The following is a 114,085-nucleotide window of genomic DNA, read 5'->3' as shown; positions in this document are numbered from 1 at the left end:
GCTGGGCATTGCGGTGGTGAGCGATCTTCGCCACCACCGTATTCCCAACCTGCTGGTTCTGTTGGGGCTGGGTTTGGGCTTGGCCGGTCAGGCTTATTCCTCAGGAGTAAGCGGGTTGGGTAATGGATTGCTGGGTCTGCTGATCAGCTTTGCCATATTTCTCCCGATGTACGTCCTGGGAGGGATGGCTGCCGGAGACGTCAAGCTGATGGCCATGGTCGGCGTCTTTCTTACCCCGAATGGCGCTCTCTGGGCTGCGCTCTTCAGCCTGATTGCCGGTGGTTTTTGTGGTTTCTTGATTGTCCTTTTTCGCGGCCAATTGCTGCAGACCTTAGCGCGCTACGGGTTGATGCTAAGGGCTCGTGCTTATCTGGTGCCGGCAGCGGATGAGGTGGCCGGCAAGCCTTTCCCCTATTCGGTTGCAATCCTACTCGGCACCCTGACCAGCATCTTCTGGCTACCCTTCGGGCAGTAGCTCGGGAGGCTAATTATGTACGCCATCAGCGACAGCGGTGCCTACCCCAGCGAGCGGGAAGCGGTGCAGCGGCTGGCTCCGCAGCCGCGCACCATCCGCGAGACCGGCCTGGCAGACAACTTCCTCGGTGATCTGGTGTGCAAGCACCTGCACGATGCCGGCGTGTTGGACATGCCGCGACTGGTGGAGCGTCTGGCGCTGCCCGGCGCGGTACTGGAAGAGATCCTCGCCTTCCTGCGCAAGGATGGCCGCGTCGAGGTTCTCGGTCAGGCTGGCGGCCAGACCGGTGGCCAATCGCTGCGCTACGGCCTGACCGAGCGTGGCCGCAGCGCCGCCCGCGATGCCCTGGCGCGCAGCGGCTATATCGGCGCGGCGCCCTATCCGGTGAGTGCCTACCGTTCCCTGCTGAAGGTGCAGACCATCCACCATGGCCGTATCACCGCACGCGACATGCGTTCCGCCTTCGGTGGCGTAGTGCTCACGGAGGGTATGCTCGATCAACTGGGCGTGGCGCTGAACTCCGGGCGCGCCATCATGATTTACGGCCCTGCGGGCACCGGCAAGACCTATATCAGTAGCCGGTTGATCCGCCTGTTCGCCGAGGCCATCTGGGTGCCCCATGCCATCGCGATCAACGAAGCGGTGATCGAGATCTATGACCCCCAGGTACACCAGCGCCTGGATGATGACGAACAGCAGAATAACCTGCTGCTCAATGAAGGGATCGATCGTCGACTACTCTGCTGCAAACGCCCGATCGTCATCACCGGTGGTGAATTGAGCATGGAACAGCTGGATGTTCGCTATGACCCCTTCACCCGCCAGTACCAGGCTCCCTTGCAGCTCAAGGCCAGCAATGGCCTGTTCATCATCGATGACATGGGCCGCCAGCGCATGGCCCCGGCCGAGCTGCTGAATCGCTGGATAGTGCCGATGGAGGAGAAGCGCGACTTCCTCAACCTCGGCGGTGGGCGCCACTGCGAGCTGCCGTTCGATCTGATCCTGGTGTTCTCCACCAACCTCAACCCGCTGGAGCTGGCCGATGAGGCCTTCCTCCGGCGGATTGGCTACAAGCTGCATTTCAACTACCTCAAGCCGGAAGAGTACGAGCGCATCTGGCGCCAGGAAACCGAGCGTCTGGGTATCGCCTTTGACCCGCTCCTGCTGCGCTACGTGCTGCAAGGCTTGTATGAGGCCGAGGGCATGCCGTTGGTGCCCTGCCATCCGCGTGACCTGCTCGGCATGGCGCGGGACCGCCAGCGTTACCTGGATGGTTCCGGGCCGTTGTCTCCCAGTGAGCTGGAGTGGGCCTGGCGCAACTACTTCGTCCAGCTCGACTTTCTCGGATAAGGAGATACAGACATGAGTTCTCGTACTCTCACCCTGGTTGCCCTTTCCCTGATCCTGGGTCTGGGCGCCGCCTGGATGGCCAACAACTGGCTGAGCGCACGGCTCAATGCCAGCCCGGACGACAACTTGCAGAACGTGGTGGTCGCCACGGTGGAGATTCCCTTCGGGCAGATGGTCGAGGCCCAGCAGGTCACCTTGGTGCGCATGCCCAAGGACACGGTGCCGGACGATGCCTTCGAGACCACCGACAAGGTGGTGGGCAAGATCGCCACCTTCGCCATGCTGCGCGGCGACATCCTGCGCGGCGCGCGCCTGGCCGAGCACCTCGGGGGCAGCACCCTGGCCTCGCTGATCGAGCGGGACAAGCGCGCCATCTCGGTGCGAGTGGACGATGTGGTCGGCGTCGGAGGCTTCCTGCTGCCGGGCAATCGGGTCGATGTGCTGGCGACAAAAAAGGTTGGTAACAACAGCAATGCCCAGTCGGAAACCATCCTCGAGGACCTGCGCGTGCTGGCAGTGGACCAGACCGCGAGCACCGACAAGACCCAGCCGGTGGTGGTGCGCGCGGTGACCCTGGAGATGGCCCCAGAACAGGCGGAAATCCTGGTCAAGGCGATGACCGAAGGGAAGCTGCAACTGGCCCTGCGCAACCCGCTGGACAACCAAAAAAAGCCGCCGCTGCTGCCAGTGGCGCAACAGCCGGCACCGGCACCGGCTCCGGCCGCGCCCAAACCGGTGGTGCGCCGTAGCGGCGGTGGTGGCGGCAGTATCACCGTGATTCGCGGTACCGAAGTCAATGTGGCGAAAGCCCAGCTATAAGTGGTAGGGCGCAATCGCCGTAGGCATTGCGCCGGGGGCGGTCCCGCTGAGCATCGGAGGGTTCGGGGTAGGCGGTGTTGCCCTGGCAGGCGAATGCACCCTACGGGCTGTAAGCAGGCAAGCGGCATAACAAGCAAGGAGTAGTACATGGACACCATCCAGAGACTCGGGACATACGCGTTGCACACCCTGGGCGCATGGCTGCTGTTGCTGGCTGCAGTGCAGGCGGCCGAGCCGCTGCCGGCGGTGAGAGCCATGCCGGCGGCGAATACCGGCCATATCCAGGTGCCGATCTACAAGTCGCGGGTGCTCAGTACGCGCTCGCCGGTCAAGCGGATCTCGGTCGGCAACCCGGCAATCGCCGATATCCTGGTCACCAGCCCGACCCAGCTCTATCTGCTGGGCCGCTCCCTGGGCAGCACCAACGTGCTGCTGTGGGACAGCGGCAACCGTCTGATCGAAACCCTCGACCTCGAAGTGGTGCATGACCTCGACGGGTTGAAGAGCAAGCTGCACCAGTTGCTGCCCAACGAGCGCATCGAGGTGTTCAGCGCCCAGGGCGCCCTGGTGCTGCGTGGCCAGGTCAGCAGCGCGGCGGCCATGGATACCGCGGTCAAGCTGGCCAAGACCTATACCGCGCAAACTTCGAGCGTGGTCCAGGGTGAGGGCGAGGCCGCCGTGGCGGCGCCGACCCAGACGCTGGATGTGATCAACCTGCTGACCGTCGGCGGCAGCCAGCAGGTGATGCTGGAGGTCAAGGTGGCGGAGATGCAGCGCAGCCTGGTCAAGAATCTCAACGTGCGCTTCAACGCCCTGGACTTCGGCTCTTCCAGCCGCTGGAGCGGGGGCGGTTTCAACAATGGTCAGGGGCTGGGCCTGACCCCCGGAGGTGGCGCGGTTCTTCCACCCGCTTCGCTTATCGGCGGTGGTACGGGCTTATTTGCCCAGTTCCTCTCGGACGAATTCCTCTTTAACGTGGTGCTGGAGGCGTCCAAGGACAATGGCTCGGCCAAGGTATTGGCGGAACCGACCCTGACCACCCTCACCGGGCAGCAGGCGGAGTTCATTTCCGGTGGCGAGTTCCCGGTTCCTATCACCGAGGATGATGGCATCACCATCGAGTTCAAGGAGTTCGGTGTCGGGGTGAAGTTCCTCCCGGTGGTGCTCGATTCCGGGCGCATCAACCTCAACCTGAATGTCTCGGTGAGCGAGCTTTCCAATGTCAACTCGCTGGTGCTGGATACCGGCCTGGACAGCATTCTGGGTGAGGGGGTAACCCAGGTCATCCCCTCGCTGACCAAGCGCAGCGCCGAGTCCACCGTCGAGCTGGGCAATGGCCAGACCATCGCCATCGCCGGTTTGATCAGCGAGAACACCCGCGATTTCGTCAGCCGTTTCCCGGGGCTGGGTGATATCCCCGTGCTGGGGCATCTGTTCCGCAGCCAGTCGTTCATCAATGGCGAAACCGAGCTGGTGATCCTGGTGACACCCCACCTGGCCAAGCCGGTGGACGCCAGGACCGTGCGCCTGCCCACCGAGAAATTCGTCGAGCCGAGCGACCTGGACTTCTACCTGCTCGGCAAGACCAAGGGCCCTGGGCCTGACCGCCCGGTTCCCGTCAGTCTCGGGGTTAGCGAGGGCAGCTTTGGCCATGATCTCAACTAGGTGCAACAAGGTGGAGGCAACGACCATGAAAACCATGATTCCCCTTTGTCTGCTGGTATCTGCGCTGTCCGGCTGCATGACTTACGAGGAAGGGCGGGTCGGTACGTTGGGCTACAGCGTCTACCAGACCAGTTATCAGCAGATCGCCGACAAGGAGCGGGCCGCCAACCCGGGTACGGAAGTTTCGCCAACCGGCACCGATGGTCCGCTGACCGAGAGGGTCATGGACGGTTTCCGTGGCGTCACCGGCGATGCGGCTGAGGTCGGCCAGCCGATCCAGATCAATATCGGTAACTGAGGACTACGACTATGAACCCCCGTCTTCAACGGCCGTTCACCGCGACGCCGGGGCGCCAGCGGGGGGCGGTGATAGTGCTGGTTGTGATCGCCTTGGCGGCCATGCTGCTGATGGGGGCGCTGGCGCTGGACGGCGGCCATATGCTGGTAAACAAGACGCGCCTGCAAAACACCGTGGATGCCGCTGCCCTCAGTGGTGCCAAGACTCTCCAGCAGGTGCTGGGCACTGCCAATGCATCCACCCTGGCGCGGGATGCCGCGCGCAATACGCTGACGCAAAATGCCAACGCCACTGGCAACAGCGAGCTGGCGGCGGCCATCGGCGGTAATGTCGCCGGCTTCGCGGTGGTGGAGCTGGCCAACAGTGTCTACGGGCCTTTCTCCTTCCCAGGGCCGGCAGATGCCCGCTATGTACGGGTGTCGGTGCCGACGTATCCCTTGGCCGGGTTTTTCTGGAACTTCGCCCAGTCGTTCGGCAATGGCGGCCTGGGCGCCAAGGCCGTGGCGGCTATCGCCACCGCCGGGCCCAGCCCGACGGCCCCCTGCGATATCGCGCCCTTGATGGTCTGCGGCGACCCCAACCAGTACGACCCGGACAACGGGGTGTTCTGGGGCTATCAATTTGGCGACCTGGAGGTATTGAAAAGCGCGGCCGGCAACGCTCCGTCAATCGGGCCGGGCAACTTCCAGTTGATCCGCTTGCCGGGCAACAACGGCGCGGCGGATGTGCGCGCCGCCTTGTGCGGAGGCATCGAGCAGTGCAATGGAGTGGGCGACACCGTGGATACCGAGCCGGGCAATGCTGTGGGTCCGGTTTCCCAGGGATTGAATACCCGCTTTGGCGTGTACAGCGGACCGATGAACAACAGCGCGAACACCTGTCCCCCGGACCTGGTGACCAGCTTCAGTACGCCGAAGATGACCTATAACGACAGCACTTCGCCGCCGCAGATTCAGTATCAGGGCCAGGAGGTCACTGCCAATAACGGCGACCTGTCTACCGCGACCACGGCGCTGCTCGATTACAACGACTGGAAGCAGAGCGTCGCCAATTGCCCCGGTGGCTGCGAAGCAAATGGGGTCTTCGAGCGACGTATGTTGAAGATAGTCATCGGTGAGTGCACGGGCGAAGACGGCGGGCAAAGCACGTTACCGGTGCTGGGCTTCGGCTGCTTCTTCGTGCTGCAGACGGTATCTCAGCAAGGTAACCAGGCGCAGATCTTCGGCCAGTTCGTCGAGGAGTGCGAAGGGGATGCCGTTCCCGGCCCCACCCCGGTGGATGACGCCGGGCCGCAGATCATCCAGCTGTACAAGACCTATATCGACAACATCCAGACGCCGAGCACCGATTCGTAGGAGGCCTTATGGGACGTCATGCGTTCAAACGGCCCGGCGCCCAGCGCGGGGTAGCGATGGTGGAGTTTGCTATCGCGCTACCGCTGTTGCTACTCCTGCTGTTGGCCATCGGCGAGTTCGGCCGGATGCTCTATCAGTACAACAGCCTGCTGCAGGCCAGCCGCGATGCCGGGCGTTTCGTCGCCGGCAAGGCCTGGAACTCTACCCTTGGGCAGATCGAGTTGAGCAGCGACCTACAGACCCAGACGAAAAACGTCGCTGTCTATGGCGTGCCTTCCAGTCAGGCCGGTTTCCCCCCGGTGGTGTTGGGGCTGACCACCGCGAATGTGCAGGTTTCCTCGGTGGGCGCCGAGCATGTGCAGGTGAGCATCACCTACACCTTCTGCCCGGTGATCGGCAATGGCAATTGCGGGGGGAGCCTTCCGGGCTTCTTCGCTAATGCGATAGCGCTGAACATCCCGCTGACCGCCACCACGGTGATGAGGGTGCTGTGATGGACAGAAAACGCATGCAGGGGGTTTACGTGGTGGAGTTCGCCATCATTGGCCTGCTGTTGTTCACCCTGTTGTTCGGCGTGCTGGAAATGGGCCGCCTGTACTTCACCGTTGGCACGCTTAACGAGGTGGTCCGACGCGGCGCGCGACTGGCGGCAGTGTGCGATATCAGCGAGCCGGTGGCATTGCGTCGGGCGATCTTCAACGCGGCGACCGACAGCGGCGCGAGCAGCTTAATCGGCAACCTGGCGACGGCGGACCTGAGCCTGACCTATCTGGATGAGAATGGCGTCGTGGTGGCCAGCCCCGATGATGGCGGTGCCGGCTTTTCCTCTATCCGTTACGTCCAGCTCAGTATCGTCAATTTCCCCTTCACGCTATTGATCCCTGGATTTGGTGGGGGCATCACCTTGCCGGCGTTCAGGGCGACCTTACCCCGCGAAAGCCTAGGTCGCCATGCCGAGGGGCTTCAACCCTTTGATAAACCAGCTGAACCGGGGGTCACGCCATGTTGAAGTCCAGGGAAACCCCAATGCCATCCAGCGCGCCCAGTAAACAGGGATTGCGTCTCTTGATCAGCAGCCGCGATGCTGGGGCTTTGCAGCATCTACAAAGCATCAGCCAGCGTATCCCCAGCTTGCAGGTAAATACCCGCCTGGTGAGCAACGGGCATACCGATCCACTTTATGGGCTGGAACAGATGCCCGACTTCCTGTTGCTACGGGTCAGCCACTTGTGGCGCGAGGAGTTGGCGGCGCTGTTGCAACACCCGGTACAGGATCGCCCGCCGCTGTTGGTGTGCGGCCCGCTGGACGAGCGCGAGGGTATGCGCCTGGCGATGCAGGCTGGAGCTCGCGATTTCCTGCCGGAGCCGGTGGTGGCCGAGGAGCTGCTGGCCGCCTTGGGCCGCATGGTCATGGAGACTCGCTCCAGCAGCAGCTCTGGCGGCAAGCTGGTAGCGGTGATGAACGCCAAGGGCGGTTCCGGCGCGACCCTGCTGGCCTGCAACCTGGCCCACCAACTCAGTGCCAGGGGCGGTAACACCCTGCTGCTGGACCTCGATTTGCAATTCGGCAGCGTGGCCCATTACCTCGATGTGCTGCCCACCCACAGCCACGTCGAGGTGCTGCAGCAGATCGACGAAATGGACAGCGTGGCGCTGCGCGGTTTCTGCACCCACTTCAGCCCGACGCTGCACGTATTGGGCGGGCGGGAGAACGAGCTGTGTCTGCCGTTGGATGTGCGCCTCGAACAACTCGAGGCCTTGCTGCAACTGGCGCGCAGCACCTACGACTGGGTGGTGGTGGACCTGCCGCGGCAGATCGACCACCTCACTGGCACTGTGCTGGAACAGGCGGACCGGGTGTACATCGTGGTGCAGCAGAGCCTCAGTCACCTCAAGGATGCCAGCCGGCTGGCGCGCATTCTGCGCGATGAGCTGGGGGTGCGGGGCGAGCATTTGCAGGTGGTGGTCAACCGCTACAACAAGGCCGCCCCCATCAGTTTGCGAGATATCGGCGCCTCGCTGCGCTGCACGGAGCTGCAGAAGCTGCCCAACGATTTCGCGGTGGTCAGCCAGAGCCAGAACACCGGGATACCCCTGGAGCTGCAGGCGCCACGCGCACCGATCACGCTCGCTCTACGTGAGCTGAGCCAGGAGCTGATCGGTAACCAGACGGACAGTGGCCAGGGCTTGTTCAAACGCGCCCTCAGCCGTTTTCTCGGGGGAGTGAACCATGCTTAGCGAATTCCGTAATCGCCTGCGTCAGCAGTCCGCCAAGCCTGACGCCGCGGCGCCGTCCGAGCAGAATGCCAATGGAGCCCCGGCTGAGGCAATGCTGGCCTGGGAGCACTCCGAGCCGGAAACGCTCTATGAAACCAAGACCCATCTCACACCGGTGGAGACCGAGTGGCGGGAAAAGATCTACCAGCAGTTGCTCAAGGTCATGGACCTGTCTCTGCTGGATACCTTGGAACAAGCCGACGCCGTGCGGCAAATTCGCGATATCTGCCTGCGCCTGCTGGATGACCATTCCGCCCCGGTGAGTGCCGCCAGCCGTCAACTGATCATCAAACAGATCACCGACGAGGTGCTCGGCCTTGGGCCGTTGGAGCCGCTGCTGGCCGACCGCAGCGTGTCCGACATCCTGGTCAATGGGCATGCCTCGGTGTACGTCGAGCGTTTTGGCAAGCTACAGCGAACTGACGTGCATTTTCGCGATGATCAGCATCTGCTGAATATCATCGACCGCATCGTTTCCAGCCTGGGGCGGCGCATCGACGAGTCCTCGCCGCTAGTGGACGCGCGCCTGAAGGACGGCTCGCGGGTCAATGCGATCATCCCGCCCCTGGCCATCGATGGGCCGAGCATGTCGATCCGCCGCTTCGCGGTGGATCTGCTCAATACCGAAAGCCTGGTGCAGATGGGCACCCTGACTCCGGCCATCGCCCTGGTACTCAAGGCCATCGTCCGCGGGCGGTTGAACGTGTTGATTTCCGGCGGCACCGGCAGCGGCAAGACCACCATGCTCAATGTGCTGTCTAGTTTTATTCCGCCTAATGAGCGCATCGTGACCATCGAGGACTCAGCCGAACTGCAACTGCAGCAGCCCCATGTGGTGCGTCTGGAAACCCGCCCGTCGAACATCGAAGGCCGTGGTGAGGTGAGCCAACGCGAATTGGTGCGCAACAGCCTGCGCATGCGCCCGGATCGCATCGTCATCGGTGAGGTGCGCGGCGCCGAGGCGCTGGACATGCTGACGGCGATGAACACCGGCCACGACGGTTCGTTGACCACCATCCATGCGAATACCGCGCGGGATGCCCTGGGGCGGATCGAGAACATGGTGTCCATGACCGGCGCGACCTTCCCGATCAAGGCCATGCGTCAGCAGATCGCCTCGGCCATCGATGTGGTGCTCCAGTTGGAGCGCCAGGAGGATGGCAAGCGGCGGCTGGTCAGCGTGCAGGAGATCCACGGCATGGAGGGCGAGATGATCACCATGACCGAGATCTTCGCTTTCGTCCGGCGCGGCATGGGCGAACACGGCGAAGTACTCGGCGAGTTCCGCCCAACTGGCATGGTGCCGGCCTTCCGCGATGTGATGGCCAAGCGCGGTATCGAGCTGCCGCTTAACCTGTTCCGCCCGGAATGGATGGAGGGGCAGTCATGAGTCAGCTCCCCAGTGAATTCATCCTGGCGTTCCTCGGCATGGTGTTCACCGCAGTGTTCCTCCTCAGCCAGGGGCTGGTGGTGCCGGTGTTTGGCGAGGCGGGCAGGGTACGCAAGCGTATCCGCGGTCGCCTGCACGTGCTGGAGCGGGCCAGCAACCTGCCGAACATGCAGACGGTGTTGCGGCAAAAGTACCTCAGGCGTTTGTCGCCACTGGAGGCGAGGCTGGAGCAGTTACCCGTTATGGAGGCCCTGGCGCAGATGATCGAGCAGGCCGGGCATGACTACCGCGCCTATCGGGTGTTTTTGCTCGGCCTGATTTTGGGAGCGGCGGCGGGCATCTTGCTTTGGTTGTTCACGCAACTCTGGTGGGTGGCGATTCCGGTGGCCTTGGCGATGTTCTGGTTGCCGCTATTGAAGATCTCCAGCGACCGCGGCAAGCGCTTCGCCCAGTTCGAGGAGGGGCTGCCGGATGCCTTGGATGCCATGTGCCGTGCCCTGCGTGCCGGGCACCCGTTCAACGAGACCCTGCAGTTGGTGGCCGAGGAGCATAAGGGGCCGGTGGCCCATGAGTTCGGCCTGACTTTCGCCGATATCAACTACGGCAATGATGTGCGCCGGGCCATGCTCGGCCTGCTGGAACGGATGCCGAGCATGACGGTGATGATGCTGGTGACCTCGGTGCTGATCCACCGTGAGAGCGGCGGCAACCTGACTGAGGTGCTGGAGCGCTTGAGCAGCCTGATTCGTGGGCGCTTCCGCTTTCAGCGCAAGGTCAAGACGTTGTCGGCCGAGGGGCGCATGTCGGGCTGGATACTGGTGTCTGTGCCCTTTGTGCTGGCGGCGGCGATTGTGCTCTCGAGTCCAACCTATTTGCCCTTGCTGATCAAAGAACCCTTGGGCCAGAAGCTGGTCATGGCGGCTTTTGTTGCCATGCTGATCGGGATTTTCTGGATACGTAAAATCATCCGGATTCAGGTTTAAGCGCTGGTAGCCGGGGGAGGAGAAGTGCCATGGACTATCTGCTAAGTCTGCTCAATCGTGCGGTGGGCAACGAGGAGTTGGCGCGCTTGTTGTTCGTCGGTGCCATCGGCCTGAGCGCCGTGCTTGCGGTGGTTACCCTGGTGCTATTGGTGCTGGGGTTGCAGGACCCGGTGCAGCGGCGGCTTAGCCTGATTAAACGCGGCCATGCTGGGGGCGGGTATGGGCAGGAGACGCCAAGCAACCTGCAACTAATGCTGGAGCAGGTGGGCCAGCGCTTTACCTCCGCTGAGCAGGGACAAGCCTCGACCACCCGCACCCTGCTGACGCACGCGGGTTATCGCTCGCCCGCGGCGGTGCAGATGTACTGGGCGGTTCGCCTGCTGTCGCCGCTAATACTGCTGGGCCTTACGCTGCTGGCTTTACCGCTTATCCCGAAGTTGTCCCTGACCATGGGCATTGTGCTGGTGGTTGCGGCATTCGGTGTCGGCTGGCTGGCGCCGGCAATCTATGTCGACAAGCGCAAGCAGGCACGGATGACTCGGCTACTCGTTGCCTTCCCCGATGCCTTGGACCTGATGGTGGTCTGCGTGGAGTCGGGCCTGGCCTTGCCCCAGGCCATCGAGCGGGTGGCCGACGAGATGGCGGTCAGCCAACCGGAGCTAGCCTTGGAGTTGGCCCTGGTCAATGCGGAAATCCGCGCCGGCATTCCCAGTACCGAGGCGCTCAAACACCTGGCCGAGCGCACCGGATTGGAGGACATTCGCGGGCTGGTCAGCTTGCTGGCGCAGAGCATCCGCTTCGGCACCAGTGTCGCCGCCACCCTGCGTATTTATGCCGAAGAGTTTCGCGACCGGCGTACCCAGCTTGCCGAGGAGCAGGCGGCGAAAATCGGCACCAAACTGGTATTCCCACTAATCTTCTGTCTGTGGCCGAGCTTTTTCCTGGTGGCCATCGGTCCTGCAATCATTGGGGTGTTAAAAGTTTTCGGGAAGCTATGACATGAACAGGAACAGTCTGCTATTGGCCATGATGGCCGTGCTGTCGGGATGTCAGACCATGGGGCCGGAGCAGGCGAGCGGGAGCCGCTCGATTTACACCGGCGACAATTCGGTGCTCTATCAGGTGCAGAAACAGATCAGTTCGCCCGAGCAGGCCATGCAGATGGCCGCGATGGCTTACCAGGCAGGCGCTCTGGATCAGGCCCTGTTCCAGTATCTGCGAGCCATCGAACTGGACCCTGAGCGCTATGCAGCCCTGGTCTGGGTGGGCCGCATCCACCGCGAACGGGGCAATACCCAGCTCGCCGAGATGGCTTTCGCTGATGTGCTGAAGAATGATCCGGACAACCTCGAGGCCCTGACGGAGATGGGCCTGCTGAACCTGGCCAAGCGCAACCACGAGCGTGCGCAGGAGCTGCTGTTCAAGGCGGTCGCTGTGGACCAGAGGCGGCTTGGTAACGGCAAGGGCGACAGCCTGCCTGGCGTGGCCGAGCTCAAGGTGGACAGCCAGTCGCCGCTCAAGGTCTACAACGGCCTCGGCGTGCTCGCGGATCTACGCAACGACTTCCCGCAGGCCGAGGCCTATTACCGGCTGGCCATGCTTATCGAGCCGCATTCCGCGCTGGTGCAGAACAGCCTGGGATACTCCTATTACATGGCCGGGCTATGGCCCGAAGCCGAGCGCATGTACCAGCGTGGCATGAGCTACGACGCGACCTACCAGCCGCTCTGGCGCAACTATGGGTTGTTACTGGCACGCATGGAGCGTTATGAGGAGGCCGTCTCCGCCTTCGAGCAGATCGAGACGCGTGCCGAAGCCAGCAATGATGTCGGTTACGTATGCCTGGTGGAAGGCAAGCTGGACGTGGCGGAGCAGTTCTTCCGCAGCGCGATCGAACAGTCGCCAGCGCATTACGCCACAGCCTGGGAAAACCTGAACAGGGTTCAGCAGATCAGGCAGATCCGGCAGTTGGGGGGCAGTCAGCCAGTGGTCGAATCCGTTGCGTCCGTCCCGGGCGTTGAAGTGACCACGGTAGCGGTACCTTGACGGACAGCGGCGTAATCCACCATCCCGCAGAAACAAACGCTCCGCACAAGGCGAGGCGTTCATTCAAGACCGAATCATGCCGATCGATCGGTTCGTGGTGGTGGAAGCCCCTTCGGGGATTCCACCCTACTATCTGGTGTGGCTCATATCTGCTGAGGCTTAGTTGATCGCGTCAGTCAGAGCCTTGGCTGGCACATACTTCACGACTTTCTTCGCGGCGATCTCGATCGCCTTACCGGTCTGCGGGTTACGGCCGGTGCGCGCTGGGCGATCAGTCACCTTCAATTTGCCAATGCCTGGCAAGGTGATTTCGTCATAGTTCTCCAGTGCGTCGCTGACGATCTCGCTCAGCTGTTCCAGCACTGCGCGCACGGTCGCTTTCGACGCGTCGGTGGCTTCGGCGATATCGCTGATCAGTTGGTCTTTAGTCATTGCCATGGTGTTGCTCCGTTGCGTGGATAGTCGGGCTCCAGGCCGGCGTTCCGGCTGCGCGCCAGAAGGTGAGAGGCTCAGACGGCCAACTCCTTCCCGACCTGGAAAGGCCCGCACGCTAGCACAAAAGCCCCAATACTCGAGGAACATGGCGCAAATGCTGGGTCTTTGTGTTTCGGCCTCTTCCCGTGGCGGGCTCCAAGCAAGCATTGGCTAGGGAGAAATACAGGCTCATCGCCGCTTGTCCGAGCGGTCTTCCGGGCTGGCGCAACTGGTCGCAAGTTTCCGCCTATAGGAAGGTGCAAGTGCTTGTCGTGGATATCTTTTTAATCCGCAGCTGGCAGTTGTAAGTTGCCAACAAGCCGGTACAATGGCGCGGCCCTCCATCTGGAGGGCTTCGTTATGGTGACCCCATCGGTCCCCCCGCAACGATCAGCCGTGAACCCGGTCAGGCCTGGAAGGGAGCAGCCGCAGCGGTGAAATTGTGTGCCGGGGTGTGGCTGGTGGGGTTGCCTCCAGTTTCAAGTGGCCATTCAGCTTCAGCGCGCCACGATCTCTCGATATCCCCTGACTTCCTCATTCGCCCCAGTGCATGGATAGGCGAGCGCATCGGATGCAATTTGCCCCGGGCTCCGCTAGGATTAGCCGACTTCTTGCTCCCCAGCTGCGACGGTTTTCGATGAGTTATCAGGTTCTTGCACGTAAATGGCGTCCGCGCTCGTTCCGCGAAATGGTCGGCCAGACTCATGTGCTGAGGGCCCTGATCAATGCCCTCGACAGTCAGCGCCTGCACCATGCCTATCTGTTCACCGGCACCCGCGGGGTGGGCAAGACCACCATCGCGCGGATCATTGCCAAGTGCCTGAACTGCGAAACCGGTATCAGCTCAACGCCCTGTGGTGTCTGTTCTGTCTGTAAGGAGATCGACGAGGGGCGCTTTATCGACCTGATCGAAGTCGATGCCGCCAGCCGTACCAAGGTCGAAGATACTCGCGAACTGCTCGATAACGTGCAGTACGCGCCGAGCCGTGGGCGTTTCAAGGTGTACCTCATCGACGAAGTGCACATGCTCTCGACCCACAGTTTTAACGCCCTGTTGAAGACCCTTGAGGAGCCGCCGCCGCACGTCAAATTCCTGTTGGCGACCACCGACCCGCAGAAACTGCCGGTCACCATCCTGTCGCGTTGCCTGCAGTTCTCCCTGAAGAACATGCCGCCGGAGCGGGTGGTCGAGCACCTGACCCATGTGCTTGGCGTCGAGAACGTGCCCTTCGAGGAGGATGCGCTCTGGTTGCTGGGCCGCGCGGCTGACGGTTCGATGCGCGACGCCATGAGCCTCACCGACCAGGCCATCGCCTTTGGCGAGGGCAAAGTGCTGGCCGCGGATGTGCGTGCCATGCTCGGTACCCTCGATCACGGCCAGGTCTACGGCGTGTTGCAGGCGCTGCTGGAAGGCGATGCCCGTGGCTTGATCGAAGCGGTGCGTCACCTGGCCGAACAAGGCCCGGATTGGAGCGGCGTGCTGGCGGAAATTCTCAATGTGTTGCACCGCGTAGCCATCGCCCAGGCGCTGCCTGAGGCGGTCGATAATGGCCAGGGTGACCGTGATCGCGTGTTGGCATTGGCGCAGGCATTGCCGTCCGAAGATGTGCAGTTTTATTACCAGATGGGCCTGATCGGTCGGCGTGATTTGCCGCTGGCGCCGGATCCGCGTAGTGGCTTCGAAATGGTGCTGTTGCGGATGCTGGCCTTCCGCCCGGCGGATACGGATGACGCGCCGAGGGTGGCGCTAAAGCCGCTAGGGATTAGCCAGGCCACTGCTGATCCCAGACCCAACCCAGTGGCCGGGGCTGCTATGGCGGCGCCGGCTATGGCCGTAACTCCTGCTCCGGTTCCACCGGCAGCGCCAGTTGTTGAACCTGCGCCTGTACTCGCGCCTGTTGCAACTGCGGCGCCTGTCGTCGAGCCGCTTGCTGTTGCAGCGGCCGAGCCCGTAGTTGTGGCGCCGCCAGTCGAGCCAGCCCCCGTCGCCGCGCAACTCGTCACTCCGCTGCCCGCAGTTGTAGCGCCCGCAGCGCAGGCGGTCGAGGTCGTTGACCTGCCGTGGAATGAGCCGAGCGTCAGCGCTCCTGCGCTGGTGGTCGAAGCCGAGCCAGCAGTCGAGCCAGAGGCGTCTGACATAGCCCCCACTCCAATGCGGGCTGAGCTGGTCGCCATGCCGAATGACCTTGAGCGCGATGATGAACCGCCGCTCCCGGATGAGGATTATTACGAGGCCGATGGCGAGGCGGATGCCTACCTCGATGCTCTGGAGTCTGTCGGTGTTGCTGCGCCAGCCGTCGAAGCCGAACCGCAACCGGCGGCGCAGCCGGCCACTGGCCTGGCGGCTGAATGGTTGGACCTGTTCCCGCGTCTGGGCATAACCGGCCTGACCGCCAGCATCGCCGCCAACTGCACGCTGGTCGCCATCGAAGGTGATACCTGGCGCCTGCACCTGGACCCTGCGCAGAGTGCGCTGTTCAATGCGACCCAGCAGCGCCGCTTGAACGATGCGTTGAATCAGTACCATGAGCGTCCGCTAACGCTGGAAATCGAGCTGCGTAAGCCCGAGCAGGAAACTCCGGCGCAGGCCGCTTCGCGTAACCGCGCAGATCGCCAGCGCGCGGCGGAGGCGTCGATCCATGGCGATCCGCTGGTGCAGCAAATGATTCAACAGTTCGCCGCGGTGATTCGCGACGGCACTATCGAACCCCTGAATACCTGAAAGTTGTCTTGGAAACGTAGCGAGCAGGCGTATATGCAAGGCGCCCGGAGCGCAACGACGAGACAGTACAGGTAGTACGGCGAGGAAGTGAGCACCGCGCAACGCAGCAGATGCGCCGCGCAGTAGTTTTCAAGACAACTTTTGAGGTGATTCCCATGATGAAAGGTGGCATGGCCGGCCTGATGAAGCAGGCGCAGCAGATGCAAGAAAAAATGCAGAAGATGCAGGAAGAGCTGGCGAACGCCGAAGTGACCGGCCAATCCGGCGCGGGCCTGGTGAGCGTGGTGATGACCGGTCGGCATGACGTCAAACGCATCAGCCTGGATGACAGCCTGATGCAGGAAGACAAAGAAGTCCTCGAAGACCTGATCGCCGCAGCGGTGAATGATGCCGTGCGTAAAATCGAGCAGAACAGCCAGGACAAGATGTCGGGCATGACCTCTGGGATGCAGTTGCCCCCCGGCTTCAAAATGCCCTTCTAGATTGCTCGTGCCGCCCATGCAGCGCGCATGGCGGCGTTGCCGCCGGGTTCGGAATCCTCATGTGCACTGGCACACTGCGGTTCCTCGCCCGTCGGCGCCTTGCCCTGCACACTGCCTGAGCGGCCCGCTCCGTACCCCCGCATTTTGTGAGTGCCTGTCATGAGCTTCAGCCCGCTGATTCGCCAACTGATCGACTCCCTGCGCATTCTGCCGGGAGTAGGGCAGAAGACTGCGCAACGCATGGCCCTGCAGCTGCTCGAACGTGATCGCAGTGGCGCTCTGCGGCTTGCGCAGGCGCTGACGCAGGCGATGGAGGGCGTTGGCCACTGCAAGCAATGCCGGACCCTGAGCGAAGACGACCTGTGCCCGCAGTGTGCGGACCCGCGCCGCGATGACAGTGTGCTCTGCGTCGTGGAGGGGCCTATGGATGTGTATGCGGTCGAGCAGACCGGCTATCGCGGGCGTTACTTCGTGCTCAAGGGGCACCTATCACCGTTGGATGGCCTCGGCCCTGAGGCCATCGGCATTCCCGAGCTGCTGGCACGTATCCAGCAGGCCGCCTTCAGCGAAGTGATACTCGCCACCAACCCAACGGTTGAAGGTGAGGCGACGGCTCATTACATCGCCCAACTGCTGGCCAACAAAGGCCTGATCACCTCACGCATCGCCCACGGCATGCCGCTGGGTGGCGAGTTGGAGCTGGTCGATGGCGGCACCCTGGCGCATGCGCTAGCCGGACGTAGACCGATCAGCCTCTGATTCTCGCCGGTAGGCATAGCGCGGCCTTGGTCAACCGCTCGGCTTTAATCCAATCCTGAAGCCTGTCTATCCTCTGATGGCTAGGCGCTATCGCCCTGCGTGTTGGCCAATGCTTCACCTTGAAAACCAAGCAAGCGCTCGGTATGGTCGGGAAACCCCTATCCGGAGCTTGGCCATGCCCGCTTTTCAGGACTACTTCGACGAATCCCATCAACTGGTGCGTGACTCCGTGCGGCGTTTCGTCGAGCGGGAAATCCTGCCATCTATCGCCGACTGGGAGGAGGCCGAGGAATTTCCCCGCGAGCTGTACCTGAAGGCCGGCGCCGCCGGGATTCTCGGGATCGGTTATCCGGAACGGTTTGGCGGCAGCCATGAGGGCGATCTGTTCGCCAAGGTGGCGGCCAGTGAAGAGCTGATGCGTTCCGGCTCCGGCGGCTTGGTGGCCGGGCTTGGCTCCTTGGATATCGGCCTGCCACCGATAGTGAAGTGGGCCAAGCCGGCGATTCGTGATCGCGTGGTGCCGCAGGTGCTTTGCGGCGAGAAGATCATGGCGCTGGCGGTGACCGAGCCGTCTGGCGGCTCGGATGTGGCCAGCCTGAAGACCCGTGCGGTGCGCGATGGCGACTGTTACCGGGTGACCGGCAGCAAGACCTTTATCACCAGCGGCGTGCGCGCCGACTACTACACCGTGGCCGTGCGCAGCGGCGGCGAGGGCTTTGGCGGCGTCAGCCTGTTGCTGATCGAGAAGGGCACGCCGGGCTTCAGCGTCGGCCGCAAGCTGAAGAAGATGGGCTGGTGGGCGTCGGACACCGCCGAGCTGTTCTTCGATGATTGCCGGGTGCCGGTGGAAAACCTGATTGGTGTGGAAAACATGGGCTTTGCCGGGATCATGGCCAACTTCCAGTCCGAGCGGCTGTCGTTGGCGCTGATGGCCAATATGACGGCGCAACTGGCGCTGGAAGAAAGCCTCAAGTGGGCTAGCCAGCGCGAGGCGTTCGGTAAGCCGATCGGCAAATTCCAGGTGCTCAAACACCGGCTGGCGGAGATGGCGACGCAGCTGGAGGTTTCCCGCGAGTTCACCTACCGCCAGGCGGCGAAGATGGCTGCGGGTAAATCGGTGATCAAGGAAATCTCCATGGCCAAGAACTTCGCCACCGATATCGCCGACCGCATCGTCTACGACGCGGTGCAGATCGCCGGGGGCATGGGTTATATGCGTGAAAGCCTGGTGGAACGCCTGTACCGGGATAACCGCATCCTTTCCATCGGCGGCGGCACGCGGGAAGTGATGAACGAGATCATTAGCAAGCAGATGGGTTTGTAGGTGGGGGTATTCGCCGGCGCAATAAGCCGGTTGGCGAGTGGCAGAAAACGACTCAAAGCAGAAGTCGTCGGCGCTTCGAAGCAGACGTGAAGTGATTGCCTAGAAGCGGACGTTTAACGCCGCATAACGGGCGCGAGCGTAGTGAGCGTCCCAGTTCATGCGGTTGTTCGGGTCAGCTCTGTCGCTCCTTCGGCGTGTCTCGAACGTCACGCTTGTCACGCAGGACCAGTGGGCGACGCCCGCGCCCCGCTATGGTCTAAAGTGTGAGCCGTGTCAGATAAGACCAGGCGGGCAGGGTCTATGCCTCTATGTTTTCGTCTCCTTGCCGCTTGTTGATGCCTGAGCCAATAGTGCCGTCAGGATCATGTGCAGGATGACCGCCGGCCACAGCAGTATGCCGGCCAAACCGCCCGCGAAGCCGAGGTAGGCGAGATACAGGGTGACGGCCGCGCTGTAGGTCAACATGCCGAGCAGCGGCGTGCCCGGCCAGCAGGCGACCCCTAATGCGATCAGGGCGAGGCCGGTCACGCGCGCCACTGTCATGGCAATGCCGGTCAATTCTGTGCCGAACAGCAATTGCCCGACCAGCGACGGGGCAATCAGCAACGCCACGCCGGTCGCGGCTTCAATGACAGCAGCGAGAACAAGCACCTTTTTCATCGCGTCTACTTCCAGTCCTCTCGCGCTCTGGATCTGCTTCACAATGGCTTGAAGCTGCTAGTGGCCTGTGTGGCTAGTTCAATTAGTCAATTTCGGCGCCTGAAGCCCCGATACTGCGTTGCCGCTCTTCGCCATAGCCCTGCTATGACTCGTCGCGGCGCCTTGTCTCAGGACTCCAGGCATCCGAACTTGAGTTAACCAACTAGCCGTACAGGCCACTAGCGTTAGGGTGCTGCCTTAGGCTCCGGTTCGAGCTTGAAGGTCAGCTTGTCGATCTTGCCGGTGAACTTGAACGGAACATCGTAGCGATACTCCAGCATCGCGACGCCACTGCGCGTGTCCTGGCCGATGTCGAAGGTTTCATCCTCCGGGAACGTGATCGGGGTGGCGTGTTCCATGGAATTTCTGGCCACTTCCTGACCGTCCACGTAGAGCACGCCCGTTCCTCCCTTGCCCAAGCCTGGACCATCGGACTTGAAGTCGAAGACGATGCCGTGTTTGCCGGCATCCAGCTCGGGCCCTTCCCACGTCGTGCGCTTGAGGTCGAGCAGGTTGTAAAGGAACACTGGCTTGCCCCGACCAACTCCCAACTCGCCCTTACTCAGGAAAAGTCCATAGCCTCCGAAGCGCCCGCCGTCGGTGACGATCATGCCTTCCGCGCCCCCTTTGGGGATCGTGACCTCGGCGGTAATGGTGTACGACTTGTTCAGGATGTTCGGAGCGCCGCTGTTGGGGACGCCGATCAGTCCTCCCGTATAGGTGAAGACCGTTCGTCCCGCCGTCAGGCTCGGACGCGGCGTATAAAAGCGCGCGAGTGTCGAGTTGTCGAGCGGTAGCACGTCATACTTCTCCGCCTCCAGATAGAAGATGGACTGCATCTGTTTGAGCTTCTCCGGCATCTTGGCCGCCAGGTCGTTGGACTGGGTGGGGTCCTCCTCGACGTTGTAGAGCTCCCACTTATACCCGGTGATCACGTCGGGCGGCGTGGCGGTGCTCGGCGCCCACGGGAGCGTCGCCGGGGTCGTGGCCGCCACCCACCCTCCGTGATAGATGGCGCGGTTGCCGAGCATCTCGAAGTATTGCGTGGTGTGCTGGGTGGGCGCGTTGGCGTTTGCCTTGTCCCATGTGTAGGCCATGCTCATGCCGTCCATGGGCCGCTGCCTGATGCCGTTGAGCGTATCCGGCGCCGGGACGCCGGTCGCTTCGAGGATGGTCGGAGCGATGTCAATGACATGGTGGAACTGGCGGCGGATGCCGCCCATGTCGTTGATATGGCCGGGCCAGGACATGGCTACGCCCTGGGCGGTACCGCCGAAATGCGACGCCACCTGCTTCACCCACTTGAACGGAGTGCTCATCGCCCAGGCCCAGGGTGCCGCGAAGTGCGGGAAGGTCCGGTCGGACCCCCAGAACGGGTACCAGAGCAACTGGTCCTTGACCGGCACTTGAACGCCATTGAAGTAGGTGAATTCGTTCGGCGTGCCGTGGAGCATCCCTTCCGCGCTCGCGCCGTTGTCGCCGGCGATGTATATGATCAGGGTGTTGTCGAGTTCGCCCAGGTCTTCGACTGCCTGGATGACCCGGCCGATCTCGTGGTCGGTGTAGGCGAGGTAGGCCCCGTAGACGTCCGCCTGTTTGATAAACAGCTTCTTCTCCTCCCAACTGAGGGAATCCCACTCCGGCAGTTCCTTCGGCCACGGTGTCAGCTTCGCGTTCTCGGGCATGATGCCCAGCCGCTTCTGGTTGGCGAAGATGGTCTCGCGCAGCTTGTTCCAGCCCTCGTCGAAGAGGTGCAGGTCGCCGATTGTCTTGATCCACTCAGGCGTCGGATGATGCGGGGCGTGGGTGCCCCCCGGTACGTAATAGACAAGGAACGGTTTGTCGGGCGCGATCTCCTTGAGCCCCTTCATGTACTGGATCGCCTCGTCGGCCATGGCCGTGGTCAGGTTCCAGCCCGGATTGCCCTCGAAGGGGTAGATGGCCGTCGTATTGCGGTACAGGTTCGGTTGCCACTGGCTGGCGTCGCCACCGACGAAGCCATAGAAGTACTCGAAGCCCAAACCGTTCGGCCACTGCTCGAAGGGCCCGGCCTGGGTCGCCTGATAGAAGGGCGTGTTGTGATTCTTGCCGAACCACGAGGTCGCGTACCCGTTGTTCTTCAGGATGGCGCCGATGGTGCCGTTCTCCTTCCTGATGACCGAGTCATAACCCGGGAACCCCGTCGCGGCTTCGCCCACCACCCCGAAGCCGGCCACGTGATGGTTGCTGCCGGTGATCAATGCCGCACGCGTCGGCGAGCAGAGCGATGTGGAGTGAAAGTTCGTGAAGCGCAGCCCGCTTTTCGCGATGCGATCCAGTGCCGGGGTCGGGACGCCGCCGCCGAAGGTTCCCGGCGCGCCAAACCCGCTATCGTCGGTCATGATCAGCAGCACGTTGGGCGCGCCCTTCGGCGGCACGATGCGCGGCGCCCACCAGGCTGTCGACTCCGAGGCCTTTTCCTTGATCACCCCGCCGAACTTCGGATCGGGCGCTGGAAGCTGATTTCCGCTGATAGTGGTGGTGGCGCTGGGCGAACCCAACTCAGCGGTTCCTTGCTGTGCGATGCTGCATGTGGAATAGAAAGCAAAGGCGACACTTGAAATCACTATGGCAACGACCAGCTTGACCGTTTTCATACGAGTTTTCTCCTTTTCGACATGGTTTTGTCGACCGCCCTGTCCGCAGTCGGGGCGAGGTGCGCCGCGACTTCTTCGATGCTCAGGTGAGCTTCTTCCCCATGGCTGGAGGTGAACGACCGTGGCTTGTCCAGCAGCGCACCAAGGCGCAGCTCTTGGCTGCGGGATCGTCAGCAAACATTTTCATGATAGTCAGTTCTGAGTACTCAGGCGCCAGCTCGGAATCGCGCTGTCCGCTGTGAGCGCGTTTTGAAGGGGGCCGAAGGGCTGCAATTGGCCGATTGCCGCCGCCGGGCAGCTTTTAACCCCAGGAACGGACGTTAAGCACTGCCCACCAACTACCGATAATTCAGTACCCATTTCGCCAGAGGAATTATGCGTCCAGTCTCTGGCGGCCTTAGTCCATCGCCTCGTTGTCGCGGATGAGGATGCACTTTCTGCCGTTCTCATCCTCGAGGTAGTCGTGCACATAGAACATCACGACGGCCCCCAGCCCGGGCATGGTCGCCACATAGTCGCCGACTTCGGGGGTGAAGAATTTGGCAGACGCCGGCCTGGCTTCACACTCGATGAAGGCGGTCATGAATAGTTCGGGGTCGGCGTCGTCAAAAAACTCGGCGCGGGTTGCTTCATCCCAGGTTTCGGGTGCCTGGAACACACCCGTGAAGAGGATTTTGGCATCGCCAAGGTCTTCTTCCTCGGCGTCCGGGTCATTTTCGTCCGGGCGGTAGAGGCTGCAGTCCTGGGCGTCCGGGTTGCCGAGGATCGCCAGCCGGGCAGCAAGGCGCTTTGCCGGGTCAAGCTCGCCGGCCTCGCATAGCTGCACCCAGACTTCGTCGGTGCTGCGTTCCTGGTCTTTTGCGCTCATGGGGTTCTCCGTGGCCAGCTCAGTGCAGGCCTGCATGCATTGAATAAGTGCGCCGTGCGGGCTGCAAGGTGCTGACCGTTGCGCGGTGGCAGCACCATGCCTAAATCGCCGCGGGTTGCATAGCGCCCTTTGCCTCTGGATTGGGCAGGGCCGCGGCAGCGAGCTGGAGTGTGTTCAGTCTTTTGCCCGGCGGGTCGGTCAGGGCAAGCCGCTGGGGCGGGGGTTACTGCAGCCCGTGTTTCTTCACCTTGTCGAACAGTGTGGTCTTGGCCATGCCCAGGGCCTGGCTGGCCTGGCTGAGGTTGCCGCTGTGGCGTTCCAGGGCGCCGCTGAGCAGGCTCTTCTCGAAGGCGTCCACCGCCTCGGCGAAGGACGGGCCGCTGCTTTCCGCCGCTAGCCCGCTTTTCTTGAACACCGGCAGGCCGAGGGCAAAGCGTTCGGCGACGTTGCGCAACTCGCGCACGTTGCCCGGCCAGTCGTGGGCCATCAGGCTCGACAGGGTGTGCCGATCCAGTTCCGGCGCGGCGCGGTCGAAGCGCAGCGAGGAATGCTGGAGGAAGTGTTCGAACAGCAGCGGGATGTCCTCACGGCGTTCGCGTAGCGGCGGCAACTCCAGGGTGACCACGTTGAGGCGGTAGTACAGGTCGCTGCGAAATTGCCCGGCCTTGCCCAGTTCATCCAGGTCGGCCTTGGTCGCGGCGATCACCCGGCAGTCCACGGCCACGCTCTGGTTCGAGCCGAGGCGCTCCAGGCTGTGTTCCTGCAGCACCCGCAGCAGTTTGATCTGCAGGTTGATCGGCATGCTCTCGATCTCGTCGAGGAACAGGCTGCCGCCGTTGGCGTGCTCGATCTTGCCGATGCGGCGCTTGCCGGCGCCGGTGAAGGCATGCGCCTCGTGGCCGAAGATCTCGCTCTCGAACAGGTTCTCCGGCAGACCGCCGCAGTTCAGGGCGACGAACTGGTGATCCTTGCGCCGGCTGAAGTCGTGCAGGCAGCGGGCGACCAGTTCCTTGCCGGTGCCGGTTTCGCCCTCGATCAAGACGTTGGCCGAGGTGTCGGCGACGTTGGCGATCAGCTCGCGCAATTGCTGCATGGCCGGTGAGCGGCCCAGCAGGCGCTCCTCCAGGGCCTGGTGGCCGGCCAACTGGCGGCGCAGCGCCGAGACCTCGCGGGCCAGCCCGCGTTGCTCCAGGGCGCGGCGGGTCACATCCACCAGGTGCTCGGGGGAGAAGGGTTTCTCCATGAAGTCGTAGGCGCCGTCGCGCATGGCGCCGACGGCCATGGAGATGTCGCCGTGGCCGGTGATCAGTACCACCGGCAGGCTGCGATCACGGGCCTTGAGGCGGGCGAGCAGTTCCAGGCCGTCGATGCCGGGTAGGCGAATGTCGCTGATGACGATGCCGGCGAAGTTCTCGCCGACCCGCTGCAGGGCTTCCTCGGCGCTGCCGACCCCGATGCTGGGAATGTCCTCCAGGCTCAGGGCTTGCTGGCAGCCGAGCAGGACATGCGGGTCGTCTTCGACGATCAGGACGGTCAAGTGGTCATTCATCGCGGCGGGACTCGGCAGGGGATTGGGGCAGCAGGGGCAGGTTCAGCTCGAAGGCGGTACCGCCGCTTTCCGGGTGTTGCACGCTGAGGTTGCCGCCAGCCGCGGCGGCCAGGCTGGCCGACAGGGTCAGACCCAGGCCCAGCCCTTGTTCGCCCGGTTTGGTGGTGAAGAACGGCTCGAACAGATGCACGCGCACCGAGGGCGGAATGCCCGGGCCGTTGTCGCGGACCTGGAGCCGATAGTGGTCGTCCTCCGCGTGGCCTTCGAGCCAGAGCTGGCGGTCGCTCTGCCCGTGCATGGCGTCGATGGCGTTGACGACCAGGTTGACCAGAATCTGTTCCAGGCGCGTCTGGTCGATGGCCAGGCGAGCGTCGCCGTAGGTCCGGTGAATACGCAGTGGCGTGCGCTCCAGGCGTGGCTGCAGGAGGAACAGGGCCGCGTCCATGGCCTTGCCCAGGCGGGCTTCGCCGCTGTCGTCGGCGCGCCGGGCGAAGGCGCGCAGGCTGGCGGTGATACGGCCCATGCGGTCGACCAGTTCGTTGATGGTGGCGAGGTTGCTGCTGGCGGTATCCAGGGCGCCACGTTGCAGGAAGCGCACGGTGTTGCCGGAGAGGGTGCGCAGGGCGGCCAGCGGCTGGTTGAGTTCGTGGGCGATGCTGGTGGACATCTGCCCGATCACCGCCAGCTTGCCGGCTTGCACCAGGTCGTCCTGGGCCTTGCGCAGGGTTTCCTCGGCCTGCCGACGTTCGCGGATTTGCGCCTTCAGGCGTTCGTTGCTGGCGCGCAGGTCGGCGGTGCGTTCGGCGATCTTGCGCTCCAGCTCGTTGTTCGCCTGCTGCAGGGCCTCGCGGGCGGCCAGGCGGGTGGCGATCACCTTGCGCCGCTCGTTCCAGGCGATCAGCAGAAAGGCCAGCAGGGCGCAGGCCACCGCGGCCAGCATGCCGTGGCTGATGGCCGCGCGGCGCAGGTCCTGCAAGGGGGAGAGCAGGGTCAGGTGCCAGAGGGTGTCGTTCAGCGGACGAGTCTGCGCCAGGTAGCTGATCGGCTGCGCTGCGCTGGCGTTTTCGCCGCTGGCGGGCAGCGTCAGCAGCTCGGTATCGGCGGCGATGCGCTGGCGCGCCAGGAGTTGCAGCTCCTTGAACGTGGTCCAGTGGTATTGCAGGCTGCCGGCCAGTTGCGCCTTGGTCTCGGCGCTGAGGGGGTGTACGGCCTTGAGCCGGCGCGCCGGGTCGCTGGAGAGGATGATGATGCCGTTTTCGTCGCTGACGTAGGCTTCCAGGCGTGCCCGTTCCCAGCGTTTCTCCAGGGGGTCGAGGCGGATCTTCACCACCGCCACGCCGATGATGGTGCCGCGATGGCGCAGGCCGTGGGCCAGGTAATAGCCGGCTTCGCCGGTGCTGTCGATGCCGTAGAAGCGCCCCGGCTTGCCCTGGATGGCATCCTGGAAATAGGCGCGGTAGGCCAGGTCCTCGCCCTGGAAGCTGTCGGCGTCGCGCCAGTTGCTGGTGGCCAGCACGCGGCCGCTGGTGTCGAGGATGAAGATGGCCAGGCTGCCGCTGCGTTTGTTCAGGCCCTCGAGGTAAGTGTTGACCCGTTCGCGCCGGGGCTCGCTGAGGTCGAGCAGCAGGCGGCTGACGCTGGACTCCAGCTCCAGCAGGCTGGGCAGGTAGGTGTGGGTGCTGATCTCGCTTTCCACCGCGCGGGCGTGCAGCTCGAGCTGGCGTTCGCCGCTCTCGGCCAGGGCGCGGATACCGATCTGGGTGCTGAGGTAATAGGCGCTATAACCGCAGGCGAGCATCAGCAGGATGATCGGCAAGGGCAGGAGCAGGCGACGGATCAGACGAGGCTTCACGGTCAGCAAGGGCGGCAGCGCGCGAGGGTTGGGGAAAGGCGATTGCAGCACAATCATGGCCGGGCGGCCAGTCCGGCGTCGTGCGCCGCGTCTAGGCTGCGCAGCCTTGAGCGGCACTGCGGCCAGGTCTGCTTGGCGGTATCGGCTGTAGGGGGCATCGGCGATATCCGCTCAATTCTGTTCGCATCAGGATGGCGGCGAGCCAGGCCCGCCGCCGCACGCTGTCAGTATTCCCAGAAGATCCGTTGCATCTCCTTGCTGTCCTGGGTCTTGGTCAGGGCGACCGAGGCGAGGATGCGGGCTTTCTGCGGGTTGAGGTCATGGGCGACCACCCAGTCGTTCTTGTCGTCCGGCTGTTCGGCGTTGCGCAGAACGAAACCGCCCTGGTTGACGTGGGAGGAACGGATGATCTGCAGGCCATCCTTGCGCAGCTCCTGCAGGCTCGGCACGACGCGCGAGGCCACCGAACCGTTGCCGGTGCCGGCCTGGATGATGGCCTTGGCGCCGGCCTGGGCGAAGGCCTTGTAGGCGGTGTCGTCGACGTTGCCGTAGCCGTAGGCGATGTCTACGCGTGGCAGGCTGGAGATCTTCTGAATGTCGAACTCGGAGCCGCTGGTGTGGCGCTTGGCCGGCAGGCGGAACCAGTAGCTCTTGCCTTCCACCACCATGCCCAGCGGACCCCAGGGGCTCTTGAAGGCTTCGGTCTTGATGTTCACCGACTTGCTGACGTCGCGCCCGGAGTGGATCTCGTCGTTCATGGTCACCAGCACGCCCTTGCCGCGCGCTGCCTTGTTGCTGGCCACGGCGACGGCGTTGTACAGGTTGAGCATGCCGTCGGCGGACATGGCGGTGCCCGGGCGCATCGAGCCGACTACCACTATGGGCTTGTCGGTGTGCTCCACCAGGTTGAGGAAGTAGGCGGTCTCTTCCAGGGTGTCGGTGCCGTGGGTGATGACGATGCCGTCGACCTCGTCGCTCTCGGCCAGCTTGGCGACGTGCTTGCCCAGTTGCAGCAGGTTGTCGTTGGAGATGCTTTCCGAGGCGATCTGGAACACCTGTTCGCCGCGCACGTTGGCGAGGTTCTTCAGCTCCGGCACGCCGGCGATGAGCTGCTCGACCGGTACTTTCGCCGCCTGGTAGGTGGCGCTGTTGGCGGCGCTGGCGCCGGCGCCGGCGATGGTGCCGCCGGTGGCGAGGATCACCACGTTGGCGAGCTTCTGCTGCGACTCGACCTCTTTGGCCTGCAGCCCTTGCGGCAGCAGGAACATCAGGGCCAGTGCGCTCGGAGCGAATGAATGCAAAACGTTCTTCATGCGTGCTTCTCTTCTGGTGGGTTGTTGTTATTGGTTAGAGAACGTGCAGCGATCTCCGCCGCTCTCGCCGGGAGAACCTGTTCAAGGTCTACTGCGCTTGGTCATGCTGCGTTGAAAACAGGCTCAAAATGCTCATTTACCACGCGTAAACTGCGCTTTTTCGCCTGTTTTCGCCTTGCCTGACCTGCGCTCGCGACGACCTAGAACAGGTTCTGAGGGGCGGATCGCGGCATCAGTGCTGGAGGATCTTGGCGAGGAACTGTTGGGCGCGGTCGGAGCGGGCCGAGACGTCACCGAAGAATTCTTCCTTGGCGCAGTCTTCGACTATCTGCCCTTGGTCCATGAAGATGACGCGGTTGGCGACCTTGCGCGCGAAGCCCATCTCGTGGGTCACGCACATCATGGTCATGCCTTCGTTGGCCAGTTGCACCATGACGTCGAGCACCTCGTTGACCATCTCCGGGTCGAGGGCCGAGGTCGGTTCGTCGAACAGCATCACCACCGGGTCCATGGCCAGCGCACGGGCGATCGCCACGCGCTGCTGTTGGCCGCCGGAAAGTTGCCCGGGGTGCTTGTGGGCGTGGGCCAGCAGGCCGACGCGGTCGAGCAGCTTGAGGCCTTTCTCGGTGGCCTCGTCCTTGCTGCGGCCGAGGACCTTGATCTGCGCGATGGTCAGGTTCTCGGTGATCGACAGGTGCGGGAACAGCTCGAAGTGCTGAAACACCATGCCGACCCGGGAGCGCAGCTCGGGCAGATCGGTCTTCGGGTTGGCGATGGAGGTGCCGTCGACCCGGATGTCGCCCTTCTGGAAGGGCTCCAGCGCGTTGACGCACTTGATCAGGGTGGACTTGCCGGAGCCGGACGGGCCGCAGACCACCACCACTTCGCCTTTCTTCACTTGCGTGGTGCAGTTGGTCAGTACCTGGAAATCCCCGTACCACTTGTTGACGCTATCGATCGAAATCATACGGCTAACCTTCTGTGCAGATGCTTCACCAGCAGCGAGGCGGCGAAGCTGATCGTGAAATACACCAGACCGGCGAAGATCAGGAACTCATGGGGCTGGCCGATGATGTCGCCGCGCGAGCGCGAGGCGTTGAGGAAGTCCATCAGGCCGACGGTGTAAACCAGGGAGGTGTCCTGGAACAGGATGATGCTCTGCTGCAGCAGCAGCGGGGTCATCTTGCGGAAGGCCTGGGGCAGGATGATCAGGCGCATCATCTGCCCGTAACTCATCCCCAGTGCCTGGGCGGCGCCCATCTGGCCCTTGGGAATGGCCTGGATGCCGGCGCGGACGATCTCGCAGAAATACGCCGCCTCGAACATCATGAAGGCCACCAGGCAGGAGCTGAACGCGCCGATCGGGGTGTCCTCGCCGGTGATCCAGCGCAGCAGGAAGGGCACCGCGAAGTAGAACCAGGTGATCACCAGCAGCAGCGGGATCGAGCGGAAGTAGTTGACGTAGGCGCCGGCCAGGTTGGACAGCAGCTTGCTGGGCGACAGCCGCAGCAGCGCCAGCAGGGTGCCGAGGACCACGCCGCCGAGCACGCCGAGCACCATCAGCTGCAGGGTCATCAGCATGCCTTCCCACAGGCCCGGCAGGGCGGGGACTATCGCGCTGAAATCCATCATTTACCTCCCACGGAGATCAGGCCCGGCACCGCGACTCTCTGCTCGATCATGCGCATGAACAGCATCAGGCCCATGTTCAGCGTGAAGTAGATCAGCGTGGCCAGGGTGAAGGCTTCGAACAGGTTGGCGGAGAACTCGGCGGTCTGTTTGGTCTGCGCCAGCAGCTCCATCAGGCCGATCAAGGACGCCACCGAGGAGTTCTTGAAGATGTTGAGGAACTCCGAGGTGAGCGGCGGAATGATGATGCGATAGGCCTGCGGCAGCAGCACGTTGAGGTAGATCTGCGGCAACTTGAAGCCCATGGCATAGGCCGCGGCGGTCTGGCCCTTGGGCAGCGCCTGGATACCGGTGCGCACCTGCTCGCAGACCCGTGCGGCGGTGAACAGGCCGAGGCACACCACCACGCTCAGGTAGGCCGAAGTGGCCGGGTTCAAGTCCTGCTTGAACCACAGCTCCAGCGGCTCGGGCAGCAGGTCCGGCACCAGGAAATACCAGAGAAACAGCTGCACCAGCAGCGGCACGTTGCGGAAGATTTCCACGTAGGTGGTGGCGAGGCCGGAGACCCAGCGGTTCGGCACGGTGCGCAGCACGCCGAGCAGCGAGCCCAGCAGCAGGGCGATGATCCAGCCCACCAGGGCGACGGCGATGGTCCAGCCCAGGCCGGTGACGAACCAGTCCAGGTAGATTTCGCTGCCGATGCCGGTGGACTTGAAGAACACGCCCCAGTCCCAGTTGTAATTCATGCGGGTTTCCCCTCGGGTGTCGCGAAAGCAATGGCGCGGAGTCGGGGGCCGGGCACGCGCGAGCGCGCCCCATCCGCGGGTAGCGGATGGCCCCTTGTCCATTCAGTTGGAGAGTGGGAGAGGGCGAGTGCCTCTCCCGGTTCCCCGCCCCCTCCTCGCCTTGTGGGAGAGGAGGGGGCATCACCTTCAGATCTGTTCTGCAGACTTGTCGGTGGGGTTGGCGATCAGCTTCTTCAGCTCATCGCTCATGGGGAAATTCAGGTTCAGGTTCTTCGGCGGCACCGGCTGGAGGAACCACTTGTTGTAGATGGCGTTGACTTCGCCGGACTTGAAGGTGGCGCTGATGGCGGTGTCGACCACCTGCTTAAAGCCTTGGTCACCCTTGCGCAGCATGCAGCCGTAGATCTCGAAGGATTGCGGCGCGCCGACCACGACCCAGTCGTCCGGCTTCTTGGCCTTGGCCATTTCGCCGTAGAGCAGCGCGTCGTCCATCATGAAGGCCACGGCGCGGCTCGACTCGAGCATCAGGAAGGATTCGCCATGGTCCTTGGCCGAGATGATGTTCATGCCCATCTGCTTCTCGGCGTTCATCGTCTTGATCAGGCGCTCGGAGGTGGTGCCGGCGGTGGTCACCACGTTCTTGCCCTTGAGGTCGGCGAAGTCGCTGACGCCGGAGGTCTTCTTGGTCAGCAGGCGGGTGCCCACCTCGAAGATGCCGACCGAGAAGTCGACCTGTTGCTGGCGCTCGATGTTGTTGGTGGTGGAGCCGCACTCCAGGTCGACTGTGCCGTTCTGCACCAGCGGGATACGGGTCTGCGAGGTGACCAGGTTGTAGCGCACCTTCAGCTCCGGCAGGCCGAGTTCCTGCTTGATCGCCTCGACCACTTTCAGCTGCAGGTCATGGGAGTAGCCGACCGGCTGGCGCGGATCGTTGCCCAGGTAGGAGAAGGGGATGGAGGCGTCGCGGTGGCCGAGGGTGATGGTGCCGGAATCCTTGATCTTCTTCAGGGTGCCGGTGAGTTCGTTGGCGTGGGCCTGGGTGGTCAGCAGAGCGGCAGCGATGGCTGCGCCCAACAGGTGGGGAACGATACGCATGAGTCTTTTCCTCGGCTTGTTGTTATGTTGGGACTACGACAGGGGCGCTGAACGAGTTCAGATGTCGGTTCGCATTCCTCCCATGTCTAAGAGCAGGATATATGCCAGCTTTTTTGGGTTTGATTTAGTTTTTTAAGTATTTGAATTTAAAAGATTATTTTTAGTATTTGTGCGCGGGGAGAAATGCGTTGTGTCCGGTCTTCCGAATAGAGGGGTGATGCGCATTCGGTTTTCCGAACGAGTTGGCGGGTTTTCCGTTGCAGAAATTGCTGTTCGGCTGGCTGACGCACCAAGGGCGGCGGTTCGTTGAACCGCCGCCCTCTGTTTTTACTGGGTTCTACCGGTAGCGCCCTTTATTCAGCCACTTCCTGGCTGTTGCCCGAGTATTTCGGCTTGGGCGCAAAACGGGCGGCCAGGCGCATGGAGCCGACCAGCAGACGCTGGTAGAGGGCCGGCAGCAGGCGCTGCAGGGCGTCCAGCGCCCGGGCGTCGGCGCCGATCAGGATGCGCCGGTTGTTGCGTAGCACGCCGCGCATGATCACTTGGGCCGCCTTGTCCGGGGTGGTGCGCAGCAGTTGGTCGTTGAACTGCTGGCGCGCCTGATCGGCGCCTTGCCCGGTGACCTTGCTCAGGCTGTCGTTCATCCGCGCGGTCTTGGCGATGTTGGTCTTGATCCCGCCCGGGTGCACGCAGCTGGCCGACACGCCGCGGCCTTCCATGTCCAGTTCCTGACGCAGCGACTCGGTGAAGCCGCGCACGGCGAACTTGCTGGCGTTGTAGGCGCTCATGCCCGGTTGGGCAAACAGCCCGAACACGCTGGAGACGTTGACGATATGGCCTTCGCCCGCTGCCTGCAGGTGCGGCAGGAAGGCCTTGCTGCCGTGCACCACGCCCCAGAAGTTGATGTTCATGATCCACTCGTAGTCGGCGTAATCGTTGCCTTCCACGGTGCCGCCCTGGGCCACGCCGGCGTTGTTGAAGATCAGGTTGACCCGGCCGTGATCCAGTACCACCTGCTCGGCCCAGGCGTGTACGGCGTCGCGGTCGGCGACGTTGACCTGGCTCTCCGTCACCTGTACGCCGAGAAGGCGCGCCTGGGCGGCGGTTTCCGCCAGGGCTTCGCCGTTCAGGTCGGCGAGCGCCAGATGGCAGCCCTGGCGCGCTAGACCGTAGGCCAGCGCGCGGCCGATACCGGAGCCGGCGCCGGTGATGGCGGCGACTTTGTTCTCGAAGGATTTCATGCGCTGACCTCTTCAGTCTGACGGGCTACGGCCGGCATAAAGCCCTGGGCCGGGTGAGCGGGTTGGGCGCGGTTGAAGTGATAGGCCGCCGGGTCGAAGTTGCGCGTGAGCAGGCGGAAGCGCCAGGTGAAGCCGGGCCAGACCGTGCAGTTACGGCCGCTGACCGGGTGCAGATACCAGCTCTTGCAGCCGCCGGCGTTCCACACGCTGTTGCCGAGCTGGCCTTGAAGCTTGGCGTTGAAGCTGTCTTGAACCGCGCGTTTGACCTCCAGGCTCCGCAGCTTGCGTTCGCTCAGCAGGTTGAGGGCGCCGAGCACGTAGTGAATCTGCGACTCGATCATATAAACCATCGAGTTGTGCCCCAGCCCGGTGTTCGGCCCCATCAGGAAGAACAGGTTGGGGAAGCCCGCCGTCAGGGTGCCCTTGTAGGCCTGCGGGCCGTCTGGCCAGGTGTCGAGCAGGTCGACACCGTTACGGCCGAAGATCACCCCGCGCGGCATGGGGTCGCTCGGGGTGAAGCCGGTGCCGAAGATGATCGCGTCGATCTGCCGCTCTCGGCCGTCGGCGCTGAGGATGCTGTGCGCGCGGATTTCCTGGATGCCGTCGGTGATCACCTCGACATTCGGCTGGGTCAGGGCCGGGAAGTAGTCGTTGGAGATCAGCACGCGCTTGCAGCCCATGCGGTAGTCCGGGGTGACCTTGGCGCGCAGCACGGGATCCTTGATCTGCTTGTGGATAAACGCCTTACCGGCCCATTGCGCCAGTTTCATCATGCGCGGCGCCCAGGCGAAGCCAATCACGCGGCTTTCCAGCAGCGTGTAGATCAAGCCGCGCCAGAGCTTCTGCGCCAGCGGGAACCGCTTGAAGCGCTCACGCTCGGCCTCGCGGATGGCGCGGTCCGGTTTCGGCATGATCCAGGGCGCGGTGCGCTGGTAGAGGTCAAGCTGGCCGACCTGTTGCTGGATCTGCGGGACGAACTGGATAGCCGAAGCGCCCGTGCCGATCACCGCAACGCGTTTGCCTGTGAGGTCATAGGCGTGATCCCACTGCTGCGAGTGGAACAGCTTGCCGGCAAAACGCTCCAGGCCGTGCAGTTGGGGGATCGATGGGGTCGACAGGGCGCCCATACCGGACACCACGAACTGCGCGCTGTAGTGGTTGCCGGCCGCATCATGGAGGTGCCACAGCTGCAACTCGTCATCCCAGCGCAGGCCCGCCACTTCGGTCTGCAGCAGGGTGTTGTGCTGCAGGCGGTATTTTTCCCAGCAGCCTTCCAGATAGCTCTTGATCTCCGGCTGGGGGGCGAACATGCGCGTCCACTCGGGGTTCTGCTCGAAGGAAAAGGAATACAGGTGCGATTGCACATCGCAGCCACAGCCGGGGTAATTGTTGACCCGCCAGGTGCCGCCGACGCCGCCTGCCTTCTCGAACAGCAGGAAGTCATTTTCGCCTTGCTGCTTCAGGCGGATCGCCATGCCCAGGCCGGAGAAGCCGGTGCCGATGATGGCGATCTTGGTGTGTCTGGCAGTGGTAGGTGGGACGGCAGGTTGTGCGCTCATGACCAAGCTCCTGTTATGCTTGTTTTCGGTGTATACGCTTGTCTACCTGGAGGGTATGTATACACCCGTATACCGAAGGGTCAAGCCGATCTTCCGTAGGGTCAATTTTCCGTAGAGCCAATCTTCCGAAGAGTGGGTCGAGCACGATGAAAGTAGCGGTAGAGGTCAGCCCACCCAAAGTGGTCGAGGCGCAGGGCAAGCGCTTGTTGATGAATGCCGCGCTGCGCCTGGCTGCCGAGTCCCGCAGCCTGAGCCGCTTAGGCCTGCGCGAGTTGGCGCGCGCCGCGGGGTTGAACCCGAACACCTTTTATAGGCACTTCAAGACGGTCGATGATCTGGGCTTGGCGCTGATTGGCGAAATGGCGGCGCAGATCCGTCAGCCGCTGCGTGATCTACGCCGGCAGGCGGCGCAGCGGGCCGATGACTCGCTGCGCGAAGTGGCGGCCAAAGCCCTGCCGCTGGGCATCGACCTGGGCCGTGGGCGGCGGGTCTGCTGCGAGACGGTCGAGCTGTTTTTCGCCTTCGTCGCCGACAACCCGCAAGCCTTTATCGTCGGCATGCGCGAGCTGCATGGCGCTTCGCCGGTGCTGCGTGAGGCTTTGCGGCGGGTGATGGATGAGTTTGCCGATGATATGGCGGAGGACATCGGCGAGTTGCAGTTGCTGCCGAGTCTGGATAAGGCCGCGATTCGCCAGGTCTCCTCGCTGATCAGCCGCCAGCTATTCCAGCAATCACTGGACTATATCGAACAACCGGAACGGCGCACGGCCATCTGTGCCCAGGCCCAGGCGCAGATCCTGATGATGTTCGCCGGCGCGACCTTGTTGCAAAGCCTGGGCGTATTGAATCTGAGCGGCGAAGCGGAGGGCTGAAAACTCAGCCAGTCCGCTTCGTGCGGTGTTTTTTAACCGCTAAAACCGAGGCGTTCTTTCCAGCACTGTTCCAGCGTCTTGGTGTCGTGGTCGAGGGGGTGGAAGCCAGGTCGGTAGTAGTCCAGGTAAGGCCGGATCAGCTTGGTGAGGAAGCCATCGCGCGGGCTGAACAGGGCGCGCAGGCCATTCCGCCAGCTCGCCCAGTTGAACAGTTGGCGATCCTTGCGCAGCAGGTGTAGCTGGAACCAGCCGATCACGCCGAAGAAGATCAGGGTGGAGATGGCCATCATGGCGACACGGGTGAAATAGCCGCCGCCTATCGCCTGGTAGGCGTCATAGCACACCGCCTTGTGCTCGTTTTCCTCGATGGCGTGCCACATCCACAGCTGGTACAGCTTCGGGTCGTCGATCTGGGTGGTCAGGTCTTCACGCTGCAGCAGTTGCTGGGCCATGGTGGCGGTGAAGTGTTCCAGCGCGCAGGTGGCGGCCAGGCGCTGTTTCTTGGTGGTGATCTTGGTCACCCACTCCAGCAGTACCTTGATCCGCAGCTCCAGGCGCTCCAGGTCGATAGCGTGTTTGGCCGCGTATTCGTTGTAGGCCGCGTGCTCCTTGGAGTGCATGGCCTCCTGGCCGATGAAGGCGCCGATGTCTTTCTTCAACTGCGGCCCGGTGATCCGCTCGCGCACCGCGCGCACGCTGTCGACGAAGAACATCTCGCCGTAGGGAAACAGCGACGAGAGGTTGTTCATGAAGTGGCTCATGAACGGGTCGCCACTCCACCAGTATTTCTCGGTCTGGGCGAAGCTGAAATCCATCCGGCGCACGGGGAAACTGGCGCTGGGCAGTTTGGCACTGGTAGTCATGGGCGGCTCCTCGGCTCTCGGGTCGCGGCTGCAGGCTGTGGGAAAACTACTGCGCTCGGTTATCCGGCGTTAAAAACAGGCTCAAAATGCTCATTTACAACCGGTAAACTGCGCTTTCTCGCCTGTTTTTGCCTTGTCTAACCTTCGCTCGCTACGTTTTCACACAGCCTGATTGGCGACCCTTGTTGTTGTACGGCTCGCGATGACAGTGATGATTGTGTCATTAATCACTGTCAATGATTAGGCGAAGCCGTGGGCAAGGACACCCATCCAAAGTGCAGCGGCCCGGCGGGAGTGCTCCGGCCGGGCCGCTGCACGGTAACAACTGTAGGGCTGCGGATCAGCGATCGCTGAGTGCAAAGGTCGTCAGGCAGAACGTTGGGATGCCGATGTCTTGCAATCGTTGCGAGCCGCCGAGTTCCGGCAGGTCGATGATCGCGGCCGCCTCGAAGATGCTCGCGCCCAGGCGCCGCACCAGATTGGCCGCGGCCAGCAGGGTGCCGCCGGTGGCAATCAGGTCATCGAACATCAACACCGAGTCACCCTCACACAGGCTGTCGGCATGCACTTCGAGGAAGGCTTCGCCGTACTCGGTCTGGTAGCCCTCGGCCAGCACGTCACCCGGCAGCTTGCCTTGCTTGCGAAACAGAATCAGCGGCTTGTTGAGGGCGTAGGCGATGATCGAACCGATCAGAAAGCCACGTGCGTCCATGGCCCCGACATGGCTGAACTCGGTCTCGACATAGCGCTGGATAAAGCTGTCGGCGACCATGCGCAGGGCGCGAGGGGACTGGAATAACGGGGTGATGTCACGAAAGATCACCCCGGGTTTGGGGAAGTCGGGCACGGGGCGGATCAGGGATTTGATACTGAATTCGTCGAAGATCATCGGCACGGAGTCCTACGGCTGGCGGGCGTGCGGAAATTCTAGCAAGCCTGGCGTGATCAGGTTTAACGGTTCGGCAGCCGGGACAGTCTCGACAGTCGGGACAGTGTTCAGCCTTCGAGGTTGCCGCCGGCCAGGGCGCACAGCCCGATAGGGTCGAGGATTTGGATTTCCTTGCCTTCGGCGGCGATCAGGCCGTTCTGCTGGAAGCGGGTGAATACCCGTGACACGGTTTCCACCGCCAAGCCCAGGTAGTTGCCGATTTCGCTGCGCGACATGGCCAGACGGAACTGATGGGCCGAGAAGCCACGGGCGCGGAAACGAGCGGAGAGGTTGACCAGGAAGGTGGCGATGCGCTCGTCGGCGGTTTTCTTCGAGAGCAGCAGCATCATCTGTTGATCGTCGCGGATTTCCCGACTCATTATCCGCATCAACTGGCGGCGCAGTTGGGGCAGCTGTACGGACAGTTCGTCGAGTCTCTCGAAGGGGATTTCACAGACCGAGGTGGTTTCCAGCGCTTGCGCCGACATGGGGTAAGTCTCGCCGTCCATGCCGGACATGCCGACCAGTTCGCTGGGTAAGTGGAAGCCGGTGATCTGCTCATCGCCCGCATCCGAGACGCTGAAGGTGCGCAGGGCGCCTGAGCGCACGGCGAAGACCGAGCCGAAGGCATCGCCCTGGCGGAACAGGAAGTCGCCTTTGCTCAGCGGGCGGCTGCGTTTAACGATTTCATCCAAGGCATCCATATCTTCCAGATCCATGGACAGCGGCAGGCACAGGCCGGCCAGGCTGCAATCCTTGCAATGCACTTGGGGCAGGCTGCGGGCCTTGATGTTCTCGGCCATCGAGAAAAGTCCTTACGCTAAAGCACACATGAGCTGTAAGGGTAACAGCTAGGTCGGCGCCTGACCATTTGCTCAAGTTTCCCCGTTAATGGCCGAAAGAGCCTATCGGTAGGCAAGGCGCGCACAGGTTGCGGGTAGCCTTCTTCAAGGCTGACCGGGCGTCCGTTGAGTCCGGGCGCGATCAGATCACCCGTGAAAAGCGCTGGCGGTTTTGCTCGGCCAGGTAGTGGTCGAACAGCATGCACACCGAGCGTACCAGTAGACGCCCGGCGGGGCGGATGTGGATGGCGCGGTCGCTCAGATCGAGCAAGCCGTCTGCGGCCATGTGCTGGAGTTGCGGCCAGATCGCGCCGAAGTAGGCGCGAAAGTCGATGTTGAACTGGTTTTCGATCACGCTGAACTCCAGTTCGAACCGGCAGATCAGGTGCTGTATCACGGCGCGCCGGATCCGGTCATCGGCGTTGCAATGCAGGCCGCGCCGGGTGGCCAACTGGCCTTTTTCCAGGTCGTTCTGGTACTGCGCCAGGTCGCTGCTGTTCTGGCTGTACAGCTCGCCAATCTGGCTGATCGCCGAGACCCCAAGCCCCAGCAGGTCGCAATGGCCATGGGTGGTGTAGCCCTGGAAATTACGCTGCAGGCGGCCCTCTTCCTGGGCGCTGCTCAACTCGTCGTCAGCCAGGGCGAAATGATCCATGCCGATATAGCGGTAACCGGCAGCGGTCAGTTGCGCGATGCTTTGTTGCAGCATCGCCAGCTTGTCGGTGGCGCTCGGTAGCTCGCTGGTGTTGATGCGCCGTTGCGGCAGAAAGCGCTGCGGCAGGTGGGCGTAGTTGAACACCGAGAGCCGATCGGGCTGCAGGGCGATCACCTCGGCGACGGTACGGGCGAAGCTCGCCGGGGTCTGTTTGGGCAGGCCATAGATCAGGTCGATATTCACCGAACGGAACTGCAGGGTGTGCGCGGCTTCGATGATGGCGCGGGTTTGCTCCAGGCTTTGCAGGCGATTGATGGCACGCTGCACCGCTGGATCGAAGTCCTGTACGCCGACACTGACGCGGTTGAAGCCCAGCTCGCGCAGCAGACCCATGCTCGACCAGTCGGCCTCGCGCGGGTCGAGCTCGATGCCGTAGTCGCCGGAATCGTCCTCCAGCAGGCTGAAATTCTGCCGCAGCGTGCCCATCAGGCGGCGTAATTGGGCATGGTTGAGAAAGGTGGGAGTGCCACCCCCAAAGTGCAGTTGTTCGACGCGCTGGCGGCGATCCAGATGACCGCCAAGGAGGGCGATCTCGTGGGTTAGCCGATCCAGATAGGGCTCGCTACGGCTGCGATCCTTGGTGATGACCTTGTTGCAGGCGCAGTAGTAGCAAATGTTGGCGCAGAACGGGATGTGCAGGTACAGCGACAACGGGCGCAGGGCCCGACGGCTGCCGTGCAGGGCGTCAAGCAGCTCGGCCGGGCCGACGCCGGGATGGAACTGCAGGGCCGTCGGGTAGGAGGTGTAGCGCGGGCCGGCCTGATCGTAGCGGTGGATCAGGTCGGTGTCCCAATTGATGGTATCGAGCATGCGAGCGATCCCCGGTTTTCAGGCTGTGCCGGGGAGTCTAAAGAGCGGGCGCAGAGGCCATCTTGATCTGTATCAAGTGGCTCAGTGCTGGTGCTGCCCGGCTGGCGCGCTGCTGTGGCTGGAGCCATGCCCCATCAGCCAGGCCTGATGGGGGCCGGGTAGCGTCCACAGCCCAAAGAGGATCACCAATAGGCCGCCGGCCATGCGCACCCTGCGCTTGCGCAGCACCGCGGTCAGCCGTTCGGCGGCCATGCCGGTGGCTAGCAGTACCGGCCAGGTGCCGAGACCGAACGCCAGCATCAGCAGCGCACTGTCGAGCGCATCGCCTTGGCTGGCGGCCCACAGCAGGGTGCTGTAGACCAAACCGCAGGGCAGCCAGCCCCAGAGTGCGCCGAGCAGCAGGGCGCGGGGCAGGCTGGAGATCGGCAGCAAGCGGCTGGCGAAGGGTTGGATATGCCGCCAGAGTCCGCGACCCAGGGCCTCGATGCGGGTCAGGCCACTCCACCAGCCGGCCAGATAGAGGCCCATGGCGATCAGCAGCAAGGCCGCCACCACGCGCAGTGCCAGCGCCGCCGGGCTGCTGGCGACGGCCCAGCCGGCCAGGCCGATCAACAGGCCGGCGCTGGCATAGCTGAGAATCCGGCCGAGATTGTAGGCGAGCAGCAGACGCAAACGCCGCCTGCGTTGCTCGGGCGGGATGGCCAGGGTCAGCGCACCCATCAAACCGCCACACATCCCCAGGCAGTGGCCACCACCGAGCAGGCCGAGGATCAGTGCGGAAACCAGCAGTGGAGCGAGTTCAAACACGCGGGGGGGCCTGGTCTTTGGGCTGCTTGCCTGAGGTTGTGTTGCCGCTGGCTTCGTCGATGCCGGCCTGATGCTGCGGGTCCTGGTCGTCGAACAGGATGCTGTGGGCCGGGCCATCCAGGTCGTCGTACTGACCGCTGTCGACCGCCCAGAAGAAGATATAGATGGCGATGGCGACGATCAGCAGGGCTACTGGAATCATCACGTAGAGCGCGGGCATACAGCCTCCAGGTGAGCGGGAAACCTCACGCCCCGCTCAGGCGGGGGCGTGACGGGCGCTGGTCGTGTGGGCACTGGCGGGCACGGCCTTTATCGCCGGCAGACGGGTCAGGCGCAAGGCATTGAGCACCACGGTCAGCGAGCTGAGCGACATGCCGAGCGCGGCCCAGGCGGGGGTGATCCAGCCGAGGGCGGCGAACGGCAACATCAGGCCATTGTACAGCCCCGCCCAGAGCAGGTTCTCGATGATTACACGGCGGGTGCGGCGGGCCAGACCGAAGGCCTGAATCAGCGCCTCCAGGCGATTGGACAGGAGTACCGCATCGGCACTGGTTTTCGCCAGATCGGTGGCCGAACCCATGGCCACGCTGATATCGGCGGCGGCCAGCACCGGCACATCGTTGACCCCGTCACCGAGCATCAGCACCTTGCGCCCTTGCTGGTGCAACTGCTGGAGGAGCGCCAGCTTGTCAGCGGGGTGCAAGCCGCCGCGGGCTTGGTCAATCCCCAGCTCGGCGGCGACGCTGGCGACCATCGGTGAGCTGTCGCCGGACAGCAGCAACGTCTGCCAGCCGCGGGCCTTGCAGGCGGCGAGCAGGGCAGGCGCGTCGGCCCGCAGGCGATCATCCAGGACGAACCAGGCCAGAGGGCCCTGGTTGTCGCCGAGCAGCAGCCATTGGCCGGGCTCCTCAGGCATGCCTGGCACTGCGCAACCACTCAGCGCGCAGACGAAAAGTGGCTGGCCGATGCGCAGACGCCGGCCGGCAACCAGGCCTTCGAGGCCGAGGCCGGGGCTGCTGGTGACCTCTTCTGCGGCCTGCGGGGCTCGGCCGAACGCCCGGGCTATGGGGTGTTCCGAGCGATCTTCCAGGGCCGCGGCCAGGGCCAGGCAGCTGTCGGCGTTCTCGGCGCCCAGCGGGCGGATAGCCCGTAGCGTCAAGCGGCCTTCGGTGAGGGTGCCGGTCTTGTCGAAAATCACCGTATCGATCTGGTTCAGGCCTTCCAACACATGCCCGCGGGTCAGCAGCAGACCCAGCTTGTGCAAGGTGCCGGTGGCTGCCGTGAGTGCCGTGGGCGTCGCCAGGGACAGCGCGCACGGGCAGGTGGCGACCAGCATGGCCAGCACGACCCAGAACGCGCGGGACGGCTCCAGTTGCCACCAGATCAGGCCGATAACGGCGGCGAGCAGCAGGGTGGCGAGCAGGAACCATTGCGCCGCGCGGTCGGCCAGTTCGGCCAGGCGTGGCTTGTCGGCTTGCGCGCGTTCGAGCAGGCGGACGATGGCCGAGAGCCGGGTGTCGTGCCCCAGCGCCAGGACTTCGACGGTCAAGGGGCCTTCGACGTTGAGCGTGCCGGCGGTCACCGCATCGCCTTCGCTGCGCGCTTGCGGCAGGTATTCGCCGGTCAGCAGCGATTCATCGACGCTCGATTGACCTTGCCGGATGCGTCCATCGGCCGGCACTACCGCGCCGGGTTGCACCAATACACTATCACCGAGCCGCAACTCGCTGAGCAGGATGCGCTCACTCTGGCCCTGGGCGTCCAGGCGTAGACAGGAGGCCGGTAGCAGATTGACCAACTGCGCGGTCGCTGCGACGGTGCGCTCACGGGCGCGGCGTTCCAGGTAGCGGCCGCTGAGGAGGAACAAGGCGAACATGCCGACCGCATCGAAATACAGCTCACCCTGGCCGCTGATCGCCGTCCAGATCCCGGCGAGGTAGGCGCCGCCAATCGCCAGCGAGACCGAAACGTCCATGGTCAGATGACGGGTACGCAAATCGCGCAGGGCGCCGCGAAAGAACGGTGCGCAGCTGTAGAACACTATTGGAGTGGTCAGAAACATCGCCACCCAGCGCAGAATCTGATGCAGCTCCGGACTCAGGTCGATATTGAATTCCGGCCAAGTGGCCATGGTCGCCATCATCGCCTGGAACCACAGCAGCCCGGCGACCCCCAGTTGGCGCAGGGCCAGACGATTTTCCGCAGCCAATTGCTCGGCCGCGCGATCCGCCTGGTAGGGGTGGGCGGCATAGCCAATGCTGCGCAGTTCGCCGAGCAGTTGGCTGAGGGGCAGTTGGCTGTCCGCCCAGCGAACCTGCAAGCGGTGGTTGGACAGGTTCAGGCGGGCTTCGGCCACCCCCGGCAGATGGCGCAGATGATGCTCGATCAGCCAGCCACAGGCGGCGCAACTGATGCCTTCCATCAGCAAGGTGGCCTCGGCCAGCTCGCCGTCGTGCCGCACGAAGGGTTGCTGCACATCGGGGCGGTCGTACAGCGCCAGCTCATCGCTGAGTTGCTGGGGCAGAGCCTGCGGGTTGGCCGAGACTTCGCTGCGGTGGCGGTAATAACTGTCCAGGCCGCCGGCGACTATCGCTTCGGCCACCGCCTGGCAGCCGGGGCAGCAGAACTCACGGGATTCACTGAGCACGGCCGCGCAAAAGCGACTGCCGGCGGGAACCGGCAAGCCGCAGTGATAGCAGGGCAAAGGTGCGCTCATGGAGAAGCCTTCAGCGCTCGAGCTTGAGCGGGCGGGAGGTTACCGGCGCGCTCATGGACGCAGGTCTTCCGCCCCGGGGATGGGTTCGTCACCGAGCAGCATGTCAGCGCCGGGGCTGAGCATTTCTTCCTCGAACAGGCGCCAGGTCTGCTCGCCTTGCTGGCCGAGCAATTCGATGAAGCGGCGACCGCTGATGGCTTCAGGCAGCTGGCCGATGTAGCGGTCTGCTTCCGTGGTGCTGCGCGTCAGTGCGATGTGCCGGTCTTTTCCCGCCTGGGTCGGGGAGATCAGGTTGAGTTCGAGCGTGTCCGGGCGGCTGTTGCCGGACAGGCGCAGGCTGACTTCGCCGGTCAATTCGTCGAGGTGGGCCTTGGCCTGTAGCTTCAGCTCTTTGGCCAGTTGTTCGCGCTCCAGCGAACGGCTGATGCCCTTGCCGGCCTCGTAATAATTGTCGCTGACCAGTGTGTCTTCGGTGTCCGCGGCAATTATCACCATATGGATGGTGAGGAGCACCGAGGTGGCCAGCATGGCGATGATGATCCAGGGCCAGAGGTGTTTGTACCAAGGACTAGCGGGTGTAGCGGGCATCTTGTCGCTCTCTTAACGAATGTGCGGGCCGATGAAGCGGCTCTTGGCTTCAACATGCGTGTCGGGTTCGTCGACGTCATCGAGGGTGAAGATCACCTCGTTGGCACTCGACGGCAACTTCTCTGGCGCGATGGACAGTTCTACCGGCAGGCTCAGGATCTCGCCGGCGGCGACCTTGAGCTCGCGCTGGCCTGCCAGTTGCAGGTCGTCCAGGCCCTTGGCATCGAGCAGGTAGGTGTGCTCGCGCTGATCCTTGTTCATGATCTTCAGGCTGTAGACGTTCTCGATTCGCCCTTCGGCGTTTTCGCGGTAGAGCACGCGATCCTTGCTGACGTCGAAGCCCACCAGCGGACGCATGACGAAGGCCGCGGCGAGCAGGCCGATCATGGCGAGCAGGGCGATGGCATAGCCGATCAGGCGTGGCCGTAGCAGATGGGTCTTCTGTCCGGCGAGGTTGTGTTCGGTGGTGTAGCTGATCAACCCGCGCGGGTAGTCCATCTTGTCCATGATCGAGTCGCAGGCGTCGATGCAGGCGGCGCAGCCGATACATTCGATCTGCAGGCCGTCGCGGATGTCGATGCCAGTCGGGCAGACCTGTACGCACATGGTGCAGTCGATGCAGTCGCCGAGGCCTTCGGCCTTGTAGTCGGCGCCCTTTTTACGCGGGCCGCGGTGCTCGCCTTTGCGCGGGTCGTAGGAGACGACCAGGGTGTCCTTGTCGAACATCACGCTCTGGAAGCGCGCGTAGGGGCACATGTAGATGCACACCTGCTCGCGCAAGTAGCCGGCGTTGCCGTAGGTGGCGAGGGTAAAGAAGCCGGCCCAGAAGTACGACCAGCCATCGGCCTGGCCGATAAAGAAGTCGAGGCTCAGCTCGCGAATGGGCGAGAAGTAGCCGACGAAGGTCAGCCCGGTGACGAAGCCGATCACCAGCCAGAGGCTGTGTTTGGCCAGCTTGCGCAGGAACTTGTTGGCGTTCATGGGCGCTTTGTCGAGCTTGATGCGCTGATTACGGTCGCCTTCGGTGACCTTCTCGCACCACATGAAAATCCAGGTCCAGACGCTCTGCGGGCAGGTGTAGCCGCACCAGACGCGGCCGGCGAACACGGTGATGAAGAACAGGCCAAAGGCGCTGATGATCAATAGCCCGGAGAGCAGGATAAAGTCCTGCGGCCAGAAGGTGGCGCCGAAGATGTAGAACTTGCGCTCCGGCAGGTTCCACCAGACCGCCTGATGCCCCGCCCAGTTGAGCCAGACGGTGCCGAAGTACAGCAGAAACAGCGCGGCGCCACCGAACCTGCGCAGATTGCGGAAGAAACCGGTGAAGGCGCGGGTGTAGATCTTTTCACGTGAGGCGTAGAGGTCGACGCCGTTAGCCGCCGGCTTGGCCTGCGGGGTAATGTCTTGAACGGGGATCTGCTTGCTCATCAGTGCGTACCACGGCTGTGGAAGAGAGCCTCGGCCAGTACCTGCCGACAGAGGTCAAAGCGACTTGCGCGCTCTGAATTATACGCTGGGAGTGCGGCTTTAACGCTGCGACCCGAAGTCGCGTGGAGGTGGGGCGTTATCTTGGTGCTGCTTCAGAGCCAGCCCGCCAGAGCGGGCATGACTCCGAAAACAGAACTTACTCGGCCGTATCGGCAGCGGCATCGTTGCCATGCGACAAGCTGTAGACGTAAGCCGCCAACAGGTGAACCTTGTCGTTGCCCTGGAGTTGCTCCTGGGCTGGCATCACGCCTTGGCGACCGTAGCGGATGGTCTGCTGCAGTTGAGCGAAGCTCGAGCCGTAGATGAACGCAGCCGGGTGAGTCAGGTCTGGTGCGCCCATCGCTGGGGTGCCTTTACCTGCTGGGCCGTGGCAAGCCTGACAGTTGGCGGTGAAGATCTTCTGGCCGGCGGCGGGGTCGGCTTTCGCGTCTTCCGGCAGCTTGCGGCCGTCCAGTTCGGTCAGCACGAAGGCGGCCACATCGCGTACGCCTTGTTCGCCGATCACCTCGCCCCAGGCCGGCATCACACCCTGGCGACCGCCCAGGATGGTGGTCTTGATGGTTGCCGCCTCGCCGCCCCAGCGCCAGTCGGCGTCGGTTAGGTTGGGAAAGCCATAAGAGCCTTTGGCGTCGGAACCGTGGCAAACCGAGCAGTTGGAGGCGAACAGGCGGCCGCCCATCTTCAGGGCTTGCGGGTCTTTGGCGACTTCTTCGATGGGCATGGCGGCGAACTTGGCGAAGATCGGCGCGAACTTCGCGTCAGCCTTGGCCATTTCCTTTTCCCACTCGTGCACGCCGGTCCAGCCGGGCTGACCATTCGAGAAGGCTTGCTGGGTCTCGTTGTTCAGGTGGCCGTAACCCGGCAGCAGGCCTTTCCAGTTACCCAGGCCAGGGTAGAGCGCCAGGTAGCCGAGGGCGAAGATGATGGTGGCGACGAACAACATGAACCACCATTTCGGCAGTGGGTTGTCGTACTCCTCGATGCCGTCGAAGGAGTGGCCGACCGTCTGGTCGGTGGCTTCTTTGCGCTGGCCTTTACGCGTGGATAACAGGATCCCGGTCAGCGTGGCGATGGTGCCCAGGGTGAGTGCTGTGACGTACAGACTCCAGAAGAGGGTCATTCTTTGTTACTCCTAGAAGCTTGCTCTTGCTCGACGTGCTTAATGGCTTCGGGATCATCTGCGAAAGGCAGCAGTGTGGCCTCGTCAAAGTCCTTTTTACGTCTTCCGCTAAACACCCAAAGCGCCAGACCGATAAAGGCCACCATCACTACAACGGTGCCAAGACCACGAATCATCCCGATGTCCATCACAGTCACCGTTTGCTTTTGATGATGGTGCCCAGGCCTTGCAGGTAGGCCACCACGGCATCCATTTCGGTCTTGCCTTTAACCGCAGCGCGGGCGCCGGCAATGTCTTCGTCGGTGTAAGGCACGCCCATGGAGCGCAGCACTTCCATCTTCTTGGCAGTGTCTTTGCCGTCCAGCTTGTTCTCGACCAGGAAGGGGTAGGCCGGCATGATCGACTCGGGCACCACGTTGCGCGGGTTGTACAAATGCGCACGCTGCCACTCATCGGAGTAGCGGCCGCCAACCCGGGCCAGGTCCGGGCCGGTACGCTTGGAACCCCAGAGGAACGGATGATCCCAGACGCTTTCGCCGGCTACCGAGTAGTGGCCATAGCGTTCGGTCTCGGCGCGGAACGGGCGGATCATCTGCGAGTGGCAGCCGACACAGCCGTTGGCGATGTAAACGTCACGGCCTTCCAGTTCCAAGGCGGTGCGCGGCTTCATGCCTTCCACCGGCTGGTTGGTGACGTCCTGGAAGAACAGCGGGACGATCTGGGTCAGGCCGCCGATGCTGACGGCGATGACCATGAAGAAGGCCAGCAGGCCGATATTCTTCTCGACTACTTCGTGTACTTGGGGGTTCATCAATGAGCTCCTACAGCGATCTGAGCGGCGGCTTCAGCTTCAGCTGGCTTGGAGGCGCGCACGGTGCGGAAGGTGTTGTAGGCCATCAGCAGCATGCCGGAGGCGAAGAACGCACCACCGATTGCCCGCACGATGAAACCTGGCTTGCTGGCTACCAGCGCTTCAACGAAGGAGTAGGTGAGGGTGCCGTCTTCGTTGATGGCGCGCCACATCAGGCCCTGGGTGATGCCGTTGACCCACATGGAGGCGATGTACAGCACGGTACCGATGGTGGCGAGCCAGAAATGCGCGTTGATCAAGCCAATGCTGTGCATTTGTGGGCGACCCCAGAGCTTCGGAATCATGTGGTACAGCGCGCCGATGGAGATCATCGCCACCCAGCCGAGGGCGCCAGCATGTACGTGGCCGATGGTCCAGTCGGTGTAGTGGGACAGGGCGTTGACGGTCTTGATGGCCATCATCGGGCCTTCGAAGGTCGACATGCCGTAGAACGCCAGGGAGACCACCAAAAAGCGCAGGATTGGGTCGGTGCGCAGCTTATGCCAGGCGCCGGACAGGGTCATCATGCCGTTGATCATGCCGCCCCAGCTCGGAGCAAGGAGGATGATCGACATCGCCATGCCGAGGGACTGCGCCCAATCCGGCAGCGCGGTGTAGTGCAGGTGGTGCGGACCGGCCCAGATGTATAGGGTGATCAGCGCCCAGAAGTGCACGATCGACAGGCGATAGGAGTAGATCGGACGCTCGGCCTGCTTCGGTACGAAGTAGTACATCATGCCGAGGAAGCCGGTGGTCAGGAAGAAACCCACGGCGTTGTGGCCGTACCACCACTGAATCATCGCGTCGGTCGCGCCGGAGTACAGCGAGTAGGACTTGAACGCGGAAACCGGCATTTCCATGCTGTTGACTATGTGCAGCAGCGCGGTCACCAGGATGAAGGCGCCGAAGAACCAGTTACCGACATAGATGTGCTTGGCCTTGCGCTTCATGATGGTGCCGAAGAACACCACGGCGTAGGTGATCCAGACGATCCCGAGGAGGATGTCGATCGGCCATTCCAGCTCGGCGTATTCCTTGGAACTGGTGTAGCCCAGCGGCAGGGTGACGCCGGCGCCGAGGATCACCGCTTGCCAGCCCCAGAAGGTGAAGGAGGCGAGGCTGTCAGAGATCAGTCGGGCCTGACAGGTACGTTGCACCACGTAGTAGGACGTGGCGAACAGAGCACAGCCGCCGAAGGCGAAAATCACCAAGTTGGTGTGTAGAGGGCGCAGGCGTCCAAAGCTCGTCCATGGCAGACCGAAGTTCAGCTCCGGAAAGACCAGTTGCGAGGCAATGAAAACGCCCATGCCCATGCCAAGGATCCCCCAGACCACCGTCATGATGGCGAACTGGCGGACCACCTTATAGTTATAAGCAGTCGGACTGATTGCTGTGCTCATTCTAAGGTTCCACGGTTTAGGGTGTTTTTTAGGGGTAAAAATCGGCGGCAAGTATGGAGAAACCAGGTAGCCATTGCAACGCCGCAAGCAGCAGCTATCGGGGTTTCAGGCATCTGAAACAAGTTATTTCAGCCTCTAAATGAGGACGTTTCTCAGGTGCTCGACTCGATAACGGATGTTGCGCAAAGAGGGGCGCTGCCTTGAGGTTATGGCCGGCGGCTAATGCGCGAAGATTAGTCCAAGTCACACAGCTGTGACGGTTGCCTGTCGGCGAGGTGCGACACTGGGTCGCAGCTCGAAACGGCGCGCTGGATAAAGGTGGGTGCATCCTGCTGAGTCCTCGGTGGTAAGCGGATTTTCTTGCTTTTGCCCGCGCTCTTGTCGTCGGCGCCGGGTTGATTTGCGGCGTCTGGGGCACACCGCCAGCCATTGCCCCGGCTTCTGCGGCACCCTTGAGGAGCTGCAAGATTTTGCGCGGGCGATGGCCTATAGATGGTCGCAATAGGCGTTACTGGTTGCGCGGTTCAGGTAAAAGCCTCCAGTCACGGCGAAAGGCGGATTCTGCAAAAGCGAGGCAAGCATGGTGAAAGGGCAAATGCAGGGTATTGATCGGGATCAACTTCCACACACTAGTGCGCAGGTGGGCGAGTGGTTATGGAGCCGGCCGCAAGGCGGGGCCGAGGTCTGCCTGATTCTCGCCCATGGGGCTGGCGCGGCGATGGATAGCCCGTTTATGCAGGGTATGGCGGAGCGCCTGGCGACGCGTGGGGTGGCGGTGCTGCGCTTTGAGTTCGCCTATATGGCCGCGCGGCGGGTGGATGGGCGCAAGCGGCCGCCCAACCCGCAGGCGCAACTGCTGGAGGCCTGGCGCCAGGTCTATGCGCAGGTGCGCCAGGAGTTCAGCGGGCCTGTGGCGATCGGCGGCAAGTCGATGGGGGGGCGGATGGCGAGCCTGCTGGCCGACGAGCTGGGGTCGGCTGCGCTGGTGTGCCTCGGCTACCCGTTTCACGCCATCGGCAAGGTGGACAAGCCACGGGTGGCGCATCTGGCCGATCTGCAGACGCCCACGCTGATGGTGCAGGGCGAGCGCGACGCCATGGGCGATCGCCTGACTGTGGCGGGATACAAGTTGTCAGTGATGATCGAGTTGTTATGGCTGACGGCGGCCGATCATGACCTGAAGCCGTTAAAGGCTTCAGGTTTTACTCATGAACAGCATCTGGACAGTGCGGCGGATGCTGTGGCGGCGTTTTTGTCGCGTTAGCGGTTAAAGCGCTCGACTAGCGGGGGCTGGCTTTACGCGGTCGCCGTCAGTTCTTTGCTGAGTAGGACCGTGCTCTGGGCTTCATCGGCGGAGGCAATCTGGTCGGCAATGCCTTCGATCACATCGACTACGCCGCCAATTTCGTCGCGGTCTTGGGCTCGGCGAGTCACGGTTCCGCCGGTTTCACCGACGAGGCGGGCAGGCGCCAATCAGGAAACTGACCGGGCTGACCAGAATGAACGGCTATCAGTTCTGCGAAACCGGTAGCCAGGGGGCGCTGCCCGGAATGGCCGACTTGTCCGAGTTGGTGCGTTGATGCAGTGCCTCGGCGTGACGTACTTGCTCGGTCGTCGGTTTGGTCGCGCCGATTCAGAACCTAGTGTGCTGTCTCGCAATAATCATTGCTCAAGCGGCTGCGGCTGGCCTGTGTAGGGTGCGCCGTGCGCACCACTGACACCGGGTGCCTGGTGCGCACGGCGCACCCTACGAGCCGGTGTCATCGAAACAATAATTCTGAGACAGCACACTAGCACCTGGCTGTTTTCCAGCAGTGGGGTGGCATAGGCGTTGACCCGGTAATGGTTGTCGCTCTTGTAGGGGTTTTAAAATTTGACGCCAGAATAATAACTTAACTTATCGAGCTTGAAAAAATTATTAATGATTGATTGTGCGACCGCTTACTTTGAAGAGGGGTGTTTGGTTGGGAGTCAGAAACTGTGCGGTATTCGGTAGCGATGTAATTATGTCGTCATGATTTTGGCGCTGTTTTGTTGAGTGATCATTCTTTAATAATGTGCCGCGCTTATTGCACTCGACTTGTTAGTTGTCATCTAATTGCGCTCCCCTGGGGCCTGAGCTAGACGGGTTGCGTCATTTTGGTGTTGGTGCGTTAGTTCGAATTAGTCATCGGTCTGATATCTCGTTCTGTTAACTATTTGTTTTGCTTGAAGTACGACTGCCTTTTCGGTTTTTAATGGCGTGCGTTGCTTTGGCATCTATTTTGCCTTTTCGAAATTGTAGGAATGACTCACAAAGATTTATGTCGGGCTGCTGTTGCTAAGAGCGGCCTGACTGATAAGTGGGCCCAAGGAGTTTGAAGTACCTGCCGGTCTATCAAGGGATATGGAGTGTTATCGGACATTCCATGGACGGTAATTGCAAGGAGGGTTCGTTACATGCGAATCAGCATTTTTGGTCTGGGCTATGTCGGTGCGGTGTGTGCAGGATGCTTGTCGGCAAGGGGGCATCAGATAGTCGGGGTGGATATCTCGGCGCTCAAGATCGATCTGATCAACAGCGGCAAGTCGCCGATTGTCGAGCCAGGGCTGGAAGTCCTGCTGCAGAAGGGGGTCAGTAACGGCAATCTGCGCGGTACCCTGAATGTCCGTGAGGCTATCCTCGAGACGGATATCTCGTTCCTCGCTCCTCCGACACCGAGCAAGCGCAATGGCGATCTCGATGTGTCCTATATCGTCGAAGTCTGTGAGCAGATCGGCAAAGTGCTGCCAGAGAAAGCCAGCCGTCACACCGTGGTGGTACGCAGCACCGTACTTCCCGGCACCCTGAAGAATGTGGTGATCCCGACCTTGGAAAAGGTCTCGGGGATGAAGGCTGGGGTGGATTTCGGTGTCGCGGTGAACCCCGAGTTCCTGCGTGAGAGTACAGCCATCAATGACTACGACTTCCCGGCGATGACCGTGATCGGCGAGCTGGATAAGACCTCGGGCGACCTGCTTGAAGAGATCTACAGCGAGTTGGATGCGCCGATCATCCGCAAGAGCATCGAAGTCGCGGAAATGATCAAGTACACCTGCAACGTCTGGCATGCGGCCAAGGTCACCTTTGCCAACGAGATCGGCAACATCTCCAAGGCGCTGGGTGTCGATGGTCGCGAGGTGATGGAGGTGATCTGCCAGGATCACAAGCTCAACCTCTCCAAGTACTACATGCGTCCGGGCTTCGCCTTCGGTGGCTCCTGCCTGCCGAAGGACGTGCGTGCGCTCAGCTACCGCGCCAGCCAGTTGGATGTCGAGTCGCCACTGATCGGCTCGCTTATGCCGAGCAATGCGGCCCAGGTCAAGAAAGCTTTCGACATCATCGCCAGTTACGACAAGCGCAAGGTCGCGTTGATGGGGCTGAGCTTCAAGGCGGGTACCGACGACCTGCGCGAAAGTCCGCTGGTGGAATTGGCGGAAATGCTGATCGGCAAGGGCTATGACCTGAAGATCTTCGACCGCAACGTCGAATATGCACGTGTCCACGGTGCCAACCGCGAATACATCGAAGCGAAGATTCCGCATGTCTCCTCGCTGCTGCGTGCCGACTTCAATCAGGTGGTCGCGGATGCCGACATCATTGTGCTCGGCAATGGTGATGAGATGTTCGAGACGCTGGTGAATCAGGTGCCTGCCGGCAAGAAAGTGATCGATCTGGTTGGGTTCATGCGGCAAACCACGGGTGCCGAACTGGAAGGTATCTGCTGGTAAGTCCAGCGCAATCAATACTCGCAAGGGCGTTACAAGAATAACAACAACGCCCCGTTGCAGTTCTGATAACTCAGACGGGTCACAGGGACATGGATGGTTTGCAGAGTCGCCTGCGCAATGGCGCAGGGTGGTTGTTTTACCTCACGTTACTCATGGGGATTGCGTTGCTGCTGCCGCGCAGCATCTTCGACCCGGAGTCCACAGACTTCCTTTTAATACTCGGTGCCGTTGGCATCTGGCGCTATTCCGTGGGCGCGATTCACTACGTGCGGGGGCTGATCTTCCTCTACTTGGTGTTTCCGCACTATCGGCGCAAGGCGCGCAAGCTCGGGGCGGCGGCCGATCCTTCGCAGGTGTTCCTGATGGTCACCAGCTTCCGCATCGATGCCCTCACCACTGCGCAGGTGTATCGCTCGGTGATCCAGGAGGCAATCGATTGCGGCTACCCGGCCACGCTGGTCTGTTCGATCGTCGAGTTGTCCGATGAGTTGCTGATCAAGAATCTGTGGGCGCGGATGAATCCGCCGGATCGGGTCAAGCTGGATTTCGTCCGGATCGCCGGGACCGGCAAGCGCGACGGCCTGGCCCATGGTTTCCGGGCAATTTCCCGGCACCTGCCGGATGACGATGCGGTGGTGGCCGTGATCGACGGCGACACCGTGCTCAGCCCGGGCGTGGTGCGCAAGACAGTGCCGTACTTCAAGCTGTTCGAGAACGTCGGTGGCCTGACCACCAATGAGTTCTGCGAGGTGCGCGGCAGTTACATCATGAGCGAGTGGCACAAGCTGCGCTTCGCCCAGCGCCATATCAACATGTGCTCGATGGCGCTGTCCAAACGCGTGCTGACGCTGACCGGACGGATGTCGGTGTTCAAGGCTCGGGTAATCACCGATCCCGGCTTTATCGCCGACGTCGAGAGCGATCACCTCGAACACTGGCGGCTGGGCCGCTTCAAGTTCCTCACCGGCGACGACAAGTCCAGTTGGTACAGCCTGATGCGCCTGGGCTATGACACCTTCTACGTGCCCGATGCGGCGATCAATACGGTCGAGCATCCGCCGGAAAAGAGCTTCATCAAGGCCAGCCGCAAGCTGATGTTCCGCTGGTATGGCAACAACCTGCGGCAGAACTCCCGTGCCCTGGGACTGGGGCCGCGGCGCCTGGGCTGGTTCACCTGCCTGGTGTTGTGCGACCAGCGCGTCTCGATGTGGACCAGCCTGCTCGGGCCGTCGGTGGCGATCATCGCCAGCATCAAATACGGCTTTGCCTACCTGATGATCTACCTGCTGTGGATCGGCATGACCCGCCTGGTCCTGACCCTGCTGCTATTGGCTTCGGGGCACCAGGTGGGGCCTGCCTATCCGCTGATCCTGTATTACAACCAGGTCCTTGGTGCGCTGGTGAAGGTCTACGTCTTTTTCCGCCTCGACCAGCAGTCCTGGACCCGTCAGAAAACCAAACTCAATCGCGACCTGGCCAGCTTCCAGCGCTGGTTTAACACCTGGTCATCACGAGCCATGACGTTCTCGGCGGGCAGCATCTTCGTTGCAGTGCTGATGTACGTGGTGTGATCGGCATAGGGATGGCCGATGGCCGCTTGAAGCTGGGTTTAACTTATTAATTTAAAGGGAAAAATTATGAGCGCAGTGATGAGTCCAGTCAGCAATAGCAATGTCGTGCATGAGTCGGAAGCCCAGCGCCAGTATGCACGCCTGAAGTTGCCGGCGAAGATCAGATACTACAGCCCACAGGGTCAGGAGCTGGAAGCGCAGCTGCTCGACCTGTCCGCCGGTGGCTTCAGCTTCGAGCTGAACAACGAGCTGGTGACCGAGGGCCGGCACTATCGCGGCAAGTTGATGTTCGAGGTCGACGGCATCGGCTTTGCCATGGATATCGAGTTTCAGGTGCGTTCGATCATCGGCGGCAAGCGCGCCGGCTGCGAGTTCCACAGCCTGCGGCCGCGCGAGATTTCGGCGCTGCGCTACCTGATCAGCTCCTTCCTCAGCGGCGAGCTGGTCAATGTCGGCGATCTGATCAACACCCTGCAGCGCGAGAACTTCACCAAGGCACGCAACAACAAGGGCGAGAGCGATAGCAGTTTCCTTGGCCGTTTGCGCGCGGTGGGTTTCAGCCTGGCGATCTTCCTGGTCGGGGTCAGTGCCTGCAGCTACGTGCTGTATCAGCTGTATGACATCTATTTCGTCACCCATGCCGACTCCGCGCAGGTCAGCGTGCCCGGCCAGCAGGTGTCGATGCCGCGCGAAGGCGCGGTGCAAAGCCTGGTCGCAGTGGGCAGCACAGTGAGCAAGGGGGCACCGCTGGCGACCTTCTCCGCGAGCATGCTGGATGCGCTGAAGGGTGTGCTGCCGGAAGCGGAGATGACCCCGGACAACCTGGAGCGTCTGTTCAGTAAGACCTTCCAGGGCACCCTGACCAGCCCTTGTGACTGCCGGGTGGTGAGTCAACTGGTGGGCGATGGCCAGGTGGCCAGCAAAGGCGCGCCGGTGTTCCTGCTGGCGCCGGTGGACAGCGTTGCCACTGTCGAGGCGCGTTTCCCTTATCGTGCGTTTGGCGAGTTGCAGCCGGGCACCAAGGTGAGCTTCCTGGTTGGCGGTGAGGCGACTCCGCGTAGCGGCAAGATCAGCAGCATGTCGCTGCAGGATGGCGGCCTGGCCTCCGATATCCGCGTGGAGATCCAGCCGGACGAGCCGCTCAGCAGTGACCTGGCCAAGCGCCCGGTCGACGTGCGGATTCGTCCGCTGAGTGGTATCTGGGCCAGTCACTCCGTGGCGGCCGGCAAATGAGCAGGTCCGGCTTTGCTTGCGGGCTGTTGGGCTCGATCAGCCTCAGCCTGTTGTCAGGGTGCATGACGCTGCCTGACCTGCAGCTGGCCAAGCAGGCCAAATCCAGCGGGGACCTCGCCACGGCTGAGCGGAACTACCGTGTCCTGGCCGAGCAAGGCTATGTCGAGGCCCAGATCGGCCTGGCCGACCTGCTGGTACGCAGCCCTTCTGTGGAGCAGCAGGCGCGGGCTGAGGCGCTTTACCGCCAGGCCATCGGTCGCTCCGCGGTGGCGCCGGTGCGACTGGGCAAGTGGCTGGCGAGCAAGCCGCTGCCCAGCCCTGCCGAGCGCGTCGAGGCCGAGCAACTGCTGCGTCAGGGCCTGAGTGAGGGCGACAACAGTGCGCTGCTGCCGCTGCTGCAGGTGCAACTGCAGGACCCGCAGAGGGTCAATGGCGGCGAGCTGGAGCGGCAACTGGCGCAGTGGCAGGAGCAGGGCATTGGCGAAGCGCAGCTCGGCAAGATCCTGCTGTACCGTGCGCGTGGCGACTATAGCCAGCATGCCGGCGAGATCGAACGGACCTGCGAGAGCTGGCTGGCCCAGGTCAGCGAGTGCTATGTCGAACTGGCCGGGATCTATCAAGGGCGCGGCGACAAGGCCAAGCAGCAACAGCTGCTGGAAAGGCTGGAGGCGGGCTACCAGTCCGGCCTGCTGCCGCCCGAGCGCCTGCAGGCGGTGGCCAAGGTGCTGGCCGACAGCAGTGTCGGTGAGCCCGCCCCGGAGACCGCCAAGGCGCTCTATACGCGCATCACCCCGGTCTATGCGGAGGCCTGGTGCGGTCTCGCCGAGCTGGTCCTGCGCTACCCCGAGCAAGGGGACACCGAGGCGCTGACCGGCTACCTGCAGCAGGGCATCGATGCCGGTTCTTCACGGGCCGCGCTGCTGCTGGGGCAGTTGTACCTGAAGGGCCAGATACTGCCGGCCGATCCCCATGCGGCGGAGAAGTACCTGTTGCTGGCGCTGCCGGGTCAACCAAGGGCACACCTGCTCCTCGGCAAGCTGTACCGCGAAGGTCAGCTTGCCGACATCGACCCGGACAAGGCGCTGGAGCATCTACTGATCGCTGCCCGCGGTGGTAATCCGAGTGCGGATATGGCGCTGGCCCAGCTGTTCGGCGAAGGCAAGGGCATCCGCATCAATCCGGTCTATGCCTACACCTTTGCCGTACTGGCGAAGAACCAGGGGTTGCCGCAGGGGCAACTGCTGATGGAACGCCTGGCTCCCAGGCTGCAACCGCAGGATCAGCAACAGGTGGAAAGCCTGCTCGCCCGGGAGATCCAGGCCCGCAGCGGTGCACAGGTCACCCTCAGGAACCAAGCCGATCAAGCGCAGGGAATGCTATGACCTCGAGTAAATCTTCAGTGGCAATGCTGCTGTGCAGCGCCGGCCTGCTGGCTAGCCCCGCCGTTCTGGCGGCGCAGCCGCAACCTGGCTTGTCGTACGGCGCCAACCTCAAGATTACCGCCCAGTCGACGGATGATCAGGACCTGGGGACTCGCGATGGCGGGGACTTCAATGGCGCCGGCTTGAGCCTGCGGCCGTGGATCTACCAACAACAGGGCGATTGGGCCGGCTACCTGTTGGGTGAGGCCTTTGTCGCCACCGATGTCATCGAGTCGGACACCAGCGAGACGGATACCTTCGATCCGAATGATGCCCGCGAGCGGGATGATCACTTCCTCGCCCTGCACGAGTTCTGGGTCGATTACGGCGGTCTGACCGCCTATCCGGGCGAGTCGCTCCGGCTCGGCCGGCAAAAGGTCCGCAGCGCCGATGGCCTGTGGTGGGACAGCAATATCGAAGCCCTGCGCTGGAGCTTCGAGACCACGTTGCTGGATGCCCACATCGGTATCGCCGAACGCTTCAGCGACTACCGCACCGATCTGAATGAGCTGGCTCCCCAGGATGAGGACCGGCTGCACCTGCTCGCCGACATCTCCAGGCAATGGCGGCCCGGACACTGGGCTGGCCTGAAGCTGCACCACAGCGATGATAGTGGCGATCTGCCGGCGCCTGGCAGCCCAGTAGATGAGCTGAGCAAGACCGAGACCGGCAAGCTGACCTGGGTTGGCGCGGAGCTCAATGGGGATTTCTACAACGAGCGCAGCACGCTGCCAGTCAACTACTGGGCCAGCGCCACCTGGCTGACGGGTGAGGGCGACACTCAGCGTCCTCGTACGGTGTCTGGAGTACGGCAAGCCGGCGCGGAGGAACACCAGGACGTCGATGCCTGGGCGGTCGACCTCGGCCTGCGCTGGAACATCGACGAGAGCTGGCGCCTTGGCACTACCTATACGCGAGCTAGCGGTGGTGTCGATGGTGACGACTCCGAGCAGTTCGTGCAGACCGATCTGCAGAGTAACCGCGCCAATTTCACCGGCACCAACTCGGGCATTTACCGCTTCGGTGAGGCTTACCGCGGCGAGTTGAACAACCTGCAGGCGGCCAGCCTGTTTGCCGGCTGGAACCTGGACAAGGACTACGACGCCAGCCTGATCTACCAGCGTTTCTGGCGTGTGGATGACCAGCAAGACAGCGCCAGTGGCCTGCAGGCCGCGCTTGAGCCGGGCGACAAGGACCTGGGGCAGGAGTACGACCTGGTGCTGACCCGTTATTTCAATGAAGGGCAGATGCCGGCCGAACTCGGTTGGTTGGATGCTTCTGCGGCACTGGTGCGCTTGCGGGGCGGGGTGTTCTTGCCCGGCGGCGCCTTCGTCAGCGGCACCGATTCGCGCATGCATCGCGCCGTCATTGATTTTGTCTGGCGTTACTGAGCGGGCGTGAACAGCGTACCGAGCAGACCATGGAGGTAGACGGAATGGATTTACACAGAGCGTTCTGGCACAGGAGTGGAGCCGGCCTGGCGCTGGTAGCCGGGCTGTTCTGGGCCACGGCCGGGCAGGCGGGTGAGACTGCTGCTGCGGCTGTGTTTGCACCAGCCAAGCAACCGGCCTATCGGGTGAGCAGTATCCCGGCAGATTCGCTATTGCTGCCCGCGCCGACACTGCCGGATCTTTCGCCTTACAGCGCGGAGGCGGTCTACGCCAAGATCGTGGCTAAACCGGCGGGCAACATCGTGCTTCGGCGCATGCTCGAGCAGAACCCGCTGGTGGAATTCACCGGCGGGGACGAGCGGCTGCGCGAGTGGGTGAAGCGGCAGGGGGAAATGCCGCAGGTGATCTTCATCGAGGGCGGTTACGTCACCCCGGCCGATCTGGCGCGCAGTCTGCCGCCGAAGTATTTCCGCGAAACCGAGCCCGGGGTGTATCTGGCGCGTTTGCCGATCGTGGTCAGCCAAGGGGCGACCCTGCATATAGGCAAGGAAACCAAGGATTTTCGCCTCTCCAGCGAGCGCGGAGCCTTCCTGATCAACGACGGCAAGCTGTTTATCACCGACACCCGTCTGACGGCTTGGCGCGAGGCAGACAATCAGCAGGACTGGTTCAAGAAGAAGGGCAAGTTCCGGCCCTTCCTCAACTCTTGGGGCGGTACCGAGACCTATATAGTCAACACTGTGGTATCCAGCCTCGGCTACACCGCCAGCAAGTCCTACGGCGTGTCCATCTCGCAGTACAGTCCGGCGATGCACCCGATCATGCAGCGCGGCCATCCCATGGGCTGGCTACTCAACTCCACATTCGATGACATGTGGTACGGCTTCTACTGCTACGAAGCCTATGACGTCGTGCTCAGGGGCAACACCTATCGCAACAACCTGGTCTACGGCATCGATCCGCATGATCGCTCGCGCCGCCTGATCATTGCCGAGAACACCGCCTACGGCACGGTGCAGAAGCACGGGATCATTGTTTCCCGCGAGGTCAACGACAGCTGGATCTTCAACAACCGCTCTTACGAGAACCACCTTTCAGGGATAGTGGTTGACCGCAGCAGTGTGAATAACCTGATCGCCCACAACGAGGTTTACCGCAACCAGTCCGATGGCATCACCCTCTACGAGAGCGGTAACAACCTGCTGTGGGGAAACAGGGCTTTCAACAACGGCCGCCATGGCATTCGCGTGCGCAACAGCATGAATGTCGGGCTGTACGAAAACCTCGCCGCGGCCAATGGCCTGCTGGGCATCTATGGCCATGTCAAGGACCTCAAGGGTACCGACCGCGATCTGCAGCTCGACCCCTTCGACATGAACATGTCGCTGACCCTGGTCGGCGGGCGGCTGATTGGCAATGAGTCGGGGGCGATCTCGGTGGTCTCACCGCAGAGCGTGAAGCTTTATCAAGTCGAGATGCTGATGCCCATCCAACCCACAGGTATCGGCATGTTCGGCGCTCTGGCGGATGGCAAGAACCAGATCATCGACCTGCTGGTTCGACAGAAGAAGGCCGTGCTGGTCCTTCCGGTCGACAAGCTGGCGCAATTTGAGCAATGAGGAGCAAGCGATGAGATGGAGTTCAGTAGTAAAGCCCGCAAGCCTCTGGTCACTCTTGGGGGCGGGGCTCGAGCTCGCCTTCGGTCAGCTTGCCTTTGCGACGGAAGCGCCGCAGTACCAGATCGAGCGGTGCTGTGAAATCTGCCCGCAAGCCATGCTCGATAGTACTTACAGCGGCGACCTCAGTGAGTTCAGCAAGCTGGTGCAGGGCCAGAAAGACTGGCTGTTTCGGACCAAGACCGACCTGATGACGCAGATGGGTACTACCGCGGAAGGCTATGTACGCCTACAGCAGCTGCGCGATGCCCTGAAGAAGAAAGGTGTCGAGTTGATGGTGGTGTACATACCGCCGCGGGGCATGACCAATGCTGAAATGCTCGATCCGGCTGTGCGCCAGGGCTTCGATTATGAGCTGGCCAAGAGCAACTACCACGCCGTGGTCGAGAAGATGCGCAGCCTGGGGATTCGAGTGCCCGACCTCACCCCGCTGCTGTATGAGCATGGTGACGCGGAGAAACCGTTCTTCTTCAAGCGCGACCACCACTGGACACCCTATGGGGCCGAGTTCACCGCAAGACTGGTGGCAGAAGAGCTGCGCAAGTCCGAGCTGTTCAAGACTGTTCCGCCCAAGGAGTTCGTCAGTAGCCCCGATAGGCTGATGCCAAAGATTGGCACGCTCAACAGCGCGTTCGACAAGATCTGTGGCTACAGCTATGCCAGCCAATATATGCCCCGTTTTATCACCGAGCCGAAGGACGAAAGTGCCGATCTTTTCGGTGATGCGGAAACACCGGAGATAGTGCTCGCCGGCACCAGCTTTAGCTCGCCGCAGTACAACTTCGGCGGCTTTCTCAAGCAGCACGCCAATGTCGATATCGACAACCGTTCGGTGAGCGGCGGCGGTTTCCACGGCGCCATGCTGCAATACCTTGGTAGCCAGGACTTCCAGAACAACCCGCCGAAGGTGCTGATCTGGGAAATCACCAGCTATTACGACCTCTCGATGCCGCTGTTCTATCGCCAGATCATGCCGATGCTCGACGACGGCTGTCGCGATACGGCCGCGACCATCAGTCAGAAGGTGGCACTGCATCCAGGCAAGAACGAAGTGCTGGTCAATAGCGATGTCAGGCCGGTCCGCAGCGAAAACTATGTGGCGGATATCCAGTTCAGCGACCCCGAGATCAAGGAGCTGCGCAGCTCGCTCTGGTACATGAGTGGCTCCAAGGACAGCCTGCTCATTTCTCGTGGCCGCGAGGTCGAGCCGGATGGCCGCTTTGTCTTTGACTTGCGTGATGACGCGGAATGGTCTGGCCAGACCCTGCTGTCTCTGGAAATCGAGATGCCGCAAGACATACCGGCAGGGTTGCAGGTCGAAGCGAAAGTCTGCCCTAGAGCGAATACATCAAAAAGCGAGCTGCAGGCGAGGGCCGACTAGTTCGTTCGTGCTGTGCGCCTGGCTAGAGCAGGCGCATGAGCCCCTGAGGGATCGGGGCCGGGTTAGTCATTCAATGGGAGTTTGAGTGCATGGTTTTTTCGTCAAACGTGTTTCTGTTTCTGTTCCTGCCGGTTTTCCTCGGCTTGTATTACCTGAGCGGAAACCGCTATCGCAATTTGCTGCTGTTGCTGGCCAGCTACCTCTTCTATGCCTGGTGGCGCATCGACTTCCTGGCACTGTTTGCGGCAGTCACGCTGTTCAACTACTGGATAGGTCTGCGTGTCGGCGCCGCCGGGGTGAGAAGCACAGCCGCGCAGCGCTGGCTGGTTCTCGGCGTAGTCGTGGATCTTGGCGTGCTCGGCTACTTCAAGTACGCCAACTTCGGCGTCGACAGCCTCAACGCCATCATCGCCTCGTTCGGCGTGCAGCCGTTCGTGCTCACCCATATCCTGTTGCCGATCGGCATCTCGTTCTACATCTTCGAGTCGATCAGCTACATCATCGATGTGTACCGCGGCGACACCCCGGCGACCCACAACCTGATCGACTTCGCCGCCTTCGTGGCGATCTTCCCGCACCTGATTGCCGGCCCGGTGCTGCGCTTTCGCGACCTCGCCGAGCAGTTCAAGCACCGCAGCCACACGGTCGACAAGTTCGCCGAGGGCTGCACGCGCTTCATGCAGGGCTTCATCAAGAAGGTCTTCATCGCCGACTCGCTGGCACCGATCGCCGATCACTGTTTCGCACTGGCCGACCCGAGCACCGGCGATGCCTGGCTCGGCGCCCTGGCCTACACCGCGCAGCTGTACTTCGACTTCTCCGGCTACAGCGACATGGCCATCGGCCTCGGCCTGATGATGGGCTTCCGCTTTATGGAGAACTTCAAGCAGCCCTATATCAGCCAGTCGATCACCGAGTTCTGGCGGCGTTGGCACATCAGCCTGTCCACCTGGCTGCGCGACTACCTGTACATCAGCCTGGGCGGCAATCGCGGCAGCACCTTGCAGACCTACCGCAACCTGTTCCTGACCATGCTGCTCGGCGGCCTGTGGCACGGCGCCAACTTCACCTACGTGATCTGGGGCGCCTGGCACGGCATCTGGCTGGCCATCGAGCGCGCCCTCGGCGTGGACGCCGCGCCGCAGCGCATCCAGCCGTTGCGTTGGGCCTGCACCTTCCTGCTGGTGGTGCTCGGTTGGGTGATCTTCCGCGCCGAGAACCTCGATGTCGCCTGGCGCATGTACGCCGCTATGTTCAGCTTCGCCGACTGGCGCCTGTCCGAGCTGAACAGTGCGCAGCTGACCAGTCTGCAGATCGCCACGCTGCTGCTGGCCTATCTGGCCATGGCTTGGTTCGGTATCCGCCAGTTCCATAGCCAGCCGCTGAGTGCTGCTGCCAAGGCCAGAGCCGAGGTGGCAGTCGGGCAGAGCGGTGGTGCCCAGGCGCATTTCATCGACCCCGCCAACCTGCTGCCAGGCACTGCCCAGGCGGCGGTTGCGCTGCCATCCCTGCGCCTGCGGTTGCAGTGGCTGGCCTTGCATGTCGGGGTGTTGCTGCTGTTTGCCGCCTCGATCCTGAAACTCTCCGCGCAGAGTTTCTCCCCCTTCCTGTATTTCCAATTCTGAGGGGCCTGGGCCATGAAACGATCCCTCCAACTCAGCTACATTTGCCTGTTTCTCGGTCTGTTGCTGGGGCTCAGTCTGTGGTCGATCCGCGGCATCCTCAGCTTCTCCAGCGCGGATGACACGCCGGTGCTCGACGGCAAGCTGACGCATGCCTTCGAGAAGCACTACGACGACCAGTTCGTGCTGAAGAAGCTCGGCACCAATATCTGGGCCGCCCTCGATTTCGTGCTGTTCGGCGAGGGCCGGCCGGGGGTAGTGGTCGGCCGGCAGGACTGGCTTTTCACCGATGAAGAGTTCAAGCCGGCGTCGCAGGGCGATGTGCTGCAGACCAACTGGCAACTGATCGAAGCGGTACGCGCCGAGCTCAACCGCCGGGGCGTGACGCTGGTGCTGGCGCTGTTACCGGCCAAGGCCCGGCTGTATCGGGAGCATATCGGCGACGTACAGCCGGTGGCCGCCCAGCAGCAGTTGTACAGCGAGGCCTTCGGCCGCATGCAGGAGCGCAAGGTGCTTGGCCCGGATCTGTTTCGCGAGTTGTTGCAGGCCAAGGCCCAGGGCAGCGTGTTCCTGCGTACCGATACCCACTGGACGCCTTTCGGCGCCGAGGCCGTGGCCAATAGCCTGGCACGTTACCTCGAGGCCAGGGGGCAGTGGCAGCCGGGTGCCGCGGCATTCGTCACCGAGGACCGGGGCCGCGAGCTGCACAAGGGCGATCTGCTCAGCTTCCTGCCCATGGACCCGTACTTCTCGACCTTGCAGCCGCCGGCAGAGACCTTCGTGCCGCGCCGCACCCAGCCGGTTGGCGAGGCGCTCGAGGGTGATGCGCTGTTCGCTGAGGCTCTGCCCGAGGTGGCGCTGGTGGGTACCAGCTACAGCGCCAACCCGAAGTGGAACTTCGCCGGCGCGCTGAAGCAGGCCCTGCACAGTGAGCTCGTCAACTACGCCGAGGACGGCCATGGCCCGGTGTTGCCAATGCTCAAGCTGTTGCAGCGCGGCGAGGCGGAAACCGCAGCGCTGAAACTGGTCATCTGGGAGTTTCCCGAACGCTACCTGATGCAGCCCAACGATCTCTCGGGCTTCGATCCGGCCTGGTTGCAGCGCCTGACGTCCGCGGTCATCGACAGCGAACGCCTGGCAGTCAGCCAGCCCTTCATCCCGCTGGCCCGCGACTAGTTCGCCGCCCCCATCACTGTTAAGGAGAATACCCATGCCTTTGCTTCCCAAGACCGCTCGCCTACTCACTGCGGCTGCCCTGCTGGGCAGTCTGGCACTGACTCCGGCCCAGGCCGACGAGGCGGCTCTGTACGGCCCGGTGGCGCCGGACGGTTCGACCTTCATTCGCGGCTATAACGCCGGCAGCGCTGCTTTCGATCTCAGTCTGGGCAGCGTTCGGCTCAGCGATATCGAGCCCCAGGCCTGCAGTGATTTCGAGTTCCTGCCGGCTGGCAGCTATACGGCAACGGCCGGCGGGCAAAGCCTGCCGGTGCAGCTCAAGGCCGATCAGTACTACACCCTGGTGCAACTGCCGGGCGGCGCACTGAGTCTGGTGGACGAGCCGGTGTTCAAGAACCGGCAAAAAGCCATGCTGCGCCTGCAGAACCTTTCCGACAGCCCGCTGACCCTGAAAACCGCAGACGGCAAGACCGAGGTGATCAAGCCGGTGTCTGCCAAGTCCCGCGGCGAGCGCGAGATCAACCCGGTCAAGGTGCGTTTGGCGCTGTTCGCTGGCGATCGCAAGATCAGCGACCTCAACCCGCTGGTACTCGAGCGCGGGGAGCTGGTCTCGTTGTATGTCACCGGTACTGCCGACAGGCTGTCGCCGGTCTGGGTCAAGCGACCTGTCGCGGCTGACTGAGGAACTCCGATGAAGTGCTTGAGCGGAACTTCGCAGGCTCTTTACGCCAGTGCCCTGGCCTTGGCCATGCTGCTGGGGCAGGGCTGCTCGAATGAGCATGAGCAAGGGGCGCTATCCAGTCATGCTTTGCTGCCGCCCGGGGGCTTCTACCTGGCCGCACCGGTTGCCAAGGGGGCCGCACGCGACTGCCCAAGCACGCCCGAGCCCTATACCGGCGAGCTGCTGTTCCCGAGCAAATATGCAGGTTCCGATTCCGCGCGGGACAAACTCAACAAGACGGCTGCGGCCAAGTACCGCAAGTTGACGGCGGATGTGCGGAATCTGGAGAACGGTGTCAACAAGTGGGTTGGCAAGTACCTGGAGGACGGTGATCCGGAGTATGCCGAGTGTGCTCTCGAGTGGCTGGTGGAATGGGCTGACGACGATGCGTTGCTCAGCAAGAAGTACAACCACACCGGCAAGTCGGTACGCAAATGGGCCCTGGGCAGTATCTCCGCTGCCTACCTGCGCCTGAAATTCTCCCGCTCGCAACCGCTGCAAGGTCATGAAACCGAGGCCCGGAGCATCGAGCGCTGGCTCGGCAAGCTGGCCGACCAGGTGGTGCTCGACTGGAACATGCAGCCCATGGAGCGGCGTAACAACCACCAGTACTGGGCTGCCTGGGCGGTCATGGCGAGCGCGGTGGTGCTCGATCGGCGCGACCTGTTCGACTGGTCCGTCGAGCAGTATCGCCAGGGCATGGCACAGGTCGATGCCGAGGGTTACCTGCCGCTGGAGCTGTCCCGGCAAACCCGTGCGCTGGCCTATCACAACTACAGCCTGGGGCCGCTGATGATGATTGCGGCATTCGCCCAGGCCAATGGCCTGGATCTGCGTACCGACAACAACGGCGCCTTGCAGCGGCTCGCGCAGCGGGTCGAACAAGGCCTGCACGATCCGCAGCTGTTCGCAGACAAGACCGGCTACCGGCAAGAGTTGGAGGACTTGCAGGAAAACGGCCGCTTCGCCTGGCTGGAACCTTACTGCGTGCTGTACCGCTGTTCGGCCCGGACCAATGCCTGGCGTCGCTCTTTGGAGCCGCTGAGCACCTATCGATTGGGTGGCGATGTCACCCAGCTGTTCAACGCTCGACTGCCTTGATGTTTGCATGCTCTCCAGTTGTCAGGACTGCGGTCCTAGCGGGGAGGGGTGTCAATTTGAAATGGAACTTAAATGGAGACGTCCTCATGATCCCGGTAATTCTTTCTGGTGGTAGTGGTTCACGCCTGTGGCCGTTGTCGCGCAAGCTCTATCCGAAGCAGTTCCTCGCCCTCACCGGCGACAAGTCGCTGTTCCAGCAGACTCTGCACCGTTTGTCCTTCGAGGGTATGCAGCCGCCGCTGGTGGTGTGCAATCAGGAACACCGCTTCATCGTCAACGAGCAACTCGCTCAAGTCGGCATCGACGCGCAGTCGATGCTGCTCGAACCCTTTGGCCGCAACACCGCGCCGGCGGTGGCGATGGTGGCGCTCAAGCTGTTGGCCGAAGGACGCGATGAACTCATGCTGGTGCTGCCCGCCGACCATGTGATCGGTGACGAGCCGGCGCTACGCCAGGCGCTCGGAGTGGCGCGTGCGGCCGCCGAAGAGGGTGAGATGGTGCTGTTCGGGATTCCGGCCGAGCGCCCGGAAACCGGCTTCGGTTATATCAAGGCCGGGCGTAGCGACGATGGTGCAGGTGATCTGGTGCCTGGCGCTTACCGGGTCAAGCAGTTCATCGAGAAACCCAATCACGAGCGTGCCAGAGAGTTTGTCCGCAGCGGTGGCTATTACTGGAACAGCGGCATGTTCCTGTTCCGTGCCAGCCGCTTCCTCGACGAACTGCGTGCCCATGAGCCGGACATCTATGACACCTGCGTGCTGACCCTGGAGCGCAGCAAGCCTGCTGGCAATGTGCTGAGCATCGATGCCGATACCTTCGAGTGCTGCCCGGACAACTCCATCGACTACGCGGTGATGGAGAAGACTGCCAGCGCCTGCGTGGTGCCCTTGGACGCGGGCTGGAATGATGTCGGCAGTTGGTCCTCGCTATGGGACGTGCACGAGAAGAACAGCGATGGCAACGTGCTCAAGGGCGATGTGGAGACCCACAACAGCTACCACAGCTTCGTGCACAGCAGCAGCAAGCTGGTGACCCTGGTCGGCGTGAACGATCTGGTGGTGGTGGAAACCAAGGATGCGGTGATGATTGCCCACAAGGATTCGGTGCAGGACGTGAAGAAGCTGGTCAACAGCCTGGATGCCAAAGGCCGCCAGGAGACCCAGGGTCATTGCGCGGTGTACCGCCCCTGGGGCTGCTATGACTCGGTGGACAACGGCAGCCGCCACCAGGTCAAACGCATCATAGTGAAGCCGGGCGCGCAGCTGTCGCTGCAGATGCACCACCACCGTGCCGAGCACTGGATCGTGGTCTCCGGTACGGCCAGGGTCACCTGCGACGACAAGAGCTTCCTGCTCACCGAAAACCAGTCCACCTACATCCCCATCGCCTCGGTGCATCGGCTGGCGAATCCCGGCAAGATCCCGCTGGAGATCATCGAGGTGCAGTCCGGCAGCTACCTCGGCGAAGACGACATCGAGCGGCTCGAGGATGTCTACGGCAGGACGGACAAGGTGGCGGGCTAGTCGGGGCCCGTAGGGTGGGCTTTAGCCCACCACTGTGCCTGGCTGGTGGGCTGAAGCCCACCCTACGGGTCTGTTTCTGTGCTTAACCTGCCAGCAACTGCCGCAGCACATAGTGCAGAATGCCGCCGGCCTTGAAGTACTCGACCTCGTTGAGGGTGTCGATGCGGCACAGCACCTCGAAGCTTTCGCGCCTGCCATCCTCACGGTTGACTTCCACCATGAGGTTCATCAGCGGGTGCAGCTCGACGCCATCCAGACCGTAGATGCCGAGCTTTTCCTTGCCGGTCAGTTGCAGGGTCTTGCGCTCCTGGCCCGCCTTGAACTGCAACGGCAACACGCCCATGCCCACCAGATTGGAGCGGTGGATACGCTCGAAACTTTCGGCGATCACCGCCTTCACGCCAAGCAGATTGGTGCCCTTGGCCGCCCAGTCGCGGGAGGAGCCGGTGCCGTATTCCTTGCCGGCGACCACCACCAGCGGGGTGCCTTCTTCCTGGTAACGCATGGAGGCGTCGTAGATCGCCAGCTTCTCGCCGCTCGGCACGTGCAGGGTGTTGCCGCCTTCCTCGCCGCCGAGCATTTCATTGCGGATACGGATATTGGCGAAGGTGCCGCGCATCATCACCTCATGGTTGCCGCGCCGTGAGCCGTAAGAGTTGAAGTCCTGCGCTTGCACGCCGTGCTCACGCAGGTAGCGCCCGGCCGGGCTGTCCGCCTTGATAGTGCCGGCCGGCGAGATGTGGTCGGTGGTCACCGAATCGCCGAGCAGGGCGAGGATCCGCGCCTGGTGGATGTCGCCGATGTGCGGTGGCGCGTCGGCGATATCCTCGAAGAACGGTGGGTGCTGGATATAGGTGGATTCGGCCTGCCAGGCGTAGGTAGCCGCTGCGGGCACCTGGATCGCCTGCCATTGCTCGTCACCGGCGAAGACCTCGGCGTATTCCTTGTGGAACATGCGGGTGTCGACCTTGAGGATGGCCTCGGCGATCTCCTGCTGGCTGGGCCAGATATCGCGCAGGTACACCGGCTTGCCGTCTTTGCCTTGACCGAGCGAATCTTCGCTGAGGTTGATCCGCACCGTACCGGCAAGGGCGTAGGCGACCACCAGCGGCGGCGAGGCCAGCCAGTTGGTTTTCACCAGCGGATGCACGCGGCCTTCGAAGTTACGGTTGCCGGAGAGCACCGAGGCGACGGTCAGGTCGGATTGCTGGATGACTTTCTCTATGGGTTCGAGCAGCGGCCCCGAGTTGCCGATACAGGTGGTGCAGCCGTAGCCGACCAGATCGAAGCCGAGTTCATCCAGATACTGGGTCAACCCGGCGGCCTTGTAGTAATCGGTGACCACCTTGGAGCCCGGCGCCAGTGAGCTTTTCACCCAGGGTTTGCGTTGCAGGCCTTTCTCTACGGCTTTTTTCGCCAGCAGGCCGGCGGCCATCATCACGCTGGGGTTGGAGGTGTTGGTGCAGGAGGTGATGGCGGCGATCACCACCGCGCCGTTCTGCAGCCGGTGGGTCTGGCCGTCGTCCTGGTAGTCGATGCCGTTACCGACATCCCTGCTGCCGGCGGGTTTGAGCTGCAAGCCGATGAACTCGTCGAAGGCTTTGCCGACGTTCGGCAGCGCCACGCGATCCTGCGGGCGCTTCGGTCCGGCCAGGCTGGCCTCGACGCTGCTCATGTCCAGCTCCAGGGCGTCAGTGAACGCTGGTTCCTGGCCTGGCAGGCGCCACAGGCCCTGGGCCTTGCTGTAGGCCTCGACCAGGGCCACGGTCTGCTCCGGGCGGCCGGACAGACGCAGATAGCCGAGGGTGATCTCGTCCACCGGGAAGAAACCACAGGTCGCGCCGTATTCCGGCGCCATGTTGGCGAGGGTGGCGCGGTCGGCCAGCGGCAGTGTGGCCAAGCCGTCGCCATAGAATTCGACGAATTTGCCGACCACCCCCTTCTTGCGCAGCATCTGGGTGACTGTGAGTACCAGGTCGGTGGCGGTGATACCTTCTTTCAGCTGGCCGCTGAGTTTGAAGCCGACCACTTCGGGAATCAGCATCGACACTGGCTGGCCGAGCATCGCGGCTTCCGCTTCGATGCCGCCGACCCCCCAGCCGAGAATGCCGAGGCCGTTGATCATGGTGGTGTGCGAGTCGGTGCCGACCAGGGTGTCGGGGAAGGCGTAGGTCTTGCCGTCTTCCTCCTTGGTCCAGACCGTGCGGCCGAGGTACTCCAGGTTGACCTGGTGGCAAATGCCGGTGCCCGGCGGCACCACGCTGAAGTTGTCGAAGGCATGCTGGCCCCAGCGCAGGAAGGCGTAGCGCTCGCCGTTGCGCTGCATCTCGATCTCGACGTTCTGCGCGAAGGCCGAGGCGCTGGCGAATTTGTCGACCATCACCGAGTGGTCGATGACCAAGTCGACGGGGGAGAGCGGGTTGATCTTCTGCGGATCGCCACCGGCCTTGGCCATGGCGGCACGCATGGCAGCCAGATCGACCACGGCCGGCACGCCGGTGAAGTCCTGCATCAGCACGCGGGCCGGCCGGTACTGGATTTCGCGCTCCGAGCTGCGGGTCTTCAGCCAGTCTGCCAGGGCCTGGAAGTCGACGGCGCTGACGGTTTGGTTGTCCTCCCAGCGCAGCAGGTTTTCCAGCAGGATTTTCAGCGACATCGGCAGTTTGTCGAGATTGCCGAGCGTTTTCGCGGCTTCCGGCAGGCTGTAATAGTAGTAGGTCTGGCCGCCGACTTCGAGGCTGCGGCGGCTGTTCAAGCTATTCAGGGACGGCATTGCGCATCTCCTTGAGGCCCCCAGGGGCGGGCCTGGCTGAACGGAGCTGGTGTTTGACGCTAGGTCTTCAAGCTAGCCCTGCGTGGGCGGTCTCGCCATCTAACTGGACTGCCGGGCGGCGCCTGGGTTCCCAACTCCGCTATCATGCGCCGCTTGAGGAGAATCCCTAATGAACTGTTTGTTGTTGCACTGCCGCCCCGGTTTTGAAAATGAGGTCTGTGCGGAGATCGCCGAGCACGCCGCGCGCCTGGAGGTGGCGGGTTACGCCAAGGCCAAGCCGAACAGCGCCTGCGCCGAATTCATCTGCACCGAGGCCGATGGCGCCGAGCGGCTGATGCGCGGGCAGCGTTTCGCCCAGCTGATTTTTCCGCGGCAGTGGGCGCGCGGGGTGTTTATCGAGCTGCCGGAAACCGACCGGATCAGCGTGCTGCTCAAGCATCTGGCGGATTTTCCGACTTGCGGCAGCCTCTGGCTGGAAGTGCTGGATACCAACGATGGCAAGGAGCTGTCGAATTTCTGCAAGAAGTTCGAGGCGCCGCTGCGCAAGGCGCTGAGCAAGGCCGGCAAGCTGGTCGAGGATGTGACCAAGCCGCGCCTGCTGCTGACCTTCAAAAGCGGCCGCGAAGTGTTTTTCGGCCTGGCCGAGGCGAACAACTCCGCCCTGTGGCCGATGGGCATCCCGCGCCTGAAGTTCCCCCGTGAGGCGCCGAGCCGTTCGACCCTCAAGCTGGAAGAGGCTTGGCACCAGTTCATCCCGCGGGACGAGTGGGACGTGCGCCTGGCTCCGGCCATGACCTCGGTCGATCTGGGTGCTGCGCCTGGTGGCTGGACCTGGCAGCTGGTCAACCGGCACATGAAGGTGACCGCGGTGGACAACGGACCCATGGCGCAAAGCCTGATGGATTCCGGCTTGGTCGAGCATCTCAAGGCCGACGGCTTCCTGTTCAAGCCGCGCAAGCCAGTGGACTGGATGGTCTGCGACATAGTCGAGAAGCCCGCGCGCAACGCCGCGCTGCTGGAAACCTGGATAGGTGAAGGGCTGTGCCGCGAGGCGGTGGTCAACCTCAAGTTACCGATGAAGCAGCGTTACGCCGAGGTGCGGCGCCTGCTCGAGCGCATCGAGGACGGCTTCGTCGCGCGCGGCATCAAGGTCGCCATCGGCTGCAAGCAGCTCTATCACGACCGCGAAGAAGTCACCTGCCACCTGCGGCGCTTGGGCAAGTAGTGCAACCGATCTCCTAGGGTTTGGCGATCACGGCAATTGGCTGTTAGCCAGGCGCGGCTGCAAGGGCAGTAGCCTGGGCAGCTCGATTTCTCCGCGCAGGGTTACAGATGACGGCTGCCAGGAACTGTTGAACAGGTACTGATCGCTAAAACCGCTGATCCGCAACCCCAGCACATCACCGGGTTGCAGCACTGCACCGACTGCCGCCAGCTCGGTTTTCGCCAGGCCCGTGAGGGGGGTGACCTGTTCGCTCAACACCTCGTGACGACCGTCGGCGCGCTGCACCACTAAGGAGGCGAACAGGGTGGGTGCTTGCGCATCTTCAGCCAGATAAATGCGCGGTACGCCGACCAGGGCGCTGGTTTCTTGCACCCTGTGCAGCGGCATAAAGCGTGCCGGCTCCAGCAGGCCGCTGCTCAGTGGGCGAACCTGGGTTACCGGTAGAGTGAGTCGTTGCTGGGCTGCGGGCAGCTGTTGCAGCGCCAGGCCCTGCTCCAGGTTCAGGCTCAGGCAGAGCTCCGGCACGCTGGCGGCCACACCGGTGCGGCCGTCCAGCTTGTCTTGGTACCAGGCGACTATCGCCTGATACAGATTGATCGCGCGGTCGCCGCAGTGCAGCACGGGCTCGTTGTTGAAGGGCGGCAGGCCGCTCCAGCTCTGCATGGGCGGCGGCAAGATGTGCCCGCCCTGCATGCCCAGCAGGCGTATGTCGGCAGCGCCCTGTTGCAGGCAGTCGCGAATCGCTAGGCCCTGGTTGAGCGGGAACAAGGTATCGCGCATGCCCTGGATCAACAGGGTGTCGGCGTGGGGGCGCTGGCCGCGGGCGCAGTAGCTGGTCAGGCTATGGGCTTTGAGTTCGGCTTGCGCTTGCGTGGTCATCTCGCCGCCAGCGCTTTTCAGGTAGGGCGGCTGGGCGAACTTGCCGAGGTCATAACCGGTGGTTATGCCGAGGCCGAGCAATACGCCGGTCCAGCCGACCTTCATGTGGCCGCCCGGTGCCAGGGCTTCGGCGAGGTCGTACCAGGTGGCGATGGGCACCAGGGCGTCGATGCGCGGGTCCTCGGCCGAAGCCAGCAACTGCACGGCGCCGCCGTAGCTTTCACCGAGCATGCCGACCCGCGGATCGTTCGGCCCGTCCATGCGCAGGCGCGGTAGGTGTTGCGCCGCCCAGTCGATCACGGCGAGGGCGTCCTGCACCTCGTAGCGCGGGTCCATCATCTCGATATTGCCATCGCTGCCACCCCAGCCGCGCTGGTCGTAACTGATCACCCAGAAGCCGGCTTGCCAGGCTTTCAGGGCCGCGCGCCCGGACATCATCTGGGTGCCGTAGAAACTCTCCGGCCCGGTCACGCGCCAGCCGCCCCAGCCGTGGGTCTGCACTATCACCGGGGCGCTGGCGCCGGCTTTCAGGGCGGGCTGGAAGACAGTGGCGGAGAGTTTGGTGCCGTCGCGACCGAGGATGACCGCGTCAAAGTGCGTGGCCGGTAAGTCCTGATCGGCCGTGGCGGCGAAATCCGGCAATTGATCGCGAGCGGCGCAGCCACTCAGTAACAGGGCGGCAAGCAGGAGCAAACTCAGACGCATGGCGGGCTCTTATTCTTATGGCAAATTGAGCTGTAGCTTGCCGCAACGCGGGGTCAGTGGCTGCCCATCCAAGGTTGTGTCGGTCGGAAGCCGCCATTCGGACGGATGAAGGTGACCTCAGGGTCAGCTTTGCGCGACAATGGCCACCAGTTTTTGGAGCGCCTCAATGTCTGAACTCGATACCACGCTGGCTGACGCCATTCTGGACGCCACGGGCCTGTATTGCCCCGAGCCGGTCATGCTGCTGCACAACAAGGTGCGCGACCTGCCAGCCGGTGGTTTGCTCAAGGTGATCGCGACCGATCCCTCGACGCGCCGCGATATCCCCAAGTTTTGCATGTTCCTCGGCCATGAGTTGCTGGAGCAGCAGGAAGAGGCAGGGACCTACCTGTACTGGATTCGCAAGAAGAGTTCATAGGCGGTTGCTTCCGCTTACCTATCGCGATCTATTGGGACGCCCTAGCCGCCGTGTCGGCTCATGTCGATGAGTAAACCGCGGCGCTGCTGCGGATGCGCTGGCGCGCGCTACGGGCCAGGCGAATCGTCAGCATCAGCGCCGCGCACGTCAGGCCGACAATCAATCCCTGCCACAGACCGCGTGGCCCGCTGGGCTCGCCGAACCAATCCGACAGCCCCAGCGCATAACCCACCGGCAGGCCGATGCCCCAATAGGCGAACAGGGTCATGATCATGGTCGCGCGGGTGTCTTGATAGCCGCGCAGGGCGCCGGCGGCGGTCACCTGAATGGCGTCGGAGAACTGGAACAGTGCGGAGAAGATGATCAGCGTCGAGGCCACGGCGATGACCGTGGCATCCGGGGTATAGATCTGCGCGATGCTGGCGCGCAGCCACAGCATCAGGCTGGCCGAGACGCACGCATAGGCCAGCGCGGTGGCGATGCCCAGCCCCGCGACAAAGCGCGCCTCACGCGGCTCGCCACGGCCCAGGGCTTGGCCGACGCGCACGGTGACCGCCATGCCCAGCGCATAGGGAATCATGAACACCAGTGAGCTGAAGTTCAGCGCGATTTGATGGCCGGCGACGACGTGGGCGCCCAGGCCGCCGATCAGCAGGGCGATCACCGCGAAGATGCTCGACTCGGCAAATACTGCGATGCCGATGGGCACACCGATGCTCAGCAGGCGTTGGATCACCTGCCAGCGCGGCCACTCGAAATGACTGAACAACTGACTGGCTTTGTACACCGGCGCCCAATGTACCCAGGCGAGCATGCCGAAAAACATGAACCACATCACCAGCGCGGTGGCCCAGCCACAGCCGGGACCGCCCATCGCCGGCAGGCCGAGGTGGCCGTAGATGAACACGTAGTTCAGCGGAATATTCAGCAGCAACCCGCAGATGCCCAACACCATGCTCGGGCGGGTACGGCCGAGACCGTCACTGAAGCAGCGCAGCACATGGTAGAGCGCGACTGCCGGGATACCGCAGCCGATGCCATAGAGGTACGTCATGCTCGGGCCGATCAGCTGCGGATCGACGCCCATCAGCTGCAATACCGGCTCGGCGCACCAGAGCAGGACGGCCGCGCTCAAGCCCACGGCCAGCGCCAGCCACAGGGCCTGGCGTACCAACGGGCCGATCTCGGTTTCCTGGCCGGCGCCAAAACGTTGCGCGACCTTGGGCGTGGTCGCCAGGAGAATGCCGGTCATCAGTAGGAACACCGGCACCCAGATCGAGTTACCCAAGGCTACGGCGGCCAGGTCGCGCGGGCTGACACGGCCGGCCATCACCGCATCGACGAAACCCATGGCGGAGTGGGACAGTTGGGCAATCATGATCGGTAGGGCGAGGGTGAGCAGGGCGCGCAGTTCGCGGCGCGTGCGGGTCAAGCGTGATTCGCTGGCAGTCACGGGAATTCCATTGGTAGATCAAGTGCGCACTGTATCGGCAGTGGTGGCCGGGCACTCGTCCTGCCGGAGTGTTGCGGCGAGCGCTGGAGGCGCCATGGGGCAGGACTTGCTGGGGACTGCAGAGTCTACGCCCTGACGCATTGGTCAGGAAAGTGCGGCGCATCCGATGCCAGAGCGCTGTATGCCAAGGGCGACGAGCTGTACCGGGCTGCCCTAGAATGGCAGCCTGATCTGCGGAGCCTGCCATGCGAATTCTTGCCGACGAAAATATTCCCCTGCTCGATGAGTTCTTTGCCGGATTCGGCGAGATTCGGCGTTTGCCGGGCCGCGCCTTCGATCGCGCGGCAGTGGCGGATGCCGATGTCTTGCTGGTGCGTTCGGTGACCGAGGTCAATCGCGCGCTGCTGCACGGCAGCCAGGTGCGCTTTGTCGGCACCTGCACCATCGGCACCGACCATCTCGACCTCGATTACTTCGCCGAGGCCGGCATTGGCTGGGCCAGTGCCCCCGGTTGCAATGCCCGCGGGGTGGTCGATTACGTACTCGGCAGCCTGCTGAGCCTGGCCGAAGTGCGGGGTGCCGAGTTGGCCGAGCGGACTTACGGCGTAGTCGGCGCCGGCCAGGTTGGCGGGCGCTTGGTCGAAGTGCTGCGCGCTTTGGGCTGGCGTGTATTGGTCTGCGACCCGCCGCGCCAGGCCGCTGAGGGCGGCGATTACGCCAGCCTCGATGAAATTCTCGCCGAGTGCGATGTGCTCAGCCTGCACACGCCGCTTACCCGTACTTCTGCGCAGCCGACGCATCGCCTACTCGATGCCGAGCGCCTGGCACGGCTCAAGCCCGGTGCCTGGCTGATCAATGCCAGCCGCGGTGCGGTGGTGGATAACGCGGCGCTGTGCCAGTTGCTCGCCCAACGCACGGACCTGGAAGCGGTGTTGGACGTCTGGGAGGGTGAGCCGGAAGTGGATGTGGAGCTGGCGGAGCTGTGCCTGATCGCTACCCCACATATCGCCGGCTATAGCCTGGACGGCAAACTGCGGGGCACCGCGCAGATCTACCAGGCTTTTTGCACGCACTTGGGCCTGGCGCCCAGTGTGGAGCTGGACGAGTTGCTGCCGCAGCCTTGGTTGACTGAAGTGGGCCTGGATGCCGCGACTGATCCAAGCTGGGCGCTGGCCCTGTTGTGCCGCGCGGTGTATGACCCGCGCCGTGACGATGCCGAGTTTCGCCGCAGCCTGGTGGGTTCTGCCGCGGCTCGCCGCGCCGGCTTCGATGCCTTGCGCAAGCACTATCCAGCGCGTCGCGAAGTCGATGGCCTGCGGGTCCGTTTGAGTGGTGAGGCACCTGGACTGGTGCGGCTGGTCAGGGCACTCGGGGCCAGGCTGGCATAATCCCGTGAGCCGCTGCGCTGGTTAAAATGAAAAACCCGGGCGGGTGCCCGGGTTCAAATGAGCGGCAGTGCTCAGGCTTGCTTAGGGGCCGACACCCAAGCTTTATCCAGTTCGCTGCACGCGCGTTGAATCATCTGTTCGGTGATGGGAATTTCTCGCCCTTGGGCGTCGATGATCGCCCCAGCGATTGGCTGCTGCGGTTTCAGCGAAATTACGCGGCGCTCAGACGTGCTGTTTTGCAAGCTCATGGCCTGTCTCCTCATCAGGTGGTTCGCCCAGTTTAGGTGGCCTAGATGAACGCTCGGTGACAGCTTTGGGCGGGTTCTAACCGCCGATTTTCGATCTTATAACTAACCATTCCCGCAGTAGGACGAGTTCAACGAGGTAGGCATGTCGCGCTTTCATTTGGGCCTGATCATCAATCCACTGGCCGGTCTGGGTGGCCCGGCGGCGCTCAAAGGCAGTGATGGGGTTGCCGCCGAGGCTCTGGCGCGCGGTTCAGAACCGCGCGCGGCGCTGCGTACGCGGATCGCGCTGGAGTGTCTGCGGCCGCTGGCCGAACGTATCGAGTTCCTCAGCTTTCCCGGCCCCATGGGGGGCGACCTGTTGCGCGAGATGGGCTTCGCTCATCGCCTGCTGGGTGAGTCAAGTGAGGGCATGACTAGCGCGGACGATACCCGGCAGGCCGTCGCAGCGCTGCAAACTGCCGGGGTCGCGCTGATGCTATTTGCCGGCGGCGACGGCACGGCGCGGGATGTGTGCGCTGTAGCCAGGCCAGAGCAGCCGGTGCTGGGTATTCCGGCCGGGGTGAAGATTCATTCCGGGGTCTACGCCATCAGCCCGCGTGCGGCCGGTGAGTTGACCCGTCGCCTGATCGAGGGTGGCCTGGTTCGCCTGGCCAGCGGCGAGGTGCGTGACCTCGACGAAGCGGCGTTGCGCGAGGGCCGGGTGGCCGCCCGTTGGTACGGCGAGCTGTGCGTGCCGCAGGAGGGCGGTTATATGCAGCAGGTCAAACAAGCCGGGATGGAGTCCGAAGAGCTGGTGCTGAGCGAGTTGGCCGCCTGGCTGGAGGACACCTGGCAGCGCGATGTGCGTTACATCCTCGGCCCCGGTTCGACCCTGCATGGCTTGGCGCATAACCTTGGCCTGCAGACCAGCTTGCTCGGCGTCGATGTGATCGAGAATGGCCAAGTCATAGCGCAGGATGTCACCGAGGCGCAGCTGTTCGAGTTAATCGACGGTTATCCGGCGTTTCTGCTGGTCACGGCCATCGGTGGCCAGGGGCATATACTCGGCCGCGGTAACCAGCAGATCAGCCCGCGGGTGCTGCGCGCGGTGGGCTTGGAGCAACTGCGAGTGGTGGCGACCAAACGCAAACTGGAAACCCTTGGCGGCCGCCCGCTGCTGGTGGATAGCGGCGATCCGGCTTTGGATGAAGCCTTCCCGGATGCGATTCGGGTGTGGGCGGGATATAAGGAAGAGCTGCTTTACCCGCTGGGCTACGGGGCTTGAGGCACAGGCGCGATCCGCGAAACCGAATGCGACGAAGGACAGCTTTATGAATGCTGACGATTACCCGCCCTTGATTCAACCCGGCGCCCGCGTGGTGCTGTTCGACGGGGTCTGCAAGCTGTGCAATGGCTGGGTGCGGTTTTTGCTTCGTTATGACCGTGAGCAGCTGTTCAAGCTGGCCCCGGTGCAATCGGCGGAAGGGCAAGCGATTCTGCGTTGGTATGGGTTGCCGACCGAGACCTTTGAAACCATGGCCTATATCGAGGGGCGTGAGTTGTTCGTGCGTTCCGAGGCGATCCTGCGGATAGTTGGCCAACTGCACTGGCCTTGGCGTGGTTTGCTAGTGCTGCGGCTTATCCCGAGGCCGCTGCGCAATTGGCTGTACGATCGCATTGCGTTGAATCGCTATCGCCTATTTGGCAAATATGACGCTTGTCTTTTACCCAGCCCCGAGCATGCTCGACGCTTTCTGCATGCCGATGCCTGAATTCATAGAATAAGTGCAGCGCGTGCCCAGCCCGTTGGACAGCCTGAATGGCACGGATCGCTCGGGCGCGGGCTTTCGTTTCACCTAATCGAGTCTTACTTACCTATGGCTGCACTTCTCTCATCCCGTCAGCGCAATGCGCTGCGCATGACTCGCCGCTTTGTCGCGCCGTATCGCTGGCAGGTGATCGGTGCCTTGCTGGCGTTGCTGTTCACCGCGGGCATTACCTTGTCCATGGGCCAGGGCGTCAAGCTGTTGGTGGATAAGGGCTTCGCCACGCAATCGCCGGCCATGCTCAATCAGTCGATTGCGCTGTTCATGATCCTGGTGGTGGCGTTGGCGGTCGGCACCTTTACCCGCTTTTATCTGGTGTCCTGGATTGGTGAGCGCTTTGTCGCGGATATTCGCAAGCGCGTGTTCAACCACTTGATCAACCTGCACCCGGGTTTTTACGAGACCAATCGCAGCTCCGAGATTCAGTCGCGGCTGACTGCGGATACCACGCTGTTGCAGTCGGTGATTGGCTCATCGCTGTCGATGGCGTTGCGCAATGCACTGATGCTGATTGGCGGGATCATTCTGCTGTTCATTACCAACCCCAAGCTCTCGGCGATCGTGATCGCGGCCCTGCCTTTGGTGATCGCGCCGATCCTGATCTTCGGTCGCCGGGTGCGCAGCCTGTCCCGCTTGAGTCAGGATCGGGTCGCCGATGTTGGCAGCTATGTCGGCGAAACGCTGGGGCAGATCAAGACGGTGCAGGCCTACAACCACCAGGAGGAGGACAAGAGCCGTTTCGGTGGTACGGTGGAAGAGGCCTTCAACACCGCGCGCAAACGCATCGCCCAGCGCGCCTGGCTGATTAGCGTGGTGATTTTGCTGGTGTTGGGCGCCATCGGGGTGATGCTCTGGGTCGGCGGTATGGATGTGATCGCCGGACGTATTTCCGGTGGTGAGTTGGCGGCGTTTGTCTTCTACAGCCTGATTGTCGGTACCGCGTTTGGCACGCTGAGCGAAGTGATTGGTGAGTTGCAGCGCGCGGCGGGGGCGGCCGAGCGGATTGCCGAGTTGTTGCAGGCGCGCAGTGAAATCAACCCGCCGGCCGGCCAGCAAGCGCAGTTGCCGCAACTGGTGAGCGGGCGGATCGTGCTGGAGTCGGTGCGCTTCTCATATCCGACGCGCCGCGAAAGTTATGCCGTCGATGGCATCAGCCTGGTGGTCGAGCCCGGTGAAACGCTGGCCTTGGTGGGGCCATCCGGAGCGGGTAAATCCACGCTGTTTGATTTGCTGTTGCGCTTTTTCGACCCGCAAGAGGGTCGCATCCTGATCGAAGGGCTGCCTATCGCTCAACTGGACCCGCAGGCTCTGCGCCGCTGTTTTGCCCTGGTTTCGCAGAGTCCGGCGTTGTTCTTCGGCAGCGTCGAAGACAATATCCGTTACGGCAAGGCCGCGGCCTCGCACGCCGAAGTCGAGGCCGCGGCGCGCGCCGCCCATGCCCACGACTTCATCATGAAAATGCCCAACGGCTACCAGACTCATCTGGGCGACAGCGGTCTGGGGCTCTCTGGTGGGCAGCGACAACGCCTGGCCATCGCCCGCGCCTTGTTGGTCGATGCACCGATTCTGCTGCTGGATGAGGCCACCAGTGCCTTGGATGCGGAAAGCGAGCATCTGATCCAGCAAGCGCTGCCAAGGCTGATGCGGGGGCGCACCACGCTGGTGATTGCGCATCGGCTGGCGACGGTACAGAACGCCGACCGCATCGCGGTGATCGAGCACGGCAAGTTGATTGCCGTCGGCAGTCATCAAGAGCTGGTGGCGACTAACGAGCTGTATCGGCGGCTGGCCGAGCTGCAGTTCACTACTGCGGACTCCGTGGCCTGAGCCGGCTGCTTTAATCCGCGTGGGCGCCTCGCGGGTAGGCTGTCGCTTTACTCTGTTTGATGAAGCTGAGTCTGCTCAGTTCAGGCTCAGCTTTTTAGGTTTGGGCTTGACCGTCGTGGCGGTGCCTACCGACGCGATAATAATCGCTCCGATGGCCAGCCATTGCGTCAGGTTCAGTTGTTCGTGCAGGAATAGCAGGCCTGCGAGCGCGGCAACCGCCGGTTCGATGCTCATCAACGTGCTGAAGGTGCGCGCGGGCAGGCGGGTGAGCGCGGCCATTTCCAGGCTGTAGGGCAGGGCTGTCGAGAGTATGGCGACAGCAGTCGCGACGGGCAGCAGCGACCAGCTGAAGAGGCTGCTACCGACCTGCATCAGCCCGATCGGAAAGACGATCACCGCGGCAACAATAGTCCCCAGCGCGACGGTATGGGCGCCATGCTCGGCGCCGGCTTTTTGGCCGAAGACGATGTACAGCGCCCAGCACACACCCGCGCCGAGGGCCAAGCCCATGCCCAGCGGATCGAGCTGCGTGGCCGACTGGTCGGTTGGCAACAGCAGCACCAGGCCGAGCACCGCCAGCGCAATCCAGACAAAATCGATAATCCGCCGCGACGACAGCAGCGCCAGCACCAATGGGCCGGTGAACTCCAGGGCCACGGCGATGCCCAGCGGCACGGTGTTCAGTGCCATGTAGAACATCAGGTTCATGCCACCCAGGGCCGCGCCATAGGCAAGCAACGACCGACACGAGCGGACAGTTACTCGGGCGCGCCAGGGGCGCATGACCAGGCACAAGATGATCGCGCCCAGGCCGAGACGCAGTGCCGAGGTGCCTTGCGCGCCGATGATCGGGAACAGTCCTTTGGCCAGGGCTGCGCCGCCCTGAATCGAGCACATGGCGATAAGCAGCAGGCCGATCGGCAGGAGGATTGACTGTGCGTGTTTAGACCCAGGCATGTTCGTGTCCGTTGCTGAAAGCAGGTTGCCAGCGTGCAATCTCGCAGGAAACCCTAGGCTGGCACATGGGCAAAAAAAAACCGACCATCGAGGCCGGTTCTTGCATGGCCTGTTACTCAGCGATATTCGCAGAGGTAGGCGATATCGACGGCGACTTTCAGCTGGAATTTGCTGTTGGCCGGCACCGTGAATTTGCTGCCAGCGGCGAAGGTTTCCCAGGCGTCGCTGCCCGGCAGCTTGACGGTCAGGGCGCCGGCGATGACGTGCATCACTTCCAGTTGGCTGGTGCCGAATTCGTATTCGCCTACGGCCATCACGCCGATGGTGGCTGGGCCGTCTGCCATGCCGAAGGCGATGGATTTGACGGTGCCGTCGAAGTACTCGTTGACCTTGAACATGTGGAATTCCTCGAAGGGGGCTAAAAAGGCCGGTCAGTATGCCCAACACGTTTCAGTGCGTCACCCGCTTTGCATGGCTTTAGGCGGGAAGCACTAGGGGCAGCAGGCGCGCGGTGTTGCGCGCGTCTTCCAAGGCGCGGTGCTGCTGGCCGTTGAAGTGCAGGCCGGCCAGTTGCAGTGCGGTGTTCAGGCTCACCGGTCGCTGCAGTTGGCGGGCTTCGGCGAAGCGCTGTTTGAGGTTGAGGTGTGGCACCCTGTTTAGCCTGCTGTTGAGCCGCTGCTGGCGCCAGTCCTGTTCCAGCTGGCGGCGGTCATACTCACCCCAACTGGCCCAGCCGGCCAGGCGTGGATGATGCGCGGTCAGCCAGCGCTCGAATAAGGGCCAGACCGCAGCCAGTGGCGCGGCGGCATCCACATTCGCCTGGCTGATATGCGTGAGCTCGCGGCAGAAGTCGGTCAGGCAGGGCCTGCGCAATGGCCGGACGAAGCGCTGGAAGTGATCCAGCTCACGGCCGTCGGCGGAGACCAGGCTGGCGCCAATCTCGATGATTTCCATCTCGGCGATTGGCCAGCCACCTTCTTCCGTGGTGGCTTCCAGATCGATGACTAACCAATATCCCATAGCCCCTCCGTTGTGCTTTCGGCAGTATGGAAGGGCTTTTCTGAGTCGGCAAACTGCATGCTAGGCTCTGGTTTGGTCGAACGATGGAGGTGAGCTATGGCTAAGGTGGCATTTATCGGGTTGGGCGCGATGGGTTTTCACATGGCCGGACACTTGGCGTGTGAGGGGCATCAGGTCTGCGTGTATAACCGCTCGCCGGCCAAGGTCGAGCTCTGGTGTGACGAATTTGCCGGCGATAGTGCGGCCACCCCGCGTGAAGCGGCGCAGGGTGCCGAGCTGGTGATGACCTGTGTCGGCAATGATGACGATTTGCGCAGTGTGCTGCTGGGCGCCGACGGTGCCTTTGCCGGTATGAGCGCGGGCAGCGTCCTGGTCGATCACACCACGGCCTCCGCCAGCGTTGCCCGCGAACTGGGGGTGTTAGCAGCAGAGCGCGAACTGGGCTTTCTCGATGCACCGCTGTCGGGTGGTCAGGCGGGTGCCGAGAGCGGCATGCTGACGGTGATGGTCGGTGGTGAGCAGGTCTTCTATGATCGCGCCGCGCCGGTGATCGAAAGCTACGCGAAGATGGTCAAGCTGATGGGCCCGATAGGCAGTGGTCAGTTGACCAAGATGGTCAACCAGATCTGTGTCGGCGGGCTGCTGCAGGCGCTGGCTGAGGCACTGCATTTCGCCCAGTGCGCAGGCCTGGATGCGCAGGGCGCCATGGAGGTGATCAGTCAGGGGGCGGCGCAGTCCTGGCAACTGGAGCACCGCCATCAGACCATGCTCGAGGGCAAGTTCGATTTCGGCTTCGCGGTGGACTGGATGCGCAAGGACTTCTCTATCGTCCTGGATGAGGCCAGCCGTAACGGCGCGCAATTGCCGGTCACCGCGCTGGTCGATCAGTTTTATGCCGAGGTGCAGGCCATGGGCGGTGGCCGTTGGGACACCTCGAGTTTGATTGCGCGGCTGAAGTAAAAGGGCACAGCATTGGCCAGGCGGGCCATCGGGGCTACACCCGGTTGGGTTTCGGCGCCTCAGGCGCGACACGGTCTGCCTTGGCATGATTGAGTTCCTCTGCGAATCGACAGCCTGCGTCTGCCGCTGGCCCGAATCCTTGCTGGGGCTTATCCCAATTCGATTGACGGCCGGGTAAAATCGCAACCCTGTCAGGCCAGGGCCAAAGGTTGCGAGGTAACGCTGTCATGAACTGTCGTATGGGCTGCGGCGCCTGTTGTATTGCTCCCTCCATCAGTTCTCCGATTCCCGGTATGCCGCAGGGCAAGGCTGCGGGCGAACGTTGCCTGCACCTGTCGGCCGATTACTTGTGTGCGTTGTTCGGCAGACTTGAGCGACCGGCGGTCTGCGCGGCCTTTGTGGCCGATCGAGAAGTGTGTGGCGATAGCCGTGACGATGCGATCCGCCTGCTCGGCTGGTTGGAGCAGGCGACGGCGGTGAGTGTCAGTTCCTCTATCTAGTACCCCGTTCGGCTTGCGGCCGATTGGGCATCATCAGTAAGGAGTAAGTGATGAGTTCGCTACGTCGAATGGCTGGGGCGTGCGGTTTGAGCCTGTTGGTGGTCGCTACCGCGCAGGCCGAAGACTGGAAGTTGGCCAAGGATGAGGATGGCATCAAGGTCTATCTCAGCGAGGTACCGGGTTCCCGGTACAAGGCGTACCGGGGCATTACCACTATCAAATCGGATATGCCGACCCTGCGTGGTTTGCAAGAGGATGTCAGTGGTTCCTGTGCCTGGATTCATGAGTGCCGTGAGCAAAAGTTGCTCAAGCATGAGGGTGCAGAAAGCTGGACTTACACGCGTTTCAATACCCCTTGGCCGGTGACACCGCGTGATTCGGTGCTGCATGTGACGACCAAAGAAGATGCAGACGGCAGTGTCATCCGCATTCTTGAAGGTGTGGCGGACTATCTGCCACCGGAGAAGGGGTTTGTCCGCGTGGCCAAGGTCGAGGGCCTATGGAAGCTGACGCCGAAAGGTGCCGGGCAGGTCGAAGTTGTTTATCAGGTGCAAACCGAGCCGGGTGGCAGTGTGCCGTCGTGGTTGGCCAACAGCTTCGTGGTGGATGCGCCGTACAACACGCTGGAAGCCCTGCGTAAGCGGGCCGAGAAGCGCTAAACGATGGTCTATAACGAAAAAGGCTGCCCAGAGGCAGCCTTTTTCTTTGCTCTTCTAGTCGAAGGGCTTATTTACGCTCTTGCAGCGGTGCGATATTACGCTGCGGGTAGCCGGTGTACAGCTGGCGCGGGCGGCCAATCTTGTACGGGCTGGAGAGCATTTCTTTCCAGTGCGAGATCCAGCCGACGGTACGCGCCAGGGCGAAAATCACGGTGAACATGCTGGTTGGAATGCCGATCGCTTTGAGGATGATCCCCGAATAGAAGTCGACGTTCGGGTACAGTGAGCGCTCGATGAAGTACGGATCGGTGAGGGCGATCTCTTCCAGGCGCATGGCCAGTTCCAGTTGCGGATCGTTGGTGATGCCCAGCTCTTTCAGTACTTCGTCGCAGGTCTGCTTCATCACAGTGGCGCGCGGGTCACGGTTCTTGTAGACGCGGTGACCGAAGCCCATCAACTTGAACGGATCGTTCTTGTCCTTGGCCTTGGCGATGAAGGTGTCGATGTTCGACACATCGCCGATTTCGTCCAGCATGCTCAGTACCGCTTCGTTGGCGCCGCCGTGAGCAGGGCCCCAGAGTGCGGCAATACCGGCGGCGATACAGGCAAACGGGTTGGCGCCCGAAGAGCCAGCCAGGCGTACGGTCGAGGTCGAAGCGTTCTGCTCATGGTCGGCATGCAGGATAAAGATACGATCCATCGCCTTGGCCAACACCGGGTTGATCGGTTTGATCTCACACGGGGTGTTGAACATCATGTGCAGGAAGTTTTCTGCATAAGTCAGGTCGTTGCGCGGGTACATCATCGGCTGACCCATGGAGTACTTGTACGCCATGGCGGCCAGGGTCGGCATCTTGGCAACCAGGCGCATGGCCGAGATTTCGCGATGCTGTGGGTTCTGGATGTCCAGTGAGTCGTGGTAGAAGGCCGAAAGGGCGCCAACCACGCCGCACATGACTGCCATCGGATGGGCGTCGCGGCGGAAACCGTTGAAGAAGCTCTTCAGTTGTTCATGAACCATGGTGTGGTTCTTGATGGTGCTGACGAACTTGGCTTTCTGCTCAACGGTCGGCAGTTCGCCATTCAGGAGCAGATAGCAGGTTTCCAGGTAGTCAGATTGCTCAGCGAGCTGCTCAATCGGATAGCCACGGTGCAGAAGAATACCGTTGTCACCATCGATATAGGTGATCCTCGACTCGCAAGAGGCGGTCGACATAAAGCCAGGATCAAAAGTGAAATGGCCCGTGGCGGTTAAGCCCCGCACGTCTACTACATCGGGACCAACGGTGCCGGATAAAACGGGCAGCTCGACGGGGGCTGCGCCCTCGATGATCAACTGCGCTTTTTTGTCAGCCATGTGTGGCCTCCTATTTATGCTTGAAATCACCAGACTGCCCCCCACGCAGGGCCCGCCACACTATAGAGAGATAAATCCTAAAGTCAATTTGCCTGAACCCAGACGGCAGAAGGGTTGCAGGGCGATTTTTTGGCGAAATTCGGCGCTATTTACGCCTTTTATATAAGGTGCGCAATGCGCTTTTTGGGGGAGGCCTTTGCGTTGTCATTAGTAACCTAACTGTCTATACTCTGCGTCCGACCGCCAGGGGCTTTAGGGCCCGTATTCTGGAGGTTGTCACTCCCTGGGTGGTGGGTACCTGACCAGTGCACTTCCCGACAACTTTGCCCTGATTGTTAGGGGCCCTTCAGTGTGAAAAAAGCCGTGAATAGCCAAAGACCTGTAAACCTAGACTTAAGGACGATCAAACTCCCAGTCACTGCTTACACGTCCATCCTGCACCGGATTTCCGGTGTCATCCTCTTCCTGGGTCTCGGCGTGCTGCTGTTCGCACTCGACAAGTCCCTGGCGTCCGAGGAAGGCTTCGAGCAGGTGAAAGCGTGTCTGGCCAGCCCTCTGGCCAAATTTGTGATCTGGGGCCTGCTGTCCGCGTTGCTGTATCACTTGGTGGCCGGTGTGCGCCATCTGATCATGGACATGGGCATCGGTGAGACGCTGGAAGGCGGCAAACTGGGCTCGCAAATCGTTCTCGCCCTTTCGGTGGTGTTGATCGTGCTGGCGGGAGTGTGGATATGGTAACCAACGTCACGAATTTTTCGCGTTCGGGCCTCTACGATTGGATGGCGCAGCGCGTTTCTGCGGTTGTTCTCGCGGCTTATTTCCTCTTCCTTATTGGATATCTCGTTGCTCACCCAGGCCTGGACTACAGCGTCTGGCACGGTCTGCTCTCGCAGGGCTGGATGCGCATTTTCAGCCTTCTGGCCCTGGTTGCCCTTGGCGTTCACGCCTGGGTCGGCATGTGGACAATCTCCACTGACTACCTGACCCCGATGGCGTTGGGCAAGTGGGCGACCGGCGTGCGTTTTCTGTTCCAGGCAGCGTGTGGCATTGCCATGTTCGCGTTCTTCGTCTGGGGTGTGCAGATTCTTTGGGGTATCTGATTCATGGCTAACATTAGTACGCTTTCCTTCGACGCCATCATTGTTGGTGGCGGCGGTGCCGGCATGCGCGCCGCGCTGCAGCTGGCCCAGGGCGGCCATAAGACTGCTGTAGTGACCAAGGTCTTCCCGACCCGTTCCCACACTGTATCCGCTCAGGGTGGCATCACCTGCGCTATCGCTTCGGCCGACCCGAACGACGATTGGCGCTGGCACATGTACGACACCGTCAAGGGTTCCGACTATATCGGTGACCAAGACGCTATCGAATATATGTGCTCTGTCGGCCCGGAAGCCGTGTTCGAGCTGGAACACATGGGCTTGCCATTCTCCCGTACCGAACAAGGCCGCATTTATCAGCGTCCTTTCGGCGGTCAGTCGAAAGACTTCGGCAAGGGCGGCCAGGCCGCTCGCACCTGCGCCGCTGCCGACCGTACCGGTCACGCGCTGCTGCATACCCTGTATCAGGCCAACCTCAAGGCCAACACCGTATTCCTCAATGAGTGGTACGCGGTCGATCTGGTGAAGAACCAGGACGGCGTCATCGTCGGCATCATCGCTATCTGCATTGAAACCGGCGAAACCTCCTTCATTCGCTCCAAGGCCACAGTGCTGGCTACCGGCGGTGCAGGGCGTATCTATTCGTCGACTACCAATGCCCTGATCAACACCGGTGATGGCGTGGGCATGGCCCTGCGTGCCGGTGTACCGGTGCAGGACATCGAAATGTGGCAGTTCCACCCGACTGGCATCGCCGGTGCAGGTGTACTGGTCACCGAGGGTTGTCGTGGTGAGGGTGGTTATCTGATCAACAAGCATGGCGAGCGTTTCATGGAGCGTTATGCTCCGAACGCCAAAGACCTGGCTGGCCGCGACGTAGTTGCGCGCTCCATGGTTAAAGAGATCATCGCCGGCAACGGTTGTGGTCCGGATGGCGATCACGTGATGCTCAAGCTCGATCACCTGGGTGAGGAAGTGCTGCACAGCCGCCTGCCAGGTATCTGCGAGCTGTCGAAGACCTTTGCTCACGTCGATCCGGTTACTGCTCCGGTTCCTGTGGTTCCGACCTGCCACTACATGATGGGCGGCGTAGCCACCAACATTCATGGCCAGGCGATCACTCAGGATGCTAACGGCAACGACACCATCATCCCGGGCCTGTTCGCCGTCGGTGAAGTGGCTTGCGTATCGGTCCACGGTGCTAACCGTTTGGGTGGCAACTCGTTGCTCGACCTGGTGGTGTTCGGCCGTGCGGCCGGTATCCACTTGGAAAAAACCCTGAAAGAAGGCGTTGAATACCGTAACGCTAGTGATACAGATCTCGACGTAGCCCTGGCTCGCTTGAGCGGCTTGAACGAGCGCAAGGCTGGTGAAGACGTGGCTCCGCTGCGTAAAGAGTTGCAAAGCTGCATGCAGAACTACTTCGGTGTATTCCGTACGGGTGAATACATGCAGAAGGGTATCGCGCAGTTGGCCGATCTGCGCGAGCGCATCGCCACTGTCAAGATCGCCGACAAGAGCCAAGCGTTCAACACCGCGCGTATCGAAGCGCTGGAACTGCAAAACCTTCTTGAGGTGGCTGAAGCCACTGCGATTGCTGCCGAGGTTCGTAAAGAGTCCCGTGGCGCGCATGCTCGTGAAGACTTCGAAGATCGCGATGACGAAAACTGGCTGTGCCACTCCCTGTACTTCCCAGGAGAGAAGCGCGTGGCCAAGCGTGCCGTCAACTTCGCGCCGAAGACCGTTCCGGCGTTTGAACCCAAGATTCGTACTTACTAAGGGTGGCCGATATGTCGCAAGCCAATCTGTTGCAAGTAAGCGTTTATCGCTACAACCCGGATCAAGATGCTGCTCCGTTCATGCAGGAGTTCCAGGTCAATACCGATGGTAAAGACATCATGGTCCTCGACGTACTGGCGCTGATCAAAGAGCAGGACGAAGGTTTCTCTTACCGTCGTTCCTGCCGTGAGGGCGTCTGTGGTTCCGATGGCATGAATATCAATGGCAAGAACGGTCTGGCCTGCGTTACTCCGCTGTCGGCGGTGGTGAAAGGCAACAAGCTGATCGTTCGTCCATTACCGGGCCTGCCGGTCATTCGTGACTTGGTGGTCGATATGAGCATCTTCTACAAGCAGTACGAGAAGGTGAAACCCTTCCTGCTCAACGACTCGCCAGCCCCGGCAATCGAGCGTCTGCAGTCGCCGGAAGAGCGTGAGAAGCTGGATGGTTTGTACGAGTGCATTCTGTGCGCCTGCTGTTCGACGTCCTGCCCGTCCTTCTGGTGGAACCCGGACAAGTTCCTCGGTCCAGCTGCGCTGCTGCAAGCCTATCGCTTCCTGGCTGACAGCCGTGACACCCAGACCGAAGAGCGTTTGGCTGCGCTGGATGATCCGTTCAGCGTATTCCGCTGCCGCGGCATCATGAACTGCGTGAGCGTCTGCCCGAAGGGTCTGAACCCGACCAAGGCCATCGGCCACGTGCGCAACATGTTGCTGCAAAGCGGTACCTGATTCGTTCTTTGCTACACCGGTAATACCTGCGGCGCTGGAATAGATTTCGGCGCCGTAGTTTTAGCTCGAGTCGCAGCTCACAAAGCCGCGATTCTTATTTGGAAAATTTGACGACCAGCAGGGGCATCCGGGCTGGTGCCCGGACTATCTGCGGGATCCGAAGTGGCTTTACCGAAGTCGCTGCCTTAGGACTTTTAAAGCCCATGCGGTTTCCACGCCGGTGGTGTCCCCTTACCGAGGGTGACCAAGCATGCAAGAAAGCGTGATGCAGCGCATGTGGGACAGTGCCCACCTATCCGGTGGTAACGCTGCCTATGTGGAAGAGCTCTACGAGCTCTACCTGCACGATCCCAACGCTGTGCCAGAAGAGTGGCGCACTTACTTCCAGAAGCTGCCCGCTGACGGCAACGTTGCGAACGACGTTTCCCATTCTACGGTCCGCGATCACTTCGTACTGTTGGCGAAAAACCAGCGTCGTGCTCAACCGGTGTCCGCCGGTAGCGTGAGCAGTGAGCACGAGAAGAAGCAGGTCGAAGTCTTGCGACTGATCCAGGCTTATCGGATGCGTGGCCACCAGGCTGCTCAGCTCGATCCGCTGGGGCTGTGGCAGCGTCGGGCACCCGCTGATTTGGCGATCAATCATTACGGCCTGACCGATGCCGATCTCGACACGACCTTCCGTACCGGTGAGCTTTACATCGGTAAAGAGGAAGCGACTCTACGCGAGATCTACGTAGCCTTACAGCAGACATATTGCCGCACCATTGGCGCCGAATTTACCCATATCGTCGATTCCGAGCAACGTAAGTGGTTCCAGCAGCGTCTGGAAAGCGTGCGTGGTCGTCCGACTGTGTCGGCTGAAGTTCAGAGCCATCTGCTTGAGCGTCTGACCGCTGCCGAAGGTCTGGAAAAATACCTGGGCACCAAATACCCGGGCACCAAGCGTTTCGGCCTGGAAGGCGGCGAGAGCCTGATCCCGCTGCTGGACGAAATCATCCAACGCTCCGGTTCCTACGGCACCAAGGAAATCGTCATCGGCATGGCCCACCGTGGCCGTCTGAACGTCCTGGTCAACACCTTCGGCAAGAACCCGCGCGACCTGTTCGACGAGTTCGAAGGCAAGAAGGTCGAGGGCCTCAGCTCCGGTGACGTCAAGTATCACCAGGGTTTCTCCTCCAACGTCATGACCGCAGGTGGCGAAGTGCACCTGGCGCTGGCATTCAACCCGTCGCACCTGGAGATCGTCTCTCCGGTGGTCGAGGGGTCCGTGCGCGCTCGTCAGGATCGCCGCAATGACATCGCCGGTGACAAGGTGCTGCCGGTTTCCCTGCACGGTGACGCGGCATTCGCCGGTCAGGGCGTGGTCATGGAAACTTTCCAGATGTCACAAACCCGTGGCTTCAAGACGGGCGGCACCATCCACATCGTGATCAACAACCAGGTCGGCTTCACCATCAGCAACCCGGAAGACTCGCGTTCTACCGAGTACTGCACCGACGTTGCCAAGATGATCCAGGCGCCGATCCTGCATGTGAACGGCGATGACCCGGAAGCTGTGCTGTTCGTCACCCAGTTGGCTATCGACTACCGCATGCAGTACAAGCGCGACGTGGTGATCGATCTGGTTTGCTACCGCCGTCGCGGTCACAACGAGGCCGACGAGCCGAATGGCACCCAGCCGCTGATGTACCAGCAGATCGCCAAGCAGCGCACCACCCGTGAGTTGTATGCCGATGCTCTGACCCAGTCCAGTAGCCTCGATACTGCGCGGGTGCAGGCGAAGATCGACGACTATCGCAATGCGCTGGATAACGGCCAGCATGTGGTGAAAAGTCTGGTCAAAGAGCCGAACAAAGAGCTGTTCGTCGATTGGCGTCCCTACTTGGGTCACGCCTGGACCGCTCGTCACGACACCCGTTTCGAGCTGAAGACCCTGCAGGAACTGGCTGGCAAGCTGCTGGAAACTCCGGACGGCTTCGTGGTTCAGCGGCAGGTTTCCAAGATCCTCGAAGACCGCCAGAAGATGACTGCTGGTGCGCTGCCGATCAACTGGGGTTTCGCCGAAACCATGGCCTACGCCACCCTGTTGTTCGAAGGCCATCCGGTGCGTATCACCGGCCAGGACGTGGGTCGCGGTACCTTCTCGCACCGCCATGCGGTGTTGCACAACCAGAAGGATGCCGGCACCTACCTGCCGTTACAGCATCTGTACGAGGGGCAGCCGCGTTTCGATCTGTACGATTCGCTGTTGTCGGAAGAAGCGGTGCTGGCGTTTGAGTACGGCTACTCCACCACCAAGCCGGATGCGCTGGTGATTTGGGAGGCTCAGTTCGGTGACTTCGCCAACGGCGCCCAGGTGGTCGTCGACCAGTTCATCACCAGTGGCGAGCACAAGTGGGGCCGTCTCTGCGGTCTGACCATGCTGCTGCCGCACGGTTATGAAGGGCAGGGGCCTGAGCACTCCTCGGCGCGTCTGGAGCGTTACCTGCAACTGTGCGCCGAGCACAACATCCAGGTGTGCGTACCGACTACCCCGGCGCAGGTTTACCACATGCTCCGTCGCCAGGTGATCCGCCCGCTGCGTAAGCCGTTGGTCGCATTGACTCCGAAGTCCTTGCTGCGCCACAAATTGGCCATCTCGACCTTGGAAGATCTGGCTGAAGGCTCGTTCCAAACCGTGATCCCCGAGACCGATGCAATCGATCCGAAGAAAGTGACCCGGTTGGTGCTGTGCAGCGGCAAGGTCTACTACGACTTGCTGGAAAAACGCCGTGCCGAAGGCCGCGAAGATATCGCCATCGTGCGTCTCGAGCAGCTGTATCCGTTCCCTGAAGAGGATCTGACCGAGGTTCTGGCGCCGTACAAGAATCTCAAGCACATCGTCTGGTGTCAGGAAGAACCGATGAACCAGGGCGCCTGGTATTGCAGCCAGCACCACATGCGGCGTGTCACCACGGCGCATAAGAAAGGCCTGTTCCTCGAGTACGCCGGCCGCGAAGGCTCCGCTGCTCCGGCCTGTGGTTACGCATCGATGCACGCCGAGCAGCAGGAAAAACTGCTGCAGGACGCCTTTACTGTTTAACGCCTTCATATAAGAGGCGGCTGCAACGCGCAGTAGCGGTGCAGCCGCCTCGTAGAAGAAACCGAATTTAAGGACCCGTACATAATGGCTATCGAGATCAAAGCCCCTACTTTCCCGGAATCGGTTGCCGACGGCACCGTTGCAACTTGGCACAAGAAGCCGGGCGACGCGGTCAAGCGTGACGACCTGATCGTCGACATCGAAACCGACAAGGTCGTCCTGGAAGTTCTGGCTACCGCCGACGGCGTTCTGGGCAGCATCGTCAAGAACGAAGGTGACACAGTTCTTTCCGATGAATTGCTGGGCACTATCGAAGCAGGCGGCGCTGCTGCCGCTCCAGTTGCTGCTGCGCCTGTCTCGGCACCTGCGGCCCAAGCTGCTGCTCCGGCCGCTGCCAGCGAAGACCTGATCCTATCGCCGGCCGCGCGCAAGCTGGCCGAAGAGAACGGCATCGACGTCAATCGCATCGCCGCCAGCGGCAAGGGCGGTCGGGTGACCAAGGAAGACGTGGTCGCGGCCATCGAGGCGAAGAAATCCGCTCCGGCGGTTGCGGCTCCTGCGGCCAAACCGGCTGCCCCGGCTGCAGCGGCCCCGGTTTTTGCTGTCGGTGATCGGGTCGAGAAGCGCGTACCTATGACCCGTCTGCGTACCAAGGTCGCCGAGCGTCTGGTCGAAGCGCAATCGTCCATGGCGATGTTGACCACCTTCAACGAAATCAACATGAAGCCGGTCATGGACCTGCGCTCGAAGTACAAGGATCTGTTCGAGAAGACCCACAACGGCGTACGCCTGGGCTTCATGTCCTTCTTCGTTAAGGCCGCGACCGAAGCGCTCAAACGCTACCCGGGCGTGAACGCTTCCATCGACGGCGGCGACATCGTCTATCACGGCTACGCCGATGTCGGTGTTGCGGTGTCCAGCGATCGCGGTCTGGTGGTACCGGTTCTGCGTAACGCTGAACTGATGAGCCTGGCCGAAATCGAAGGCACTATCGCCGGCTACGGCAAGAAGGCCAAAGACGGCAAGCTGACCATCGAAGACATGACTGGCGGTACCTTCACCATCTCCAACGGTGGTGTGTTCGGTTCGCTGCTGTCGACGCCGATCGTCAACCCACCGCAAACCGCGATCCTGGGCATGCACAAGATCCAGGAGCGGCCGATGGCGGTGAATGGTCAGGTAGTGATTCTGCCGATGATGTATCTGGCCCTGTCCTATGATCACCGTCTGATCGACGGCAAGGAAGCGGTAACCTTCCTGGTCGCCATCAAGGATCTGCTGGAAGATCCGGCACGCCTGCTGCTGGATATTTGATCCGTTGTCTGATCACGGCGGTCCCCACGCGGGGCCGTCCGGTTTCATCCGAGAAGGAATGAGTTATGACCCAGAAATTCGACGTGGTAGTGATTGGTGCTGGCCCAGGGGGCTATGTGGCCGCCATCAAAGCCGCTCAACTTGGTCTGAAGACCGCCTGTATCGAGAAGTACCAGGACAAAGAGGGCAAGATCGCCCTCGGTGGTACCTGCCTGAACGTCGGCTGCATTCCGTCCAAGGCGCTGCTCGACAGCTCCTATAAATACCACGAGGCCCATGCCGGCTTTGCGATTCACGGGATCGAGGCCAAGGGTGTCACTATCGACGTACCGGCCATGGTCGCGCGTAAAAACGGCATCGTGAAGAACCTGACTGGCGGCGTCAGCACGCTGTTCAAGGCTAACGGCGTGACCCTGCTGGAAGGCCACGGCAAGCTGCTGGCGAACAAGCAAGTGGAAGTCACTGCGGGCGACGGCACCACTCAAGTGGTCGAAGCCACCAACGTGATCCTGGCGTCCGGCTCCAAGCCGATCGACATTCCACCGGCCTTGGTGAATCACGACACCATCGTCGATTCTACCGGCGCCCTGGATTTCCAGGCGGTACCGAAGAAGTTGGGCGTGATTGGTGCCGGCGTGATCGGCCTCGAACTGGGCTCGGTATGGGCTCGTCTGGGTGCCGAAGTCACAGTGTTGGAAGCCTTGGACAAGTTCCTCCCGGCTGCCGACGATCAGGTCGCCAAAGAGGCGTTGAAGATTCTCAGCAAGCAAGGTCTAAACATCCGTCTGGGCGCCCGTGTGACCGGTTCGGAAGTGAAGAAGAAGCAGGTCACGGTCAACTTCACCGACGCCGAAGGCGAGCAGAAGATGGTGTTCGACAAGCTGATCGTGTCGGTCGGCCGTCGCCCGGTGACCACCGATCTGTTGGCCGCCGACAGCGGTGTCAACCTGGACGAGCGTGGTTTCATCTTCGTCGACGACTATTGCGCCACCAGCGTGCCGGGCGTCTACGCCATCGGTGACGTGGTGCGCGGCGCGATGCTGGCGCACAAGGCCTCGGAAGAGGGCGTGATGGTTGCCGAGCGTATCGCCGGCCACAAAGCGCAGATGAACTACGACCTGATCCCGTCCGTGATCTATACCCACCCGGAAATCGCCTGGGTCGGTAAGACCGAGCAGGTGCTCAAGGCCGAAGGCGTTGCGGTCAACGTCGGTACCTTCCCGTTCGCCGCCAGTGGCCGTGCCATGGCTGCCAATGACACCGCCGGTTTTGTCAAAGTCATCGCCGATGCCAAGACTGACCGCGTATTGGGCGTACACGTGATTGGCCCAGCCGCAGCCGAACTGGTTCAGCAGGGTGCCATCGGTATGGAGTTCGGCACCAGCGCCGAAGACCTCGGGATGATGGTTTTCTCCCACCCGACCATGTCCGAAGCGCTGCACGAAGCGGCCCTGGCCGTGAATGGCCACGCCATTCACATCGCCAACCGCAAGAAACGCTAAGACAACAAGAACCACGCCGAGCTGCCCGTCGTGAGTCTTCTTCGGAAGATTCACCGCGGAACGCCCGGCGGGCTGTTCCCTGAGGGGCAGCCACAGGTGGCGCGGCACCTAATACGCAGCGCCGATGCGCAATACCTAACGAAGACGGTAGATAAGCATGAATCTTCACGAGTATCAGGGTAAGCAACTGTTCGCTGAGTACGGCCTGCCCGTATCCAAAGGCTTTGCAGTAAACACCCCGGAAGCGGCTGCAGAAGCCTGCGACAAGATCGGTGGTACTGAATGGGTGGTTAAAGCCCAGGTCCACGCGGGTGGTCGCGGTAAGGCCGGTGGTGTGAAGCTGGTTCGCAGCAAAGAAGACGCCAAGGCTTTTGCTCAGCAGTGGCTGGGCAAGCGTCTGGTGACCTACCAGACTGATGCCAATGGTCAGCCGGTCAACCAGATCCTGGTTGAGTCCTGCACCGATATCGCCAAAGAACTGTATCTGGGCGCGGTAGTCGACCGCTCGAGCCGTCGCATCGTGTTCATGGCCTCCACCGAAGGTGGTGTGGACATCGAGAAAATCGCTCACGATACCCCTGAGAAAATTCTCAAAGCCACTATCGATCCGCTGGTTGGCGCTCAGCCGTTCCAAGGCCGCGAACTGGCGTTCCAACTGGGTCTGCAAGGCGACCAAGTCAAGCAGTTCACCCACATTTTCGTGGGTCTGGCCAAGCTGTTCCAGGACTACGACCTGGCACTGCTGGAAGTGAACCCGCTGGTAATCAAGGCTGACGGCAACCTGCATTGCCTGGACGCCAAGATCAACATCGACAGCAACGCGATGTATCGCCAGCCAAAACTGCGCGCCATGCACGACCCGTCGCAAGACGACCCGCGCGAAGCTCACGCAGCCAAGTTCGAACTGAACTACGTAGCGCTGGAAGGCAACATCGGTTGCATGGTCAACGGTGCTGGCCTGGCCATGGGCACCATGGACATCGTCAATCTGCACGGCGGCAAGCCGGCCAACTTCCTCGACGTTGGCGGCGGTGCGACCAAAGAGCGCGTAACCGAAGCGTTCAAGATCATCCTCTCCGATACCAACGTAGCGGCCGTTCTGGTGAACATCTTCGGCGGCATCGTTCGTTGCGACATGATTGCCGAAGGCATCATCGGTGCAGTGAAGGAAGTCGGCGTGAAGATTCCGGTCGTGGTTCGCCTCGAAGGCAACAACGCCGAACTGGGCGCCAAAGTACTGGCTGAAAGTGGCTTGAACATCATCGCGGCAACCAGCCTGACCGACGCTGCTCAGCAAGTCGTTAAAGCTGCGGAGGGCAAGTAATGAGCGTCCTGATCAATAAAGACACCAAAGTAATCTGCCAGGGCTTCACCGGCTCGCAAGGTACTTTCCACTCCGAACAGGCCATCGCCTACGGCACCAAGATGGTTGGCGGCGTGACTCCGGGCAAAGGCGGCACCACTCACCTGGGTCTGCCGGTGTTCAACACCGTCAAGGAAGCGGTAGAGCAAACTGGCGCGACTGCCAGCGTGATCTACGTTCCGGCGCCGTTCTGCAAGGACTCCATCCTTGAGGCGGCGTTCGCTGGTATCAAGCTGATCGTCTGCATCACCGAAGGCATCGCGACCATCGATATGCTGGAAGCCAAGGTCAAGTGCGACGAGCTGGGCGTAGTCCTGATCGGGCCGAACTGCCCAGGCGTGATCACTCCCGGCGAATGCAAGATTGGCATCATGCCTGGTCACATTCACCTGCCAGGCAAAGTCGGCATCGTCTCGCGTTCCGGCACCCTGACTTACGAAGCCGTGAAGCAGACCACTGACGCCGGCTTCGGCCAGTCCACTTGCGTGGGCATCGGTGGTGACCCGATTCCGGGCTCCAACTTCATCGACATCCTCAAGCTGTTCCAGGAAGACCCGAAGACCGAAGCGATCGTGATGATCGGTGAGATCGGTGGTTCCGCCGAGGAAGAAGCCGCGGCTTACATCAAAGCCCACGTGACCAAGCCGGTGGTGTCCTACATCGCCGGTGTGACTGCTCCTCCGGGCAAGCGCATGGGCCACGCTGGCGCCATCATCTCTGGTGGTAAAGGCACCGCTGACGAGAAATTCGCAGCGCTGCAGGACGCGGGTGTAAAAACCGTGCGTTCGCTGGCTGACATCGGTAAGGCCTTGGCCGAACTGACTGGCTGGAACGTTAAGTAAGCTTCGGCTGACTGGCGAGTAAAACAGAGGCTGCCTTCGGGTGGCCTCTGTGCTTTCTATGCGGACGCGAATCCGTCATGGACGCGACAAGCACGTTCCGTGCGACGGACAGTCCGACCGGCGTCAGTGCTTGGTGAAGATGAGTTAGTTAGGCTGGCAACTATATTTTCGTGTTCGGCCCCATAAGGGGTACGGCGCTTAGGGGCTCTGTCCTATCCGGACAGGCCACGTTTCCCTCGCCCTCGCAGGGAAACCCTGTGCAAATTCAGATTTAGCAATGTGGTACTTCCCTCAATGAAAGTGTTGAAAGGCCAGGACATTCTGGCACTTGGTTTTATGACGTTTGCCCTGTTTGTCGGGGCCGGCAACATCATCTTCCCGCCCATCGTTGGTTTGCAGTCCGGTCCGCACCTGTGGATGGCGGCATTGGGCTTTCTGGTCACCGCAGTCGGTCTGCCCGTTATCACCATTGTGGCGCTGGCCAAGGTCGGTGGGGCCATGGATGAACTCAGCAGTCCGATTGGCCGGCTGGCCAGTGGCATACTGGCCGCGGTCTGTTATCTCGCGGTCGGGCCGCTGTTCGCGACACCGCGCACCGCGACGGTGTCCTTCGAAATCGGTTTGGCGCCTCTGACCGGCAACAGTCCGCTGGCGCTGTTCGCTTACAGCCTGGTGTATTTCCTCATCGTGTTCTGGGTCGCGCTTTACCCTGGGCGGCTGCTGGATACGGTAGGGTGCTTCCTCGCGCCGCTGAAGATCATGGCCTTGGCCATGCTAGGTATCGCGGCCTTTGCCCTACCGGCGGGCAGCATAGGTACGCCTGAGCCGGCCTATGTGGCGGCGCCGTTCTCCCAAGGCTTTATCAATGGTTATCTGACCATGGATACCCTGGGGGCGCTGGTGTTTGGCATCGTCATCGTCAATGCGATTCGCTCCCGTGGGGTGGAGTCGCCGCGGCTGATTACCCGTTACGCGGTGATCGCCGGGCTGATTGCCGGGTTGGGTCTGGCGTTGGTGTATATCAGTTTGTTCCGCCTCGGTGCCGGCAGTCATGCCATCGCGGCTGGCGCCAGTAACGGTGCGGCGGTGCTGCACGCCTATGTGCAACACACCTTCGGTTCGTTGGGCAGTGTGTTCCTGGCCGCGCTGATCTCGCTGGCATGTTTGGTGACGGCGGTCGGTCTGACCTGTGCTTGTGCCGAGTACTTCAGCGGGGTGTTGCCGCTGTCCTACCGCACCCTGGTGATTTTATTGGCGGGTTTCTCGCTGCTGGTATCGAATCTGGGCTTGACCCTGTTGATCCAGGTTTCGGTGCCCGTGCTGACGGCGATCTATCCGCCGTGCATCGTCTTGGTGGCGTTGAGTTTCTGTCGCGAGTTTTGGCACGCCTCGAGTCGTGTCATCGCCCCGGTGATGGTGGTCGCGTTGCTGTTAGGCATCGTCGATGGCGTCAAGGCCGCCGGTTTGGATCAGTGGCTGCCCGCGTGGTTGGCGCATTTGCCGCTCGCCGAGCAAGGTTTGGCCTGGTTGGTACCGGCGCTGTTCACCTTAGCCGTGGCCACGTTGCTCGATCGTTTGCTGGGCGGGCGCGGCGAGGTGCTGGTTTAAGCCTGGTGTTGGTGAAAAGGCCGCCTTCGGGCGGCCTGGCGAAAGCTTCGGCTGGCTATAATCGCGGCGGATTCACAAGGAGTTTGCATGTTCATCACCGAGAGTTCTCTAGCGCATGTGCTTGCCGTCCTCTGGTTCGTCATCTGCTGGGGTGGTTACACGCGTTACGCCATTTGGAAGGGCCGCGATACCCCGTGTCTGGCCAGCGTGCTGCACCTTTATCGGGAAGACTGGATGCGCCGCTTGTTGCTGCGCGACAATCGCATCGCCGACGCCAGTGTGATCGGTAACCTCGAGCGCAACGCCTCGTTCTTCGCCTCCAGCACCCTGATTATCCTGGCCGGTATTCTCACCGTGCTGGGCTCATCCGATCGTGCGGTGTCGCTGTTGGCGGATCTGCCCCTGGTCGAGCCGGTCAGCCGTGGGGTCTCGGAGATCAAGCTGCTCTGTCTGGCGCTGGTGTTCGTCTACGCGTTCTTCACCTTCAGTTGGTGCATGCGCCAGTACAACTTTGCCGCGGTGCTGATCGGCTCTGCGCCAATGATAGGCGAGCGGCACGTGACCGAGCCGGAGCGCAAGGCGTTCGCCGAGCGGGCTGCGCGGGTGATCTCGATGGCCGCCAACCAGTTCAACCTTGGCCTGCGTGCCTATTATTTCGGCATGGCGACCCTGGCCTGGTTCATCAATCCCTGGTTCTTCATGTTGGTCACCACTGGTGTGGTGCTGGTGTTGTACCGCCGCGAGTTTCATTCCGATGTGTTGGAAGTGATGGTTTACACTCCAACCCCGGTAGTTGAACCGGCCAAGGAGAGGAACGAATGAGTCTGCCGTTTTGGTGTGTGTTTATCAGTGCCGTGCTGATCTTTGTGGCCAAGATCCCGGTCGCCAAGGCGATGAAGGAAGAGGGCGGTGGCTATGACAACCGTCACCCGCGAGCCCAGCAGGCGCGACTGAGTGGCTTCGGCGCGCGGGCCCTGGCCGCGCATCAGAACAGCATCGAGATATTCCCGCTTTTCGCCGCCGGCGTGCTGATGGCCCATGTCACCCAGACCCATGGCCATCTGGTGGACCTGCTGGCGGTGCTCTTCGTCGTCTCGCGAGTGCTGTACCTGTTCCTCTACTGGAACGACAAGCACCAGTTGCGCAGCCTGGTCTGGGTGGTCGGCCTGCTCTGCTGCCTGCTGCTGATGCTCAGCCCGGCGCTCTGAGAGCAGAAAGCACAAGGCCCGCAACTGCGGGCCTTGTGCTTTCCAGGAGGCGCTAATCCTTACTGGCTTTCCGCCGGTTGTTCTTCCGGTGCGGTGGCTGGAGCGGCCGGAGCAGGTGTGCTCGGCTGCGGCGTGGTGGCTTCCGGGGCGGGTGCGCTCGGCATGGTTTCAGTTGCCGGAGCTGCCGGGGCCTGGACTTTGTCTTCCTCCTTCTTATCGCAGGCAGCAAGACCAAGGCTGGCGGCCAGGAGCAGGGCAAGGGACAGGGTGTTTTTCATCTTTGAGCCTCCATTGTGGCTTTCTTCGTTGATAGCACTTTGAACTTCAGGTTTTACATTAAGTTCCACTGAGCCTAGAAGAATCGCACGAACATGCACATGCCGACGGATATCTGCGTAGTCCGAGGCTGAAGCTCAGACGGGGGCAGGGTATCATGCGGCTCTTTGCCATGTTCCTCGTCCAGGTTGCTGTCATGCCGGAAAACCCCATTTTTGAGCGCGCCCAGCGCTTTCTCTCGGCCTTGCGCCATTGCCAGGTGCTCGCAATGAGCGTGCATGCTGCGGACAGCCAGCGCTTGACCCTGCGCCTGCCCTACAGCACGCAAATCATTGGCAATCCGGAAACTGGCGTGATCCATGGTGGCGCCATCACCACGCTGATGGACACCACCTGCGGTATTTCTATTGTCTGCGTGCTGCCGGAATTCGAGGTGTGCCCGACCCTCGACCTGCGTATCGACTATATGCGCCCGGCCGAACCGAACAAGGATGTCTATGGCGTCGCCGAATGCTACCGAGTGACGCCGAACATCATCTTTACCCGTGGTTTCGCTTATCAGGACGACCCGCAGCAGCCGATCGCCCATGTGGTCGGGACCTTCATGCGCATGGGCAAGGGCGCCCAAGGTGGAAAAGAGTTCAATCGGGATATGCAAGGCGGTGCCGCATGAGCAGCCTGAGCCTCAACCAATTGGTGCGCGAAGCGCATGAGAAGAATGACTACGACGGGCTGCTCAGCCTGATTCCCTATGCCAAGTTGCTCGGTATCGAGTGTGTACGGCTAGGCGATGACGTGGTCTTTCGGTTGCCGGCGAACAAGGACAACATCGGCAACCCGCTGCTGCCCGCACTGCATGGCGGGGTGATCGCCGGCTTTATGGAGCATGGCGCCATGCTCCATCTGCTGATGTTCATGGGTATTCCACATTTGCCGAAAATCATCGACTTCTCGATAGATTACCTGCGTGCCGGCCATTATCGTGACACTTATGCCCAATGCCAGGTGTGGCGCCAGGGCCGCCGCGTCGCCAACGTCGCCATTACGGCCTGGCAGACTACTCAAGCCGAGCCGATTGCCACCGCCCGCGCCCACTTCAAGGTCGACGAGCCTTAAGCTGCGCGGTTAGCGCAGGCCGAGTGCGGTTCAAGAATAAGGAATTCTGGATGGATGCGTTGCTGATCCTCGGTGGCTTGCTGCTGATTCTGGTCGGTCTGGTCTGGCTGGTCATGCTGGCCTTTGGTACCAGCCTGCTCTGGGGCTTGGGCAGTCTGCTGCCGCCGCTTACCCTAGTGTATGTGCTGCGTTACTGGCGTATCGCGCGCAAAGCGGTAGTGCTGAGCGCGCTGGGCTTTATTCCCCTGGTGGTCGGTTTGACCTTGCTCGCCAATCACGATGCGCAGCGGCTGGAAGCCATTCTCAGCCTGAATTGGCTTAAGCCTGAGGCACCGGTGCCGGCCGAGTTGGCCATTCACTTGCGTGGCGAGCTGAATGGCCAGCCGTTTGCCCCGCAGCAAGGCGAGTTGATTGACGGCAGCTTGAGCCTGCGTGAGGGGCAAGACTTTTTCGCCAGCCGCGAAATCAGCATCCGTTTGCCGCAACCAGCCAGCGGTGCCGTGCGGGTGGACGTGCTACCGCAGGATCGCGGCTCGTTACCGGAAGTGCAGGTCAGCTGGTTGCTGCCCGAGCAGGAGCTACCCGAGGCGCGCCGCCTGACCCACGGCTACACCCTGCATCTGAATCTCAAACCCCTGGCGCCGAACAAGCTGGTGGGCGACTTCCACTTGGTCTTACCGCCGCAGTTCAAGACCACCTTGAGCGGTAAGGTCGAGTTGTTCAGCGATCGTCTGCGTTACCTGGACGCTAAAGTCGATACCCGTTTCGATTCGCGCGATACCCTGGCCTACGTGATCGAGGACTACCTGAAACGCCGCTTTGCGACTCGAGTGGTGCAGTTGGCCAGCTTGCCAGCGGTGACTTTGCCGGCCACTAGTGTGGAGCTGGAAGTCGATGCGCAGGTCAATGGCCAGCCTCAACATGTGCCTTTGCGGCTGGAAAAAAGCCAAGCGCGGGGCTGGGTGGTGCAAGGGGACCATTTTTCGCCCCTGCCAGCAGCATCGGCGGCTAGCGTTGGCAGCCGCCAGGCCGTGACGGGGAAGCCAATGCCCGCCTCGGAGCAGGCCGGTCGTCCACCCGATCGGCGTTTGGGTTTCAGCTTGCCGCGCCTGCAAAGCAGCCCGAGTCGTTATCAGAATTTGAACATGCGGATCGTGACTGAGCGCGGCAGCCAGGCCGAAGGTCGTTTCACCGGCATTAACCCGGACGGCCGCATCGCCATCCGGCGCAATCTGAGTGGGCAGGGCGAGGCCAGCTTTGCCGTGCGGCCGGAAGCGATCAAGACGATTGAACTGCTCGAACCCTGATTGGTTAAGCACTTGAAATCGCTGTCGTTGCCCCCATCTGCATGACATCCGCCGCTATTGCGGCTTATGCCAGCTGAGTGGAGTTAGACGACCATGAGTGTGGAAACTCAAAAAGAAACCCTGGGCTTCCAGACCGAGGTGAAGCAACTGCTTCACCTGATGATCCATTCGCTGTATTCCAACAAGGAAATCTTCCTTCGCGAATTGATCTCCAACGCCTCCGATGCGGCCGACAAGCTGCGCTTCGAGGCCCTGGCCAAGCCGGACCTGCTGGAAGGCGGTGATCCGCTGAAGATCCGGGTCAGCTTCGATAAAGACGCCAATACCGTCACCCTCGAAGACAACGGCATCGGCATGAGCCGCGAGGATGCGGTCACGCATCTGGGCACCATCGCCAAGTCCGGCACCGCCGACTTCATGAAGCATCTGTCGGGCGATCAGAAGAAGGATTCGCACCTGATCGGCCAGTTCGGCGTGGGTTTCTACTCGGCCTTTATCGTTGCCGACCGGGTGGATGTCTTCACGCGCCGCGCCGGCCTGCCGGCCAGCGAGGGCGTGCATTGGGAGTCCCATGGCGAGGGTGAATTCAGTGTCGCCAGCATCGACAAGCCCGAGCGCGGTACGCGCATCGTGCTGCACCTGAAGAGTGGTGAAACAGAGTTCGCCGACGGCTGGCGCTTGCGCAATATCATCAAGAAGTACTCCGACCATATCGCCCTGCCGATCGAGCTACCGAAAGAGCAGCATGGCGAAGAGACCCCGACCGAGCTTGAGTGGGAAACCGTCAACCGCGCCAGCGCGCTGTGGACTCGCCCGCGCAGCGAGGTGAAGGACGAGGAATACCAGGAGTTCTACAAGCACGTCGCCCACGATTTCGAGAACCCGCTGGGCTGGAGCCACAACAAGGTCGAAGGCAAGCTGGAATACACCTCGCTCTTGTATGTGCCGGGGCGCGCGCCCTTCGATCTGTACCAGCGCGAAGCGCCGCACGGCTTGAAGCTGTATGTGCAGCGTGTCTTCATCATGGATCAGGCCGACGAATTCCTGCCGCTGTACCTGCGCTTCATCAAGGGCGTGGTCGATTCCAACGACCTGTCGCTGAACATTTCCCGCGAGATCCTGCAGAAGGACCCGGTGATCGACTCGATGAAGTCGGCGCTGACCAAGCGTGCGCTGGACATGCTCGAGAAGCTGGCGAAGAACGAGCCCGAGCAATACAAAGGCTTCTGGAAGAACTTCGGCCAGGTGATCAAGGAAGGCCCGGCGGAAGACTTCGCCAACAAGGAGAAGATCGCCGGCCTGCTGCGTTTCGCCTCCACCAGCGATGACAGTGGCGAGCCAAGCGTCGCCCTGGCCGACTACCTCGGTCGCGTCAAAGAGGGTCAGGACAAGATTTACTACCTGACCGGCGAAAGCTACGCCCAGGTGAAGAACAGCCCGCACCTGGAAGTCTTCCGCAAGAAAGGCATCGAAGTGTTGCTGCTCACCGACCGTATCGACGAGTGGCTGATGAGCTACCTCACCGAGTTCGACGGTAAGCACTTCGTCGACGTCGCCCGTGGCGATCTGGACCTGGGTAAATTGGATTCGGAAGAAGACAAGAAAACCCAGGAAGAGGCCGCCAAGGCCAAAGAAGGTCTGGTCGAGCGCTTGAAAACTGCATTGGGCAGCCAAGTCAGTGAGGTGCGGGTTTCCCATCGCCTGACCGACTCCCCGGCGATTCTGGCCATAGGCGAACAGGATCTCGGCCTGCAGATGCGCCAGATCCTCGAAGCCAGTGGGCAGAAGGTGCCGGACTCGAAGCCGATCTTCGAGTTCAACCCGGCGCATCCGCTGATCGAGAAGCTGGATGCCGAGCAGAGCGAAGAGCGTTTTGGCGATTTGTCGCACATCCTCTTCGATCAGGCTGCCTTGGCGGCTGGCGATAGCCTGAAAGACCCAGCGGCCTATGTGCGCCGGCTGAACAAGCTGCTGGTGGAACTCTCTGCCTGACACTCGACGTCAAGAAAAAGCCCGCACATGGCGGCAATGCTGTTCACTTAAGCTGTAGGCCGGCAACTTTTGCCTCCAGCTACAAGGTGAAGCCTAGAAAAAACGCCGCTTTCCGGTAAGGAATAAGCGGCGTTTTTTCTTAACTGAACAGCATTGCGCTAACTGCGGGCTTTTTTTGGGCTGTTCGATGCCTGGGGGCTATTGTTGAATGGCTATTCACTCAACGGGAGTACGGTCGATGAAAAAGTCACTTATACCCCTGGCGTTGGTTGGCTTGGTCGGCCTTGCCGAGGCCTCTGTGGTCACCAAGGCGGTGCCTTACGAGATCGACGGCAAAGCCTTCGAAGGCATGTTGATCTATGACAATGCCGTGACTGGTCCACGTCCGGGGTTGTTGATGGTGCCCGATTGGCTCGGTGTGACCGAGGATTCGGCGAAGATGGCCGCTCGCGCCGCAGGGGACAAGTACGTGGTGTTTGTGGCGGATATGTACGGCAAGGCGGTGCGTCCGTCGAACCCGGATGAAGCGAAAGCCGCGGCCGATGCGGTAAAGGCGGATCGGGCCATGATGCGCAAGCGCGCCCAGGCCGCGGTCGAGGTGCTGAAAGCGCAGACGACGCAGGTCGATACTAGCAAGCTGGGGGCCATTGGCTTCTGTTTCGGTGGTGGCTCGGTGCTGGAGTTGGCCCGCTCCGGCGCGCCGTTAAAAGGCTTCGTGTCCTTCCATGGCAACCTGGATACGCCGAATCCGGCGGATGCGCAGAACATCAAGGCGCCGGTGCTGGTGTTGCATGGTGCGAACGATCCGGCGGTACCGCAGGCGCAGGTCGATGGCTTTGTCGCCGAGATGAAAGCGGCGAAAACCGACTGGCAACTGGTCAGCTATGGTGGGGCGGTGCATTCCTTCAGCAACCCGCTGGCCAATGTGCCGGGACGCAACCAGTACCACCCGTTGGTGGCTGCCCGCGCCTTCAAGGCGATGAACGATCTGTTCGATGAGGTGTTTGCCGCGCAGTAGCCGTGGCGAGTACCGCTTGGCAGGCCTGCCACATCACCTCGCGTGTCGGGCAGGCTTGCCAACGACTGGTCGCAGGCCGTCAGGGGCAGGTCGTTTCAATCTTCCAGTTCGCGCGGCAGCGCTAGCCAAATCTGCAAGCCATGCAGCCGCGAACCGCTTTTAAACAGTTCGGCCGGAGGTCCGCTCGATATGGGGGCGGATCAGCATAAGACAGGGCATGGTGGCCTCTCGCGACGGGCTCTGCGAGGAGCATAACCCCTGTACCGGATAAGTCGCTTGAGGCGATAAGTCGATTTATTGAGGCAGCGCACTTTGATTCAAGCGGGTCTCGACTTTCACTTCGATGCTGGTCATCAGCTTGTGCAGCGGGCATCTATAGATAATCGCCAGCAGCTTGGCTCGTGGTACTCAGGCGCCAGTGTTGCAGTGGCTCTGTCATCAGCCTGTCATGCCAGCGTCATAGGCTCGCGGCATCCCAATCAAGGAGCGTGATATGCAATACACCCGTTTGAGTGCGCTGGCTGCGCTGATGCTGTTTGCCGGCTTGGCCAATGCCGAAGTGCGTGTCGAAGGGCCGGTCGAGTACGGCATTTTCGAGAGCAGCGCGCAGAACCTGCAGCCCGGCGAGCGAGTGCTGATGCGCAGCAACCAGCAGATCAAACAGACCGACGTGATACCCGCGAAGCTCGGTACCAAGTTCGGCATGCGCTACAGCCTGAGCGGCAAACAGGCTGACGACACGCCGTTGACCCTGCTGTATTTCACCCCCGGAATGCTTTCGCCGGACGGCAAACGGCACGACAAGTTTGAACTGGTGCAAAAGTTGGTGGTCGGCGCGCCGCAAGACGTGATGGCGTTTGAGTTCACCGAGGACCATGAAGTCGTGCCGGGCGAGTGGCACTTTATGGTGTTCCAGGGCGACCGTCTGTTGGCGGAGCAACGCTTTAACGTGCGTTGATTAGCCCCGATCTTTAACACAGCCCGAGCCGGCATACGGCTCGGGCTTTTTTATGGGCCTCACGGAAGACCGTGGCGCGGGCAAAGCTCAGGATTTAGCACCCTGAGGTTGCAGTTTTGGGCCTCAGCCGAGCTGTGGCTGCGACCAGCAGCACGGCGCATGATGGGCGGGCGGCTATGCTGTTGACGTTGCCGATGACGGCTTGAGGTTTGCGCATGAGCGAGAGCATTCAGGTGCTGGTGGTGGATGACGAGCCCGAGGTGCGGCAATTGCTGGAAGACTATCTCGGCGCCCAGGGCTACGCCGTGCAGAGCGTGGGCAGCAGCGCCGAGCTGCGGGAAAAGCTGGCTAGCCAGCTGCCGGATGTGGTGCTGCTGGATGTCGGCCTGCCGGGCGAGGATGGCCTCAGCCTGGCGCGCTTTCTGCGTGAACGGCATGACCTGCCGGTGATCATGATCTCGGGGGCGGGCAGCCCGTTGGATCGCATCATCGGCCTGGAGGTCGGGGCCGACGACTATCTGGCCAAGCCCTTCGATCCGCGCGAGCTATTGGCCCGGCTGAAGACCGTGCTGCGGCGCTATCAACGCACCCCGGCCGCGCAGCAGGAGGCCGGCAAGGCAGCCCATCGTGTGCAATTGGGGCGCTACCAGTTGGATCTGGACAGTCATCAGTTACTCGATGAAAACGGCACGGAGATCGCCTTGACCGTCATGGAATTCGACCTGCTGCAGGCGTTCGCCCAGCGGCCGAACCGCCCGCTGTCCCGCGATCAATTGCTCAATCTGACCCAGAATCGCGACTGGAACCCGTTTGACCGTTCCATCGACATTCGCATCGCCCGCCTGCGGCGCAAGCTGGAAGCCGACCCGGACAAGCCGCAGATCATCCGTACCGTGCGCGGGGTGGGCTATATGTGCGTGCCCGGGCCTCAGCGTTAGGTGCGCCGAGTGTTTCAATTGTTTCAGCCTGGTTGTTCGGCTGCTTGAGCGCCAGCGGCCAACCCTATACTCGGCAGGAAAGCCCCTGAAGCGGAGCCCATTGCATGAGCCAACCACTGCCAAGCCCGATTGTCACCGCCCCAGGTGCCGGCGCCATCGCGGCGGAACACCAGTTGCGGCAGATCATCGATAACAGCAATGCGGTGATCTACGTGAAGGATCTGCAGGGTCGCTATCGTCTGGTCAACCGTGCCTTCGAAAATCTCTTCCAGCTGTCCGCCGCGCAGGTGCTGGGGCAGACCGATCACCAACTGTTCCCGGAAAGCATGGCCGCCAGCCTGCGGGCCAACGACCTGAACGTGGCGCATCTTGGCCAGTCGCGCGAATTCGAGGAGCAGTTGCAGGTCGGCGAACGGGCCTCGACCTACCTGTCGAGTAAATTCCCGCTGTTCGACGCCGAGGGCCGGGTGACCGCAGTGTGTGGCATCTCGACCGATATCAGCGATCGGGAAAAGGTCGAGGATGCCCTGCGTTATGTCGCGCTGGGGGTGTCGGCGGCCACCGGGACTGAGGTGTTCGAGGCCATTGCCCGCTATCTGGCGCGCTCGCTGCAAGCCGATTTCGCCTTTGTCAGCCGGGTCAGCGATGAGGGGCCGCAGCGCTTGACCACCCTGGCCCTGTATTACAACGGCAAACTCCACACCAACGCCACCTACGAGCTGGCGGGCACTCCCTGCGAGCAAGTGTTCAACCGGGCCTTCCACTTTGTCGGCAGTGATCTGCAAAAGCTCTATCCGAATGACAGCGTCTCGAAGTCGCTCGGGGTGCAGAGCTATGCCGGCTATCCGCTCTTCGCCAGTGATGGGCGGCCGTTGGGCCTGATCGCCGCCGGACGTTGCAGCCCTTTGCAAGAGGACCGCAGTCGGGTCGAGTCGGTGCTGCGGATCTTCTCGGTGCGCGCCGCCGCCGAATTGCAGCGGCTGGATGCCGAGGCCAGCTACCGGGCGATTTTCGAGGCTTCGGAAGACGCCATCTTCGTCCTCGACTTGCACAGCGGCGCGCTGGTCGACGTCAACCCGCGGGCTTGCCAGGCCTACGGTTACAGCTATGAGGAAATGCTCAGCCTGGGGGTGGACACCTTCAGCGCCGGTTATCCGCCCTACACCGATGTCGATGCGGCCGGCTGGCTGGCGCGGGCGCGGGAGGGTGAACCGCAGCGTTTCGAATGGCACCGGCGCAACCGCGATGGCGGTCTGCACTGGGACGAGGTGTTCCTCAAGCGGGCCACCATCGGCGGGATCGAGCGGATTCTCGCCTTCACCCGCGAGATCACCCAGCGCAAGGAGGCCGAACAGGCCCTGCGCGCCAGCGAACAGCAGTACCGCACCATCGTCAGTACGGCGCTGGACTGCATCATCGGCATGGACAGTCGTGGGCGCATCACGACCTTCAACCCCGCGGCCGAGCAGTGTTTCGGCTACAGCAGGGAACAGGCGCTGGGCCAGCCCTGGGCCGAGTTGATGATCCCGGAGCGCTTGCGTGAGACCTATAAGAAGTGGCTGGCCAGCCACCTGCAGGAGGGTGACGGGCCGTTACTCGGTCGCCGGATCGAGCTCAGCGCGCAGCGCGCCAATGCCGAGGAGTTTCCCGCGGAACTGGCGATTTCCGTGGTGCAGGGGGCCGAGGGGCCGAGTTTTATCTGTTACCTGCGCGATATCACCGAGCGCAAGGAGGCCGAGGAGCAACGCGAGCGCCTGGAACGGCAACTGCGGCAAGCGCAGCGGATGGAGGCCATCGGCCACCTGACCGGGGGCATCGCCCATGACTTCAATAACCTGCTGACCAGCATGCTCGGTTACACGGTGATGGCCGAGGAGCATGCCGAACGCCTCGGTGACGAGCGCCTGGGGCAGTACCTGGGGCGGGTGCAGCGCTCGGCGGAGAAGGCCCGCGACCTGATCCAGCAGATGCTCACCTTCAGCCGCGGCAGCCGTGGCCAGCCGCAACCGGTGGCCCTGGATAGCCTGATCGGCGACTTTATCCGCCTGCTCGAATCGACCCTGCCAGCAACGGTGGAGATCGATACCCAACTGAGCGAGGGGCTGCCGCTGGTGCTGGTCGACCCGGTGCAGCTGGAACAGGTGCTGATGAACCTGTGTATCAATGCCCGTGATGCCATGGGCAGCGTCGGCCAACTGCATATCGGCCTGCAACGTCGCGCCTATCCGGCCGCGGTCTGTACCTCCTGCCAGCAGGCCTTCGCCGGTGACTATCTGCTGCTCTCGGTGCAGGACAGCGGCCCCGGCATCGACCCGGCGGTGCAGACGCGGATGTTCGAACCGTTCTTCACCACCAAGGCGTTGGGGCAAGGCAGCGGCATGGGCTTGTCGATGGTGCATGGCATCGTCCACGAATATGGCGGGCACATCCTGTTGCAGAGCGCGCCAGGGCAGGGCACGGGGTTTCAGGTGCTGCTTCCACCGATGGCCGACACCAGCAGTTGCAGTGCAGAACCACACAGGTTGACGGACCCAGATGCGCTCTTGCCGCCGCTGAGCGGGCGGGTGGTGGTGGTCGACGATGAGCCGCTGGTGGCCGAGTTCATGGCCGAACGCCTGGCGCAATGGGGCGCCGAGGTGCGGGTCTTTTCTGATGCGCAAGAGGCCTCGGCACTGTTGCTGGCCGACCCCTATGCCTGGGATTTCGTCATCCTCGACCAGAGCATGCCACGCCTCACCGGCCTGCAACTGGCGCGGCGCCTGCTGGCCGCGCGGGCCGATATGCCGATTGCGCTCTACAGCGGTTTCAGCGACCAGCTGACCGAGACCGAGGTGATCGCCCAAGGGCTCAAGGCCTTGCTGCACAAGCCGCTGGATCAGGCGCGCCTGCACGCCCTGTTGCGCGTCCACCTGCCGCCGGCCTGAGCCGGCAGAAACCCGCGGCAACCAAGCCGATACAAACTATGCCTTGCCGGCCATCGTGCTGATACAGCGCCGGTGCAACCTGACCTCAACTGCAGAAAGCCTTGCAGATATTCATCACCGAGGCAGGACTACCACCATGAAACGCTTAGCGATCTTCCTGTATGGCGTCGCCAGTTATGCGATCTTCTTCGTCACCTTCCTCTATGCCATCGGCTTTGTCGGCAACCTGCCGCAGGTGCCGAACAGCATCGACGGCACGCCCGGGCTGGGGTTCTGGAGTGCTCTGGGGGTGGACGTGCTGCTGCTGGGAATCTTTGTCGTGCAGCACAGTGGCATGGCGCGACCGGCTTTCAAACGCTGGTTGACCCGGGTCATCCCGCAGACCGCCGAGCGCAGCACCTATGTGCTGTTCTCCAGCCTGGCGCTGATCCTGCTGTTCAGCTTCTGGCAGCCGCTGGGCGGGCTGATCTGGCAGGTGGACAACCATTCCGGGCGCCTGGTGCTGGGCGCAACCTTTGGTTTCGGCTGGGCGCTGTTGCTCTACAGTAGCGTCCTGCTCAATCACTTCGAGCTGTTCGGTCTGCGTCAGGTCAGCTTGCAACTGCTGGGTAAAGCCTATGAGCCGCTGCCGTTGCAGGCTTCTGGCGCTTATGCGCTGGTGCGTCATCCGCTCTATGCCGGCTGGCTGCTGTGCTTCTGGGCGACCCCGAGCATGAGCGCGGCGCACCTGCTGTTCGCGTTGCTGACCACGGTCTATATCTTGATCGCTATCCGGCTGGAGGAGCGCGACCTGCTGACGGCGCATCCCGAGTATCGCCGTTATCGCCAGCAGGTGCCGATGCTGCTGCCACGCTTTGGCCAACAGCCACGGCAGGATGAGAACGCCAGTGAGCTGGCTTGAGGCCTGAGTGCGTGAGTGCGCAGGCCAGAAACGACAAGGGCGCCTATTTGGCGCCCTTGTCGTATGCGGAGTGCTTAGCTTACTTCCCGGTCCAGCGTTTCAGTACCAGGGTGGCGTTGGTGCCGCCGAAGCCGAAGCTGTTGCTCATCACGGTGTTCAGCGTGACGTTTTCCTGGGTCTTGCGGACGATCGGCAGATCGGCCACTTCCGGATCCAGTTCTTCGATGTTGGCCGAGCCGGCGATGAAGTTACCTTCCATCATCAGCATGCAGTAGATCGCCTCTTGCACGCCGGCGGCGCCCAGGGAGTGGCCGGACAGGCTCTTGGTCGAGCTGATCGGCGGCGCCTTGTCACCGAACACAGCGCGTACGCCCTTGATCTCGGCAACGTCGCCGACCGGGGTGGAAGTGCCGTGGGTATTCAGGTAGTCGATCGGGCCTTCGACGGTGGCAAGCGCCTGCTGCATGCAGCGGATCGCGCCTTCGCCGCTCGGGGCGACCATGTCGTAGCCATCGGAAGTGGCGCCGTAGCCGACGATCTCCGCATAGATCTTGGCGCCGCGCTTGAGCGCGTGCTCCAGTTCCTCGACCACCACCATGCCGCCACCGCCGGCGATGACGAAGCCGTCACGCTTGGCATCGTAAGCGCGCGAGGCTTTTTCCGGGGTGTCATTGTACTGGGTGGACAGGGCACCCATGGCATCGAACAGGCAGCTCTGGCTCCAATGCTCTTCCTCACCGCCGCCGGCGAAGACCACGTCCTGCTTGCCCAGCTGGATCTGCTCCATGGCCTGGCCAATGCAGTGGGCACTGGTGGCGCAAGCGGAGGAGATGGAGAAATTCACGCCCTTGATCTGGAACGGCGTGGCCAGGCAGGCGGATACCGTGCTGCCCATGGTGCGGGTCACGCGGTATGGGCCGATGCGCTTGACGCCTTTCTCGCGCAGGGTGTCGATGGCTTCCATCTGGTTGACGGTCGAGGCGCCGCCGGAGCCGGCGATCAGGCCCGTGCGCGGGTTGGAAACCTGCTCCGGGGTCAGGCCGGAATCCTTGATCGCCTGTTCCATCGACAGGTAGGCGAATGCCGCGGCGTCGCCCATGAAGCGGTAAACCTTGCGGTCGATCAGCTCTTCGAGGTTCAGGTCGACCGAACCGGAAACCTGGCTGCGCAGGCCCATTTCGGCATAGGACGGGTTGTTGCGGATACCGGCACGGCCAGCGCGCAGGTTGGCGGAGACGGTGTCTTTATCATTGCCCAAGCAGGAAACGATGCCCAGACCGGTGATCACGACGCGACGCATGCGGATAACCCTTAGAAATTGTCAGTGGAAGTGAACAGGCCGACGCGCAAACCTTCGGCACTGTAAATCTCGCGGCCATCGACGCTAACGGTGCCATCGGCGATAGCCAGGACCAGCGAGCGGTTGATGGTGCGTTTGATTTGAATGTTGTAAGTGATTTTCTTGGCCGTCGGAAGTACCTGACCGAAGAATTTCACCTCACCCGAGCCCAGCGCGCGACCGCGCCCCGGGTTACCTTGCCAACCCAGGTAGAAACCCACCAGTTGCCACATGGCATCGAGGCCCAGGCAGCCCGGCATTACCGGGTCGCCTTCGAAGTGGCAGGCAAAAAACCACAGATCTGGGTTGATATCGAGCTCGGCAACCAGTTCACCCTTGCCATATTTGCCGCCGGTTTCACTGATGTGAGTGATGCGATCGACCATCAGCATGTTGGGGGCGGGCAATTGCGCATTACCCGGGCCGAATAGCTCGCCGCGACTGCAGCGCAGCAGATCTTCCCGGGTAAAAGCGTTTTGTTTGGACATGCGAGCTCCTCAATAATCCCCGTGCGGCAGGGCTAAGCGAATCATCTAAGCTGGCCCGGCGCGAAGGGCGTCGTTTGCAGCCTAGTCGTAGACTGTTGCGTTGTGGTGAAAGTCACAGCGTAGCGAGCGCAATTGTGCACCAGCTTCGCTGACGCTCGTCGCAACAGTTAGGCCCTAGCACTTTTAGGCATTAGCACTTTGCGTTAGGCCAGCTTGGAGCACTTTAACACTCTAGGAGTCTGTCGGGCTTAGGCGTCCGTAGCGAGAAAGTCTGGGATTGAGGCCGTTTTTTCACTCAGCCGAGGCGAATAGTCATTCTCTTTAACGAGGTTGAGTGGGAAAACGGGCCAATATCCAGGCTTTCGTAGTAGGACAGTACTAAGTTCGGCAGACTTCTAGCCACTCGCCGAAGGTCGGGGTGGCAACCAGCGTTGCAGTACCCGCTGCAGGTCGGCTCGTTTGAACGGTTTGGCCAGGTAGTCGTTCATCCCGGCTAGCAGGCAAGCCTCGCGGTCACCCTGCAGGGCATTGGCGGTCAGCGCAATAATCGGCACCTCGGCGCGGCCCGCTAATTGACGAATCTGCCGTGTTGCCTCGTAACCGTCCATTACCGGTAGTCGGCAATCCATCAGGATGGCGGCGAAGCTATGGCGCTCGACACTGTGCAGCGCCTGGGCACCGTCGCCAACCAGGCTGACCCGATAACCGAGGCTGCGCAACATGGCCTCGATAACCGTTTGGTTGACCGGGTTGTCCTCGACCAGCAGGACTTCTTGGCCATTCCCGCTGACGCTGTCTTGCGCTGCCCGGTGCAGGGGGGCGGGCGCTTGCTGGCAAAAGGGTAGGGGGATTTCCAGGGTGAAGATCGACCCGCGACCCTCATGGCTCTCGGCCCGCAGGGTGCCACCCATGCGCTCGGCCAGGGTGCGGGCGATGGGCAGGCCGAGGCCGGTGCCGCCATAGCGACGGGAGATCGAGGTGTCGGCCTGCTGGAACGCATCGAACATGTGCTCCAGACGTTCAGGTGAAATACCTATACCGCTGTCATGCACCGCGCAGCTGAACCAGAGCACCTCGTTGTCGAGCGCTTGCCAGCGGGTCTCGATGCGGATGCTGCCGTCTTCGGTGAATTTCAGCGCGTTGCCCAAGAGGTTGACCAGAATCTGCCGGATACGCGTGGGGTCGCCCCGTACCTCGAGCTGTTCCAGGCCGGCCTGAGTGTCCAGTTGCAGCTCCAGGCCACGTTGTTGGGCGCTGTGCTGGAATACCTGCGCCGAGCCTTGGATCAGTTCCAGCAGGCTGAACGGGATGCGTTCCAGCTCCAGCGCGCCGCGTTCGATCCGTGAGAAGTCGAGAATGTCGTTGATCACCTTCAGCAGATGCTCGGTGGACTCGGCCGCCAGCGCCGAGTATTCCGCTTGCTCGTCGGTCATCTCGGTGGTTTCCAGCAGTTGCAGCATGCCCAGCACGCCATTCATCGGGGTGCGCAGTTCGTGGCTCATCATCGCCAGGAAGTCTGACTTGGCGCGGTTAGCCTGTTCGGATTCTTCACGTGCCTTGATCAGTTGGGCGATGGCTTGCTGCTGCTCGTGGCTGGCCTGTTCGAGCCCGCTGGCCAGATTATTGATGTGCCGTGCCAGGTCGCCCAGCTCACCGTCGTCGACTGCCGGCAACGCCGTGCGGTAGTTGCCGGCCTGGATGGCTTCCACGGCTTCGCCCATGGCGCTGATCGGCTGCGACAGCCGACGCGCCAAGCGGCGCGCCAGCAGAAAAGTCAGCAGCAGGGCAAACACCGCCAGCACCGTGGCTTTCAACAGAATCTCCTGCTGGCGGCTGCTGAACGCATCGTTAGACATGCCGACCACGACGCGGCCGAGATAATCGTTGCCGAGCTGATTGCTGCGCTCGTTGGCGGAAGGCAAAAAGTCGTTGCCCAGCGCGATGCGTTGCAGGCGGA

Annotated in this window: 99 protein-coding genes, 1 other RNA gene and 2 pseudogenes (2 of these 102 cut by a window edge); 62 read left to right on the top strand and 40 right to left on the bottom strand. The window is 62.1% G+C overall.

Annotated features, from left to right (window positions below; all coding sequences use genetic code 11):
• From FFS13_RS01275 to FFS13_RS01215, 13 genes are all read left to right on the top strand, one after another.
• Positions 1-475, top strand: the 3' portion of a protein-coding gene (locus tag FFS13_RS01275; RefSeq protein WP_137817314.1) for a prepilin peptidase. The gene continues 53 nt to the left of window position 1, outside the view; only the last 475 of its 528 coding nucleotides appear in the window; its start codon lies beyond the left edge, outside the window; its stop codon occupies positions 473-475.
• Positions 476-490: 15 nt separating this feature from the next.
• Positions 491-1,825, top strand: a complete 1,335-nt coding sequence (locus tag FFS13_RS01270; RefSeq protein ID WP_137817313.1) for an AAA family ATPase — start codon at positions 491-493, stop codon at positions 1,823-1,825.
• Between the two features lie 12 nt (positions 1,826-1,837).
• The gene (gene cpaB, locus FFS13_RS01265) at positions 1,838-2,644 is read left to right on the top strand and encodes a Flp pilus assembly protein CpaB (protein WP_137817312.1); all 807 of its coding nucleotides are present in this window, start codon (positions 1,838-1,840) and stop codon (positions 2,642-2,644) included.
• A 147-nt stretch (positions 2,645-2,791) separates the two neighbouring features.
• Positions 2,792-4,309 (top strand): type II and III secretion system protein family protein, encoded by a 1,518-nt coding sequence (locus tag FFS13_RS01260; protein ID WP_137817311.1) that lies wholly within the window; start codon positions 2,792-2,794, stop codon positions 4,307-4,309.
• 25 nt (positions 4,310-4,334) lie between these two features.
• Positions 4,335-4,607: a hypothetical protein gene (locus tag FFS13_RS01255; protein WP_137817310.1), complete on the top strand. Its 273-nt coding sequence runs from the start codon at positions 4,335-4,337 to the stop codon at positions 4,605-4,607.
• 11 nt (positions 4,608-4,618) lie between these two features.
• Entirely contained in the window at positions 4,619-5,962 is a 1,344-nt protein-coding gene (locus tag FFS13_RS01250) for a TadE/TadG family type IV pilus assembly protein (protein WP_137817309.1), read from the top strand.
• Positions 5,963-5,970: 8 nt separating this feature from the next.
• Entirely contained in the window at positions 5,971-6,456 is a 486-nt protein-coding gene (locus FFS13_RS01245) for a TadE/TadG family type IV pilus assembly protein (protein ID WP_171006391.1), read from the top strand.
• Entirely contained in the window at positions 6,456-6,971 is a 516-nt protein-coding gene (locus tag FFS13_RS01240) for a TadE/TadG family type IV pilus assembly protein (RefSeq protein ID WP_137817308.1), read from the top strand. The genes FFS13_RS01245 and FFS13_RS01240 overlap by 1 nt, the downstream gene beginning before the upstream one ends.
• Positions 6,965-8,200 (top strand): AAA family ATPase, encoded by a 1,236-nt coding sequence (locus tag FFS13_RS01235; protein ID WP_137817307.1) that lies wholly within the window; start codon positions 6,965-6,967, stop codon positions 8,198-8,200. The genes FFS13_RS01240 and FFS13_RS01235 overlap by 7 nt, the downstream gene beginning before the upstream one ends.
• Positions 8,193-9,629, top strand: coding sequence for a CpaF family protein (locus FFS13_RS01230; protein WP_137817306.1), 1,437 nt, complete (start codon positions 8,193-8,195; stop codon positions 9,627-9,629). Before FFS13_RS01235 ends, FFS13_RS01230 begins: the two co-directional genes overlap by 8 nt.
• A complete protein-coding gene (locus tag FFS13_RS01225; RefSeq protein WP_137817305.1) occupies positions 9,626-10,612 on the top strand; it encodes a type II secretion system F family protein in 987 nt (328 codons plus the stop codon). Before FFS13_RS01230 ends, FFS13_RS01225 begins: the two co-directional genes overlap by 4 nt.
• 29 nt (positions 10,613-10,641) lie before the next feature.
• A complete protein-coding gene (locus tag FFS13_RS01220; RefSeq protein WP_137817304.1) occupies positions 10,642-11,610 on the top strand; it encodes a type II secretion system F family protein in 969 nt (322 codons plus the stop codon).
• A gap of 1 nt (position 11,611) precedes the next feature.
• Positions 11,612-12,658 (top strand): lipopolysaccharide assembly protein LapB, encoded by a 1,047-nt coding sequence (locus FFS13_RS01215; RefSeq protein WP_137817303.1) that lies wholly within the window; start codon positions 11,612-11,614, stop codon positions 12,656-12,658.
• A gap of 159 nt (positions 12,659-12,817) precedes the next feature.
• On the opposite strand, the gene FFS13_RS01210 is transcribed toward FFS13_RS01215, so the two are convergent.
• The gene (locus tag FFS13_RS01210; RefSeq protein ID WP_256657792.1) at positions 12,818-13,240 is read right to left on the bottom strand and encodes an HU family DNA-binding protein; all 423 of its coding nucleotides are present in this window, start codon (positions 13,238-13,240) and stop codon (positions 12,818-12,820) included.
• Between the two features lie 262 nt (positions 13,241-13,502).
• Here FFS13_RS01210 and ffs point away from each other — a divergent pair.
• The 5 genes from ffs to FFS13_RS01185 all read left to right on the top strand — a co-directional run bounded on the left by ffs (position 13,503) and on the right by FFS13_RS01185 (position 18,419).
• An RNA gene (gene ffs, locus FFS13_RS01205) (signal recognition particle sRNA small type) lies at positions 13,503-13,599 on the top strand.
• Positions 13,600-13,769: 170 nt separating this feature from the next.
• Positions 13,770-15,854, top strand: a complete 2,085-nt coding sequence (gene dnaX / locus FFS13_RS01200) for a DNA polymerase III subunit gamma/tau (protein WP_137817301.1) — start codon at positions 13,770-13,772, stop codon at positions 15,852-15,854.
• Positions 15,855-16,009: 155 nt separating this feature from the next.
• Positions 16,010-16,336 carry a YbaB/EbfC family nucleoid-associated protein gene (locus FFS13_RS01195; RefSeq protein ID WP_119955433.1) on the top strand — a complete coding sequence of 109 codons (327 nt, stop codon included), beginning with the start codon at positions 16,010-16,012 and terminating at the stop codon, positions 16,334-16,336.
• Between the two features lie 159 nt (positions 16,337-16,495).
• Entirely contained in the window at positions 16,496-17,095 is a 600-nt protein-coding gene (gene recR, locus FFS13_RS01190) for a recombination mediator RecR (RefSeq protein ID WP_137817300.1), read from the top strand.
• Positions 17,096-17,270: 175 nt separating this feature from the next.
• Positions 17,271-18,419, top strand: a complete 1,149-nt coding sequence (locus FFS13_RS01185; protein WP_137817299.1) for an acyl-CoA dehydrogenase family protein — start codon at positions 17,271-17,273, stop codon at positions 18,417-18,419.
• 306 nt (positions 18,420-18,725) lie between these two features.
• On the opposite strand, the gene FFS13_RS01180 is transcribed toward FFS13_RS01185, so the two are convergent.
• The 12 genes from FFS13_RS01180 to FFS13_RS01125 all read right to left on the bottom strand — a co-directional run bounded on the left by FFS13_RS01180 (position 18,726) and on the right by FFS13_RS01125 (position 33,606).
• The gene (locus FFS13_RS01180; RefSeq protein ID WP_137817298.1) at positions 18,726-19,079 is read right to left on the bottom strand and encodes a hypothetical protein; all 354 of its coding nucleotides are present in this window, start codon (positions 19,077-19,079) and stop codon (positions 18,726-18,728) included.
• A 224-nt stretch (positions 19,080-19,303) separates the two neighbouring features.
• The gene (locus FFS13_RS01175; RefSeq protein WP_137817297.1) at positions 19,304-21,754 is read right to left on the bottom strand and encodes an arylsulfatase; all 2,451 of its coding nucleotides are present in this window, start codon (positions 21,752-21,754) and stop codon (positions 19,304-19,306) included.
• 397 nt (positions 21,755-22,151) lie between these two features.
• On the bottom strand, positions 22,152-22,622 hold the full coding sequence (locus tag FFS13_RS01170) for a hypothetical protein (RefSeq protein ID WP_137817296.1): 471 nt from the start codon (positions 22,620-22,622) through the stop codon (positions 22,152-22,154).
• Positions 22,623-22,845: 223 nt separating this feature from the next.
• Positions 22,846-24,171: a sigma-54 dependent transcriptional regulator gene (locus FFS13_RS01165; RefSeq protein WP_137817295.1), complete on the bottom strand. Its 1,326-nt coding sequence runs from the start codon at positions 24,169-24,171 to the stop codon at positions 22,846-22,848.
• Positions 24,164-26,080, bottom strand: coding sequence for an ATP-binding protein (locus tag FFS13_RS01160; RefSeq protein ID WP_137817294.1), 1,917 nt, complete (start codon positions 26,078-26,080; stop codon positions 24,164-24,166). The genes FFS13_RS01165 and FFS13_RS01160 overlap by 8 nt, the downstream gene beginning before the upstream one ends.
• A 167-nt stretch (positions 26,081-26,247) precedes the next feature.
• Positions 26,248-27,336 carry an asparaginase gene (locus FFS13_RS01155; protein ID WP_137817293.1) on the bottom strand — a complete coding sequence of 363 codons (1,089 nt, stop codon included), beginning with the start codon at positions 27,334-27,336 and terminating at the stop codon, positions 26,248-26,250.
• Between the two features lie 232 nt (positions 27,337-27,568).
• Complete coding sequence (locus FFS13_RS01150) at positions 27,569-28,303, bottom strand: amino acid ABC transporter ATP-binding protein (protein WP_137817292.1); 735 nt, start codon at positions 28,301-28,303, stop codon at positions 27,569-27,571.
• Positions 28,300-28,968, bottom strand: coding sequence for an amino acid ABC transporter permease (locus FFS13_RS01145; RefSeq protein ID WP_171006390.1), 669 nt, complete (start codon positions 28,966-28,968; stop codon positions 28,300-28,302). Before FFS13_RS01145 ends, FFS13_RS01150 begins: the two co-directional genes overlap by 4 nt.
• Positions 28,965-29,711, bottom strand: a complete 747-nt coding sequence (locus tag FFS13_RS01140; RefSeq protein ID WP_137817290.1) for an amino acid ABC transporter permease — start codon at positions 29,709-29,711, stop codon at positions 28,965-28,967. Before FFS13_RS01140 ends, FFS13_RS01145 begins: the two co-directional genes overlap by 4 nt.
• Positions 29,712-29,897: 186 nt before the next feature.
• On the bottom strand, positions 29,898-30,806 hold the full coding sequence (locus tag FFS13_RS01135; RefSeq protein WP_137817289.1) for a glutamate/aspartate ABC transporter substrate-binding protein: 909 nt from the start codon (positions 30,804-30,806) through the stop codon (positions 29,898-29,900).
• Between the two features lie 353 nt (positions 30,807-31,159).
• Positions 31,160-32,047 carry an SDR family oxidoreductase gene (locus tag FFS13_RS01130; protein ID WP_137817288.1) on the bottom strand — a complete coding sequence of 296 codons (888 nt, stop codon included), beginning with the start codon at positions 32,045-32,047 and terminating at the stop codon, positions 31,160-31,162.
• On the bottom strand, positions 32,044-33,606 hold the full coding sequence (locus FFS13_RS01125; RefSeq protein ID WP_137817287.1) for an NAD(P)/FAD-dependent oxidoreductase: 1,563 nt from the start codon (positions 33,604-33,606) through the stop codon (positions 32,044-32,046). The genes FFS13_RS01130 and FFS13_RS01125 overlap by 4 nt, the downstream gene beginning before the upstream one ends.
• 146 nt (positions 33,607-33,752) lie before the next feature.
• Between FFS13_RS01125 and FFS13_RS01120 the strand changes: the two genes are divergently transcribed.
• Entirely contained in the window at positions 33,753-34,478 is a 726-nt protein-coding gene (locus FFS13_RS01120) for a TetR family transcriptional regulator (protein WP_137817286.1), read from the top strand.
• Between the two features lie 32 nt (positions 34,479-34,510).
• Here the strand turns inward: FFS13_RS01120 and FFS13_RS01115 are convergent, their stop codons facing one another.
• The 13 genes from FFS13_RS01115 to ccoN form a co-directional block, all read right to left on the bottom strand.
• A complete protein-coding gene (locus tag FFS13_RS01115) occupies positions 34,511-35,341 on the bottom strand; it encodes a metal-dependent hydrolase (RefSeq protein WP_137817285.1) in 831 nt (276 codons plus the stop codon).
• 340 nt (positions 35,342-35,681) lie between these two features.
• Positions 35,682-36,230 (bottom strand): adenine phosphoribosyltransferase, encoded by a 549-nt coding sequence (locus FFS13_RS01110; protein ID WP_137817284.1) that lies wholly within the window; start codon positions 36,228-36,230, stop codon positions 35,682-35,684.
• Positions 36,231-36,337: 107 nt separating this feature from the next.
• Positions 36,338-37,072: a fumarate/nitrate reduction transcriptional regulator Fnr gene (gene fnr / locus FFS13_RS01105; protein ID WP_137817283.1), complete on the bottom strand. Its 735-nt coding sequence runs from the start codon at positions 37,070-37,072 to the stop codon at positions 36,338-36,340.
• Between the two features lie 181 nt (positions 37,073-37,253).
• Positions 37,254-38,636, bottom strand: a complete 1,383-nt coding sequence (gene hemN / locus FFS13_RS01100) for an oxygen-independent coproporphyrinogen III oxidase (protein ID WP_137817282.1) — start codon at positions 38,634-38,636, stop codon at positions 37,254-37,256.
• A gap of 81 nt (positions 38,637-38,717) precedes the next feature.
• Positions 38,718-39,443, bottom strand: coding sequence for a sulfite exporter TauE/SafE family protein (locus FFS13_RS01095; RefSeq protein ID WP_137817281.1), 726 nt, complete (start codon positions 39,441-39,443; stop codon positions 38,718-38,720).
• On the bottom strand, positions 39,436-39,663 hold the full coding sequence (ccoS, locus tag FFS13_RS01090) for a cbb3-type cytochrome oxidase assembly protein CcoS (protein ID WP_137817280.1): 228 nt from the start codon (positions 39,661-39,663) through the stop codon (positions 39,436-39,438). Before ccoS ends, FFS13_RS01095 begins: the two co-directional genes overlap by 8 nt.
• 36 nt (positions 39,664-39,699) lie before the next feature.
• Positions 39,700-42,159: a heavy metal translocating P-type ATPase gene (locus FFS13_RS01085; RefSeq protein WP_137817279.1), complete on the bottom strand. Its 2,460-nt coding sequence runs from the start codon at positions 42,157-42,159 to the stop codon at positions 39,700-39,702.
• Between the two features lie 51 nt (positions 42,160-42,210).
• Positions 42,211-42,747 carry a FixH family protein gene (locus FFS13_RS01080; protein ID WP_137817278.1) on the bottom strand — a complete coding sequence of 179 codons (537 nt, stop codon included), beginning with the start codon at positions 42,745-42,747 and terminating at the stop codon, positions 42,211-42,213.
• Positions 42,748-42,759: 12 nt separating this feature from the next.
• Positions 42,760-44,175, bottom strand: a complete 1,416-nt coding sequence (ccoG, locus tag FFS13_RS01075; protein ID WP_137817277.1) for a cytochrome c oxidase accessory protein CcoG — start codon at positions 44,173-44,175, stop codon at positions 42,760-42,762.
• 196 nt (positions 44,176-44,371) lie between these two features.
• The gene (ccoP, locus tag FFS13_RS01070; protein WP_137817276.1) at positions 44,372-45,355 is read right to left on the bottom strand and encodes a cytochrome-c oxidase, cbb3-type subunit III; all 984 of its coding nucleotides are present in this window, start codon (positions 45,353-45,355) and stop codon (positions 44,372-44,374) included.
• Entirely contained in the window at positions 45,352-45,543 is a 192-nt protein-coding gene (locus tag FFS13_RS01065; protein WP_137817275.1) for a cbb3-type cytochrome c oxidase subunit 3, read from the bottom strand. Before FFS13_RS01065 ends, ccoP begins: the two co-directional genes overlap by 4 nt.
• Positions 45,544-45,548: 5 nt before the next feature.
• On the bottom strand, positions 45,549-46,166 hold the full coding sequence (gene ccoO / locus FFS13_RS01060) for a cytochrome-c oxidase, cbb3-type subunit II (protein WP_137817274.1): 618 nt from the start codon (positions 46,164-46,166) through the stop codon (positions 45,549-45,551).
• Positions 46,166-47,605 (bottom strand): cytochrome-c oxidase, cbb3-type subunit I, encoded by a 1,440-nt coding sequence (gene ccoN / locus FFS13_RS01055; RefSeq protein WP_137817273.1) that lies wholly within the window; start codon positions 47,603-47,605, stop codon positions 46,166-46,168. The genes ccoO and ccoN overlap by 1 nt, the downstream gene beginning before the upstream one ends.
• Before the next feature lie 580 nt (positions 47,606-48,185).
• Between ccoN and FFS13_RS01050 the strand changes: the two genes are divergently transcribed.
• Positions 48,186-48,869 carry an alpha/beta family hydrolase gene (locus FFS13_RS01050; protein WP_137817272.1) on the top strand — a complete coding sequence of 228 codons (684 nt, stop codon included), beginning with the start codon at positions 48,186-48,188 and terminating at the stop codon, positions 48,867-48,869.
• Positions 48,870-48,967: 98 nt separating this feature from the next.
• Here FFS13_RS01050 and FFS13_RS20310 read toward each other — a convergent pair.
• A pseudogene (locus FFS13_RS20310) lies at positions 48,968-49,060 on the bottom strand (hypothetical protein); the annotation flags it as partial.
• A 984-nt stretch (positions 49,061-50,044) separates the two neighbouring features.
• Between FFS13_RS20310 and FFS13_RS01045 the strand changes: the two are divergent.
• The 12 genes from FFS13_RS01045 to FFS13_RS00990 all read left to right on the top strand — a co-directional run bounded on the left by FFS13_RS01045 (position 50,045) and on the right by FFS13_RS00990 (position 66,171).
• A complete protein-coding gene (locus FFS13_RS01045; RefSeq protein ID WP_137817271.1) occupies positions 50,045-51,355 on the top strand; it encodes a nucleotide sugar dehydrogenase in 1,311 nt (436 codons plus the stop codon).
• A gap of 89 nt (positions 51,356-51,444) precedes the next feature.
• Positions 51,445-52,926, top strand: coding sequence for a glycosyltransferase family 2 protein (locus tag FFS13_RS01040; protein WP_137817270.1), 1,482 nt, complete (start codon positions 51,445-51,447; stop codon positions 52,924-52,926).
• A gap of 78 nt (positions 52,927-53,004) precedes the next feature.
• Entirely contained in the window at positions 53,005-54,159 is a 1,155-nt protein-coding gene (locus FFS13_RS01035; RefSeq protein ID WP_137817269.1) for an alginate biosynthesis protein Alg44, read from the top strand.
• A complete protein-coding gene (locus FFS13_RS01030; protein ID WP_137817268.1) occupies positions 54,156-55,541 on the top strand; it encodes a tetratricopeptide repeat protein in 1,386 nt (461 codons plus the stop codon). Before FFS13_RS01035 ends, FFS13_RS01030 begins: the two co-directional genes overlap by 4 nt.
• Complete coding sequence (locus FFS13_RS01025) at positions 55,538-56,971, top strand: alginate export family protein (RefSeq protein WP_137817267.1); 1,434 nt, start codon at positions 55,538-55,540, stop codon at positions 56,969-56,971. The genes FFS13_RS01030 and FFS13_RS01025 overlap by 4 nt, the downstream gene beginning before the upstream one ends.
• A gap of 44 nt (positions 56,972-57,015) precedes the next feature.
• Positions 57,016-58,590: a mannuronan 5-epimerase AlgG gene (algG, locus tag FFS13_RS01020; RefSeq protein WP_137817266.1), complete on the top strand. Its 1,575-nt coding sequence runs from the start codon at positions 57,016-57,018 to the stop codon at positions 58,588-58,590.
• A 10-nt stretch (positions 58,591-58,600) separates the two neighbouring features.
• Positions 58,601-60,028, top strand: coding sequence for an alginate O-acetyltransferase (locus FFS13_RS01015; RefSeq protein ID WP_171006388.1), 1,428 nt, complete (start codon positions 58,601-58,603; stop codon positions 60,026-60,028).
• Positions 60,029-60,117: 89 nt separating this feature from the next.
• The gene (locus FFS13_RS01010) at positions 60,118-61,653 is read left to right on the top strand and encodes an MBOAT family protein (protein WP_137817264.1); all 1,536 of its coding nucleotides are present in this window, start codon (positions 60,118-60,120) and stop codon (positions 61,651-61,653) included.
• Positions 61,654-61,665: 12 nt separating this feature from the next.
• Entirely contained in the window at positions 61,666-62,826 is a 1,161-nt protein-coding gene (locus FFS13_RS01005; RefSeq protein ID WP_137817263.1) for an alginate O-acetyltransferase, read from the top strand.
• Positions 62,827-62,860: 34 nt separating this feature from the next.
• Complete coding sequence (locus FFS13_RS01000) at positions 62,861-63,508, top strand: alginate O-acetyltransferase AlgF (RefSeq protein WP_137817262.1); 648 nt, start codon at positions 62,861-62,863, stop codon at positions 63,506-63,508.
• 9 nt (positions 63,509-63,517) lie between these two features.
• Positions 63,518-64,648 carry a mannuronate-specific alginate lyase gene (locus tag FFS13_RS00995; RefSeq protein ID WP_137817261.1) on the top strand — a complete coding sequence of 377 codons (1,131 nt, stop codon included), beginning with the start codon at positions 63,518-63,520 and terminating at the stop codon, positions 64,646-64,648.
• An 86-nt stretch (positions 64,649-64,734) separates the two neighbouring features.
• Entirely contained in the window at positions 64,735-66,171 is a 1,437-nt protein-coding gene (locus FFS13_RS00990) for a mannose-1-phosphate guanylyltransferase/mannose-6-phosphate isomerase (protein WP_137817260.1), read from the top strand.
• An 82-nt stretch (positions 66,172-66,253) separates the two neighbouring features.
• Here FFS13_RS00990 and acnA read toward each other — a convergent pair whose 3' ends face one another.
• Complete coding sequence (acnA, locus tag FFS13_RS00985; RefSeq protein ID WP_137817259.1) at positions 66,254-68,944, bottom strand: aconitate hydratase AcnA; 2,691 nt, start codon at positions 68,942-68,944, stop codon at positions 66,254-66,256.
• A 169-nt stretch (positions 68,945-69,113) separates the two neighbouring features.
• On the opposite strand from acnA, the gene rlmM reads away from it, so the two are divergent.
• Positions 69,114-70,169, top strand: a complete 1,056-nt coding sequence (rlmM, locus tag FFS13_RS00980) for a 23S rRNA (cytidine(2498)-2'-O)-methyltransferase RlmM (RefSeq protein WP_137817258.1) — start codon at positions 69,114-69,116, stop codon at positions 70,167-70,169.
• A 27-nt stretch (positions 70,170-70,196) separates the two neighbouring features.
• Here the strand turns inward: rlmM and FFS13_RS00975 are convergent, their stop codons facing one another.
• Positions 70,197-71,753 (bottom strand): alpha/beta hydrolase, encoded by a 1,557-nt coding sequence (locus FFS13_RS00975; protein ID WP_137817257.1) that lies wholly within the window; start codon positions 71,751-71,753, stop codon positions 70,197-70,199.
• 166 nt (positions 71,754-71,919) lie between these two features.
• On the opposite strand from FFS13_RS00975, the gene tusA reads away from it, so the two are divergent.
• Positions 71,920-72,171 (top strand): sulfurtransferase TusA, encoded by a 252-nt coding sequence (gene tusA / locus FFS13_RS00970; RefSeq protein ID WP_137817256.1) that lies wholly within the window; start codon positions 71,920-71,922, stop codon positions 72,169-72,171.
• 58 nt (positions 72,172-72,229) lie between these two features.
• On the opposite strand, the gene FFS13_RS00965 is transcribed toward tusA, so the two are convergent.
• The gene (locus FFS13_RS00965; RefSeq protein WP_256657790.1) at positions 72,230-73,624 is read right to left on the bottom strand and encodes an MATE family efflux transporter; all 1,395 of its coding nucleotides are present in this window, start codon (positions 73,622-73,624) and stop codon (positions 72,230-72,232) included.
• A gap of 245 nt (positions 73,625-73,869) precedes the next feature.
• Between FFS13_RS00965 and pdxB the strand changes: the two genes are divergently transcribed.
• A complete protein-coding gene (pdxB, locus tag FFS13_RS00960; RefSeq protein ID WP_137817255.1) occupies positions 73,870-75,012 on the top strand; it encodes a 4-phosphoerythronate dehydrogenase PdxB in 1,143 nt (380 codons plus the stop codon).
• 71 nt (positions 75,013-75,083) lie between these two features.
• On the opposite strand, the gene FFS13_RS19680 is transcribed toward pdxB, so the two are convergent.
• Entirely contained in the window at positions 75,084-75,260 is a 177-nt protein-coding gene (locus tag FFS13_RS19680) for a PA1571 family protein (RefSeq protein ID WP_171006387.1), read from the bottom strand.
• A 142-nt stretch (positions 75,261-75,402) separates the two neighbouring features.
• Between FFS13_RS19680 and FFS13_RS00955 the strand changes: the two genes are divergently transcribed.
• The 3 genes from FFS13_RS00955 to FFS13_RS00945 all read left to right on the top strand — a co-directional run bounded on the left by FFS13_RS00955 (position 75,403) and on the right by FFS13_RS00945 (position 78,892).
• The gene (locus FFS13_RS00955) at positions 75,403-76,524 is read left to right on the top strand and encodes an ATP-NAD kinase family protein (protein WP_137817254.1); all 1,122 of its coding nucleotides are present in this window, start codon (positions 75,403-75,405) and stop codon (positions 76,522-76,524) included.
• Between the two features lie 46 nt (positions 76,525-76,570).
• A complete protein-coding gene (locus FFS13_RS00950) occupies positions 76,571-77,011 on the top strand; it encodes a thiol-disulfide oxidoreductase DCC family protein (RefSeq protein ID WP_137817253.1) in 441 nt (146 codons plus the stop codon).
• Between the two features lie 105 nt (positions 77,012-77,116).
• Positions 77,117-78,892 (top strand): ABC transporter transmembrane domain-containing protein, encoded by a 1,776-nt coding sequence (locus FFS13_RS00945; RefSeq protein ID WP_137817252.1) that lies wholly within the window; start codon positions 77,117-77,119, stop codon positions 78,890-78,892.
• Positions 78,893-78,967: 75 nt separating this feature from the next.
• Here FFS13_RS00945 and rhtA read toward each other — a convergent pair whose 3' ends face one another.
• The 3 genes from rhtA to FFS13_RS00930 all read right to left on the bottom strand — a co-directional run bounded on the left by rhtA (position 78,968) and on the right by FFS13_RS00930 (position 80,869).
• Positions 78,968-79,849 (bottom strand): threonine/homoserine exporter RhtA, encoded by an 882-nt coding sequence (gene rhtA, locus FFS13_RS00940; protein WP_137817418.1) that lies wholly within the window; start codon positions 79,847-79,849, stop codon positions 78,968-78,970.
• Between the two features lie 116 nt (positions 79,850-79,965).
• On the bottom strand, positions 79,966-80,247 hold the full coding sequence (locus tag FFS13_RS00935) for a pyrimidine/purine nucleoside phosphorylase (protein WP_137817251.1): 282 nt from the start codon (positions 80,245-80,247) through the stop codon (positions 79,966-79,968).
• A 79-nt stretch (positions 80,248-80,326) separates the two neighbouring features.
• Positions 80,327-80,869, bottom strand: coding sequence for an exonuclease domain-containing protein (locus FFS13_RS00930; RefSeq protein WP_137817250.1), 543 nt, complete (start codon positions 80,867-80,869; stop codon positions 80,327-80,329).
• A 96-nt stretch (positions 80,870-80,965) separates the two neighbouring features.
• Between FFS13_RS00930 and FFS13_RS00925 the strand changes: the two genes are divergently transcribed.
• From FFS13_RS00925 to FFS13_RS00915, 3 genes are all read left to right on the top strand, one after another.
• A complete protein-coding gene (locus FFS13_RS00925) occupies positions 80,966-81,829 on the top strand; it encodes an NAD(P)-dependent oxidoreductase (protein ID WP_137817249.1) in 864 nt (287 codons plus the stop codon).
• Positions 81,830-82,056: 227 nt separating this feature from the next.
• The gene (locus FFS13_RS00920) at positions 82,057-82,329 is read left to right on the top strand and encodes a YkgJ family cysteine cluster protein (RefSeq protein WP_137817248.1); all 273 of its coding nucleotides are present in this window, start codon (positions 82,057-82,059) and stop codon (positions 82,327-82,329) included.
• Positions 82,330-82,379: 50 nt separating this feature from the next.
• Complete coding sequence (locus FFS13_RS00915) at positions 82,380-82,988, top strand: START domain-containing protein (RefSeq protein ID WP_137817247.1); 609 nt, start codon at positions 82,380-82,382, stop codon at positions 82,986-82,988.
• A 67-nt stretch (positions 82,989-83,055) separates the two neighbouring features.
• Here the strand turns inward: FFS13_RS00915 and gltA are convergent, their stop codons facing one another.
• Positions 83,056-84,345 (bottom strand): citrate synthase, encoded by a 1,290-nt coding sequence (gene gltA / locus FFS13_RS00910; protein WP_137817246.1) that lies wholly within the window; start codon positions 84,343-84,345, stop codon positions 83,056-83,058.
• Between the two features lie 351 nt (positions 84,346-84,696).
• Between gltA and sdhC the strand changes: the two genes are divergently transcribed.
• The 12 genes from sdhC (at position 84,697) to FFS13_RS00850 (ending at position 98,871) form a co-directional block, all read left to right on the top strand.
• Complete coding sequence (gene sdhC / locus FFS13_RS00905; protein ID WP_171006386.1) at positions 84,697-85,083, top strand: succinate dehydrogenase, cytochrome b556 subunit; 387 nt, start codon at positions 84,697-84,699, stop codon at positions 85,081-85,083.
• Entirely contained in the window at positions 85,077-85,445 is a 369-nt protein-coding gene (sdhD, locus tag FFS13_RS00900) for a succinate dehydrogenase, hydrophobic membrane anchor protein (protein WP_137817245.1), read from the top strand. Before sdhC ends, sdhD begins: the two co-directional genes overlap by 7 nt.
• 3 nt (positions 85,446-85,448) lie before the next feature.
• Positions 85,449-87,221, top strand: coding sequence for a succinate dehydrogenase flavoprotein subunit (gene sdhA, locus FFS13_RS00895; RefSeq protein WP_137817244.1), 1,773 nt, complete (start codon positions 85,449-85,451; stop codon positions 87,219-87,221).
• Between the two features lie 26 nt (positions 87,222-87,247).
• Complete coding sequence (locus tag FFS13_RS00890; RefSeq protein ID WP_137817416.1) at positions 87,248-87,952, top strand: succinate dehydrogenase iron-sulfur subunit; 705 nt, start codon at positions 87,248-87,250, stop codon at positions 87,950-87,952.
• A gap of 250 nt (positions 87,953-88,202) precedes the next feature.
• The gene (locus FFS13_RS00885; protein ID WP_137817243.1) at positions 88,203-91,034 is read left to right on the top strand and encodes a 2-oxoglutarate dehydrogenase E1 component; all 2,832 of its coding nucleotides are present in this window, start codon (positions 88,203-88,205) and stop codon (positions 91,032-91,034) included.
• A gap of 84 nt (positions 91,035-91,118) precedes the next feature.
• A complete protein-coding gene (odhB, locus tag FFS13_RS00880) occupies positions 91,119-92,348 on the top strand; it encodes a 2-oxoglutarate dehydrogenase complex dihydrolipoyllysine-residue succinyltransferase (protein WP_137817242.1) in 1,230 nt (409 codons plus the stop codon).
• 65 nt (positions 92,349-92,413) lie between these two features.
• On the top strand, positions 92,414-93,850 hold the full coding sequence (lpdA, locus tag FFS13_RS00875; RefSeq protein ID WP_137817241.1) for a dihydrolipoyl dehydrogenase: 1,437 nt from the start codon (positions 92,414-92,416) through the stop codon (positions 93,848-93,850).
• A gap of 157 nt (positions 93,851-94,007) precedes the next feature.
• Positions 94,008-95,174, top strand: coding sequence for an ADP-forming succinate--CoA ligase subunit beta (gene sucC / locus FFS13_RS00870; protein ID WP_119955370.1), 1,167 nt, complete (start codon positions 94,008-94,010; stop codon positions 95,172-95,174).
• Positions 95,174-96,055, top strand: coding sequence for a succinate--CoA ligase subunit alpha (sucD, locus tag FFS13_RS00865; RefSeq protein WP_137817240.1), 882 nt, complete (start codon positions 95,174-95,176; stop codon positions 96,053-96,055). The genes sucC and sucD overlap by 1 nt, the downstream gene beginning before the upstream one ends.
• 294 nt (positions 96,056-96,349) lie before the next feature.
• The gene (gene brnQ, locus FFS13_RS00860) at positions 96,350-97,663 is read left to right on the top strand and encodes a branched-chain amino acid transport system II carrier protein (protein ID WP_137817239.1); all 1,314 of its coding nucleotides are present in this window, start codon (positions 96,350-96,352) and stop codon (positions 97,661-97,663) included.
• 87 nt (positions 97,664-97,750) lie between these two features.
• A complete protein-coding gene (locus FFS13_RS00855) occupies positions 97,751-98,485 on the top strand; it encodes a DUF599 domain-containing protein (RefSeq protein WP_137817238.1) in 735 nt (244 codons plus the stop codon).
• Positions 98,482-98,871 (top strand): MAPEG family protein, encoded by a 390-nt coding sequence (locus tag FFS13_RS00850; protein WP_137817237.1) that lies wholly within the window; start codon positions 98,482-98,484, stop codon positions 98,869-98,871. Before FFS13_RS00855 ends, FFS13_RS00850 begins: the two co-directional genes overlap by 4 nt.
• Before the next feature lie 59 nt (positions 98,872-98,930).
• Here FFS13_RS00850 and FFS13_RS00845 read toward each other — a convergent pair whose 3' ends face one another.
• Positions 98,931-99,149, bottom strand: coding sequence for a hypothetical protein (locus FFS13_RS00845; RefSeq protein WP_137817236.1), 219 nt, complete (start codon positions 99,147-99,149; stop codon positions 98,931-98,933).
• Positions 99,150-99,343: 194 nt separating this feature from the next.
• Here FFS13_RS00845 and FFS13_RS00840 point away from each other — a divergent pair, with 194 nt between their 5' ends.
• From FFS13_RS00840 to FFS13_RS00820, 5 genes are all read left to right on the top strand, one after another.
• Positions 99,344-99,820, top strand: a complete 477-nt coding sequence (locus FFS13_RS00840; protein ID WP_137817415.1) for a PaaI family thioesterase — start codon at positions 99,344-99,346, stop codon at positions 99,818-99,820.
• Positions 99,817-100,263 (top strand): PaaI family thioesterase, encoded by a 447-nt coding sequence (locus FFS13_RS00835; RefSeq protein WP_137817235.1) that lies wholly within the window; start codon positions 99,817-99,819, stop codon positions 100,261-100,263. The genes FFS13_RS00840 and FFS13_RS00835 overlap by 4 nt, the downstream gene beginning before the upstream one ends.
• 50 nt (positions 100,264-100,313) lie before the next feature.
• Positions 100,314-101,570 carry an MFS transporter gene (locus tag FFS13_RS00830; protein WP_137817234.1) on the top strand — a complete coding sequence of 419 codons (1,257 nt, stop codon included), beginning with the start codon at positions 100,314-100,316 and terminating at the stop codon, positions 101,568-101,570.
• 93 nt (positions 101,571-101,663) lie between these two features.
• Entirely contained in the window at positions 101,664-103,562 is a 1,899-nt protein-coding gene (htpG, locus tag FFS13_RS00825) for a molecular chaperone HtpG (protein ID WP_137817233.1), read from the top strand.
• Between the two features lie 238 nt (positions 103,563-103,800).
• Positions 103,801-104,580, top strand: a complete 780-nt coding sequence (locus tag FFS13_RS00820) for a dienelactone hydrolase family protein (RefSeq protein WP_137817232.1) — start codon at positions 103,801-103,803, stop codon at positions 104,578-104,580.
• 101 nt (positions 104,581-104,681) lie between these two features.
• Here FFS13_RS00820 and FFS13_RS19925 read toward each other — a convergent pair.
• Positions 104,682-104,772 (bottom strand): annotated as a pseudogene (locus FFS13_RS19925) (pirin family protein); the annotation flags it as partial.
• Between the two features lie 301 nt (positions 104,773-105,073).
• Between FFS13_RS19925 and FFS13_RS00810 the strand changes: the two are divergent.
• The 4 genes from FFS13_RS00810 to mddA all read left to right on the top strand — a co-directional run bounded on the left by FFS13_RS00810 (position 105,074) and on the right by mddA (position 110,301).
• Positions 105,074-105,538: a DUF3859 domain-containing protein gene (locus tag FFS13_RS00810; protein WP_137817231.1), complete on the top strand. Its 465-nt coding sequence runs from the start codon at positions 105,074-105,076 to the stop codon at positions 105,536-105,538.
• 215 nt (positions 105,539-105,753) lie between these two features.
• Positions 105,754-106,476, top strand: a complete 723-nt coding sequence (locus FFS13_RS00805) for a response regulator (protein ID WP_137817230.1) — start codon at positions 105,754-105,756, stop codon at positions 106,474-106,476.
• A gap of 104 nt (positions 106,477-106,580) precedes the next feature.
• On the top strand, positions 106,581-109,400 hold the full coding sequence (locus FFS13_RS00800; RefSeq protein WP_137817229.1) for a PAS domain S-box protein: 2,820 nt from the start codon (positions 106,581-106,583) through the stop codon (positions 109,398-109,400).
• Between the two features lie 136 nt (positions 109,401-109,536).
• The gene (gene mddA, locus FFS13_RS00795) at positions 109,537-110,301 is read left to right on the top strand and encodes a methanethiol S-methyltransferase (RefSeq protein WP_137817228.1); all 765 of its coding nucleotides are present in this window, start codon (positions 109,537-109,539) and stop codon (positions 110,299-110,301) included.
• A gap of 79 nt (positions 110,302-110,380) precedes the next feature.
• Here the strand turns inward: mddA and fabB are convergent, their stop codons facing one another.
• The 3 genes from fabB to FFS13_RS00780 form a co-directional block, all read right to left on the bottom strand.
• Positions 110,381-111,601 carry a beta-ketoacyl-ACP synthase I gene (gene fabB / locus FFS13_RS00790; RefSeq protein WP_137817227.1) on the bottom strand — a complete coding sequence of 407 codons (1,221 nt, stop codon included), beginning with the start codon at positions 111,599-111,601 and terminating at the stop codon, positions 110,381-110,383.
• 11 nt (positions 111,602-111,612) lie between these two features.
• The gene (fabA, locus tag FFS13_RS00785) at positions 111,613-112,128 is read right to left on the bottom strand and encodes a 3-hydroxyacyl-[acyl-carrier-protein] dehydratase FabA (RefSeq protein ID WP_119955353.1); all 516 of its coding nucleotides are present in this window, start codon (positions 112,126-112,128) and stop codon (positions 111,613-111,615) included.
• Between the two features lie 395 nt (positions 112,129-112,523).
• Positions 112,524-114,085, bottom strand: partial view of an ATP-binding protein gene (locus tag FFS13_RS00780; RefSeq protein ID WP_137817226.1) — the 3' portion only. It continues 352 nt past the right edge of the window; only the last 1,562 of its 1,914 coding nucleotides appear in the window; its start codon lies off the right edge, out of view; it ends in the stop codon at positions 112,524-112,526.

The organism is Pseudomonas sp. 2FG (assembly GCF_005502935.1).
In the GTDB taxonomy this organism is placed as follows: domain Bacteria; phylum Pseudomonadota; class Gammaproteobacteria; order Pseudomonadales; family Pseudomonadaceae; genus Aquipseudomonas.
Note: the sequence above shows the minus strand (reverse complement) of the source record. Positions and strands in the feature narration are given on the sequence as shown.

Bases quoted from the DNA above. Each gene is read 5' to 3' on its own strand.
- FFS13_RS01270 (WP_137817313.1), top strand. From the start codon at position 491: ATGTACGCCATCAGCGACAGCGGTGCCTACCCCAGCGAGCGGGAAGCG.
- cpaB (WP_137817312.1), top strand. From the start codon at position 1,838: ATGAGTTCTCGTACTCTCACCCTGGTTGCCCTTTCCCTGATCCTGGGT.
- FFS13_RS01260 (WP_137817311.1), top strand. From the start codon at position 2,792: ATGGACACCATCCAGAGACTCGGGACATACGCGTTGCACACCCTGGGC.
- FFS13_RS01255 (WP_137817310.1), top strand. From the start codon at position 4,335: ATGAAAACCATGATTCCCCTTTGTCTGCTGGTATCTGCGCTGTCCGGC.
- FFS13_RS01250 (WP_137817309.1), top strand. From the start codon at position 4,619: ATGAACCCCCGTCTTCAACGGCCGTTCACCGCGACGCCGGGGCGCCAG.
- FFS13_RS01245 (WP_171006391.1), top strand. From the start codon at position 5,971: ATGGGACGTCATGCGTTCAAACGGCCCGGCGCCCAGCGCGGGGTAGCG.
- FFS13_RS01240 (WP_137817308.1), top strand. From the start codon at position 6,456: ATGGACAGAAAACGCATGCAGGGGGTTTACGTGGTGGAGTTCGCCATC.
- FFS13_RS01235 (WP_137817307.1), top strand. From the start codon at position 6,965: ATGTTGAAGTCCAGGGAAACCCCAATGCCATCCAGCGCGCCCAGTAAA.
- FFS13_RS01230 (WP_137817306.1), top strand. From the start codon at position 8,193: ATGCTTAGCGAATTCCGTAATCGCCTGCGTCAGCAGTCCGCCAAGCCT.
- FFS13_RS01225 (WP_137817305.1), top strand. From the start codon at position 9,626: ATGAGTCAGCTCCCCAGTGAATTCATCCTGGCGTTCCTCGGCATGGTG.
- FFS13_RS01220 (WP_137817304.1), top strand. From the start codon at position 10,642: ATGGACTATCTGCTAAGTCTGCTCAATCGTGCGGTGGGCAACGAGGAG.
- FFS13_RS01215 (WP_137817303.1), top strand. From the start codon at position 11,612: ATGAACAGGAACAGTCTGCTATTGGCCATGATGGCCGTGCTGTCGGGA.
- FFS13_RS01210 (WP_256657792.1), bottom strand. From the start codon at position 13,240: ATGTTCCTCGAGTATTGGGGCTTTTGTGCTAGCGTGCGGGCCTTTCCA.
- dnaX (WP_137817301.1), top strand. From the start codon at position 13,770: ATGAGTTATCAGGTTCTTGCACGTAAATGGCGTCCGCGCTCGTTCCGC.
- FFS13_RS01195 (WP_119955433.1), top strand. From the start codon at position 16,010: ATGATGAAAGGTGGCATGGCCGGCCTGATGAAGCAGGCGCAGCAGATG.
- recR (WP_137817300.1), top strand. From the start codon at position 16,496: ATGAGCTTCAGCCCGCTGATTCGCCAACTGATCGACTCCCTGCGCATT.
- FFS13_RS01185 (WP_137817299.1), top strand. From the start codon at position 17,271: ATGCCCGCTTTTCAGGACTACTTCGACGAATCCCATCAACTGGTGCGT.
- FFS13_RS01180 (WP_137817298.1), bottom strand. From the start codon at position 19,079: ATGAAAAAGGTGCTTGTTCTCGCTGCTGTCATTGAAGCCGCGACCGGC.
- FFS13_RS01175 (WP_137817297.1), bottom strand. From the start codon at position 21,754: ATGAAAACGGTCAAGCTGGTCGTTGCCATAGTGATTTCAAGTGTCGCC.
- FFS13_RS01170 (WP_137817296.1), bottom strand. From the start codon at position 22,622: ATGAGCGCAAAAGACCAGGAACGCAGCACCGACGAAGTCTGGGTGCAG.
- FFS13_RS01165 (WP_137817295.1), bottom strand. From the start codon at position 24,171: ATGAATGACCACTTGACCGTCCTGATCGTCGAAGACGACCCGCATGTC.
- FFS13_RS01160 (WP_137817294.1), bottom strand. From the start codon at position 26,080: ATGATTGTGCTGCAATCGCCTTTCCCCAACCCTCGCGCGCTGCCGCCC.
- FFS13_RS01155 (WP_137817293.1), bottom strand. From the start codon at position 27,336: ATGAAGAACGTTTTGCATTCATTCGCTCCGAGCGCACTGGCCCTGATG.
- FFS13_RS01150 (WP_137817292.1), bottom strand. From the start codon at position 28,303: ATGATTTCGATCGATAGCGTCAACAAGTGGTACGGGGATTTCCAGGTA.
- FFS13_RS01145 (WP_171006390.1), bottom strand. From the start codon at position 28,968: ATGATGGATTTCAGCGCGATAGTCCCCGCCCTGCCGGGCCTGTGGGAA.
- FFS13_RS01140 (WP_137817290.1), bottom strand. From the start codon at position 29,711: ATGAATTACAACTGGGACTGGGGCGTGTTCTTCAAGTCCACCGGCATC.
- FFS13_RS01135 (WP_137817289.1), bottom strand. From the start codon at position 30,806: ATGCGTATCGTTCCCCACCTGTTGGGCGCAGCCATCGCTGCCGCTCTG.
- FFS13_RS01130 (WP_137817288.1), bottom strand. From the start codon at position 32,047: ATGAAATCCTTCGAGAACAAAGTCGCCGCCATCACCGGCGCCGGCTCC.
- FFS13_RS01125 (WP_137817287.1), bottom strand. From the start codon at position 33,606: ATGAGCGCACAACCTGCCGTCCCACCTACCACTGCCAGACACACCAAG.
- FFS13_RS01120 (WP_137817286.1), top strand. From the start codon at position 33,753: ATGAAAGTAGCGGTAGAGGTCAGCCCACCCAAAGTGGTCGAGGCGCAG.
- FFS13_RS01115 (WP_137817285.1), bottom strand. From the start codon at position 35,341: ATGACTACCAGTGCCAAACTGCCCAGCGCCAGTTTCCCCGTGCGCCGG.
- FFS13_RS01110 (WP_137817284.1), bottom strand. From the start codon at position 36,230: ATGATCTTCGACGAATTCAGTATCAAATCCCTGATCCGCCCCGTGCCC.
- fnr (WP_137817283.1), bottom strand. From the start codon at position 37,072: ATGGCCGAGAACATCAAGGCCCGCAGCCTGCCCCAAGTGCATTGCAAG.
- hemN (WP_137817282.1), bottom strand. From the start codon at position 38,636: ATGCTCGATACCATCAATTGGGACACCGACCTGATCCACCGCTACGAT.
- ccoS (WP_137817280.1), bottom strand. From the start codon at position 39,663: ATGCCCGCGCTCTACGTGATGATTCCAGTAGCCCTGCTGATCGTCGCC.
- FFS13_RS01085 (WP_137817279.1), bottom strand. From the start codon at position 42,159: ATGAGCGCACCTTTGCCCTGCTATCACTGCGGCTTGCCGGTTCCCGCC.
- FFS13_RS01080 (WP_137817278.1), bottom strand. From the start codon at position 42,747: ATGCCCGCTACACCCGCTAGTCCTTGGTACAAACACCTCTGGCCCTGG.
- ccoG (WP_137817277.1), bottom strand. From the start codon at position 44,175: ATGAGCAAGCAGATCCCCGTTCAAGACATTACCCCGCAGGCCAAGCCG.
- ccoP (WP_137817276.1), bottom strand. From the start codon at position 45,355: ATGACCCTCTTCTGGAGTCTGTACGTCACAGCACTCACCCTGGGCACC.
- FFS13_RS01065 (WP_137817275.1), bottom strand. From the start codon at position 45,543: ATGGACATCGGGATGATTCGTGGTCTTGGCACCGTTGTAGTGATGGTG.
- ccoO (WP_137817274.1), bottom strand. From the start codon at position 46,166: ATGAACCCCCAAGTACACGAAGTAGTCGAGAAGAATATCGGCCTGCTG.
- ccoN (WP_137817273.1), bottom strand. From the start codon at position 47,605: ATGAGCACAGCAATCAGTCCGACTGCTTATAACTATAAGGTGGTCCGC.
- FFS13_RS01050 (WP_137817272.1), top strand. From the start codon at position 48,186: ATGGTGAAAGGGCAAATGCAGGGTATTGATCGGGATCAACTTCCACAC.
- FFS13_RS01045 (WP_137817271.1), top strand. From the start codon at position 50,045: ATGCGAATCAGCATTTTTGGTCTGGGCTATGTCGGTGCGGTGTGTGCA.
- FFS13_RS01040 (WP_137817270.1), top strand. From the start codon at position 51,445: ATGGATGGTTTGCAGAGTCGCCTGCGCAATGGCGCAGGGTGGTTGTTT.
- FFS13_RS01035 (WP_137817269.1), top strand. From the start codon at position 53,005: ATGAGTCCAGTCAGCAATAGCAATGTCGTGCATGAGTCGGAAGCCCAG.
- FFS13_RS01030 (WP_137817268.1), top strand. From the start codon at position 54,156: ATGAGCAGGTCCGGCTTTGCTTGCGGGCTGTTGGGCTCGATCAGCCTC.
- FFS13_RS01025 (WP_137817267.1), top strand. From the start codon at position 55,538: ATGACCTCGAGTAAATCTTCAGTGGCAATGCTGCTGTGCAGCGCCGGC.
- algG (WP_137817266.1), top strand. From the start codon at position 57,016: ATGGATTTACACAGAGCGTTCTGGCACAGGAGTGGAGCCGGCCTGGCG.
- FFS13_RS01015 (WP_171006388.1), top strand. From the start codon at position 58,601: ATGAGATGGAGTTCAGTAGTAAAGCCCGCAAGCCTCTGGTCACTCTTG.
- FFS13_RS01010 (WP_137817264.1), top strand. From the start codon at position 60,118: ATGGTTTTTTCGTCAAACGTGTTTCTGTTTCTGTTCCTGCCGGTTTTC.
- FFS13_RS01005 (WP_137817263.1), top strand. From the start codon at position 61,666: ATGAAACGATCCCTCCAACTCAGCTACATTTGCCTGTTTCTCGGTCTG.
- FFS13_RS01000 (WP_137817262.1), top strand. From the start codon at position 62,861: ATGCCTTTGCTTCCCAAGACCGCTCGCCTACTCACTGCGGCTGCCCTG.
- FFS13_RS00995 (WP_137817261.1), top strand. From the start codon at position 63,518: ATGAAGTGCTTGAGCGGAACTTCGCAGGCTCTTTACGCCAGTGCCCTG.
- FFS13_RS00990 (WP_137817260.1), top strand. From the start codon at position 64,735: ATGATCCCGGTAATTCTTTCTGGTGGTAGTGGTTCACGCCTGTGGCCG.
- acnA (WP_137817259.1), bottom strand. From the start codon at position 68,944: ATGCCGTCCCTGAATAGCTTGAACAGCCGCCGCAGCCTCGAAGTCGGC.
- rlmM (WP_137817258.1), top strand. From the start codon at position 69,114: ATGAACTGTTTGTTGTTGCACTGCCGCCCCGGTTTTGAAAATGAGGTC.
- FFS13_RS00975 (WP_137817257.1), bottom strand. From the start codon at position 71,753: ATGCGTCTGAGTTTGCTCCTGCTTGCCGCCCTGTTACTGAGTGGCTGC.
- tusA (WP_137817256.1), top strand. From the start codon at position 71,920: ATGTCTGAACTCGATACCACGCTGGCTGACGCCATTCTGGACGCCACG.
- pdxB (WP_137817255.1), top strand. From the start codon at position 73,870: ATGCGAATTCTTGCCGACGAAAATATTCCCCTGCTCGATGAGTTCTTT.
- FFS13_RS19680 (WP_171006387.1), bottom strand. From the start codon at position 75,260: ATGAGCTTGCAAAACAGCACGTCTGAGCGCCGCGTAATTTCGCTGAAA.
- FFS13_RS00955 (WP_137817254.1), top strand. From the start codon at position 75,403: ATGTCGCGCTTTCATTTGGGCCTGATCATCAATCCACTGGCCGGTCTG.
- FFS13_RS00950 (WP_137817253.1), top strand. From the start codon at position 76,571: ATGAATGCTGACGATTACCCGCCCTTGATTCAACCCGGCGCCCGCGTG.
- FFS13_RS00945 (WP_137817252.1), top strand. From the start codon at position 77,117: ATGGCTGCACTTCTCTCATCCCGTCAGCGCAATGCGCTGCGCATGACT.
- rhtA (WP_137817418.1), bottom strand. From the start codon at position 79,849: ATGCCTGGGTCTAAACACGCACAGTCAATCCTCCTGCCGATCGGCCTG.
- FFS13_RS00935 (WP_137817251.1), bottom strand. From the start codon at position 80,247: ATGTTCAAGGTCAACGAGTACTTCGACGGCACCGTCAAATCCATCGCC.
- FFS13_RS00930 (WP_137817250.1), bottom strand. From the start codon at position 80,869: ATGGGATATTGGTTAGTCATCGATCTGGAAGCCACCACGGAAGAAGGT.
- FFS13_RS00925 (WP_137817249.1), top strand. From the start codon at position 80,966: ATGGCTAAGGTGGCATTTATCGGGTTGGGCGCGATGGGTTTTCACATG.
- FFS13_RS00920 (WP_137817248.1), top strand. From the start codon at position 82,057: ATGAACTGTCGTATGGGCTGCGGCGCCTGTTGTATTGCTCCCTCCATC.
- FFS13_RS00915 (WP_137817247.1), top strand. From the start codon at position 82,380: ATGAGTTCGCTACGTCGAATGGCTGGGGCGTGCGGTTTGAGCCTGTTG.
- gltA (WP_137817246.1), bottom strand. From the start codon at position 84,345: ATGGCTGACAAAAAAGCGCAGTTGATCATCGAGGGCGCAGCCCCCGTC.
- sdhD (WP_137817245.1), top strand. From the start codon at position 85,077: ATGGTAACCAACGTCACGAATTTTTCGCGTTCGGGCCTCTACGATTGG.
- sdhA (WP_137817244.1), top strand. From the start codon at position 85,449: ATGGCTAACATTAGTACGCTTTCCTTCGACGCCATCATTGTTGGTGGC.
- FFS13_RS00885 (WP_137817243.1), top strand. From the start codon at position 88,203: ATGCAAGAAAGCGTGATGCAGCGCATGTGGGACAGTGCCCACCTATCC.
- odhB (WP_137817242.1), top strand. From the start codon at position 91,119: ATGGCTATCGAGATCAAAGCCCCTACTTTCCCGGAATCGGTTGCCGAC.
- lpdA (WP_137817241.1), top strand. From the start codon at position 92,414: ATGACCCAGAAATTCGACGTGGTAGTGATTGGTGCTGGCCCAGGGGGC.
- sucC (WP_119955370.1), top strand. From the start codon at position 94,008: ATGAATCTTCACGAGTATCAGGGTAAGCAACTGTTCGCTGAGTACGGC.
- sucD (WP_137817240.1), top strand. From the start codon at position 95,174: ATGAGCGTCCTGATCAATAAAGACACCAAAGTAATCTGCCAGGGCTTC.
- brnQ (WP_137817239.1), top strand. From the start codon at position 96,350: ATGAAAGTGTTGAAAGGCCAGGACATTCTGGCACTTGGTTTTATGACG.
- FFS13_RS00855 (WP_137817238.1), top strand. From the start codon at position 97,751: ATGTTCATCACCGAGAGTTCTCTAGCGCATGTGCTTGCCGTCCTCTGG.
- FFS13_RS00850 (WP_137817237.1), top strand. From the start codon at position 98,482: ATGAGTCTGCCGTTTTGGTGTGTGTTTATCAGTGCCGTGCTGATCTTT.
- FFS13_RS00845 (WP_137817236.1), bottom strand. From the start codon at position 99,149: ATGAAAAACACCCTGTCCCTTGCCCTGCTCCTGGCCGCCAGCCTTGGT.
- FFS13_RS00840 (WP_137817415.1), top strand. From the start codon at position 99,344: ATGCCGGAAAACCCCATTTTTGAGCGCGCCCAGCGCTTTCTCTCGGCC.
- FFS13_RS00835 (WP_137817235.1), top strand. From the start codon at position 99,817: ATGAGCAGCCTGAGCCTCAACCAATTGGTGCGCGAAGCGCATGAGAAG.
- FFS13_RS00830 (WP_137817234.1), top strand. From the start codon at position 100,314: ATGGATGCGTTGCTGATCCTCGGTGGCTTGCTGCTGATTCTGGTCGGT.
- htpG (WP_137817233.1), top strand. From the start codon at position 101,664: ATGAGTGTGGAAACTCAAAAAGAAACCCTGGGCTTCCAGACCGAGGTG.
- FFS13_RS00820 (WP_137817232.1), top strand. From the start codon at position 103,801: ATGAAAAAGTCACTTATACCCCTGGCGTTGGTTGGCTTGGTCGGCCTT.
- FFS13_RS00810 (WP_137817231.1), top strand. From the start codon at position 105,074: ATGCAATACACCCGTTTGAGTGCGCTGGCTGCGCTGATGCTGTTTGCC.
- FFS13_RS00805 (WP_137817230.1), top strand. From the start codon at position 105,754: ATGAGCGAGAGCATTCAGGTGCTGGTGGTGGATGACGAGCCCGAGGTG.
- FFS13_RS00800 (WP_137817229.1), top strand. From the start codon at position 106,581: ATGAGCCAACCACTGCCAAGCCCGATTGTCACCGCCCCAGGTGCCGGC.
- mddA (WP_137817228.1), top strand. From the start codon at position 109,537: ATGAAACGCTTAGCGATCTTCCTGTATGGCGTCGCCAGTTATGCGATC.
- fabB (WP_137817227.1), bottom strand. From the start codon at position 111,601: ATGCGTCGCGTCGTGATCACCGGTCTGGGCATCGTTTCCTGCTTGGGC.
- fabA (WP_119955353.1), bottom strand. From the start codon at position 112,128: ATGTCCAAACAAAACGCTTTTACCCGGGAAGATCTGCTGCGCTGCAGT.